Origin of the sequence: Oscillibacter sp. PC13 (genome assembly GCF_900115635.1) — a bacterium.
Classification (GTDB): Bacteria; Bacillota; Clostridia; order Oscillospirales; family Oscillospiraceae; genus Oscillibacter.
Genome location: NZ_FOXE01000014.1, coordinates 1 through 85,099 on the forward strand (window position 1 = coordinate 1; position 85,099 = coordinate 85,099).

General features: G+C 56.9%; 83 protein-coding genes, 2 pseudogenes and 1 other annotated feature. Of the genes and pseudogenes, 27 read left to right on the plus strand and 58 right to left on the minus strand.

From position 1 onward, the window contains the following. Positions 1–402, minus strand: a pseudogene (locus tag BMZ81_RS09305) (iron hydrogenase); the annotation flags it as partial. A gap of 473 nt (positions 403–875) precedes the next feature. Here BMZ81_RS09305 and BMZ81_RS09310 point away from each other — a divergent pair. The 8 genes from BMZ81_RS09310 to BMZ81_RS09345 all read left to right on the plus strand — a co-directional run bounded on the left by BMZ81_RS09310 (position 876) and on the right by BMZ81_RS09345 (position 10,504). Continuing rightward, positions 876–1,892: an ABC transporter ATP-binding protein gene (locus BMZ81_RS09310; RefSeq protein ID WP_091131279.1), complete on the plus strand. Its 1,017-nt coding sequence runs from the start codon at positions 876–878 to the stop codon at positions 1,890–1,892. After that, complete coding sequence (locus tag BMZ81_RS09315; protein WP_091131282.1) at positions 1,876–2,742, plus strand: ABC-2 transporter permease; 867 nt, start codon at positions 1,876–1,878, stop codon at positions 2,740–2,742. Before BMZ81_RS09310 ends, BMZ81_RS09315 begins: the two co-directional genes overlap by 17 nt. 16 nt (positions 2,743–2,758) lie before the next feature. Further along, positions 2,759–4,177, plus strand: coding sequence for a DUF7088 domain-containing protein (locus BMZ81_RS09320; protein ID WP_091131285.1), 1,419 nt, complete (start codon positions 2,759–2,761; stop codon positions 4,175–4,177). Between the two features lie 12 nt (positions 4,178–4,189). Beyond that, entirely contained in the window at positions 4,190–5,227 is a 1,038-nt protein-coding gene (locus BMZ81_RS09325; RefSeq protein WP_091131287.1) for a DUF4340 domain-containing protein, read from the plus strand. An 86-nt stretch (positions 5,228–5,313) separates the two neighbouring features. Then, positions 5,314–5,994 carry a response regulator transcription factor gene (locus tag BMZ81_RS09330; RefSeq protein ID WP_091131289.1) on the plus strand — a complete coding sequence of 227 codons (681 nt, stop codon included), beginning with the start codon at positions 5,314–5,316 and terminating at the stop codon, positions 5,992–5,994. 73 nt (positions 5,995–6,067) lie between these two features. After that, on the plus strand, positions 6,068–7,303 hold the full coding sequence (locus BMZ81_RS09335; protein WP_091131292.1) for a sensor histidine kinase: 1,236 nt from the start codon (positions 6,068–6,070) through the stop codon (positions 7,301–7,303). 116 nt (positions 7,304–7,419) lie between these two features. Next, complete coding sequence (locus BMZ81_RS09340; protein WP_091131295.1) at positions 7,420–8,121, plus strand: response regulator transcription factor; 702 nt, start codon at positions 7,420–7,422, stop codon at positions 8,119–8,121. Then, on the plus strand, positions 8,093–10,504 hold the full coding sequence (locus tag BMZ81_RS09345) for a sensor histidine kinase (protein ID WP_091131296.1): 2,412 nt from the start codon (positions 8,093–8,095) through the stop codon (positions 10,502–10,504). Before BMZ81_RS09340 ends, BMZ81_RS09345 begins: the two co-directional genes overlap by 29 nt. A 122-nt stretch (positions 10,505–10,626) precedes the next feature. Here the strand turns inward: BMZ81_RS09345 and BMZ81_RS09350 are convergent, their stop codons facing one another. Further along, on the minus strand, positions 10,627–11,055 hold the full coding sequence (locus tag BMZ81_RS09350; RefSeq protein WP_091131299.1) for a PaaI family thioesterase: 429 nt from the start codon (positions 11,053–11,055) through the stop codon (positions 10,627–10,629). A gap of 156 nt (positions 11,056–11,211) precedes the next feature. Between BMZ81_RS09350 and BMZ81_RS09355 the strand changes: the two genes are divergently transcribed. The 3 genes from BMZ81_RS09355 to BMZ81_RS09365 all read left to right on the plus strand — a co-directional run bounded on the left by BMZ81_RS09355 (position 11,212) and on the right by BMZ81_RS09365 (position 13,796). Then, a complete protein-coding gene (locus tag BMZ81_RS09355) occupies positions 11,212–11,574 on the plus strand; it encodes an ArsR/SmtB family transcription factor (RefSeq protein ID WP_091131301.1) in 363 nt (120 codons plus the stop codon). Between the two features lie 37 nt (positions 11,575–11,611). After that, positions 11,612–11,830, plus strand: a complete 219-nt coding sequence (locus tag BMZ81_RS09360; protein WP_091131303.1) for a cation transporter — start codon at positions 11,612–11,614, stop codon at positions 11,828–11,830. A gap of 61 nt (positions 11,831–11,891) precedes the next feature. Then, entirely contained in the window at positions 11,892–13,796 is a 1,905-nt protein-coding gene (locus BMZ81_RS09365; protein ID WP_091131306.1) for a heavy metal translocating P-type ATPase, read from the plus strand. A gap of 86 nt (positions 13,797–13,882) precedes the next feature. Here BMZ81_RS09365 and BMZ81_RS09370 read toward each other — a convergent pair whose 3' ends face one another. The 3 genes from BMZ81_RS09370 to BMZ81_RS09380 all read right to left on the minus strand — a co-directional run bounded on the left by BMZ81_RS09370 (position 13,883) and on the right by BMZ81_RS09380 (position 16,075). After that, positions 13,883–15,214, minus strand: coding sequence for an MATE family efflux transporter (locus BMZ81_RS09370; protein ID WP_091131308.1), 1,332 nt, complete (start codon positions 15,212–15,214; stop codon positions 13,883–13,885). Then, a complete protein-coding gene (locus tag BMZ81_RS09375; RefSeq protein ID WP_091131311.1) occupies positions 15,204–15,638 on the minus strand; it encodes a MarR family winged helix-turn-helix transcriptional regulator in 435 nt (144 codons plus the stop codon). Before BMZ81_RS09375 ends, BMZ81_RS09370 begins: the two co-directional genes overlap by 11 nt. Positions 15,639–15,832: 194 nt before the next feature. Beyond that, entirely contained in the window at positions 15,833–16,075 is a 243-nt protein-coding gene (locus BMZ81_RS09380; RefSeq protein WP_091131312.1) for a hypothetical protein, read from the minus strand. A gap of 182 nt (positions 16,076–16,257) precedes the next feature. On the opposite strand from BMZ81_RS09380, the gene BMZ81_RS09385 reads away from it, so the two are divergent. Then, positions 16,258–16,422 carry a helix-turn-helix domain-containing protein gene (locus tag BMZ81_RS09385; RefSeq protein WP_091131461.1) on the plus strand — a complete coding sequence of 55 codons (165 nt, stop codon included), beginning with the start codon at positions 16,258–16,260 and terminating at the stop codon, positions 16,420–16,422. A 154-nt stretch (positions 16,423–16,576) separates the two neighbouring features. Here the strand turns inward: BMZ81_RS09385 and BMZ81_RS09390 are convergent, their stop codons facing one another. The 17 genes from BMZ81_RS09390 to dnaA form a co-directional block, all read right to left on the minus strand. Continuing rightward, positions 16,577–18,496, minus strand: coding sequence for an NAD(+) synthase (locus BMZ81_RS09390; RefSeq protein ID WP_091131315.1), 1,920 nt, complete (start codon positions 18,494–18,496; stop codon positions 16,577–16,579). Between the two features lie 594 nt (positions 18,497–19,090). Continuing rightward, complete coding sequence (locus BMZ81_RS09395) at positions 19,091–19,606, minus strand: GNAT family N-acetyltransferase (RefSeq protein WP_091131318.1); 516 nt, start codon at positions 19,604–19,606, stop codon at positions 19,091–19,093. A 320-nt stretch (positions 19,607–19,926) separates the two neighbouring features. Further along, the gene (rnhA, locus tag BMZ81_RS09400; protein ID WP_091131321.1) at positions 19,927–20,364 is read right to left on the minus strand and encodes a ribonuclease HI; all 438 of its coding nucleotides are present in this window, start codon (positions 20,362–20,364) and stop codon (positions 19,927–19,929) included. A gap of 53 nt (positions 20,365–20,417) precedes the next feature. Then, on the minus strand, positions 20,418–20,771 hold the full coding sequence (locus BMZ81_RS09405) for an SHOCT domain-containing protein (RefSeq protein ID WP_091131323.1): 354 nt from the start codon (positions 20,769–20,771) through the stop codon (positions 20,418–20,420). Between the two features lie 9 nt (positions 20,772–20,780). Further along, a complete protein-coding gene (gene gyrA, locus BMZ81_RS09410; protein WP_091131325.1) occupies positions 20,781–23,285 on the minus strand; it encodes a DNA gyrase subunit A in 2,505 nt (834 codons plus the stop codon). A gap of 48 nt (positions 23,286–23,333) precedes the next feature. Continuing rightward, positions 23,334–24,170: a hypothetical protein gene (locus BMZ81_RS09415; protein WP_091131327.1), complete on the minus strand. Its 837-nt coding sequence runs from the start codon at positions 24,168–24,170 to the stop codon at positions 23,334–23,336. A 21-nt stretch (positions 24,171–24,191) separates the two neighbouring features. Next, a complete protein-coding gene (gene gyrB / locus BMZ81_RS09420) occupies positions 24,192–26,141 on the minus strand; it encodes a DNA topoisomerase (ATP-hydrolyzing) subunit B (RefSeq protein ID WP_091131330.1) in 1,950 nt (649 codons plus the stop codon). A gap of 95 nt (positions 26,142–26,236) precedes the next feature. Further along, positions 26,237–26,569: a hypothetical protein gene (locus BMZ81_RS09425; protein WP_091131331.1), complete on the minus strand. Its 333-nt coding sequence runs from the start codon at positions 26,567–26,569 to the stop codon at positions 26,237–26,239. A gap of 15 nt (positions 26,570–26,584) precedes the next feature. Then, positions 26,585–26,851 carry an extracellular matrix regulator RemB gene (locus BMZ81_RS09430; RefSeq protein WP_091131335.1) on the minus strand — a complete coding sequence of 89 codons (267 nt, stop codon included), beginning with the start codon at positions 26,849–26,851 and terminating at the stop codon, positions 26,585–26,587. 31 nt (positions 26,852–26,882) lie between these two features. After that, a complete protein-coding gene (locus BMZ81_RS09435; RefSeq protein WP_091131337.1) occupies positions 26,883–27,206 on the minus strand; it encodes a hypothetical protein in 324 nt (107 codons plus the stop codon). Between the two features lie 62 nt (positions 27,207–27,268). Then, on the minus strand, positions 27,269–27,496 hold the full coding sequence (locus BMZ81_RS09440) for a hypothetical protein (protein ID WP_143072762.1): 228 nt from the start codon (positions 27,494–27,496) through the stop codon (positions 27,269–27,271). A gap of 15 nt (positions 27,497–27,511) precedes the next feature. Next, complete coding sequence (locus tag BMZ81_RS14080; RefSeq protein WP_177187270.1) at positions 27,512–27,670, minus strand: hypothetical protein; 159 nt, start codon at positions 27,668–27,670, stop codon at positions 27,512–27,514. Between the two features lie 4 nt (positions 27,671–27,674). Beyond that, positions 27,675–27,833 carry a hypothetical protein gene (locus BMZ81_RS14085; RefSeq protein ID WP_177187271.1) on the minus strand — a complete coding sequence of 53 codons (159 nt, stop codon included), beginning with the start codon at positions 27,831–27,833 and terminating at the stop codon, positions 27,675–27,677. 4 nt (positions 27,834–27,837) lie between these two features. Then, a complete protein-coding gene (recF, locus tag BMZ81_RS09445; protein ID WP_091131342.1) occupies positions 27,838–28,941 on the minus strand; it encodes a DNA replication/repair protein RecF in 1,104 nt (367 codons plus the stop codon). Beyond that, positions 28,931–29,146, minus strand: coding sequence for an RNA-binding S4 domain-containing protein (locus tag BMZ81_RS09450; RefSeq protein WP_091131343.1), 216 nt, complete (start codon positions 29,144–29,146; stop codon positions 28,931–28,933). The genes recF and BMZ81_RS09450 overlap by 11 nt, the downstream gene beginning before the upstream one ends. 31 nt (positions 29,147–29,177) lie before the next feature. Next, a complete protein-coding gene (dnaN, locus tag BMZ81_RS09455; RefSeq protein WP_242942611.1) occupies positions 29,178–30,293 on the minus strand; it encodes a DNA polymerase III subunit beta in 1,116 nt (371 codons plus the stop codon). Positions 30,294–30,539: 246 nt separating this feature from the next. Continuing rightward, positions 30,540–31,856: a chromosomal replication initiator protein DnaA gene (gene dnaA, locus BMZ81_RS09460; protein ID WP_091131347.1), complete on the minus strand. Its 1,317-nt coding sequence runs from the start codon at positions 31,854–31,856 to the stop codon at positions 30,540–30,542. Between the two features lie 368 nt (positions 31,857–32,224). Here dnaA and rpmH point away from each other — a divergent pair, with 368 nt between their 5' ends. The 5 genes from rpmH (at position 32,225) to jag (ending at position 35,064) form a co-directional block, all read left to right on the plus strand. Then, entirely contained in the window at positions 32,225–32,365 is a 141-nt protein-coding gene (rpmH, locus tag BMZ81_RS09465) for a 50S ribosomal protein L34 (RefSeq protein WP_091131350.1), read from the plus strand. Positions 32,366–32,481: 116 nt separating this feature from the next. Continuing rightward, the gene (rnpA, locus tag BMZ81_RS09470) at positions 32,482–32,823 is read left to right on the plus strand and encodes a ribonuclease P protein component (RefSeq protein ID WP_091131352.1); all 342 of its coding nucleotides are present in this window, start codon (positions 32,482–32,484) and stop codon (positions 32,821–32,823) included. Continuing rightward, positions 32,820–33,029 carry a membrane protein insertion efficiency factor YidD gene (gene yidD / locus BMZ81_RS09475; RefSeq protein ID WP_091131354.1) on the plus strand — a complete coding sequence of 70 codons (210 nt, stop codon included), beginning with the start codon at positions 32,820–32,822 and terminating at the stop codon, positions 33,027–33,029. Before rnpA ends, yidD begins: the two co-directional genes overlap by 4 nt. A gap of 47 nt (positions 33,030–33,076) precedes the next feature. After that, the gene (locus BMZ81_RS09480) at positions 33,077–34,219 is read left to right on the plus strand and encodes a YidC/Oxa1 family membrane protein insertase (RefSeq protein WP_091131356.1); all 1,143 of its coding nucleotides are present in this window, start codon (positions 33,077–33,079) and stop codon (positions 34,217–34,219) included. A 14-nt stretch (positions 34,220–34,233) separates the two neighbouring features. Then, the gene (gene jag, locus BMZ81_RS09485; RefSeq protein WP_091131359.1) at positions 34,234–35,064 is read left to right on the plus strand and encodes an RNA-binding cell elongation regulator Jag/EloR; all 831 of its coding nucleotides are present in this window, start codon (positions 34,234–34,236) and stop codon (positions 35,062–35,064) included. 68 nt (positions 35,065–35,132) lie between these two features. On the opposite strand, the gene BMZ81_RS09490 is transcribed toward jag, so the two are convergent. After that, positions 35,133–36,071, minus strand: a complete 939-nt coding sequence (locus tag BMZ81_RS09490; protein ID WP_091131362.1) for a LysR family transcriptional regulator — start codon at positions 36,069–36,071, stop codon at positions 35,133–35,135. 372 nt (positions 36,072–36,443) lie between these two features. On the opposite strand from BMZ81_RS09490, the gene BMZ81_RS09495 reads away from it, so the two are divergent. From BMZ81_RS09495 to BMZ81_RS09510, 4 genes are all read left to right on the plus strand, one after another. Beyond that, the gene (locus BMZ81_RS09495) at positions 36,444–37,748 is read left to right on the plus strand and encodes a nickel pincer cofactor-dependent isomerase, group 22 (RefSeq protein ID WP_091131364.1); all 1,305 of its coding nucleotides are present in this window, start codon (positions 36,444–36,446) and stop codon (positions 37,746–37,748) included. Positions 37,749–37,861: 113 nt separating this feature from the next. Next, positions 37,862–38,935: a TRAP transporter substrate-binding protein gene (locus BMZ81_RS09500; protein WP_091131367.1), complete on the plus strand. Its 1,074-nt coding sequence runs from the start codon at positions 37,862–37,864 to the stop codon at positions 38,933–38,935. A 413-nt stretch (positions 38,936–39,348) separates the two neighbouring features. After that, positions 39,349–39,553: a binding site (T-box leader), on the plus strand. 64 nt (positions 39,554–39,617) lie between these two features. Continuing rightward, the gene (locus BMZ81_RS09505; protein ID WP_091131369.1) at positions 39,618–41,039 is read left to right on the plus strand and encodes a glycine--tRNA ligase; all 1,422 of its coding nucleotides are present in this window, start codon (positions 39,618–39,620) and stop codon (positions 41,037–41,039) included. Between the two features lie 300 nt (positions 41,040–41,339). Further along, on the plus strand, positions 41,340–42,743 hold the full coding sequence (locus BMZ81_RS09510; protein ID WP_091131371.1) for an NCS2 family permease: 1,404 nt from the start codon (positions 41,340–41,342) through the stop codon (positions 42,741–42,743). A gap of 110 nt (positions 42,744–42,853) precedes the next feature. Here BMZ81_RS09510 and msrA read toward each other — a convergent pair whose 3' ends face one another. The 5 genes from msrA to BMZ81_RS09535 form a co-directional block, all read right to left on the minus strand. Next, positions 42,854–43,423 carry a peptide-methionine (S)-S-oxide reductase MsrA gene (gene msrA, locus BMZ81_RS09515; RefSeq protein WP_091131374.1) on the minus strand — a complete coding sequence of 190 codons (570 nt, stop codon included), beginning with the start codon at positions 43,421–43,423 and terminating at the stop codon, positions 42,854–42,856. Between the two features lie 14 nt (positions 43,424–43,437). Further along, positions 43,438–43,743, minus strand: a complete 306-nt coding sequence (locus BMZ81_RS09520; RefSeq protein WP_091131375.1) for a DUF6881 domain-containing protein — start codon at positions 43,741–43,743, stop codon at positions 43,438–43,440. A 43-nt stretch (positions 43,744–43,786) separates the two neighbouring features. Then, complete coding sequence (locus BMZ81_RS09525; RefSeq protein WP_091131377.1) at positions 43,787–44,944, minus strand: alanyl-tRNA editing protein; 1,158 nt, start codon at positions 44,942–44,944, stop codon at positions 43,787–43,789. Between the two features lie 30 nt (positions 44,945–44,974). Then, positions 44,975–45,889 (minus strand): hypothetical protein, encoded by a 915-nt coding sequence (locus BMZ81_RS09530; RefSeq protein ID WP_091131380.1) that lies wholly within the window; start codon positions 45,887–45,889, stop codon positions 44,975–44,977. 88 nt (positions 45,890–45,977) lie between these two features. After that, positions 45,978–47,177: a glycoside hydrolase family 3 N-terminal domain-containing protein gene (locus tag BMZ81_RS09535; RefSeq protein ID WP_091131382.1), complete on the minus strand. Its 1,200-nt coding sequence runs from the start codon at positions 47,175–47,177 to the stop codon at positions 45,978–45,980. A gap of 463 nt (positions 47,178–47,640) precedes the next feature. Between BMZ81_RS09535 and BMZ81_RS09540 the strand changes: the two genes are divergently transcribed. Together BMZ81_RS09540 and BMZ81_RS09545 are read left to right on the plus strand one after the other, a co-directional pair. Further along, positions 47,641–47,871 (plus strand): helix-turn-helix domain-containing protein, encoded by a 231-nt coding sequence (locus BMZ81_RS09540; RefSeq protein ID WP_091131384.1) that lies wholly within the window; start codon positions 47,641–47,643, stop codon positions 47,869–47,871. A 136-nt stretch (positions 47,872–48,007) separates the two neighbouring features. Then, on the plus strand, positions 48,008–48,355 hold the full coding sequence (locus BMZ81_RS09545) for a helix-turn-helix domain-containing protein (RefSeq protein ID WP_091131386.1): 348 nt from the start codon (positions 48,008–48,010) through the stop codon (positions 48,353–48,355). Positions 48,356–48,634: 279 nt separating this feature from the next. On the opposite strand, the gene aspS is transcribed toward BMZ81_RS09545, so the two are convergent. The 22 genes from aspS to BMZ81_RS09655 all read right to left on the minus strand — a co-directional run bounded on the left by aspS (position 48,635) and on the right by BMZ81_RS09655 (position 72,765). Continuing rightward, complete coding sequence (aspS, locus tag BMZ81_RS09550; protein ID WP_091131389.1) at positions 48,635–50,410, minus strand: aspartate--tRNA ligase; 1,776 nt, start codon at positions 50,408–50,410, stop codon at positions 48,635–48,637. Positions 50,411–50,472: 62 nt separating this feature from the next. Beyond that, complete coding sequence (locus tag BMZ81_RS09555) at positions 50,473–52,182, minus strand: S-layer homology domain-containing protein (protein WP_091131392.1); 1,710 nt, start codon at positions 52,180–52,182, stop codon at positions 50,473–50,475. 35 nt (positions 52,183–52,217) lie between these two features. Next, positions 52,218–53,405: an S-layer homology domain-containing protein gene (locus BMZ81_RS09560; RefSeq protein ID WP_091131394.1), complete on the minus strand. Its 1,188-nt coding sequence runs from the start codon at positions 53,403–53,405 to the stop codon at positions 52,218–52,220. 46 nt (positions 53,406–53,451) lie between these two features. Then, positions 53,452–53,976 carry a hypothetical protein gene (locus tag BMZ81_RS09565; RefSeq protein ID WP_091131396.1) on the minus strand — a complete coding sequence of 175 codons (525 nt, stop codon included), beginning with the start codon at positions 53,974–53,976 and terminating at the stop codon, positions 53,452–53,454. 31 nt (positions 53,977–54,007) lie between these two features. Then, entirely contained in the window at positions 54,008–55,366 is a 1,359-nt protein-coding gene (gene hisS, locus BMZ81_RS09570) for a histidine--tRNA ligase (RefSeq protein WP_091131463.1), read from the minus strand. Between the two features lie 442 nt (positions 55,367–55,808). After that, entirely contained in the window at positions 55,809–56,222 is a 414-nt protein-coding gene (locus tag BMZ81_RS09575) for a methylglyoxal synthase (RefSeq protein WP_091131399.1), read from the minus strand. Positions 56,223–56,241: 19 nt separating this feature from the next. After that, positions 56,242–56,994, minus strand: coding sequence for a nucleotide-binding protein (locus BMZ81_RS09580; protein WP_091131402.1), 753 nt, complete (start codon positions 56,992–56,994; stop codon positions 56,242–56,244). Positions 56,995–57,054: 60 nt separating this feature from the next. Then, complete coding sequence (gene rsmG / locus BMZ81_RS09585) at positions 57,055–57,750, minus strand: 16S rRNA (guanine(527)-N(7))-methyltransferase RsmG (protein ID WP_091131403.1); 696 nt, start codon at positions 57,748–57,750, stop codon at positions 57,055–57,057. Further along, complete coding sequence (mscL, locus tag BMZ81_RS09590) at positions 57,750–58,193, minus strand: large-conductance mechanosensitive channel protein MscL (protein WP_091131406.1); 444 nt, start codon at positions 58,191–58,193, stop codon at positions 57,750–57,752. Before mscL ends, rsmG begins: the two co-directional genes overlap by 1 nt. Before the next feature lie 48 nt (positions 58,194–58,241). Beyond that, on the minus strand, positions 58,242–59,210 hold the full coding sequence (locus BMZ81_RS09595; RefSeq protein ID WP_091131407.1) for an S-layer homology domain-containing protein: 969 nt from the start codon (positions 59,208–59,210) through the stop codon (positions 58,242–58,244). Between the two features lie 316 nt (positions 59,211–59,526). Beyond that, on the minus strand, positions 59,527–60,831 hold the full coding sequence (serS, locus tag BMZ81_RS09600) for a serine--tRNA ligase (protein ID WP_091131410.1): 1,305 nt from the start codon (positions 60,829–60,831) through the stop codon (positions 59,527–59,529). Between the two features lie 291 nt (positions 60,832–61,122). Beyond that, positions 61,123–61,653: a hypothetical protein gene (locus BMZ81_RS09605; RefSeq protein WP_143072763.1), complete on the minus strand. Its 531-nt coding sequence runs from the start codon at positions 61,651–61,653 to the stop codon at positions 61,123–61,125. A 32-nt stretch (positions 61,654–61,685) separates the two neighbouring features. Further along, complete coding sequence (locus tag BMZ81_RS09610) at positions 61,686–62,552, minus strand: ParB/RepB/Spo0J family partition protein (protein WP_091131415.1); 867 nt, start codon at positions 62,550–62,552, stop codon at positions 61,686–61,688. Positions 62,553–62,566: 14 nt separating this feature from the next. Then, on the minus strand, positions 62,567–63,325 hold the full coding sequence (locus tag BMZ81_RS09615; protein ID WP_091131417.1) for a ParA family protein: 759 nt from the start codon (positions 63,323–63,325) through the stop codon (positions 62,567–62,569). A gap of 332 nt (positions 63,326–63,657) precedes the next feature. Then, entirely contained in the window at positions 63,658–65,532 is a 1,875-nt protein-coding gene (locus tag BMZ81_RS09620; RefSeq protein ID WP_091131419.1) for a glycoside hydrolase family 13 protein, read from the minus strand. A gap of 66 nt (positions 65,533–65,598) precedes the next feature. Further along, positions 65,599–67,686 carry a penicillin-binding transpeptidase domain-containing protein gene (locus BMZ81_RS09625; protein ID WP_091131420.1) on the minus strand — a complete coding sequence of 696 codons (2,088 nt, stop codon included), beginning with the start codon at positions 67,684–67,686 and terminating at the stop codon, positions 65,599–65,601. A 12-nt stretch (positions 67,687–67,698) separates the two neighbouring features. Then, entirely contained in the window at positions 67,699–68,211 is a 513-nt protein-coding gene (locus BMZ81_RS09630; RefSeq protein WP_091131422.1) for a hypothetical protein, read from the minus strand. A gap of 60 nt (positions 68,212–68,271) precedes the next feature. Next, positions 68,272–69,114: a rod shape-determining protein MreC gene (mreC, locus tag BMZ81_RS09635; RefSeq protein WP_091131423.1), complete on the minus strand. Its 843-nt coding sequence runs from the start codon at positions 69,112–69,114 to the stop codon at positions 68,272–68,274. 87 nt (positions 69,115–69,201) lie between these two features. After that, the gene (locus BMZ81_RS09640) at positions 69,202–69,777 is read right to left on the minus strand and encodes a Maf family protein (protein ID WP_091131426.1); all 576 of its coding nucleotides are present in this window, start codon (positions 69,775–69,777) and stop codon (positions 69,202–69,204) included. A 51-nt stretch (positions 69,778–69,828) separates the two neighbouring features. Then, a complete protein-coding gene (locus tag BMZ81_RS09645; RefSeq protein WP_091131429.1) occupies positions 69,829–70,260 on the minus strand; it encodes a dUTP diphosphatase in 432 nt (143 codons plus the stop codon). A 61-nt stretch (positions 70,261–70,321) separates the two neighbouring features. Then, a complete protein-coding gene (locus tag BMZ81_RS09650) occupies positions 70,322–72,436 on the minus strand; it encodes a U32 family peptidase (RefSeq protein ID WP_091131432.1) in 2,115 nt (704 codons plus the stop codon). Beyond that, positions 72,436–72,765 carry a cell division protein ZapA gene (locus tag BMZ81_RS09655; RefSeq protein ID WP_091131433.1) on the minus strand — a complete coding sequence of 110 codons (330 nt, stop codon included), beginning with the start codon at positions 72,763–72,765 and terminating at the stop codon, positions 72,436–72,438. Before BMZ81_RS09655 ends, BMZ81_RS09650 begins: the two co-directional genes overlap by 1 nt. A 429-nt stretch (positions 72,766–73,194) precedes the next feature. On the opposite strand from BMZ81_RS09655, the gene BMZ81_RS09660 reads away from it, so the two are divergent. The 3 genes and pseudogenes from BMZ81_RS09660 to BMZ81_RS09670 form a co-directional block, all read left to right on the plus strand. Further along, complete coding sequence (locus tag BMZ81_RS09660) at positions 73,195–74,127, plus strand: DnaD domain protein (RefSeq protein WP_091131436.1); 933 nt, start codon at positions 73,195–73,197, stop codon at positions 74,125–74,127. Between the two features lie 4 nt (positions 74,128–74,131). Beyond that, complete coding sequence (locus BMZ81_RS09665; RefSeq protein WP_091131437.1) at positions 74,132–75,133, plus strand: ATP-binding protein; 1,002 nt, start codon at positions 74,132–74,134, stop codon at positions 75,131–75,133. Between the two features lie 611 nt (positions 75,134–75,744). Beyond that, a pseudogene (locus tag BMZ81_RS09670) lies at positions 75,745–75,987 on the plus strand (DUF6514 family protein); the annotation flags it as partial. Between the two features lie 53 nt (positions 75,988–76,040). On the opposite strand, the gene BMZ81_RS09675 reads toward BMZ81_RS09670, so the two are convergent. The 8 genes from BMZ81_RS09675 to mnmE form a co-directional block, all read right to left on the minus strand. Further along, a complete protein-coding gene (locus tag BMZ81_RS09675; RefSeq protein ID WP_242942613.1) occupies positions 76,041–76,439 on the minus strand; it encodes a TRAP transporter large permease subunit in 399 nt (132 codons plus the stop codon). A gap of 246 nt (positions 76,440–76,685) precedes the next feature. Continuing rightward, a complete protein-coding gene (locus tag BMZ81_RS09680; RefSeq protein ID WP_091131445.1) occupies positions 76,686–78,458 on the minus strand; it encodes a VanW family protein in 1,773 nt (590 codons plus the stop codon). Between the two features lie 123 nt (positions 78,459–78,581). Next, positions 78,582–79,394, minus strand: coding sequence for a ParB/RepB/Spo0J family partition protein (locus BMZ81_RS09685; protein ID WP_091131447.1), 813 nt, complete (start codon positions 79,392–79,394; stop codon positions 78,582–78,584). A 127-nt stretch (positions 79,395–79,521) separates the two neighbouring features. Then, positions 79,522–80,520: a bile acid:sodium symporter family protein gene (locus BMZ81_RS09690; protein ID WP_143072764.1), complete on the minus strand. Its 999-nt coding sequence runs from the start codon at positions 80,518–80,520 to the stop codon at positions 79,522–79,524. Positions 80,521–80,563: 43 nt separating this feature from the next. Beyond that, positions 80,564–81,517 carry a 50S ribosomal protein L11 methyltransferase gene (prmA, locus tag BMZ81_RS09695; protein ID WP_091131452.1) on the minus strand — a complete coding sequence of 318 codons (954 nt, stop codon included), beginning with the start codon at positions 81,515–81,517 and terminating at the stop codon, positions 80,564–80,566. A gap of 87 nt (positions 81,518–81,604) precedes the next feature. Continuing rightward, a complete protein-coding gene (locus tag BMZ81_RS09700) occupies positions 81,605–82,477 on the minus strand; it encodes a DegV family protein (RefSeq protein WP_091131454.1) in 873 nt (290 codons plus the stop codon). A 3-nt stretch (positions 82,478–82,480) separates the two neighbouring features. Then, complete coding sequence (locus BMZ81_RS09705; RefSeq protein WP_091131458.1) at positions 82,481–83,059, minus strand: DUF1836 domain-containing protein; 579 nt, start codon at positions 83,057–83,059, stop codon at positions 82,481–82,483. Positions 83,060–83,164: 105 nt separating this feature from the next. Further along, positions 83,165–84,541 (minus strand): tRNA uridine-5-carboxymethylaminomethyl(34) synthesis GTPase MnmE, encoded by a 1,377-nt coding sequence (gene mnmE, locus BMZ81_RS09710; RefSeq protein ID WP_091131459.1) that lies wholly within the window; start codon positions 84,539–84,541, stop codon positions 83,165–83,167. A gap of 365 nt (positions 84,542–84,906) precedes the next feature. Here mnmE and BMZ81_RS09715 point away from each other — a divergent pair. Further along, positions 84,907–85,099 (plus strand): hypothetical protein (locus BMZ81_RS09715; protein ID WP_207645622.1); only part of this gene is annotated, 193 nt, incomplete at its 3' end.

Genomic DNA, 85,099 nt, shown 5'->3' on the forward strand with positions numbered 1-85,099 from the left:
CTTCGGGCACACATTCATGCAGGGGTGAGAGATGCAGCCCTGGCAGCTGTCCGTAATCCGGATCTGCTTCGGCGGGCAGGCATTGCACGCAAAGGAGATGATATTCACCAGCGGCTCTTCAAAAAATTTGTCATCCGCAGCCGCCACGGCCTGCATCTGCGCGCTGACGGGCGTCTGCATACCGGCGCTCTGCTGCGGCATGCCCAGCGCCAAACGGACGCGCTCCTGGACAATGGCCCGCTCCTGAAACACATTCTGCCGCACATGGGCAACCTCGCCGGGGGCAATCTTATAGGGGATCATATCCACACGGCTGTAGTCTCCACCCTCATACGCAAGACGAGCTACTTCTGTGAATACGTTGCGGCGGATATCATCCACCGCGCTATGGACTCCTCGCATCGTTTTTCCTCCATCTTTCGCCAGGCAGTCGCATTCCGACCGGGCGACTTTGTGATTTGCTTGACTATTATATAAGAGCCACTGTGCGTTTGCAAGTAAAAAAACCGGAAAAATTCCTAAAAAATCATATTTTCGCATTTTTCTGTCAAATTTTATTCATTTTGTCACCAAGAAGCCGCTGCCCGCTTTCCGGCTGGAGTGAAAAAACAACGGGGCGCATCCGTCCTGTCCGGATGTGCTCCGCTGTTTTGGGGAGAATTAAAAAAAGAAATGCTGGGAAAAAAGAGAGGAGTGTGGTATCCTCTTGTGAGGATGCGTTTAGTATACCCAAAAAATAAGAATTATTTTTGGAGAAGTTTTGAACTCTTTGTAAAGTCTGTCTTTTCAGTTAGGTTTCAGATTTGTTTCCTATAGTAAAAATGTATGCAGGGAGGGCCCTATGCCGCCTTCCTGAACTGAAGGAGGTTTTTTCCGTGATCGAGATCAAAAACCTGGTCAAGCGCTACGGGGATCACAACGCAGTGGATCACCTGAGCTTTACGGTGGAGGACGGGCAGGTCTTCGGCTTTTTGGGACCCAACGGCGCCGGCAAATCCACCACCATGAATATTATGACAGGATATCTCGCTGCTACCAGCGGGGAAGTTCTGATTGATGGCCATAACATTCTGGAGGAGCCCGAGGCCGCCAAGCAGTGCATTGGTTATTTGCCGGAGCTGCCGCCCCTGTATCCTGACATGACGGTGGGAGAGTATCTGCGGTTTGCGGCAGAGCTGAAGCGCATCCCAAAGGGGGATCAGGCAGAGCAGCTGCAGAAGGCCTTGTCTTTGACCCATCTGGAAGAGATGGAGCCCCGTTTGATCCGCAACCTCTCCAAGGGCTACCGCCAGCGGGTGGGTCTTGCCCAGGCCATTTTGGGCTTTCCGAAGATCATCATCCTGGACGAGCCCACCGTGGGCTTGGATCCCAAGCAGGTGGTGGAAATCCGGGAGCTGATCCGGCACCTGGCCAAGGATCACACGGTGATTCTCAGCAGCCACATCCTCTCCGAAATCCGGGCAGTGTGCGACCACGTGCTCATCATCCGCAAGGGGACGTTTGTGGTGTCCGACACGCCGGAGGCCCTGGAGGAAAAGCTCTCCGCCGCGGGAGAGCTGGAAATGGAGATCCGCGGGACCGCCCAACAGGCGGAAGCCCTTTTGGAAACCGTGGCCGGCATCACCGGCCACACGGTTTTGGAGGAGAGCAGCGGCCTCGCCCGGCTGTCCGTGAAAACGGACCGGGACATCCGGGAGACGCTGTTCTATGCCTTCGCCGACGCGAAATGTCCCATTTTGGAGCTGAAGCCCCGGATGGCAACGCTGGAGGAGGTCTTCCTGGACTTAACGGATGATGACGATTTGATCGCCGCCAAGGCGGCGGCGCTGCTCACCGGCAGGCAGGACGAAACACAGGAAGAGGAGGGCTCTTGTGATGAAAGCCATTTATAAGCGGGAGGTCAGCTCCTATTTCAACTCCATGACCGGCTGGATTTTTATTGCCGCCATGACAGCTTTTATCGGGATTTACTTTATGGTATACAACCTGTTTTCGGGGTATCCCTACTTTTCCAGCGCACTTGGCTCAACCCTGTATGTCCTGATGGTGCTGATTCCCATTTTGACCATGCGCTCTATGGCAGAAGACCGACGCAGCAAAACGGACCAGCTGCTTTTGACCGCTCCTGTCCCTGTGGCGGGCATCGTGCTTGGAAAATATTTTGCCATGCTGACGGTCTTTGCCGTCCCCATGGCCATCAGCGCGCTCTGTCCGCTGATTATCAAGATCAACGGCACAGCCTTTTTGAAAGCGGACTACGCCACGCTGCTGGCCTTTTTCCTGCTGGGCGCCGTGGAAATTGCCGTGGGCCTTTTCATTTCCTCCTTGACAGAGAGCCAGATCATCGCCTCTGTTGGAACCTTCGGCTTGCTGCTGGTGCTGTATCTCTGGGACGGGCTTTTGACCTACCTGCCCGCCTCGCCCTCCGGTTCCCTGATTGGGCTGATGGTCATTTTGCTGCTGGTGTGCTTCCTGATAAACGCCCTGTCGGACAACTGGAAAATCACGGGCGCCGTCCTGGTGATTGGCTCGGCCGTTCTCGCCGTAAGCTATCTGAAGGCCTCGGCAAAGTTTGTCAGCCTGCTGCCGAATGTCCTGGGAAAGTTTTCCCTCCTGGCGGCGTTCAACAGCTTTGCCCAGGACCATGTGTTTGATTTGTCCGGTACGCTGCTGTATTTATCTTTGATTGCGCTGCTGGTTTTCCTGACGGTTCAGGTTATCCAGAAGCGCCGCTGGAACTAAGGGGAGGTGCTCTGACATGGAAACAAAAAATTTGAAGGATTCCGTGCGGGACACCGCAGGACGCCATGCATCCCGCCACGGAGCCTTTTCCGCCGGAGCCACTGCCCTGGTGGTGGCGGCTGTGCTGGTGTTTAATCTCATTCTCGCCCAGGTTCCCCAGGATTATACCCAGTTCGATATGACGGAGACCGGCATTTATAACATCACCGACACCTCCCGGACATACATGGAGAACCTCCAGGAAGATGTGGAAATTCACGTGCTGGCTGACAAGGAGGCCATGGATTCCCGGATTGTCCGCTTTCTTTCCAAGTATGAGGAGCTGAGCGACCGTCTGTCTGTGGAATACGTCAATCCCACGGTCTATCCTTCCGTCCTCTCCCAGTACGGTGTGGACACGGACACCATTGTGGTGACCTGTGCCGCCACAGGACGGCAGGAAACGGTTTCCATTGACGATATCATTGGCTTTGACGTGATGCAGTATTATTACTACAACAACTACGTGGAGACGGATTTTGACGCTGAGGGTCTGCTGACCTCCGCCGTGGACGGCGTGCTGACAGACAACTCCTGGCTGGTCTATCAGACTTCCGGCCACAACGAAACCAGCCTTCCCTCCCGGATGGAAGAGCTGTTCAACAAGCTCCATATGTCTGTGGAGTCCGTGAACCTGCTGACAGACGGCGGAATTCCCGACGACTGCACCATGCTGATCATCAACGAACCGATACGGGATCTGGCCAATGATGAGCTGGATATGATCCTCACCTATCTCTCCCAAGGCGGGCGGGTCATCTTCAACCTGCCGGGCCAGCTGGACCCCATGCCGAATTTTGAGACGCTGCTCTCTACCTACGGCATGTCCCTGGCGGACGGCATGATTGCCGATACCAGCCGGTATTATCAAAACAACCCCTATCTGTTCTTCCCCATGGTGGACAACTCTGTGGACGCGGCCGCCGGCTTCTCGGAAGATGCGACGGTTTTGTTCTTCGCCTCCCGCGGGTTCACCCTGACGGATCCCGCCCGGGACAGCATTACCGTCAAGTCCTTCCTCACCACATCCACCGACGGGTATTCCATTGTGGATGACGCAAACAGCTCCCAGGGCACCTATGCAGTGGGCGCCGTTGCCACAGAGGAAATTGACGACAACATCACTGCCCGCCTGACGGTGTTCGGTGCGGATTCTCTCATTGACTCGGAGATCACCGGCAGCTTTGCCAACATTGATAACGTGAACCTCTTTATGTCTGCCGCCACAGCGGGGATGGAGGGACTGACCAACATCAATATCGAGGCTGTCAGCCTCACCACACCCACCAACACCATTTCCACCGGCGGCATCTGGGCGCTGCTGTTCATTTTCGCCATTCCGGGGGCCTTGCTGATCTTCGGCTTTGTCCGCTGGATGCGCCGCCGCAAGCTCTAAGAGGAGGTCGCTATGAACCGAAAACAAAAAAAACTGCTGTTGTACCTGGCGGGCGCAGTTGTGCTGCTGCTTGCTGTGCTGTTGCTTGTTGTGGGCATAAAAAGCAAAAAAGCCAAGCAGGAGGAAGCCGCAGAAGAAAGCACTTCCATCACGGAGGTGCGCCCATACTCCTCTCTGACTTACAACAACGGATCCGCAACCTTATCCTTTACCCTGGGCGAGGACGGAAACTGGATCTGGGCCGACGACCCGGACTTTCCGCTGGATGATATGAACGTCGGCGTGATTGTGGATCTCATCTCCAGTATCAAGCCCCAGCAGACCATCACAGACGGGGACACGCTGGAGGCCTACGGTCTGGATCAGCCCTCCATGACGCTCACGGCCACCTCCGCCGAGGACGGCAGCACCCTGCGCATCGCTCTGGGCAAAACCACCACCGACGGCAAGAGCTATTATATGATGATGAATGATGACGAGAGCACCGTCTATATCATTGCCGATGCGCTGTCCCAGCGCTTGATCGTTCCCATTTATGATATGATGAAGCTGCCGGAACTGCCGGTCCTGACTGCGGACAACCTGGTTTCCGTCACGGTGGAGGGCACGGCGTCCACGGTGCTGACCGCCCAGCGGCCGGAGTCACCGGACAAGGGGGCCTCCTCTGCTGATGGAACAGAGGAGGGCACGACAGACGAAAGCGCCGTCACCTGGCGCTCCGGCGGAGCCAATGTCACGGATGACCCCACGGTGACTGCTTTTCTGGACGAGCTGAGTCAGGTGGAACTTCTCGGCTGCGTGGACTTTAAGCCCACGGAGGAAGCGGTTTCCATCTGCGGCTTTGACGCCCCTACCGCCGTCCTGACTGCTAAATACCTGGGTGACGGCACTGCGGAACAGACCTTTACCCTCACCATCGGCGGGGCGCTGCCCGGCGACGATGCCGACGGGGATTATTACGCCCGGATTGACGGTGACACCACCATTTACCGGATTAACAACAACCGGATCGAAAAGCTCCTGGCCCTGGCGGAGTCGGGGCTGGAGTAAGCAGTTGCGCCGCTGGCGGAATCTGTGCTATGATCAGGGGGAGCCCTTTTGGCTCCCCCTGTATGTTACGAGGGAGGGAAACACATATGCGCGTATTGGTTGTAGAGGATGAGGTGCGTCTGGCCGCCACGCTGCAGGATCTTCTGGAGCTGAATGGCTATACTGCCGACGTTTGTCATGACGGCGAAGCGGGGCTGGACAATGCCCTTTCCGCCATCTATGATGTGATTCTCCTGGATGTGATGCTGCCCAAGCTGGACGGATTCACCGTGCTGCGGCGGCTGCGGGCAGTCGGCAACACCACGCCGGTTTTGATGCTGACCGCCCGATCCGAAGTGCGCGACAAAGTCCAGGGCCTGGACTCCGGCGCAGACTACTATCTTACAAAGCCCTTTGAACCAAAGGAGCTGCTGGCCTGCGTCCGGGCCCTGACCCGGCGGCAGCCGGAACTGCGGAATATGGACAATCTAGTCTGCGGCGATCTGACGTTGGAGAAAGCTACCTTTACCCTCTCCTGCGGGGAGCGGACCGTGCGCCTCAGCCGGAAGGAATACGACATGATGGAGCTTTTGATTTTGAATCAAAAGCAGGTGCTCACCAAAGAGAACCTGCTTTTGAAAATCTGGGGATATGAGTCCGATGCAGAGGACAATAATGTGGAAGTCTACATCTCCTTTCTCCGCAAAAAGCTGGAGCATCTCCACTCCCGGGTAAAAATCAAAACCATTCGGATGGTAGGATACTGCCTGGAACTTCCTGAAAATTGACAGGATGTCGGTTTTTCCACGTAATTTTCCACGTTTTCCACAAAGTTTTCGACAAAAAGGGGGCTCTTCTCCCATGATCCGCAAGCTGCGTCTAAAATTTGTCGTCGTTTGTATGGCTATGGTGACCTCCGTCCTGGCCGTCATCATTGTCTCCGCCTTTCTCTCTGCCAAGCAGAACATTGAGTTCATCAGCACGCAGGTTTTGCAGCGGGTCATTCGGGAAACCCCCTCCGCCGATGGTACTGGTCCCTCACCGCCCGCGTTTGGCCTGAATCCGGAGGAGGTCCTGCTGCCTTATTTCACGGTGGAGGTCTGGACGGGCAGGGGCGGCCATACCGCCTATGTCACCGGCGGTACCTATGCCAATCTGGAGGACACGGACATTTTAGCGGATATCATCTCCGACTGCCTCAGCGAAAAGACACCGGAGGGCACCATCAGCGATTATAACCTGCGGTATCTGCGCCAGGACGACGGCATTTACCAGAAGCTGGCCTTTGTGGACATGTCCATGGAGCAGGCCACCCTGCAGGAGATGGTGGGCTCCCACCTGCAGATTGCGGCGGCGGCTTTCTTCCTGCTGCTGGGGGTGTCCATCCTGCTCTCCCACTGGGCCACCGCCCCGGTAGAAAGGGCCTGGCAGCAGCAGCGCCAGTTTTTATCCGATGCCTCCCACGAGCTGAAGACTCCCCTGACCGTCATTCTCTCCAACGCGGAGCTGCTGGAGGCCGCGCCTCTGGAGGAGCGGCCCGCCCGCTGGGCGGATAACATCCGATCCGAGGCAGGGCAGATGAAAAACCTGGTGGAGGAAATGCTGACCCTGGCCCGGGCAGACAATGCCGTGCGTACCGCGGTCATGACGGAGGTCTCCCTCTCCGATGCGGCGGCGGACTGTGCCCTGGCCTTTGAGCCGGTGGCCTTTGAGGCAGGAAAAACCCTGGACTATCAGATTGCGGAGGAGGTCATGGTGCTGGGGGATCCGGACAAGCTGAAGCAGGTGATTTCCATTCTGCTGGACAACGCCATCAAATACGGCGCGGCAGGCGGCACCATTACGCTGATGCTTCAGAAGACGGATCGACAGGCGAAGCTGACCGTGGCCAATCCCGGGGATCCGATTCCGCCAGAACAGCTGAAGCACCTTTTTGAGCGGTTTTACCGGGCGGACGCCTCCCGGGGGGAGAAGAGCGGCTTTGGCCTTGGTCTCAGCATTGCCTCCGCCATCGCCGGGGAGCACAAGGGGTCTCTGCGGGCGGAGAGCGACGCCGCCTCCACCCGGTTTCTCTTTACCATGCCTTTGAAAAAATAGGGAAGGGCCGATGCTCCATCGGCCCTTTTCGCTTTTGTAAGAAATCCGTAAGAAATACCCCGGTGGATTTTTCAGAATTCTCCGGTACTCTGAACACAGCTCAAGGAGGGAATGAGATGAACGAATGCATTTTGGTGGTGGATGACGACCCGGAAATTGTGGGCGCCATCGCCATCACTTTGGAGCGGGAGGGCTACCGGTGCCTGCGGGCCTACAACGGTATGGAGGCGCTGGAGCATGCGCTGGATCCGGCGGTGCGCCTGATTCTCATCGACGTGATGATGCCGAAGCTGGATGGCCTGTCCGCCCTGATCCGCATCCGGGAAAAGCGGAATCTGCCCATCATTGTCCTGTCCGCCAAAAGCGAGGATACCGACAAGATCCTGGGCCTTTCCATGGGCGCTGACGACTATGTGACCAAGCCCTTCAATCCCCAGGAACTGGCCGCCCGGGTGCGGAGCCAGCTGCGGCGGTACACCCTGCTGGGGGATATTCACGCGGAGGGACGGGGGAATGTCATCGTCAACGGGCGTCTTGCCTATGACCCGGAGCGTTTGACGCTGACCGCCGATGGGGAGCCCGTTAAGCTGACAGCCACGGAGACCAAAATCGTGGATCTCTTTCTGCGCAATCCCGGCCGCATCTTTCCGGCGGAGGAGATCTATCGCCGGGTGTGGAATGAAGACGCCTATTCCTGCGAGAACACCGTGATGGTCCACATCCGCCGCATTCGGGAAAAAATTGAACTCAATCCCAAAGAGCCAGACTATATCAAGGTGGTGTGGGGCATTGGATACAAATTGGAACAGCACGGATAAGATCCCGGCAAAGGCCCTGAAGCAGGAAGCAGCCGGTCCGGAACTGCCGGAGGGCGCGCCCGGCTGGGAGCCGGAATACTACGTCAGTCCGGGAAAGACGCGGAGACGGGCTATCTTGTCCTTCCTGGCCTTTTTTCTGGGGATCAGCTTGACGGTGGGCAGCATCGGAAGCGCAGCGGGCCGATGGGTCTGGCAGGAGGACACGGCGGCCTGGCAAAACAGCGACTGGCAGGAGACCGCAGTCTTCCGGCGGCAAGTCAGCCAATATCTGGAGGCCTTTTTGACCCTGGGCGCCGGGCATTTGCTGAAGTGGTACGACGCGGAATACGGGGCGGCAGACGCATACGAACGGGGCGGTAGCTGGATTTTTTCCTCTGCGGACGCTCCCCTGTCGGCTGACACGGCCTCGGAAGCCCCCGCCTATCAGGACCCGGCGGTGGGAAATCCGGACTACTACTATGAAAGCGACAAAAATGTACTCTACTGCATTCACCGGCAGGGCCGGCCCGCATCCGATCTGGAAAACGGCTGGTACACCAATGCAGAGGACAGCCTTTTGCCCCTTGCCTGTAAAAAGCTGAAAACCAACCGGGATTATCAGTCTCTGCCGGACGGCTACAACTTTCTTCTGGTATTTCAGGACGGCAAGGCGCGCATCTGGAAGGACGGCGTGGAGCTGGACGTCTACGGCGACGGAATTTATGACGAGGCAAGCCTTTGGTATGTACCCGGGTACGAAAACTTTCCCGCGGGCGACGGTGTGAGCGGGGTGGAGGTCTATCTGGCGGTCCGGGAGATTCCCGTCCGGTACATGCAGGGGGACTACGCGGGCGGAGGCACCTCCGGAATCCCCATGTACTGGCTTTACCAGGATCTCCAGCAGAGCCGGGCGTTTTACCATACCGCCGCCGTCATCTTCTGTGCGGGGCTGTTTTTGCTGGGCGTGTGGATTGCCCTGCGGAAGGAGCGTGCTCCGGCGGACAAAGCAATTGCCGCCCTGACCGCTCACATCTGGACGGAAGTCCGCTTTCTGGCAGCGGCGGGACTGGTGCTCTATCTGCTGTTTGGAAACACCTCCCGATGGGTTTACATCAGCAATGTCACACAGCTGCTGAACACATCCTCCGCCTGGCCGGACGGGCTGGAGGCGGCGCTGGGCCTGCTGCTGGGGCTGCCGCTGTCCAATCTTCCCGCCCTGCTGGGACTCATTTGGCTTTTGTGGCTGCTCCGCAACGACCATAAACACCATCTCAAATCGGAGCGCCGGAGCCTGTGGCGGCGGTTTTCCGGCGGTCTCCGTGCCAGGGAGCTGAAGCTGCCGGTACAGAGGCGGCTCTATCGTTGGATCTGTATAGGACTCGTGTTGTCTGGGTTCCCGGCCCTCGTTTGGCTTCTGGTACTGACGCGATCCATGGGCGTGTCTGCCTATGATTCCCTGTTTTGGATCACTATGGTGCCGCTTTGTCTGTATACCGCCTTGCTGGTCATGATCCTGCGGAGAAACATCGCCCCGATCCGGGACATCGGCCTTCTGGCGGATCAGGTGGAGGCGATCCGGGATGGGGATCTGGAAACACCGCTGGAGCTGCCTCTCGACGCCGATCTGCGCCAAACGGCGGAGCACCTGAACGACATTCAGGCGGGAATGCACAAGGCCCTTTTGGAGCAGACCCGCAGCGAGCGGATGAAGGTGGAGCTGATCTCCAATGTATCCCACGATTTGAAAACGCCGCTGACATCCATCCTCTCCTATGCGGAGCTTCTGCGGCAGGAGCCGCTGGAGAGCGCGGCCGCGGATTACGCCCGCATCATCGACGAGAAGGCCCAGCGGCTCAAGTCCATGGTGCAGGATGTGTTTGAGGTCAGCAAGGCGGCCGCAGACCAGCTGCCGGTGCAGCTGGAGACGCTGGACTTTGCAAAGCTGCTGCGGCAGACCCTGGCGGACATGGACGAGCCGATTCAAAAAAGCCGCCTGACCTTGAAAGTGGACCTGCCGGAGTCCCCGGTTTTGATCACGGCGGATGGAAAGCGGCTGTACCGGGTGTTCCAGAATCTGATTCAAAACGCCCTGCAGTACGCCCTGGAGGGCAGCCGTGTCTATCTCACCCTGACGGTCTGCGGCGGAAGAGCCGAAGCGGCCCTGCGCAACACCTCACGCACGGAACTGCCAGACGGCGTGGACTTCACCGCCCGCTTTGTCCGGGGAGATGAGAGCCGCACCGACGGCGGCAGCGGCCTGGGCCTGTCCATTGCCAGCTCTTTCACAGAGGCCTGCGGCGGCGAGTTCCATGTGGAGACGGTGGCGGATCTCTTTACCGCCGTGGTGCGCTTTCCCATTACGCCGGGAGCGGAACCCTCTCCGGAGGCGGGCGGGCCGGCATAAGCGTTTATCAAAAGACGAGAAAAAGACGGAGGGGCTGCATATGCAGCCCCTCCGTCTTTTTGCGATGCAAACGCATGGCAAAATGGCCATGTGCCGTCTTCGACGGCACGGCGCATGAAGTTTTATGCCTTCGGCGCCTTTTGATCCATGATTGCCTTGTCCACACAGAAAAAGGTGAACTCCCCTGTGGCAATCAGCTTTCCACCCTCGCCGGTGATGTCCACCGCCACAAGGCTTGTGGATTTTCCACGGTGGCGGACATGGGCTTCCGCCCGGACAGCCCCCTCCGACTGGTTGCGGAGAAAATGCAGGGCGCTGGTCTGGGTCACATAGAACCGTCCGTCCGTGTGGACGGCCGATCCGGTGGCGTTGTCCGCCAGCGTATAAATGGCGCCGCCATGAACCAGGCCATAGGGATTTTTACTGTCCGGCTGAATGTTCAGCCGAAACGCCGCCCGATCCGGCTCCACGGATTCCAGCTCAATATGGTTGTGAATCATGAAGGCGTTGCGCTGCAGGCGTTCTTTTGTCTGCTCTTCCAGCTTGTCCATACCATGCTCCTTTGGTCGAATTGCAATCAGTGTATCACGGCAGCCTTCATTTTTCTACCTGTTTTTTCCGCAAAGTTTTGAAAAAGGGGTTGACAAATCTTGTTGATTGCATATACTGAACATATGAGCAATCATTCATATGAAGGAGGAAACACCTTGGAAGACCGTTACAATGTGGAGTGCTGTGACGCCAGCTGTATCCATGACGATATTATCCAAAAAGTCCAGCAGGATCTGCCGGACGAGGACACCCTGTACGATCTGACGGAGCTGTTCCGGATTTTCGGTGATTCCACCCGGATTCGGATTCTGTACGTCCTGTTTGAAGCGGAGGTGTGCGTGTGCGACATTGCGGAGCTTCTGGGCATGACCCAGTCCGCCATCTCCCACCAGCTGCGGGCGCTGAAAAACGCCAGGCTGGTCAAATCCCGCCGGGAGGGGAAGACCGTGTTTTATTCCCTTGCCGATGACCATGTGAAGACCATTATCGACCAGGGTCTGGAGCATGTGAGCGAGTAAAGTTTTTGATGCTTGAATTGATTAGGAGGAACTCACGATGAAAAAGCGTTATAACCTGACAGACCTGGACTGTGCCAACTGCGCTGCCAAAATGGAGACGGCCATCAAAAAGCTGGACGGCGTGAAGGACGCCACCGTCAGCTTTCTGACCCAGAAGCTGACCATCGATGCCGACGACGCCCGGTTTGACGACATTATGAAAGAGGTCGTGGCGGTGTGCCGCAAGGTGGAGCCGGACTGCATCATCCACCTGTGATTTCTGTGGGCGCGCCTTACCGGCGCGTTCCATCTATCCGCCCGAAAAAGGAGAGTCTTTTATGCGGAACCTTTCGAAAAAACAGAAAAAAATGCTTTGGCGCATTCTTCTGGCGGCTGCGCTGCTGATTGCCATAAAGCTGCTGCCCGCGGAGGGCTGGATGGCAGCGCTGTGCTATCTCGTGCCCTACGCCGTCATCGGCTGGGACGTTCTCTGGCGGGCCGTCCGCAACATCGTCCATGGCCAGGTCTTTGACGAAAACTTTTTGATGGCCCTGGCCACTGTAGGCGCCTTCGGCACCGGGGAATATGCCGAGGCCGTGTTTGTCATGCTCTTCTACCAGGTGGGAGAGCTGTTCCAGGACTACGCCGTCGGCAAGTCCCGGCAGTCCATCGCCGCACTGATGGACATCCGTCCGGACTATGCCAACATCGAGCAGGACGGTGAACTGGTACAGGTGGATCCGGAGGAGGTGGCCGTGGGCACGGTGATTGTGGTGAAGCCCGGCGAGCGCATCCCCCTGGACGGCCGGGTGGTTGCCGGCAGTTCCGCCCTGGATACCGCCGCCCTCACCGGTGAATCGGTTCCCCGGGACGTGCTGCCCGGAGACGCAGTCATCAGCGGCTGCGTCAACCAGACAGGGCTGCTCCGCATTCAGGTGACAAAGCCCTGCAGCGAATCCACCGTCTCCAAAATTTTGGATCTGGTGGAAAACGCCAGCGAGAAGAAGTCAGCCAGCGAGCACTTCATCACCCGCTTTGCCCGGTACTATACCCCCTGCGTAGTTCTGGCGGCAGCGCTGCTGTTTGCCGTTCCCTCCGTGCTGCTGGCCCTGCTGAATCCGGCGTCTTTGCCGAGCTTTCTGGCAGGGACGGTTTGGAGCAACTGGCTCCACCGGGCCCTCATCTTTCTGGTTATCTCCTGCCCCTGCGCCCTGGTCATCTCCGTGCCTTTGAGCTTCTTCGGCGGTATCGGCGGCGCCAGCAAGTGCGGAATCCTGGTCAAGGGCAGCAACTTCCTGGAGGCCCTGGCCCAGACGGAGACCGTTGTTTTTGACAAAACCGGCACGCTGACAAGGGGCACCTTTTCCGTCACTGCCGTTCATCCGGAGAGCGGGTACACGCAGGAGCAGCTGCTGGAGTATGCAGCGCTGGCGGAGCATTACTCCAACCACCCCATCTCCCTCTCCCTGAAGGCAGCCTGCAGGACGGATCCAGATGCGTCGCGGCTTTCCGATGTGGAGGAGATTGCAGGCCACGGTATACAGGCCAAGGTGGACGGCCATCCCGTGGCCGTGGGCAACAGCCGCCTGATGGAACGGCAGAAGGTCAGCTGGCTGCCCTGCGAGCTGCCGGGGACCATCGTCCATGTGACGATTGACGGATTTTACGCCGGGCATATCGTCATTTCGGACCTGCCCAAGGACGACGCCAAGGCTGCCATCGCCGATTTGAAGGCCAGCGGTGTGAAGAAAACCGTGATGCTCACCGGGGACGCGGAGGCCGTTGCAAAAACCGTTGCCGCAGAGCTGGGCGTTGATGAGTTTCACGCGGAACTTCTGCCCGCCGACAAGGTGGCGTGGACGGAAACCCTCCTGGCGGCGCGAAGCGCCAGGGGAAAGCTGGCCTTTGTGGGCGACGGCATCAACGACGCTCCGGTTCTCACCCGGGCAGACATCGGCATTGCCATGGGCGCCATGGGTTCCGATGCTGCCATCGAGGCGGCCGACATTGTGCTGATGGATGACAAGCCCTCTAAAATTGCCACCGCCATGCGCGTCTCCCGGAAGACGCTGCGGATTGTAAAGCAGAACATCTGGTTTGCCCTGGGGGTGAAGGCCGCTGTGCTGGTGCTGGGCGCCTTCGGCGCGGCCACCATGTGGGAGGCAGTGTTCGCCGACGTGGGTGTTGCCTTCCTGGCCATCTTAAACGCCACCCGGTGCCTGCATGTGGAGGAATTCCGGTAAACAGCGCTTTTTTTCCTGAAATTTGATAAAACGTCTCTTTGAAAGGAACGGACCGTGCGGAGTTTTCCACACGGTCCGTTTTTTTGTTAATACCGATATTTTTTCCGGCCCCACACCAGAAAGCCGACGGACACCGCCAGACCCAGCAGCTCTGCCGCCGGAACTGCCAGCCAGATGCCCGTCTCTCCCAGCAGGCCCGGCAGAAGCAGCAGCATTCCCACCAGGAACAGACAGGTCCGGGCAAAGGAAATGACAGCAGAGACAACGCCGTTGGACAAGGCCGTAAACAGGGAGGAGGCGAAAATGCTGACGCCCATCAGCAGGAAGGACACGGCGTAAATCGGGAAGCCCCTGACCGTGATGAGGTAGACGGAGCTGCCCACATCCGTAAACACCGACATGCAAAAGCCGATGGTCAGCCAGGACAGCAGCCACATCCCCGCGGAGCAGAGCATCACAAACCGCATGGACACCCGGAAGGTATGCCGCAGCTGCGGCAGATCCTGGGCGCCGTACTGGTAGCTGATGACCGGTGCCACGCCCATGGAAAATCCAAGATCCACAGCGCTGAACACAAATTGAAAATACATCGCAATGGTGATGGCAGCCACGCCGTCCTCTCCCCAGAAGCAGAGAAAGAGAATATTGAACAAAAAGGTGGTTGCCGCATTGGCAATGTTGCTGACCATCTCCGAGGAGCCGTTGCCGCAGGTCTGCAGCAGCATTCTCCCCCGGGGGCGGAACCGGGTAAAATACAGAGTTCCCTTCCGCACGGCCCCAAAATAGGCCGTTCCAATTACGGCAGGAATGCAGTACCCAATCCCCGTGGCAATGGCTGCACCGGAAACCCCCATGTCAAGCGGCCCCATCAGCAGCAGATCCAGCACCACATTGGAAAGCCCGCCCGCCACGGTAATCCCCAGCCCAAATCCCGGCTTTCCCGCCGTGACAAACAGCATCTGGTAAACCGTCTGTAAAAACATTGCCGGAGAAAAGTACAGCAGAATGCGGGTATAGTCCCGGCACAGACCGAACTGCGCCTCGCTGGTGCCCAGCAGGTTCAGAATCGGATCCAGAAACAGGTTTCCCACCGTCATAAACACCAGCCCTACTACGGCGGCCGCCGCCACCACGCAGGTAAAGTCCCGGCTGGCCAGCTCCGGCTTGCCCTCTCCCAATTCCCGGGCGATGATGGCGCTGCCGCCGGTGCCCAGCATGATGCCGGCCGCCAGTTCCAGGCAGTTCAGCGGATAGGACATGTTGATGGCGGACAGGGCCAGCGTTCCAACAAATCGGGAGATGCAGATGCCGTCCACAATTGTGTAGAGGGAAAGGAACACCATCATGGCAATGTTGGGCAGCGCAAAGCGCAGCAGGGAAGCGGCAGTGAACTGCCGCGCCAGGGGATTATGCTCCATGGGACACCTCGTCGGCCAGCGCCTGCGCAAAGGCTGCATTGCTGTCCACCAGCGCCTGGCAGAGGGCGGCGCCCATTCGCTCCATCACCCGGTCCTCCATCTGATACAGCTCCTCCAGCACTTCCGCTGCATAAAGCTTCCCCTGTGGGGTGAAGCAAACCAGCTTTTCCTTCTGGTCCCGGCCCGGCTCAAAGCAGAGATATCCCCGTCGTTCCAAATCCTTTACCACCGTGTTGACGGTCTGCTTGGGAATCAGCCACTCCTCCGCAATCTGCTTCTGCGTGCATTTCCGGTCCTGATTCAGGGCGTACAGCGTAATCATCGCGTGATAGCTCATGCCGTGCTGCTTGGCCCATTCACCATATAACTCCGTAATCCGGCAGTTGCAGGTATTTATAATCTCCATCTGTTGACGGATATGCATGGTCTTCCTCCTTGGTACGATTCCGGACTATTATTTTAGTACGATTTCATACCATTGTCAACCCTGTGCTGCGGCCTGTTTTGTTTCTCAGCCTGTCATCCTTTATTAAGATTTGCTTTCAGAGCAAAAGAGATGGAGCAATGCTCCATCTCTTTTCTTCATCATGCCTCTGTTGATAAATGCAGGGGTGCATTTTATGGGCTGCTATTCCGCAGAATACCCCAACGCTCCAATTCCTGCAGTTTTTCCAGAAGGGCGGTTCTCTCGGCTTCGGCTTTGTCCCGCTCCACCTTCAGCCTGACAATCCCCGCATCCCGGTATGCCATCATCTGCCTGTATACCTCGCAGGTAACCGTGTTTTGCCGGATTTGTCGATTCTCTTTCCTCAGTTTTTGCAGCTCCATTTCCAAACGCTGCTGACAATCATTCCGCTCCACAATTTCACGCCCCTCCCCAGGCGGTATCCCGCATTGCTGCCATTTTGCAATCTGCATGTGTTTGATATTATACTGTGATTATATCCACAATACTTATTTCTTTGAATTCTCCATATAATTGACCCATAAAGTGCAGGGAAATGGTGGTAGAGACGTATCGCTGCCATCCTTTGTTGGAAACCATGAAGAAACGGGAAATTTCACAATACCATTTACTGCAATCCGGTATTGATAATAAGACCTTGGATTCCCTGAAAAAGAACAGGAACATTACGATGCACACACTGGACAAACTGTGCCGCATCATCGGCTGCACGGCAAACGATGTGGTGGAGTTTACAGAGTGACTCAACCGGAAAATCCCCCAGGAACAAATTTGTCCTGGGGGATTTATGGTTTTCTGCGCCAGCGTGTCCATTCCGACTGCCACAGATTTATCTTCTCATCGCTGGTTTGCAGCGGGGACCCTGGCCCTGGCGGCTGGCGGGAAAACCGTGCCTGTTATTCCAGCGCGTCCAGTTCCGACTGCCACAGATTCATTTTCGCGTCGCTGGGCATCCGCCAGTCGCCCCGGGGGGAGAGAGCCACAGAGCCCACCTTGGGGCCGTCCGGCAGACAGCTGCGCTTAAACTGCTGGGAGAAGAAGCGGCGGTAAAATGTCTTCAGCCACTTCAATATCACTTCCCGGCTGTACTGCTTGCCCAGGGCATACTGGGCAAGGCGGTATACCTTCCTGGGGGAGAAGCCCCAGCGAAGGACATAGTACAAAAAGAAATCGTGCAGTTCATAGGGGCCTACCAGATCCTCTGTCCGCTGGCTGATCTCCCCCTTGACGGCAGGCAGCAGTTCCGGGGACACAGGCGTGTCCAAAATGTCCTCCAACACATCATGGAGCGCCTCGTCGCTCTCGGCGTTGTCCCGGGCAAGATACCCCACCAGGTGCCGTACCAGCGTCTTGGGAATGGAGGCGTTTACACCGTACATGCTCATGTGGTCGCCGTTGTAAGTGCACCAGCCCAGGGCCAGCTCACTGAGATCGCCGGTACCGATGACAATGCCGCCGCTCTGGTTGGCAATGTCCATGAGCACCTGGGTCCGCTCCCGGGCCTGGCCGTTTTCAAAGGTGACAGAGTGATCGGCCATATCGTGGCCGATGTCCTTAAAGTGGCTGCGGACGCTGGAGGAGATATCCACCGTTCTGAGGGTGGCACCCAGCTTTTCCGCCAGAATGACTGCATTGTTTCTTGTCCGGTCCGTGGTGCCGAAGCAGGGCATGGTGACAGCCACGATATCCGTCATGGGCCGATCCAGCATGTTCATGGCAAGGCCCGTAATCAGTACTGCGAGTGTGGAGTCCAGTCCGCCCGACAGGCCTATCACCGCAGTTTTCGCCCCGGTGTGCTCCAGCCGCTGCTTCAATCCCAAAGAGGCAATCAGCAAAATCTCCCGGCAGCGGGCATCCCGGTCCTCTTTTCCCTCCGGGACAAAGGGCATGGGCGCCACATAGCGGGTGATCTTGGTGGGGGAGACGGTCAGGGAAAACCCTATCCCGCCGGGGGCGGATGCAGGTTCCATCACCTGGGTCCGGCGGCGCTCATAACAGAGCTTCTGCACGTCGATTTCAGAGATCAAAAGACCATTTTCAAACCGCTTTTCGCCCAGCAGCGCCCCATTTTCCGCAATCAGCTGATGGGCGCCAAACACCATGTCGGAGGTGGACTCCCCCTCGCCGGCGCTGGAATAGACATAGCCGCACAGGAGCTTCGCGCTCTGCATGGTCACCAGCTGACGTCGGTAGGCGTCCTTGCCGATCAAATCGTTGCTGGCGGAGAGGTTTCCAATGATCGTGGCCCCTGCCTGGGCCATCTGTACAGAGGGGGAATCCGGTGTCCACAGATCCTCGCAGATCTCAAAGCCCAGCGTCAGCTCCGGAATGTTCTCGCAGCGGAAAATCTGCCCGGACTGAAACAAAACTTCGTCCTTCTGCCCGCAGAGGGAGAGATACCTGCCGCGTGCCTCCGGAGCCGGGGCAAACTGGCGTTTCTCGTAAAATTCACCGTAATTAGGCAAATGGGTCTTAGGGACTACTCCTAAAATGATTCCTTTTTGTATAATCGCAGCACAATTATACAATTTGCCATCGTACCGCACCGGCAGCCCCACGGCAGTGACCACCTCCAGGTTTCGTGTGGCCTCCAGCACGGTGGCAAGGGCCTGCTCCGCGCCCCGCAGCAGCGTGTCCTGATAAAACAAGTCGCCGCAGGTATAGCCTGTAAGACCCAGCTCCGGCAGCACCAGCACCTTCACGCCTGCCTTTTCCGCCTGGCGCATCATGGTAAAGGTCTGTTCCGCATTGTAGTCGCAGTCTGCCAGCCGCAGCTTTGGGCTCCCGCAGGCCACGGAAATAAAACCATCCTTCATATGACAAAACCTCCGTTGGAAATTTCGATACAAGTTTAATATACACCGGCTTGCCCTGTTTTACAAGAATCTGGCATCAAAACGCACAAGAAGGACCGCCAAATGGCGGTCCTTCTTGCTGTGTGTGTTTTTAGGAGGGAGAAAACGCATCGGGTTTGGGAGGACCCTTTGCTTGATTATTAAGATACCCAATAATTATGACGGAATGATGTTTTTCCCGTGAACAAATTGTAAATGATTTTTTTATTTTGGATCACAGCCTGAAAATAAAAAGGGTCTATGTGATTCGTTGTACGGATCACGGGTATCAAATTTCAGCGTGCTCTGTCGAAGCCGGCATATGTGTGTAAAAAACAGCATAAAATGCTGAGATGTAATATGTAAATGGTGGTTTTTGCTACCTAATACAGAAAGGCTGATAGCTCATTTTTGGTAAATGAAACCCAGCTTGCCGATGATGAGTAGCAGAGCGGGCAACGCTCGTCAAGACTGAAATGAACGGGCTTGTGCCCGACCTTGACCAACGCCGCCCGTTCTGCTGGCGGGTAATCAAGAGGTGCGACAGCTTAGAACCCTGCCGCACCTCTTATATTGTCAGTCCTTTTGTGCGTTCTTCAAGTTGAACAGATACATATTCCTATTGCAATGCCCAATTAAATCTCCCGTTTTCATCAATTTTGCACCTATTGCCATAATTGCAGAATTAGAGGGAATATTCTCTGAATGAGCACAAGCTACTATGTAGTCATAGCCGCGTTTTCTCGCTTCTTCAACCAATATTGACGAAAAGTGCTTCATAATACCCTTATTCCTACATTCCTTCAAAACCATGACACCGCCGAACTCTGCCGCCTTTACATTTTCTATTCCCAAAGCAACTTTTATCTCATCTACAAACTCGTCGCCGAGGTATAGTTGAGAAGTAGCAACCAATTTTCCATCGTTATAAGCACCATAGGTGACAGCATTGTTTTCATCAAACATTGCGTCAATTTCCTCTGCTGTAAAAGGCAGAAAAAAATCCTTATTCTCCAAACCGGCGATTATAATATTCATTAACTCCGTTAATTCTTGCTTTTCCCTTACATCAATTTTTCTATACTCAATCATTACTGTTATCCTCCCAACTGCCAGTTTGTTTATCCGCCTAAATTATACCTCTGGCATTCAAAAAAGCAATTCTGTGGTTTCCTGTTCCCTATGTACGAAGAGTGCACTTATTCACCACGGCCAAAGGGACGGCGGTGATACTGCCTAACGGCAGTTGTGCGCTCTCCGAGAGGCAAATACAATACACCAATCTGGGGACGGTGTGGTATCCCTTTTCGGCTCAGTTTTCCACTCTGAAAGCATGCCAAAACCGCCCGAACAAGAAAGTGTTGCGATTCGCAAAAAGACCCCTTGACAAATCTACTCCTACTTTTTACGCCTTATTTGTACTTCTGACTTTCCGCCACTGCCAACTCGTCACAGCGGTTGTTGAATTCATTCTCCGCGTGACCCTTGACCCAGTGGTAGCGGAGGGTATGGATCTCCGTCAGTGCCAGCAGCTGCTCCCAAAGATCCGGATTCAGGGCAGGTTTCCTGTCGCTTTTGATCCAGCCCCGCTTCTGCCAGCCTCTGGCCCAGCCCTTTTCCAGGCCGTCAATTACATACCTGGAGTCGGACCACAGATCCACGGTACAGGGTTCTTTCAAAAGGGACAGCGCGCGAATGACGGCGGTGAGCTCCATGCGGTTATTGGTGGTGGTGGCCTCGCCGCCGGAGAGCTCCTTTTTGTGGGCGCCGTATATCAAAATGGCTCCCCAGCCCCCGGGACCGGGATTGCCGCTGCAGGCGCCGTCGGTATAAATGGTCACAGTTTTCATACAGTTCCTCCACGGAAAGCAGGGGAGCGGCTTTGCGCCGCTCCCTTGTTTTTTTACAGCTCCTTCAAAATCTCCTGCCGCTTGGCCTCATATTCCTCCTGGGTAATCAGGCTGCGGTCATAGAGATTCCGCAGCTCCTGCAGGCGGGCCTCAGCGGAGGTCCCCTCCGGGAAAAGCGGCCCGCCGTCCTCCTCGATATGAATCTCCGGACCGGCATAGCCTTTTCCAAAGGCACAGTAGGCATTGTACCCCGTGATGCCAATGGCCATCAGCGTCCAGAGAATTCCAAAGGCGCCGAAGTTCGGAATGACCACAACCAGGCCGATGACCACAAAGATGCCGCCCCAGACAATGCCGAAGGCACCCTGGGTCTTACTGGGCCGGTAGGTTATTTTTTTTCTGGGCATAGTTCCTCCTTATGCCTCCGGTTCCACACTGGTTTCCGTCTCCTCTGCCTCGTCCCTGTCGGTGAGGGCCATTGAGATCACCTGATCGCCCTCCTCCTTGAAGCGCATGACAATGACACCCTGGGTGGAGCGGCCGGCAATCCGGATGTTTTCCACAGCCGTGCGGATCAAAATGCCTGCCTGGGTGACCAGCAGCAAATCCTCGCTGCCGTCCACTACCTTGATGCCGACCACCGGGCCGGTCTTCTCCGTGACCATGTAGTTCTTGATGCCCAAGCCGCCCCTGTTGGTAATACGGTACTCCTCCACGGGGGTACGTTTGCCGTAGCCCCGCTCTGTAATGGAAAGGACCGTCTTTCCCTCCTGGGCGCGGGCAGCGCCGACTACATAGTCGCCCTGGCGCAGGCGGATGCCCCGGACGCCCATGGCGTCCCGGCCCATGGGCCGGACATCGGTTTCCTCAAAGCACACTGCCATGCCGTCATGGGTGGCGATCAGAATCCTCTGGCAGCCATCCGTCTCCCGGACAGTCATCAGCTGGTCTCCTTCATCCATCCGCAGGGCCCGGATGCCGTTGTTCCGCAAATTCTTCAGTGTCCCCACCGGCAGCCGCTTCACCGTACCGTTCCGGGTGACCATGAACAAAAACCGGTTTTCTTCATCCTCAATATTCCGGGTGTGAATCATCGCCTGCACCCGTTCACCGGGCTCCACCTGCAGAATATTGATGATATTGGTGCCCTTGGCCGCCTTGCCGGACTCGGGAATCTGATAGCCCTTCTTCCGGTAGACCTTGCCCGTATCCGTGAAGAAGAGGATATAGTCATGGGTGGAGGCGGTGAACACGTCAGCCACCACATCCTCTTCCCGGGTGGTGATGCCCTTCTTTCCCATTCCGCCCTTGGACTGGGCCGAATACTCGCTGACCGGCGTCCGCTTGATGTAGCCGGCCTGGGTCAGGGTGAATACGCACTCCTCCTCTTCGATGAGGTCCTCGATGTCAATCTCGTCCTCCACATCCTGAATCTCTGTCACCCGGTCATCGCCGTACTTGTCGGCAATGGCCTGCAGCTCCTCCTTCAGTACCTGCCGGAGCAGCTGATCGTCCGCCAGCAGCTTGTCGAAGTAAGCGATTTTCTCCTCCAGCTCCTTGTACTCTGCCTCCAGCTTCTCCCGGTCCAGCCCCTGCAGCGCCTTCAATCGCATATCCAGAATGGCCTGGGCCTGAATGTCATCCAGCCCGAACCGCTCGCACAGGCGCTCCTTGGCGTTATCATAGCTGGAGCGAATAATTTTGATGACCTCGTCAATGTTGTCCTGGGCCACCAGCAGTCCCTCCAGCAGGTGGGCCCTCTCCATGGCCTTGCGGCGGTCGTACTTCGTCCGGCGGATGATGACCTCCTCCTGGAAGGCGAGGTATTCATCAATGATGTGCCGCAGGGAGAGGATCTTGGGCTGGGACTGGTTCTGCACCAGGGCCAGCATGTTGATGGCAAAGGTGGTCTGCAGCTGGGTCTGGGCAAACAGGCGGTTCAACACCACCTGGGGGTTTGCGTCCCGCTTCAGCTCGATGACAATGCGCATGCCGTTGCGGTCGGATTCGTCCCGGATGTCGGAGATCCCCTCCAGCCGCTTGTCCTCCACCTGTTCTGCCATATTCTTGATCAGCATCCGCTTATTCACCTGATAGGGGATTTCCGTGATAATGATGCGGATGCGGTCCTTGCCGAACTCCTCAAACTCGTGCCGGGCGCGGATCACCAGCCGGCCGCGGCCGGTGGCGTAGGCTGCCCGGATACCGCTGCGGCCCATGATGATGCCCTTTGTTGGGAAATCCGGCCCCTTCACGTACTGCATCAGGTCGGAGAGCTGGGCCTCCGGATTGTCCAGCACGCAGATGCACGCACCGATGACCTCCCGCAGGTTGTGGGGCGGGATGTTGGTGGCCATGCCCACGGCAATGCCGGAAGAGCCGTTTACCAGCAGGTTGGGGAATCGGGAAGGAAGCACCCGGGGCTCCTTCCGGGTCTCATCAAAGTTGGGGTCCCAGTCCACGGTATCCTTTTCAATCTCCCGCAGCATCTCATCGGACAGACGGGACATTCTTGCCTCCGTGTACCGGTAGGCAGCGGGGGGATCGCCATCCACGGATCCGAAGTTGCCGTGGCCGTCCACCAGAGGATAGCGCATGGAGAAGTCCTGGGCCAGACGGACCAGGGCATCGTACACCGATGCGTCGCCGTGTGGATGGTACCGGCCCAGCACGTCGCCCACGCAGGTAGCGGATTTTTTATAGGGCCGGTCAGCGGTCAGATTATCCTCGTACATGGCGTAGAGAATCCGGCGGTGTACCGGCTTCAATCCGTCCCGCACATCCGGCAGAGCCCGGCCCACGATGACGCTCATGGCGTATTCAATATAGGATTTCTCCATCTCGGGAACCAGAGGGGATACCTCGATTTTTTGATCGGGGTACCGGATCTCCTCCGGATCGTACTGTGGTTTTTTACTCATTCAAAAACAGCCTTTCTTTTTCAAAAGCATTTATATGGGCGTGGTTTATCAGCCCGGTGTCTGCATGGCATGGATATGTTCCGCTGTCAGATCCTCCCATGGAAGCGCCATTTCCGCGGCGTCCTGGAGATACGTGTCAAGCCATGCCAGATAGTCTGCCTCGTCCACCGGATCAAGCGTATCCCATTGGGAGGCCAGATCCTGATAGAGATAGTAGACGAATCCGCTGCCGCTGATATCAATCCAGCTTGGATAATCCTCCGGAACAAGCGCCTTATCCCAGGCGTCCACCGAGCCGACCTGCTGATAGCTGTCGGTATCCGCATCATAGGTGTAGAGGTTGTAAGGCCAGAAATCTCCGGCCTTGCCCTGGTTATGGGACCAGTCTGCCTTTACGGCGCCATTTTCATAAAATGTCAGGGCCGGAAATTCCGTCAGTTGGTTTCGTAAGGTTCCTGTCTCCGTGTCGCAGTCGTACACAAAGCCTGCCATTCCCGCCATGGAGGCCGTCGTATACAGCAGCACCAGTTCCTCACGGCCGTCCTTGTCCACATCGCAGACGGCAAATTGATTTTCCGCCATGCGTTTTCTATCCTCAACACTTCCGATATAGCCGCTGGAATCACTGGTCCCGTCCGGCAGAACATTGGTGTCCAGCAGCTTTTTCAGTGCGTCGGTATAAACTGCCCGGGCAGCGGCGTTTTCCTCCGTCAGCATGGACATCTGCGGAGACTTCGTATCAGGTGTATCAGAAGGGACCTGCGCAGGGGCCTCGGGGGCTGTGGAAGGGGGCTGCTCCGGACTCTCTTCGGCCGGCGCCCTTCCACAGGCGGCCAGCGTCAGGCAGAAAAGGACAGAAAGGACAACATATCCCATTTTTCTCATAGTATGACCGTTCCTTCTTCCTCAATAGTCCAGATTCACGGCGTATTTGGCGTTTCGTTCGATGAATTCCTTCCGGGGCTCCACCTTCTCGCCCATCAGGATGGTAAAGGTCTCATCTGCCTTTACCGCGTCATCCAGGGTGATGCGCCGCAGCGTCCGCTTTTCCGGGTCCATGGTGGTCTCCCACAGCTCATGGGGATTCATCTCGCCCAGGCCCTTAAACCGGCTGATGTCAATTTTTACGTTAGGGTTGCCGCCCCGCATCTCGGCGGAGATGGCATCCCGCTCTTCATCGGAGAAGGCCACCCGGGTGGTTTTGCCCCGGGACAGCTTGTACAGGGGCGGCACAGCGGAGTACACATACCCCTGCTCAATCAAAGGCCGCATAAACCGGAAGAAGAACGTCAAAAGAAGCGTGCGGATATGGGCGCCGTCCACATCGGCATCGGCCATGATGACCACCTTGTGGTAGCGCAGCTTGGCGGGGTCGAACTCCTCGCCAATCCCGGCGCCCAGGGCGGTGATAACCGGCTGGAGCTTATCGTTGCCGTAGACCTTGTCCGCCCGGGCCTTCTCCACGTTCAGCATCTTTCCCCACAGGGGCAGAATCGCCTGGAACCGGGAATCCCGGCCCTGGGTGGCGGATCCGCCTGCGGAGTCACCCTCGACGATGTAGATTTCAGTGAGCTCAGGGTTATTTTCATTGCAGTCCCGCAGTTTGTCGGGCATGGCCGCGCCGCCCAGGGCAGTCTTGCGGCGGATGGACTCCCTTGCCCGTTTGGCGGCCTCCCGGGCGCGATTGGCTGTCAGGGCCTTGTCCAGGATCATCCGTCCCACCTGGGGATTTTCCTCCAGGAAAATCTCCAGCTTATCGGAGACAATGGTATTCACCAGGGTCCGGATTTCGCTGTTGCCCAGTTTGGCCTTCGTCTGGCCCTCAAACTGGGCGTCTGTCAGCTTTACGGAGATGACGCAGGTGAGGCCCTCCCGGCAGTCCTCTCCGGAGACCTTCTCATCGTCCTTGAGCATCTTGACTTTTCTGCCGTAATTGTTCAGCACCGTAGTGAGGGCCCGCTTAAAGCCCTCCTCATGCATGCCGCCCTCCGGCGTGTGGACGTTGTTGGCAAAGGAGAGAATCGTCTCATTATAGCCGTCGTTGTACTGCAGAGCCACCTCCGCCATAGAGTCTCCCTTCATGCCGGACATGTAGATGACGTCCGAATGCAGGGCTTCTTTGTTCCGGTTCAGCCAGGCGACAAACTCCCGGATGCCGCCCTCGAAGCACATGTTGTCTTCCTGCTCCTGACCGGGACGGGTGTCTACAGTGCGGATACGGAGGCCCGCGTTCAAGAAGGCCTCCTCCCGCATCCGGGTGTGGAGGGTATCGTAGTTGTAAACCGTGTCCTCAAACATCTCAGGATCCGGTTTGAAGGTTACTGTGGTTCCGGTGTGGTCCGTAGTGCCGACGATGGTCATCTCCTGGGTGATATGACCCCTGGAAAATTTCATCTCATAGACTTTTCCATCCTTGTGGACCTGCACCACCAGCCACTCGCTCAGGGCGTTGACCACGGAAGCGCCAACGCCGTGGAGGCCGCCGGAGACCTTATAGCCTCCGCCGCCGAACTTTCCGCCGGCATGCAGAATTGTAAAAACAACCTCCAGTGCAGGCTTACCGGTCTGAGCCTGGATGTCCACGGGAATGCCGCGGCCGTTGTCCACTACGGTGATGGTGTTGTCCGGATTAATCTGCACCAGAATGTCCGTGCAGTAGCCCGCCAGGGCCTCGTCGATGGCGTTGTCCACAATCTCATACACCAGATGGTGCAGACCAGAGGTAGAGGTGGATCCGATATACATACCAGGCCTCTTCCGAACGGCCTCCAATCCCTCCAGCACCTGGATTTCCGAGGCGTCGTACTCATTTTCCGCGCCGACGGCGGTGGAATTCAGGATTTCATTTTCTGCCATGAAGGTACTCCTTTCCGATTGCAAGGCAAGAAGAGCCGGGCCGGAGCCATTTCCGGCCCGTTTCTCCTTGCCCTGAGATTTATTACATAAGGTGACTATTTTTCGCGGCCCTGAAAAAAACGGTGCAGCAGCCAACTGAGGGCTGCACCCAACAGCAGGGCCAGACAAAACCAATACAAAAACACTGGTGCCAACCGTTCAAAGCCGGTGATCATCTGCACGCCGATCTCCCCAGCCACCAGGCCGATCAGCAGCAGTGCCGCAAAAGAACACCGGACCCAGAGGCGCTTCGCCTTTTTCAGCAAAAGCCACTGAATCAAAACGCCAAGGGCAAACAAACACCAGAAAATAAAAAACAATGGACTTGATGGCCAATGTATCGCCTGGATCAGGCCAACTTCCCAAAGCTCCTGGATCGCAAACTGCATGAAGGACTCCTCCTTTTACAGCTCCAGCTTCCGGCTCTCCGCCCGTTTCTGCAGCGTGGTGGAATTCAGCTGGGAGAGATAGACAATCTGGGGGTGATAGGGGTGGTCACAGACCACAAAGGACTTTGGAATGTCACCGGAGATGTCCAGCACCACGCCTTCTTTTTCCGCGGCAGCCAGATAGTCCCGGGTGCGCTTGCCATAGCTGCATTTGTCCAGGTCGAAGATGCCGATGATACGGCGCTCCGACACAATTTCGTTCTGGCCTAAATGAAGGTACATGGAACCATCCTTTCCAAAGCCGTCTTTGGGATCAACCGCGGATCCAGAAGTAAATTTTCTTCAGCACCCAGGCTGCCAGCCATCCGCACAGCAGCATGAAGCCGAACAGGCCCCAGAACCCCAGAATGACCGCCAGGGTCAGTGGAAAGGCCCCGGCCGTCAGACAAAGCAGCAGACCCAAACTGCCAAAGAGCACCGGCAGCCACAGAAGCCAGCGGATCGTCCTGCAAAAGAGGCCCAGCAGCAGCTCCAAAAGGAAGGCTCCGCACAGCAGGGCAACCATAATCACCAGCACTGCGCCAGCCGCCGCGCCAAAAGCCGCCATCACCGGCAGCACCAACAGAACATGAAACATCCGCCCAGCCTCCTTTTCCGAATATGGCGCTCTGCCATAAAATCAAAGCGTTCCAGTATCTCCTACTGATCCCTGCACACCATAAAAATTACAGAAATACAAAATACCAGCCCTTTGATGGCCACGGCCAATCCACAGACCGGCTCTTCCGCTAAATAGGAAAGCGGGTTTGAGCACCATGCGCCCGATGCCATTTCGCCGGTCTGCACCAGCTTCAGCCCAAACAGCTCCAAAGACAGCACCAGTGCGCTGAGTATCGCACCGAGAGCACCCATTTGTCTACGCTTCATACCCTTCCTTTCCGCTCATGCCAGCTCTCCGCCATGTACATGCAGCACCCTACCACCCAGCATCTGGGGCAGCCAGTCATCCTCACAGCAGGTGATGCGCCGCGTTGCGGCGCGGCGATTAAAAACGCACTGTCGTGCGGCTCCCATCGCTCCGCTTGGTCGCGTGTTCATCACCTGCCTACATCAGCTCTCCGCCATGCACATGCAACACCCTGCCGCCCAGCATCTGGGGCAGCCGGTCATCCTCACAGCAGGTGATGCGCCGCGTTGCGGCGCGGCGATTAAAAACGCACTGTCGTGCGGCTCCCATCGCTCCGCTTGGTCGCGTGTTCATCACCTGCCTACATCAGCTCTCCGCCATGCACATGCAGCACTCTACCGCCCAGCATCTGGGGCAGCCGGTCATCCTCACAGCAGGTGATGAACACCTGCCCGCCTGCGATGCGGTTCAAAACGAATTCCTGACGGCGGGGATCCAGCTCGCTTAAAACATCGTCCAGCAGCAATATCGGATACTCTCCGGTGGCGTTTTTGTAGATCTCCCGTTCCGCCAGCTTCATGGACAGCGCTGCCGTTCGGGTCTGGCCCTGAGAGGCATACTGCCGGGCGTCCCGCCCGTCAATAGTCACCAGGAGGTCATCCTTATGGGGGCCGGAGAGGCACAGCCGGGAGGACCGTTCTGCCAGCTGGTGGGCTGCCATATGGGATCGCAGCTGCTCCAAAAGAACCGCTGGATCCGCCAGCGGATCCTCAATTGTCGAAACGGTTTGATATTGAATCTCCAGCCGCTCCTTTCCGCCGGAGCACTGACTGTGGTGCACAGCGGCGCATTCCGTGAGCCTGGCGGCAAATTGTGCCCGGTAATGAACCAGCACTGCGCCGAACCGGACCAGCCGCTCGTTGAAATCCGGCAGGGTGGCCAGAAGATCCGGCCGCTCTTCCGCATCCCGCAAAATGCGGACTTTGTGCTCATAGGTCCGGTTATACTCTGCCAGCGCCGCCGCATAGCGGGGACGAAGCTGACACAGGGCCGTATCCAAAAACCTCCGCCTGGCAGCTGCCCCATCCCGGATCAAATACAGGTCATCCGGACAGAAGAACACCGTGTGAGAAACCTCGCTGAGGGCAGCGCTGTTTTTGGCGGGAACCTGATTGACCGACAGCTTTCGCCGCCTGTCCCGGAACAGCTCTGCCCGTACCCGGAAGCTCCGGTCCCTGGAAAAAACGACGGCCTCCAGCAGGGCGGATCCCGCGTCAAAGCCAATCATCTCCTTATCCGATCTGGCCCGGGGGGATTTGCCGCAGGAGAGATAGACAATCGCCTCCAACAGATTGGTTTTCCCCTGTGCATTCTCTCCGAAGATCACATTGCACACCGGATCAAACACCGCCGTCTGCTCCCGGTAGTTCCGAAAAGACTGGAGTGCCAGGCTGTCAATCCGCATAGGACACGGTATAATGTTCGCCTTCGAAGCACACATCATCGCCGGGGCGGATTTTTTTGCCCCGCATGGTGCAGACCGCACCGCCCACCTGGACCTGTCCGTCCTGGATCAGCTCCTTGGCCTCGCCGCCGGACTCCACCAGATTGGCGAATTTCAAAAGATCCTGCAGCTTGATAAATTCAGTGGAAATTGTAATGGTTTTCATAAAACTCCTTATTCTTTCGACCGCCAGCCGCTTATTCCGCGCTCTTCAGCCGCACCGGCAGCACCATATAGAGGAAGTTCTCCTCTCCCTCAGTGGGAACGATGATGGCCGGAGAGACGCCGGTGTTCAGCTCAATCTTCACGGTGTCCGCAGGAGCGTACCGCAGTGCCTCCATCAAATAGCGGTTGTTGAAGCCAATCTCCAGACCGCCCCCGTCACCGGAGACCCGGCAGACATCTTTTGCCTCACCGTTTCCGGTCTTTGCGGACAATCGCACCCGGTCATGATCGAAAATGCAGCGTACCGGGCTTTTCAGCTTGTCAGAAATTACGACAGACACCCGGTCAATGCTCTCAATCAGGGCCTTGGTATCAGCAATCACCGTGGTGGGGTTCTTCCTGGGAATGGCATTTTTATAATCCAGGAACTCACCCTCCAGCCGGCGGCAGATCAGCTCGGTATCTCCCACTTCAAATAAGATGTGGCGCTTTCCCAGCGTCACAGCGGCCAGATCCTCCACGTCGCCGCAGATACCCTTCACCTCGTTCAGGGCAGATCCGGGCGTGACAAAGGAAAAGGCGCCGCCTTCAATCTTTTCCAGCGGCTCCCGCCGGACAGCCAGACGGAATCCGTCCACCGCTACCATGGCAAGCCCCTTTTCACTGATTTCAAACAGGGCGCCCGTATGGACCGGACGGCTCTCGTTGGTGGACACAGCAAAGGCTGTCTCCTCAATCATGGCCTTCAGAACTTTCTGTTGAATGGAGATGGCATACTCGTCCTCTACCTCGGGAAGGTCAGGGTAATCCGCGGCAGAAAGGCCCAGAATGTCAAAATCTGCGTCACCGCAGTGCAGATGGACCATCTGCTTTTCATCCGCAGTCAGAGTGACCACGTCATCCGGCATCCGGCGGATAATGTCGCCGAAGAGGCGTGCGTTCAGTACAATGTCTCCACCCTCTGTCACATCTGCGGAAACCCGGGTGCGGATACCGGTCTGCATGTTGTAGCCGGAAACCGTCAAAAGGGTATCTGCGTGAAGCAGCAGGCCCTCCAGTGCCGGAATCGAGCTTTTCTGGGCAACTGCACGGCTGGTAACGGCGATGGCGCTTTGCAGCAGCGCTTTTTCACAGGAAAATTTCATCATTGGAACTTCCTCTCTCAATTGGGATAGTTGGTCGATGTATTGTTATTAAAAGAAAAGAAATCATCTTTTTTAGAAAAAGCAGTCATAGAAGAAAAAGTTGTGGAAAAAGGAAGGAATGCCTTGGGCTGTCGGAATTTGACGCTCCACAGGGAATGTGGAGGAACCGTGCATCTTTTCCACAGAAGTTTTGAAAAGATCGTTTTCCACAGAAAAGTTTTTCTTTTCCACAATGATCGTGGAAAAAAATCAGCGCTTGGAGTTGATATTGGTTTTGATTTCCTTCACGGTTTCTGCAAAGGCCGGATCCTTTTTCATCTGCTTTTCTACCTGCTTGATGGAATAGAGCACAGTGGAATGATCCCGGTTGTCAAACTGCTTTCCGATGTCGTCCAGGGAGAGGTTCGTCATACTGCGGATCAGGTACATGGCAATTTGGCGGGCGGAAACGGCGTCCCGAATCCGCTGCTGGCCACGGATGACGGATTCCTCCAGGCTGTAATACTTGCTGATATATTCCAAAATGACCTCGGGAGTTGGGATGTATTCGTTGCTGCGCTTGAGGATATCCTGCATGGCCCGGGTGACGGTCTCCTCATCGGCATCGTTTCCAAGGAGATCTTTGTAAGCAAGAATTTTATTGATGGTGCCCTCCAGCTGCCGGACGTTGGCGGTGACGTTTTCCGCGATATAGGCGGAGATCTTGTCCGGCAGCTCCATGCCCAAAAGCGCCGCCTTGTTTTTGACAATCGCCAAGCGGGTCTCAAAATCCGGAGGGGCCACGTCTACCAAAAGGCCCCACTCAAACCGGGTACGGAGCCGATCCTCCAGCTGCGTCATCTCAGATGGGGGACGGTCGGAGGTCAGTACAATCTGACGGCCAGATTCATACAGGGTGTTGAAGGTATGGAAGAATTCCTCCTGGGTCTGTTTTTTGCCGGCGATGAACTGGACGTCATCCACCAGCAGCAGGTCTGCCTGGCGGTATTTCTCCCGCATCTCGGCTGTTTTACCCTCCCGGATGGCATCGACCAGCTCATTGGTCAGATCGTCGCCCTTTACATAGGCGATTTTCGCGTGGGGGTCGTTTTGCCGGATCACGTTGGCTATGGCATAGATCAAATGGGTTTTGCCGAGGCCGGAGTCCCCGTAGATTAAAAGGGGGTTGTAATTTTGTGCAGGATGCTCCGCCACGGAGACCGAAGCGGCATAGGCCAGCTTGTTGGAGGGGCCCACCACAAACGTTTCAAAGGTAAACTCCGCATAGGTAAACCGGTCGTTGTTTTTTTTCGCGCCGGTGCCGTTCAGCTCGGCATAGGCCAGGTCATCCAGAATCTGGACTTCAAAATCCGTAGAAAACAGATCCCGCAGGGAGGCCTTGATATTTTTCACAAAAAGGGACTCGATGTAGCCCTTCTTGAAGTCGTTGGAGCAGTGCAGAATGAAGGTATTGCCGCGGATATCCACAGCCTCCAGCTCGTCGAACCAGGTGGCGATAGTGGTTTCCGAGAGCTCCTTCTTCAGCTGTTGCAGGACATTGTCCCACACGTCAGCGACGGAATTCAAAAAGAAACACCTCTCTCTAGTTGAAAATGGACAAAATAATACAATGATATTATAGCAAAAAGACTATGAAAACACAATACATATTCTAATTATAAAGAACAAAAATTCAAAGGAGGCGTGAAACTAAATATGGGGCTATTTTATTTTAAATTCCACAAGATTTTGAAAACTGTCCGGAAATGGGAGCAAAATGCCCGCTTTTCTGGAAAATACAAGTTATTCTTGACACATTTTAAAAAAGTCTGTATACTATTCGGTGCGTCACAAGAACGCTGATATAAGGTTTACTGCGTCACACCCAATGGGTGCGGCGTCGAGTAAGTGCTGCCCGAAAGGGTAGCCGGAATACTGACAGGAGGTGTCTCAACATGGCAACGAAACGTACCTATCAGCCCAAGAAGCTGCATCGTTCCAAGGTCCACGGCTTCCGCAAGAGAATGGCTACTGCTGACGGCCGCAAGGTTCTGGCCCGTCGCCGCGCCAAGGGCCGCGCGCGTCTGACCCACTAATCGAAACGGAACGCGCGGGAGACACTTGAACAGACGTCTTCAGGGACGGCGGGAATTTTTGAGATTCCTCCGTCCCTCGTTGAGTTTCTGTTTGGACAAGCAAGGCGGGGTAGAGCATGAAGCGGGCAGATACACTGAAGGAAAATTATGAATTCCGGCGGCTTTATCAGAAAGGCGCCTCCGCAGTGGGAGGCGGCATGGTGATTTACTGCCGGAAAAACAGGCTTGGCCGGAACCGGCTGGGAATTACGGTGTCGGTGAAATTGGGCCACGCCGTGGTCCGCAACCGGGCCCGCCGCCGTCTGCGGGAGGTATATCGTCTGAACCGGGAGAAGCTGAAATGCGGCTATGACATCATTTTGGTGGCCCGTGGACGGACGCTGACCGCTTCCTGGACGGATTTGAATGATACCTTTCTGCGCCTTTGCAGAAAGCTGGATTTGGTGAAAGCGCTATGAAACATGTTTTCATTGCCATGGTAAAATTTTACCGGGCGGCAATCTCTCCCTATCGGCCACGCTGCTGCAACTATATCCCCACCTGCTCTCAGTACGCCCTGGAGGCCATCGAAAAATACGGCGCCCTCAAGGGCGGCTGGCTGTCTTTTAAGCGCATCCTGCGCTGCAATCCGTTTCACAAGGGCGGGTACGACCCGGTCCCTTGACGCAGATTCTGTGAACTCCCATTATAAATATCGGAGGAAACGCAATTATGTTTTCAACCATTGGATACTGGATTTGTATCCCCTTCGCAGCGATCCTGCGCCTGTTTTATAATCTGACAGGATCCTATGGCATGTCCCTGATTCTTTTTACCTTGGTGATTAAGCTGATTCTTCTGCCCTTCCAGATGAAATCCAAGAAGAGCATGATCCGCATGAGTCGGATGTCCGGCAAAATGCAGGAGATTCAGAAGAAATATGCCAACAACCAGTTGAAGATGCAAGAGGAGATGCAGCGGTTCTACCAGGAGGAAGGCATCAATCCCATGAGCGGCTGTCTGTGGAGCTTTTTGCCCATGCCCATCCTTCTGGCACTGTACTACATTATCCGGGAGCCCATCGTCTATTTCATGAACTTCGGCGGCCGGGAGGCTGGCCGGGAAGTGCTGGAGGCTGCCAGAACGCTGATTCAAAATGCAGGTATTACCCTCAGCTCCAACAGCGTTTATGAACAGATTGAAATTTCCAATATCATCAACAGCAAATTTCCGGAGTTTGCCGCGGAGCATGCCGGCTGGGTCAATGTGGATTATCACTTCCTGGGTATTGACTTGACTGCCATGCCCACCAGTGCCTTCAGTGCTTTGAAGGAAGGTTTTTCCCTGGTTTTGATTGGCCTGATTCTGATTCCCATTATCTCCGGCGCCCTGAGCCTTCTGCTCAGCAAAATTTCCATGAACCAGAGCGGCACCCAGAATACCGCCGGCGGCGCACAAATGAAAATGATGATGTGGATGATGCCGCTGATGTCTGTTTACATCGGCTTCATTCTGCCCGCCGCATTGGGTATTTACTGGATTGCCCAGAGCGCGTTTTCCATTATTCAGGAATTGATTTTGGGCAAGTTTTATAATGAGAAGCTGCAGGCTGAGGAAGACGCCCGTGAGCAGGCCAGGCAGGCGGACCGCCAAAAGCGGATGGAGGAAGCAAAAATCCTGCAGGAGCAGCAGCGCCAGCAGGCCTCCCAAAAGCAGAGCCTGCGGGACAAGCGGAAAGCCGCAGAGGCTGCTAAGGCCGCCAAGGCAAAAAAGGCGGCATTCAGTACCACGGAAGCGGGCCGCGTGGGAGACCGTCCCTATGCCAGGGGCCGTTCCTTCAAAGAGGACCGCTATGATGACAACGAGACGAAATAAGGAGCTTGTTACGCATGAGAGAGTATATTGATGTAACGGGCAAGAACGAGGATGAGGCCATTGCAAAGGCGCTGGATCAGCTGGGCCTCGAAAGAGACGACGTGTCCGTTGAAATTTTGGAACGCGCCAAGTCCGGTTTCCTGGGGCTTGGCAGCAGCCCTGCAAAGGTTCGCGTTTACCATGGTGAAGAAAAAGAGGAGAGCATTCCCAAACAGGATCCGGTTTTCAAGGCTGTGAAAAAGGAGACCCCCGCGCTGGAAAAAAAGCCGGAGCGGAAAGAAGAGCGGAAGCCGGAAAAAAAGTTGGAGCCCATGCCCCGGCAGGATTCGGTTTCACAGTCTGTGGAAAACCCTGCTCCTGTGGCCTGCGGAGAAGAAGTGGATGACGAAAAGGCACAGGCCATTAAGACCTTTCTCTCCGGTTTGCTGGAACAGATGGGAAATCCCGCTGAAATCCATGTGTATCTGCCGGAAAAAGGCCGGTATAAGGTGATTTTGGAGGGAAAGAACCTGGGTGCGCTGATTGGCCGCCGCGGGGAGACACTGGATGCCATCCAGCAGTTGACCAGCTATGCGGTAAACCGCAGCGGAAGCGGCCGCATCCGCGTGCAGTTGGATGCGGAGAACTATCGCGAAAAGCGGGAGCAGAGCCTTCAGCATTTGGCCAGAAAGGTTGCCAACAAGGTTGTAAAATATCATCGCAGCGTGACACTGGAGCCTATGAACGCCTATGAACGCCATGTGATTCACACGGCGCTGCAGGACGTTCCCAATGTCACCACCTATTCCACCGGCACGGATCCAAACCGGCGGGTGATCGTGTCTTACGATCGGGAAAAAAAGTAACAATTGCAGAAAAGCCGTCCAGGAACTTCCCGGACGGCTTTTTTACAGCTTTAAAAGGATCGTATGATTCAGGAAAATTCTTTTTGTACATTGGAAAATTTACAAATGGTCTGCTCCATTAAGTGGATATATTCTATCATTTCCTTCTGCAGCATCATGTTTTTTAGCTTTATCCAGCCAAACTGCATGCTTTCTGAAGTGGTTTTTAATGGAATGGTACAGATGTTGGATCCCACAATATTCGGCAGCAGGCATCCTGATCCAATATTATAAGCATTTGTATTGCGGATGATACTGAGAGACGTAGAGCGGTCGGTTACACAAATACATTTCATGTTGCTTCTATCTTCCAATATCACCGATTCCTCCGGTACATTCAGTGGGTTGTCCCCGTGCTCATAAACGATATAAGGATACGGCTTGAGAAGATCATATGTCAGGATCTGATGTGCGGTAAGCGGATGGCCGCACCGCAGATAAACATGCGGCGCGAATTTTCCAAATGAATGGAATACAAGGTCGTTGGTTTGAAAAAGGCGGTTCATCAGGTGACGGTTGAGATTTGAAATGCAGATAATGCCAATTTCACTGTAACCGGACACGACGTCATCAATAACCTGAGAAGCATTGCCATCGCGAATTTTTATGGAAAAGTCCGGCGTGCTTTCCAATTTGTGATTAATAAACTCAATAATAGCGTCAACTGCAACAATGTAATGCTGCACAGAGATGGAGAGCCGTAAAGGCTCTTTTTTATTTGCAAAACGGGCTTTCACATTTTCTGTTTGCCGGAGGATTACTTTTACGTAGTCCAAAAATTCAAGTCCGTCTGAAGTGAGGGCGGCTCCCCTGCGGCCACGATCAAAAATTGTAATATGAAGTTCATTCTCCAGCTCATGAATTGCCTTACTGAGGCTTGGCTGTGCAATATAGAGCTTTTGCGCAGCTGCAGAAATGGATCCGCATTTGCAAATTTCTTCAACGTATCGCAGTTGCTGCAACGTCATAACATCCCCTCCACACCATTTTTTACATAGTATAAAACTATAGATATAACTACGAAAAGTACTATTTTTCAAAAGGAGTTTCCTGTGCTACACTACAGTCAATACATGAAATTTAAATAAAATATATCGATGTACAGTTCTAAAAATAGGTTAATATGAACATTGCAATATAAAAAATTCGAGAGCAATTTACCAGATGCTTTGTATCTTTGGCAGAGAACTTTTTATATTAAAAAAGATAGCATTTAATTTTATGATATGCAATATTAATTTTTATTTCATTATCCATAGTTTTAAACTATGGATAATGAAAACAAGGCCCATTTGCAAGCGGGCTTTTGGAAATAGGCTGCAAAGAAAGGAGACGGTTCGGTGTTTGTTGAATTTCCTGAAAATCGAGTAGTTGTAAAGGGGATTGATGGAATTTCAATTCCAAAAATGGCGCATATGCAGCAAACGTATGAAAATGACAGCATTGCGGATATAAGGGAACATGTTATATCCCAGATGGAAACTGTCATTACAAATCCCGCTATATTTGCAGGAAAAAGAATCGCTATTACAGTCGGAAGTCGTGGCATTCCACATTTGCCGCTGATTGCGCGAACGATCTGTGACAAACTGAAAAACTGGCGTGCAAAGCCCTTTATTGTTCCTGCCATGGGAAGCCATTGCAACGGTTCTGCAGAAAGACAGGCCGCATTTCTGCGTGACATGGGTATTACCGAGGAGGAGATAGGCGTTCCGGTTTTATCTGGCATGGAAGTCGTACAGTACGGCACATTGGCGGATGGGACACGGTGCTATTGTGATAAGTACGCATTTGAGAGCGACGGGGTTGTTGTCCTTAATAAAATTAAACCCCACAGCGAGTTCCGGGCTCCCCATGAAAGCGGCTTAGTTAAAATGATTGCAATTGGTCTTGGAAACCACGTTGGCGCTTCGGAAGTCCATTTTTTGGGGTTTGATGGCTTTGGTGATCGAATTTTACAGATTGCCAAGATATTTCTAAAAGCTGGGAAATGTATGTTTGGCGTTGGAGTGGTTCAAAACGCTTATGATGAAATCAGCGAGCTGGAGGTGATTCTCCCGGAAAATATTTTAACAAGAGAAGCAGAGTTGCTGAAAATTGCAAAGCGGAGAATTGCGACCTTTAAGGGCCGGCAGATGGATGTACTGATCATTGATGAAATTGGAAAAAATATCAGCGGAGCCGGCCACGATCCAAATATAACCGGAAGGCATTGCAGCGGACTTCCGGGATTTGGAACCGAGGTTTTGGACGTGAAGAGAATTTTTATTCGGGGACTGAGTAAAGAGAGTCATCATAATGGGACTGGACTGGCGTTGGCGGACGTGACAACGCTTCGGTGTGTCCGTGATGTGGACTGGGATGCCACATGGACAAATATGATTAACGCAACCATGATTAAAGACGCCGGTATGCCGTTATACATGAACAACGACTATGACGCTTTGATGATTGCATTGAGAACGCTGAATCTTGCAGATATCAATCAAGCAAAAATTGTTCGTATCCGAAATACACAGCATATGACGGATATCCAAGTAAGCCGCAGCTACTGGGAAAGTGTATGCAATCGTCCGGATGTGAAATTATGCAGCGGATTTGAAACCATGCGCTTTGACTCTGCTGGAAACCTGCTGGATAGCTGATGAAGGAAGGTTCTTAAAAGTTCGAATGAAGCAACGTGTCATCTGCGTGCACACATGCTGGCGCATTTTACCATAGGAAGCAGATATTTTAACAAAAAGGAGAGGAATTTTGCATGAAAAGATGGAAAAACTTAGTTTGTGTACTGTTAGCGGGTTTATTGGTTTTGTCTATCACTGCCTGCGGCAGCAGCGATGCAGAGAAAACACCTGTGGACAATCCCTCAACCGAAGGCGCTGCGTCTAACAATGATGGCGTGGAAAAAATTTCCTGGAAACTCGCACATACTTGTACAGAGGATATTTCCTTACATGTAGCTGCCGTTAAAATGGCTGAGAATATTGCTGCTGCGACAGACGGGAACTTTGTAATTGAGGTTTTTCCAAACTCTCAGCTGGGCGGAAACCGTGAAACGCTGGAGGGAATGCAGTTTGGCACCATTGAAATGAACATTCCAAATTTTGCTTACCTGGGAGGGTATGCGCCCAGTGTTTCCGTAATGGAATTGCCCTACCTAATTGATGACGTCTCTTCACTGGATGGTGCAGATGCCGTGTATAACTCCGATGTGCTCAGCCAGATTTATGGAGAGTTGGAGGAGGCCGGTTTTAAGTGGCTGTCCGGCTGGTATATGGGAAACCGGAACCTGACCACCACCAATCGGCGTGTTACAACGCCTGCTGATATGAAGGGGCTGAAAATCAGAACCATGGAGAGTGAGTGGCATATGGCGCACTTTAACGCGCTGGGTGCCAACGCTGTTCCGATGGCGTTTTCTGAGGTATTCACTGCCCTGCAGCAGGGAGCCATCGATGGACAGGAAAATCCATACTGCAATATTTATACCATGGGATATCACGAGGTACAAAAGTACATCACAGAGACGGCACACGTATTTGATGTGGTTCCTCTGCTGGTGTCCAAACAGGCGTATGATTCCCTTCCGGAGGAATACCAACAAATTCTGGTTGACGAGGCCAAAAAAATCACGATGGATGAGTGGCAGTGGTCTTTGGAGCAAAACAATGCCTACAAGCAGAAGATTCTGGATATTGGCACAGTGGAGTGCATTGAATTGTCTGTTGAGGAGCGTTTGGCCTTTAAAGAGGCTGCTCAGAGCGTATATGACAAGTACGCTCAAGAGAACGGCGATGATTTGATTAACGCAATCGCCAATGCACAGAAATAAAGGCTAATAGCTAAAATGATGCATGTGTGTAGGATGCTTTTGACGTGTGTTCTCTGATAAGCGCTGTGCAATTTTTGGTTTTTGAAGGAGGAAGGTGCAGCATGGAAGACAATGCCGTCTTCTATGCTGTGCCCTCCGCAATAAACTGCTATCACCCATGTTAAGTTTCCTGTGCCATGACAAATAAAGCTGCTTGAAGTTCCGTTATTACCGCAGATAATCAATAATAATGCCTGAAAAACAGCGGACATAAGCCAAGCCGCAAAATGTTTTTAAAATGCAAGCCAGTATTTTCCATCTTTTCATTGATTATTGGTTGTCTGCGGTAATGATGGAAAAATCCGTTTTGAATGGTTTTCTCCACTGTGATCTTGACATCCTGTGGAAAACGTGATAAAGTTCACACGATATCCAAAAGTGCAATGACAGGGAGGAGTATCCTGTTTTTCCCGGACAAGAGAGGGGGCGGCCGGTGCGAGCCCTTACGGGAGAGTGGGAGAAGGCGCCTTGGAGCTGCAGCGCGGAAATGCGCTGCCGGAACCCGCCGTTACCGGGCAGAGTGTCCCCTACCGGGGAAATTCAGGTGGAACCACGGACTTTATCAAGTTCGCCCTGAGCCAGAAGGCTCGGGGCGTTTTTTATTTTGTTTTCACAGAATGAACGATAAAAAGGAGTCAACAACATGGATAACAAGCAGAAGACGATGGAAAAAGTCGTGGCGCTGTGCAAAAACCGCGGCTTTATCTTCGCGGGCAGCGAGATCTACGGCGGATTGGCCAACACCTGGGACTATGGCCCTCTGGGTGTGGAGCTGAAAAACAACGTGAAGAAGGCCTGGTGGAAAAAATTTGTCCAGGAGAACCCCTACAACGTGGGTCAGGACGCAGCAATTCTCATGAACCCACAAACCTGGGTGGCCTCCGGCCACCTGGGCGGCTTCTCCGATCCTCTGATGGACTGCAAGGAGTGCAAGGAGCGCTTCCGCGCCGACAAGGTCATCGAGGACTGGTGCGAGGCCAACAGCTTTACGCTGCCAAAGCCCATCGACGCCTTTTCCCAGCAGGAAATGGCCGGCTTTGTGGCGGAACATCAAATTCCCTGCCCCTCCTGCGGCAAGCACAACTGGACCGATATCCGGCAGTTCAACCTGATGTTCAAGACTTTTCAGGGCGTTACGGAGGATGCGAAAAATACCGTCTATCTGCGTCCTGAAACGGCCCAGGGCATTTTTGTCAACTTCAACAACGTCCAGCGTACCACCCGTCGGAAGCTGCCCTTCGGCGTCTGCCAAATCGGCAAGTCCTTCCGCAATGAGATCACGCCGGGCAACTTCACCTTCCGCACCCGTGAATTCGAGCAGATGGAGCTGGAGTTCTTCTGCAAGCCCGGCACCGATTTGGAGTGGTTTCAGTACTGGAGAAACTTCTGCCACCAGTGGCTGCTGGATCTGAACATGAAGGACGAGAACCTGCGTCTCCGGGACCATGATCCGGAAGAGCTGTGCTTCTACTCCAAGGCCACCACCGACTTTGAGTTCATGTTCCCCTTCGGCTGGGGCGAGCTTTGGGGTGTGGCGGACCGCACCGACTACGACCTGACCCAGCATCAGAAGACCTCCGGTGTGGATATGACCTACTTTGACCAGGAGACCAACGAGCACTATATCCCCTATGTAGTGGAGCCCTCCCTGGGTGCGGATCGTGTGGTTCTGGCCTTCCTGGTGGAGGCCTATGACGAGGAGGTTGTGGACGAGGCCAAAAATGACGTCCGTGTGGTGATGCACTTCCATCCCGCCCTGGCGCCTTTCAAGGTTGCCGTGCTGCCCCTTTCCAAAAAGCTCAGCGAGAAGGCACGGGAGATTCAGGCGGAGCTCAGCAAGGAGTGGATGGTGGACTTTGATGAAACCGGATCCATTGGCAAGCGCTACCGCCGGGAGGATGAGATCGGCACGCCATACTGCGTTACCGTGGACTTCGACACGGTGGGCGATACGGAAAAGGCCGGCGACAACTGTGTCACCGTCCGTGACCGTGACACCATGGAGCAGGTGCGGATGCCTATCAGCGAGCTGAAAAACTACCTGCGGGAGAAGCTGGCGTACTGAGAAAAGATTCGTTCTTGTTTTCTTTCACCGGAAAAAATGAGGAAGCCGCCTGCCCCATTGTGACAGGCGGCTTTTTACAGCTGGAGCTGTGTTTCAATTGCCTGTTTTGGGAATATTGATCAGAAAGCTTCATGCGCAATGATGTGCGCCACGATAACAGGCAAAGCCGATGACGCATGAAGTTTCGCGCATGTGGGCTGTCCCCGGTCCACGCACTGAAAGTTCGGGCCGTGCCGCCTTCGATGGCACATGGCCATGCTGCTATGCTTTTGCACAGTAAAAAAGAAAGGAAGAGGGAATATGATGGAACAATTTTTTCACCTGAAGGAGCACGGAACCACGGTCCGCACGGAGATCATGGCGGGCTTCACCACCTTTATGGCCATGGCCTATATTCTGATGGTCAACGCCGGAATGTTTGCCGAGCTGGAGGGTCAGGTCACCTACAACGCTGTTTATATTGCCACGGCAATTTCCGCCGTGATCGGTACGGTTCTGATTGGCCTGCTCAGCAATCTGCCGCTGGCGCAGGCCTCCGGCATGGGATTGAACGCCTATTTTGTGTACACCGTGTGTTTTGGCCTTGGCCTCAGCTATGCCAACGCTTTGGTGCTGGTTCTGACGGACGGACTGATTTTCATTGTCCTCACCGTCACCGGGCTGCGAAAAAAGATTTTTGACGCCATTCCCGGAGCCGTCCGGATGGCCATCCCTGCGGGCATCGGCCTGTTCATTGCGTTTCTGGGGCTGCAGAATGCGGGGCTGATTGTTGGGAACGCCTCTACAAAGGTGGCGCTGGCCTCCTTTAACGTCTACTCCGGCGGTGTTACCTGGGGAGAAATCATGCCCATGCTGGTGACGTTTTTTACTGTCCTGGCGATTGCAGCCATGAGTCAGCGCGGCGTCAGGGGGAGTGTGCTTTTCGGTATTCTGGGGGGCGCGGCGTCCTACTATCTCCTGGGCCTGACGGTGCCCGGATTCTATGACGGGTTTGCCCAGAGCCTGTCCTTCCATCCCCTTGCGGCCTTTGGCGAGTTTGCAGAGCTGTCCTTCGGCAAGGTGTTCACCGAGGGGTTTGACTTCAGCGCCTATCTTGCGGCCAACGGTGTGGGCGGCTTTGCCGTCATGTTCATCACAACGGCGCTGGCGTTCTGTATGGTGGATATGTTTGATACCTTGGGTACGCTGTACGGCGCCTGCGCCCGGGGCGGCTTGCTGACTCCGGAGGGAGAGGTGCCCCATATGGACAAGGCCATGCTGGCAGATGCCATTGCCACCACTGCCGGATCCGTCTGTGGTACTTCCACCGTCACGACCTTTGTGGAATCCTCCGCCGGCGTGGGGGAGGGCGGGCGGACGGGCCTTGCCTCCATGGCCACTGCCGTGTGCTTTTTCATCGCAATGTTTCTCTCTCCGGTGGCCCAGCTCATCCCAGGCTGCGCCACCGCAGCAGCCTTGATTTACGTGGGCGTGCTGATGATGAACTGCGTGCGGGATATTGAGTGGACCTCTGCTGAAATTGCGGTGCCCGCCTTTTTGACGGTGGCCATGATGCCCCTTACCTACAGTATTTCCTTCGGCATTGCCTTTGGCCTGATCTCTTACGCATTCATTGCCATTTTTACCGGAAGAGCCAGGGAGATCAAGCCCGCCACTTGGGTGATCTGCGTGCTGTTTACGCTGACCTTCTTCCTGACCCACTGAGAGATGGAGCGGCCGTGGAGGCCTCCGCCGGAGGAGATCACCCCGCACAAGGAGATCTGCTGAAAAAGGCCGCTGCCATCATCGGCAGCGGCCTTTTTATAAAGCGGACGCTAAATTTCATGTTCCTCCATCCAGCGTTGCAGCAGGGGTCTGGCGGGGCTGGTGTACTGCTCCTTGGAAAAGGGATAGCGGGACACGGCGGCAATTCGCCGGGTGCCGATGTGGCAGTATCCCCGGGGGTTCTTTTCCAGATACCGCTGGTGGTATTCCTCCGCAGGATAAAAGCTTTTCAGCGGCTCTGTCTCTACAGCGAAGTAAGAGAGCGGGGCGGCCTCCAAATCGGAGAGGCTGCGGATCACCGGCTCGTCAGCGGGATCTGTCCAGTAGATGCCGGTTTGATATTGACTGCCGATATCCGGGCCCTGCTGCTCCGGCGTCTCCGGATCAATGACTGCAAAAAAAGCAAACAGCAGATGTTCCAGAGAGATACGTGACGGGTCATAGTCCACCCGGATGGCCTCCCGGAAACCGGTGGTGCCGGTGCAGACCGCCGGATAGTTGGCGCGGGCGGAATCGCTGCCGTTGGCATAGCCGGCGGTCACCTCCGTTACGCCCGGCAAAGTCCGGTACAGCCGCTCCATCCCCCAGAAGCAGCCGCCGGCCAGATAGATGGTTTTCAAGGAATCCGCTCCTTTCACAGAAAAATACCCATGAAGCCGGAGGGGCTTTCCAGCGCCTGGTTCCAGACGTCCCAGAAGGTTCTGGCGGAAATGACCTGGGCCGCCATCTCTCCAGGGCGGTTCAGCGTGCCGGGATCCTCGGGAAAGGGCTCCTTTGCAAGGGCCTCGCAGTTTCCGTTTTCCTCGCCGTATTGAAAGTGAATCCCATTTTGATAAAATTCCAGCCGCCGGACTTCCATGCGGTTTTCATCCAGCTCGGAATAGACCTCGCTGGGATCATCCTCTTCGTGGATCAGGTGTGTCACCAATACGTATGTCATAAAAGGCGCTCCTTTGCTGTTTTGATGTGTGCAAAAAACGTGGTTATTTGCTTTGCCGCGTGCGGAAGAAGGACGCAATCTCCTCCCGCCGGGCCTGGACGCTGCCCTGGGCAAAGCCATTCCGTCCGCCGCCCCGGCCATGGAGCGCAGCGTTCAGGGACTTTACCAGGGGGGAGATGTCGGCGCCGCCCGACTGTACCAGGGCATAGGCATAGGCGGGTTCCTCCCCGGCGAACACCGCGGCCAGTCCGCCGCAGCGGCGGGCAACCGTATCCGCCAGCTTCCGAACACCGTCTGGCCGCATAGGGGACTGGAACAGCAGCACGTCACCTTTTTCCGCAGATTCCTCCGCAATGTGGAAAAACACCTGCTCCTCCAGCTGGGCTTCCCGCTGCTTGACGGCGGCCAGCTCCGCTGCCATCCGCTCCACTGCAAAAAGCGTATCCTGAGGCTTCACGCTGAGCTGCCGGCCGATGGCGCGGGCCTGGTCATAGGTCTGCCCCAGATACCGCAGGGCCCTGCCGCCGCAGAGAATTTCCATCCGGACGCCCTCCCGGAACTTCTGGACGGAGAGCACCTTGATCAATCCCACCTGCCCTGCCCGGCGGATGTGGGTGCCGCAGCAGGCGCAGCAGTCCGCCTCCGGGAAGGTGACAATGCGCACCTGCCCCGTCAGCTCCTTTTTGCTGCGGTAGGCAAGGGCGGCCAGTTCCTCCCGGGAGGGATAGGTGATTTCCACAGGCGCGTCCGTCCAGATGACGGCGTTGGCCTTCTGCTCCGCGGCCAGCGCCTGCTCCCAGGAGATGTCCGTATTGTAGTCGATGGTCACCGTGTCAGCTCCCAGGTGGAAGCCCACGTTGTCGCAGTGATGGTCCCGGCAGAGAATGCCGGAGAGAATGTGCTCGCCGGAGTGCTGCTGCATGTGGTCAAACCGGCGGGCCCAGTCAATGGCACCGGAAACCTCCCCAATTTCCACAGAGTTCTCACAAATGTGGAAAACCACGCCATCTTTTTCATGGACGTCCAGCACCGCGGCGCCACCCAGGGTGCCGTGGTCCGCAGGTTGGCCGCCGCCCTCTGGGTAGAAGGCGGTGCGGTCCAGGGTAACGGCGTATCCGGCCTTGACCGGTTCACAGGAGAGAACCCGGGCGGTGAATTCCTGGAGATAGGGGTCCTCGTAATAGAGCTTTTCCGTTTCCATGGGGAGATCTTCCTTTCGGTTCAAAATTGGTCAGGAGATGGAGACGACAAACCGCCACACGGGCTCCATCAGTAAAAGACCCAGCAGGGCGGAGGCGGTGTTGGCGGTGACGCCGTAGGCAAAGGCGCGAAGGCGGGAGCGCCCGGTGAGCAGCCGGGTGTACAGGCCGCCCTCTGCCAGGGCAATCAAAATCTCCGCGGGGAGAAGGAGAAAGAAGTACCAGAAGCTCACGCCGCCCTGTACGGCATGGATGCTGAAATACAGGGACAGTGCCCCCTGTGTCACAAGATTCACCAGCAAAAAGGGCTTCCAGTTCCGCTTCCAGGAAAAGCCGAACAGCGGCAGCAGCAGACATTCCACGGCCAGTGTGGGAAGCAGGGTGGAGAGAAATTGCAGGGCGTATCCCACCCAGGCGGGAGGAATGGTCACGGTTTTGGCGGCCCAGTCCACAGTGGCGGAGGACTGAAGGGCCAGACGGGTGCAGACATCGGAGCAAAAAACCTCCCCGGACTGGGTGACCATCAAAATGCGGTAGGTGTCCGGCACGCCCACATAGCCAAAGGTGTGGAGCGGGTTTCCGGCGGCGTCGGCGGATTCGGCGTAGAGCTGCCCCCACATGGGGGCGCCGTCCGTGCCCTCGGCGGTGCAGGCATGCCAGCCCTCCGGCACGGCGGTCCGGAGCGCGTCCAGCAGCGGCTGGTCCAGCGCGGCCAGCTCCTCTTCCGAGTAGCCCCAGTCCAGGCCGCTGTAAGCCGAAGCACCGATGCCGTAAGTGTAGCCCTTGTAAGCGCCCTCGGCCAAAAGATCCAGATAGTACGCCTCCTCCGGGGCGTTTTCCACCCGCACCACCAGCTGAGGCTTGGGACCCGAGTCAGCCAAGGCAGAGACGGTCAGGACCGCAATTGCGAGACAGACCAGAGACCATATGCGCAGCATGCGTTTCATGGGGAACCCCTCCTTTTCAGCTTCTGTGGAAAAAGACGGAAAAACTGTCCCGAGGTTTCGCGGATCCGGCAGAACGGGGCCTTCCCTATCATGATGCGTCCGATTCTGTGACCAGCAGGCCCAGGGCCGCCTTCCACTGCAGCACCCTTGCGCAGGCCCGGTCAATGGTCTCCTCCTCCAGCGTACCGCTCTCCACCGCGGCGATGACACCTGGAATCTGGGTGCGGTAGTCGGTGGTGACCACCATGTCGTTCCCGGCCTGCAGGGCCATCACCGCCACCGCGCCGTCTTTCGAATAGGCCGCCACAGCCTCCATGGCCAAATCGTCGGTCATCACCACGCCGTCAAAGCCCAGCTCCTGACGCAGAACGTCGTGGACGGCAGGAGATAGGGAGGCGGGCAGGTTCGCATCCATACACTGGACGATGTTGTGGGACACCAGCACGGCGGTCTTGCCACCTCCCGCTGCAAAGCTGTAAAAGGGAAGGAAATCCGAGGATTGAAAGGTCTCCAGGGGGCGGCTGTCCACGGCGATGCCGGTATGGGTGTCGGCGTTGTTTCCATAGCCAGGGAAGTGCTTTAAAACGCTGCCCATGTTGTCAGCGGACATTTGTGTGACCATTGCGGAGACATCTTCCGCTGTGGCGGCGGCATCCTGGCCGAAGGAGCGGGCATAAATGAAGTCTTCGGGATTGGTGGACACATCACACACTGGAGAAAAGTTCACATTGATGCCCAGCGCATCCAGCAGCCGGTCCTTTTCCCGGGTGTCCTGCCGGAGGGCGTCCAGGCCGCCCACCGCAAGGATTTTTTGGGGCGACTTGAATTTAGAGGAGCGGAGGTTCGGATTGGAACTGACCCGCACCACGGTACCGCCCTCCTCGTCCACGCCGATGAGCAGGGGGATGGCGGCGGCATTCTGATAGGCAGCCACAGTTTGAATGACGTCATTGGCGGTTTTGTCCTGAAAATCCCGGCCGAAGAGCAGGTAGCCGCCCAGATGATAGGTCTCCACATCCGAGACGGCGTTTTCCGCCGGACAGCGGACAAAGAACAGCTGGCCCGCCTTTTCCTCCAAAGTCATGACATCCAAAAATTTTTGAATGCCGGACGGAATCGCGTTTGGGTCCAGCGGTTCCGGATCGGCTTCTTCCGGAAGGGCGGAATCCGCCAGTGCCCCGTTTTCAGCAGAAGGAGATTCCGGTGGGGAGGACGGGCGCGTTCCGCTGCAGGCGGCCAGGGACAGCAGGAAGCAGAGAGAAAGCAGCGCAGTGAAGACGTGTTTCATAAGCACCTCATGAAAAAACGGACGGATGGATTGTCATCAGTCTATCATATCGAAGAGAAAAAGAAAAGAGAGCAGGGTGGTTTGGAAGGGGCCAACATATTTTTGTTACCGGTTTAGGTGGAAATGAATGAATCTATTTGGTATTCTGCATATCACAAATAGGATGGATTCCCGGGCTGGCAACCGCCTGCGGCATTCAGCCGTACGGGCAGCTCGCTGGTTTTGATGGGGATTCAGACATGTTGAAAAGAGGGCCACTGCTTTTGCAGCGGCTTTCTTTTTGGAAAGGAGCTGGCCTGAATGGATGCAGACAACGAAACCATGAGAGTGTATATTTGAAATAAAAACCAGCTGTAAAACAGAAAAAAAATATATGTTAAGCAACAAAATGATGAAAGAAGGAATCATCATTCCTGTACCAAAAGTGATAATTCCGGTAGGATAATTTCTATCGGAGGGAACAATGGTGCTGAGAGAAAGATTTGCCAGAAATATAAAGTATCAGCGGGAAAAGCGCAGATGGACACAGGAAACCGCCGCCGAGATCTGTGATTTGAGCCCCAGATATTGGGGAAAGCTTGAGCGTGGGGATGCCGCGGCATCCATTGATACGATGGAAAAAGTCTCAAAGGGTATGAAAATCAGCATTGAGGAATTGCTGAAAGAGGAATATTGCGACGAAGAAAACAGATAAGCTTGCCGGGAGATTTATTTCTTCTCAATAAACCAATAAAATTCCATTAAAAAACAATAAAAACCCCATAAACCGCCAATATATTGACTGGAGCGAGAGGTAAATTATCCCGTATAATTTTTAGGGAGGGATAGTCATGACCGAAAGCGAAAGAGTGGGGTTCCAGATCAAGGAGATGCGCAAGCAATGCGGCTATACGCAGGAAAAGGTAGCGAATGATCTGTTTATCAGTCAGTCCTATTTGCGTTTGATTGAGCATGGCAAGGCAAATCCGAGCATCAATATGGTTGGAAAAATCACCTCCTATCTAAAAGCTGCGCTCGATGGGGCAGAGCAGGGGGGGGGATTTAATGGATATTTTCTGGAACTATCAGGCCGTTCAGGAGGTTCAGTACAGGCCGGAGCTGGGTTGGTATGTTACATATGGAATTCGGGCCAGCAAAAAAACGGTTCAAGGCTGGGAATGGATAGAATGGGTTCATGATGTGACCACAGACCGAAGGCTTGCCGGACGGCTGGCCGAAACCTTTCGCCGCTACCAGCTGTCGCCGGTTCATCTTCGGGAAGCTATTCTGGATAAAATTCCTTAAGGGAATACGGAATCCCATTGGGGCTGCGGTGCTTTTTAAAAAGCACCGCAGCCCTTTTGCCCCATCTCGACGGATGCCGGTTCCGGGTTCCCTGATAAACTGCAAAATGCGCCGTGGGATTTCCCACGGCGCATTTTTTAAAAGAGGAGCGGCGCCCTTTTCGAAACAGACGGTTAAGCCTCCGGCTTGACCAGGGCGATGTGCAGCTCGTCCAACTGCTTTTGTGTGACTTCGCCGGGGGCGTCCATCATCACGTCCTGAGCGTTTTTATTCATGGGGAAGGGAATGATTTCCCGGATGGAATCCTCGCCCGCCAGCAGCATGACCATCCGGTCCACGCCGGGAGCGATGCCCGCATGGGGGGGCGCACCATAGCAGAACGCGTTGTACATGGCGGGGAATTTGGCCTTTACATCTTCCTCGCCGAGACGTACCAGTTCGAAGGCCTTGATCATAATCTCCGGGTCGTGGTTCCGGACCGCGCCGGAGGAGAGCTCCACGCCGTTGCACACCAGGTCGTACTGGTCTGCGGTGATGGAGAGTGGGTCCAGCTCACCCGCTTCTGCCTTCAGCAGCACCTCCAGGCCGCCGGAGGGCATGGAGAAGGGATTGTGGCAGAACTCCAGCTCACCGGACTCCTCGCCGATTTCGTACATGGGGAAATCCACAATCCAGCAGAAGCTGTACTGCTCCCGGTCCATGTGGCCGGGGACGGCGGCCCCCAGGGTCTTTACCAGCACGCCTGCGGTTTTCTGGGCCTGGCTCAGCTTGCCGGCGGACAGCGCCACAAAATCGCCCGGCTTCAGACCCAGGGCGGACACCACGGCGTCCTTGATGGGGCTGACAAACTTGGCAATGCCGCCCACGATCTCGCCGTTTTCATCCAGGCGGAACCAATAGGGCTTGCCGCCGGAGACCACCTCCACGTCGGCCAGAGTCTTGTCGATAAACTTGCGGGTCTCCTTGAAGTCAGAGACCACCACGGCCTTCACCACGTTCCCCTCGAAGGGGCCGAAGCCGCAGCCGCCCAGCGCCTTGGTGGCATCCTGCACGGTCAGATCAATCCGCAGGTCGGGCTTGTCGGAGCCGTATTTCTCCATGGCCTCCCGGTAGGGGATGCGGGTGAAGGGGGCGCCGGAGGCGCGATTGTAGGTGCCGTATTTCGCGAAGATGGGGGGCAGCACGTCCTCCAGCACGGCGAACACGTCCTCCTGGGAGGCAAAGGCCATCTCCATGTCCAGCTGGTAGAACTCGCCGGGGGAGCGGTCCGCCCGGGCATCCTCATCCCGGAAGCAGGGCGCGATCTGGAAATAGCGGTCAAAGCCGGAGGTCATTAGCAGCTGCTTGAACTGCTGGGGCGCCTGGGGCAGGGCGTAAAACTTGCCGGGATGGTTCCGGGCGGGTACCAGGTAATCCCGGGCGCCCTCGGGGGAGGAGGCGGTCAGAATGGGCGTGGTAATCTCCAGGAAGCCGTGCTCCGTCATGGACTGGCGCAGGGCGGCCACCACATTGCACCGCAGGACAATGTTCTTCTTGACCTCCGGATTCCGCAGATCCAGATAGCGGTACTTGAGCCTGGTCAGCTCGTCGGCCTCCCGGCTGCGGAGAATGGGGAAGGGCAGCTCATTATAGCGGCAGCGGCCCAGAATTTCCACCTTGGCGGGGACCACCTCAATCTCGCCGGTGGCCATTTTGCTGGTCTTGCTGGCCCGCTCCCGGACGGTGCCCTCCACAGAGATGGTGGATTCCTTGGTGATGGCATGGAGCTGCTTGACCATCTCCGGCGTCTCCGCCACCACCTGAGTGGTGCCGTAAAAGTCCCGGACAACGGCAAAGGCCAGCTCGCTGCCCACCTCCCGGACGTTTTCCAGCCAGCCGACGATTTTCACCTGCTTGCCGGCGTCGGCAAGGCGCAGCTCTCCGCAGGTATGGGTACGATTCTGCATCATGGTTGAAGGTTCCTTTCTGTATATGAAAATGAGAAATTGACAATAGGGTGTGCCGCCTGAACTCAGCCCATCAGGGCGTCATAGGCCGCGGCGGCGGAAGCCACATCCACCGCATCATAGGCTGCCGCAGTGGTCACCTTGCTGCTTTCCGCCCATTCCGTCAGCTGGGCCATGGCGGGAATGGAGGCCGCCAGTTCACTGACATAGGTGTTGTCCGAAGGGTCCAGCTTCAGCACCACCGCATAGCGGTCCTCCTCTGTCAGCACCTGGGAGACCTGACCCACCCGCAGATTTTTCAGAGCAGCTTGATTCGCCTCGGAAAAGCCCTCCAAGGGAATCAGATCCGGAGAGGAGCTGTAGTCCTCGCTGTATTTCCAAATGAGGTACTCGATATATTCCGTATCGTCCAGGTGGGCGGAAATCTGCTGGCGGGCCTTCTCCGCTGCCGCCTTGGCGGCAGCGTCGTCGCTGTATTCATAGGAGCGGTAGTCTCCCCGGTAGAGCACCACATACAGGCCGTACACATAGCCCTGCTCCGTCAGGTACCGGTTCAGATCCGAGGCGGACATGGTGTGCTTGGCGGTGAGGTTTTCCAGCAGATAGAGGGAGGTGAGCTCCTGCTCCGCCAGGGCGGCGGAATAGCCGTACTCCTGCCAATAGGGCAGCGACTCCTGGAGCTCCGCCCTCTGGGCGGCGGTGAGGGGATAGGCGGCCTGGTGGTTGAACAGCTCCGCAAACTGCTTGAGGGAGGCCAGCGTGTCCTCCCGGACCTTCTGGGCTGGGCTCATGCCGCCCTTGTCCGGGGTGTTCCAGTCAATGGAAGCCTCCACGTCAATGCCGTATTTTTCCAGAAGATACTCGGCAAACAAGCCCTCGAAGGCCTCATCCGCCAAATAGGCCTCAAAATAGTCGGGGTATTCGTCGTAGTAGGAGAAATAGTGATCCATTTCCATGTTGCCGATGCTGCTGGTAAGGGCGTAGGTGTACAGCTCCGCATTCACGGTAAAGTCCCCCACGGTCAGCATGGGCGTCTCCGGCGCCAGGCCCAGAACGGCCTGGGACATCACCAGCACCTCCGGCGTGAACTTCACCCGCTGGGCGGGATCCACAATCCGGGCCAGCATGGCGGCGGCCTGACCACGGTTCAGGAAATCAAAGCCGCTGAAGGTGCCGTACTGATCGCTGCCGGTGAGGATTCCGGCGTTATAAAACCGCAGAATGTCCGTATCTCCGGTGTCCGGTAGCTGGGTGATGGCGTTGATGGGGGTCAGGGCGCTCTCCGGCAGCACGGCCGCCAAACACCATACGAAGTCATACCGGTCGCAGGGCTCTGCAGCCATGAAGGCGAGATAGTCGCCGTCTTCCAGCATGGACTGCAGATAGTAGGCGGCCTCCGTGTCCTGGGTCACCTGAGCGGTGAGATAGTCCACGGCGGGCTGGTACCAGGCCTGACCCGCCGCAGCGGCGGGCAATACGCCGTCGCCGCCGTGGAGCAGCGCATGGAGCCGGGCGGTGATCACCAGAATCTGCGCATAGGTCAAAGAACCGCTTGGGTCAAAGGCAGAGGCGGACTTGCCGTCCATAAGGCCCGCCTCGTAGACGGTCTTTACCGCGGCCTCACACCAGGCACCCTTTGTATCTGCAAAGGCGGTGGAGTAGGTCTTCTTCTGGGGAACCAGGCAGCCGCTGTTGTAGGCAGCTGCGGGGGCGGTCAGAGACAGGGTAAGGATCAGCGTCAGCAGCAGGGTCAGAGGGCGTGTGTGTTTCATCATCAATCAAATCCTCTCTTCTGTTTTGCATCCATATTTTAAAAATGTCCGCCCCAGACGGGGATGTCATAGAGCCGCCAGGAAAAATCGGAGAAGGGCAGGGTGTCCCAAACAGCGGCATAGGTTACCGTGGGCAGCCGATCCATGGGAAAGGACTCTGCCCCCAGCTGGTTTACGACAGCGGCGCGCAGGCGGCTGTGGTGTGCCTGCCAGGCCTGCCCCTGCGCAGTGAGGCCCTGATAGCCTGCAAAATACAGCGTGTCGGAGGGCGGCACGTCCAGACCCAGCTCTTCCGCCAGCGTTTCGCATAAAACCAGCATTTGCAGCTCCTCCACCGCAGCGTCCACTGAGGTGCGGCCGCTTTGCTCCAGAATCATGGAGCCGAAATGTTCATGGTTGTATCCCGACACGGTGGACACCAGCGTGGGCATAAATTCCCCGGCAGTGACGTCCTGACCGTCCAGGGTCATCAGCACGGTGTCCGGATCGACCCCCAGCAGCTGCTGACAGAGCTCCAGCGGCTCCAGATCCAGCGTCAGCCGCTGAGTGGGGTCAATGAGTCGGGCCAGCATGGCGGCGGCCGCCCCTCGGGTCAGCCAGGCGCTGCCCTCCAGCGTGCCGTAGGCGTCCTTGCCCCCCAACACGCCCAAGCGGTAGAACTGCATCAGCGTCTGGTCGCAGCAATCCGGTACGGCGTCCACGTCGTTGATCTCCGGCAGAGTGGTGCCGGTATCGTCCAGCACGGCGGCCAGCAGCCGGAAGAAGATCTCCCGCGTGCAGCTGGCGGTGACAGTCTCCTTCATGGCGGGGTACCACTCCGTGTCCGCCAGGGCGGGAATCTGCTCTGTCAGATACCCATCGTAGGGCGTCCACCAGAGGGTGCCGGTGAGGGAGATGGGCTCAAAATAGGTGAGGCTGCCGCCGGAGAGCAGGCGGTGGAGCCGGGCGGAGACCACGATGATCTGGGCATGGGTCAGCCCCGCGGAGGGCAGAAAGTGTTTCCCGTCCACGCCGTCCATCAGCCCCGCCTGACAGCAGGTGGCGGCAGCCTGCTCTGCAATGGTGCCCGCCGTGTCGGTGAAAGCGGCGTAGTCCCGGACCTTGGGAATCAGCCATCGCTCTCCCACCGGAGCGGTCTGGCTGGTGGCAGCCGCTGCGGAGACCGGAAGGATGGATATGGCCAGCACCAGTGCGAAAAGCAGCGAAAGAACACCTTTTTTCTGCATGTCACACCTCCAAATTCAATACAAAGTGTATTATTCAGGCGACAATTTACGAATTGAATTCGCTTTCTGAGGCAATGTCCCACAAAAATTCATGGAAGTCCGTTCCCACCTCCCCGCCGCCGCATAAAAGGACTGCCTGGAAGCTGGGGCCGCTGTCCGGATAGGTGACCAGCTCCCACCAGCCCACGCGGCAGTTCAGACCCAGGCTGTCCGTTCCATCGCTGAGACCGATCCAGCTCTCGAAATCCCCTGGGTGGATGGTGCGGCTCTGCAGATCCCGGAGAAAGGAAAGCAGGGATCCCAGAGGCAGCCGGCGAAAGCGCAGGGATTCCAGTTGGGTGAGAACGGTGTCATACGCCGCGCCGTCCTCCGCGGTCAGATCCAGGTAACGGACGGGGAGATCGGCGGCGTCTCCTGTGTGGCGCATCAGCATCAGGTCAAGATATTGCGGTTCCAAATCCGGCGCTATGGTGTAGAGATCCACTGGGCGGGTATACCAAAGCATGCCGCCCAGCAGGACGGCCAGCGCCACCAGGGCCAGGATGCGCCGCAGCCTGCTTCCAAGATGCATGGTACTCCCTCCCGATGGCGGCAGGCGCCGCTTATTTTTCCAGAATGACGCTGCCCCGCTCCTTTTCCGCAAGGCCCGCCTTGATGCGGTAGACAGTGGCGGCGGGCTCCAGCTTGGTCTGCTCGCCGGTGGCCATATCCTTGCAGGCCACCACGCCGGCGTTGATTTCGTCCTCCCCCAGGAAGATGACATAGGGGATGGCCAGTTTATCCGCGTAGCTGATCTTCTGCTTGAACTTTTTCTCCTCCCCGTGGATTTGGGCGCGGATGCCGTTTTCCCGCAGCTGTGTGGCAAAGGCAATCGCGGCGGAGAGATCGTCGGTCATGGGCAGAATCAGGACGTCGGCGGGGGCGGTGGACAGGTCGGGATTCAGCATGCCCTGTTCTCCCAGGACATAAAACAGGCGGGTCAGGCCGATGGAAATACCCACGCCGGGGAGCTGGCGGTCGGTATAATACTCCGCCAGGTTGTCATACCGGCCGCCGGAGCAGACGGAGCCAATCTCCGGGTGGTCCAGCAGGGTGGTTTCGTACACGGTGCCGGTGTAATAGTCTAGGCCCCGGGCGATGGTGAGATCCACGGCAAAGTTTTCAGCGGGCACGCCGAAGGCAGAGAGGTATTTCACCACGGTCTTCAGCTCGTCCAGGCCCTGATCAAAGCGCTCGTTCCGGATCCGATAGCTCTCCAGTGCGGAGAGCACCGCATCGTTGCCGCCGGAGATGGCGATGAATTTCAGGATTTCGTCTGCCTTTTCCCCGGGGATGGCAAAGTCCTCCACCAAAATGGCCTTTACCTTTTCCGGGCCGATTTTGTCCAGCTTATCTACCGTGCGCATCACATCGCCGGACTGCTCGCTCAGTCCCAGCATTTCATAAAAGCCGTTGAGAATCTTCCGGTTATTTACCCGGATTTGGAACCGCCGGAGGCCCAGGGCGGAAAAGGTCTTGTAGATGATGGCGGGGATCTCCGCCTCGTTGGTAATGGACAGCTTGCCGTCTCCGATGATGTCGATGTCCGCCTGGTAGAATTCCCGGAAGCGGCCCCGCTGAGCCCGCTCTCCCCGGTAAACCTTACCGATTTGATAGCGGCGGAAGGGGAAGGTCAGGTCGTTATAGTGCAGGGCCACATACTTGGCCAGCGGCACGGTCAGATCAAACCGGAGGGAAAGATCCGCATCGCCCTTCTGGAAGCGGTAGATCTGCTTTTCCGTTTCACCACCGCCCTTGGCCAGCAGCACGTCGCTGGATTCAATGACCGGGGTGTCCAGGGGGGTGAAGCCATACAGGGCGTATGTCTTGCGCAGAATTTCCATCATGCGCTCCATCTGCTGCTGGGCAGGGGGCAGTAGCTCCATAAAACCGGAGAGGGTACGGGGTGTCATTTTAGCCATGGTGCAAAGCTCCTTTTTGAAATTTGGACTGCCGGCGTGCACCGCCGCAGGGAAGGCGCAGTGCCGGAAAGCGTGCTGAAAGGGACGTGCCTGCCCGGTTTGATTCAATCAAAGCGGGCTCCGGATAAACAGGGGGCTCCGGGAAAAAGCGCGGCGTCATCTGAAAAAGAATGCTCTCGTCCCAAGATTTTGGGACGAGAGCAAATCTGCTTCGTGGTGCCACCCAAATTCGGGACAGACTGCCCCCTTTGGCCTCCTGGTACGGGGAGGGAGCCGTGGGCGTTTCCGCCCCCGCTCCGCCGCTGTCCTTCTTCCATGCCTGCCGGAACGCTCTCAGCGGGTGCGCCCCTCTCTGTAAAGCCGGTTGACGGAATACTGCTGCGGCATCCGCGCGGTATGCGTGATTTCACGCAAAATCCGTATAAACTTTTTTTGAAGGACGTCAGGCGATGGGGCGGGTGGAGGGATTCACAATGCAGCGCCAGTCCAAATCGCCCCTGGCCAGACCCAGCACCAGCATTTCCGCCGTGGCGATGTTGCTGGCAAAGGGGATGTTGTTCTGGTCGCACAGACGGGAGATATAGGAGATGTCGCCGGCCATGTTTTCACTGCTGGGATCGTTGAAGAACAGAACCAGGTCGAATTCATTGTAGGCAATGCGGGCGCCGATCTGCTGGCTGCCTCCATGGGCATAGGACAAAAAGCAGTGGACCTTCAGACCCGTGGCATCTGCCACCATGTGTCCGGTGGTGTTGGTGGCATAGATATGGTGTTGGGAGAGGATCCCGGCATAGGCAGTACAAAACTGTACCATCAGATCCTTTTTATTGTCGTGAGACATGAGCGCAATGTTCAAGTAATACAGCTCCTTTCTTCTATTTGATCCGCAGCAGGGAGGCTTTGCCGCCCTGAATGCGTTTGGCAATATTTCGATAGGCTGCAGCGGCCATCTGTCCGTCCGCCAGCAGAAGCGGCACACCACGGTTCAGGCACAGGGGCAGGGCGTCATCCTCCGGAACCACGCCCAGCAGGGGCAGGCCTGCCTTGTCAATGGCGTCGTCAATGGTAGCGTGCATGTTGCGGAGCATCTTCTTCCGCACCCGGTTCACCACCAGGTGAAGCCTGCCGGCGGGAAAGCGGCTCAGCTCCATCACCGTGTGCTGGGCGTCCCGCAGGGAGGAGGCATCCGCCGTGGTGACCACCACGCAGCGATCTGCGCGGCAGGTGGCCAGCAGGAAGCCCGTACCCAGACCCGCCGGAGCATCCAGCAGGCAGTAGTCAAATCGCTTGCGGACCTCGCAGAGCAGATCCGCCATCTGGGTTTCGCTGACCGGGCGGCCCCGGATTCGGGCAGGGGCCGTCAACAAATACAGTCCTGGAATCTTGGCGTGTTCCACCACGGCGGAATCCAAATCACAGCGGCCCTGGGCCACATCTGAAAAGTCCATCAGGGCCCGATCGGAAAGGCCCAGCGCCAGATCCAGATTCCGCAGGCCGATATCACAGTCCAAACAAAGGACGCTCCGCCCGCTCAGGGCCAGAGCAGATCCAACGCCCGCCGTAAAGGAGGTCTTTCCGGTGCCGCCCTTTCCGGATACGACGGCAATGCATTGTCCCTGAGACGCCATGGGCGGACCTCCTGTTCCTCGTAAATTTGAAATGTGCGGGCGTGAAAATGGATGCATCTATTATAACGGATTCTTTTTGATTTTTGCAAATGCTCTGGGATATTTTTTGGGAGTTTCCTTTATTTTTTTCACAAAAACCAAGCGGTGGCGGACACTTGTCCCCGGTATGGCGTAATCCCGGGTTTCCTCCACGGCTCCGCCCAGAAGTTTCACCGCGTTTTTGGCGGCTGCAATCTCCTCATCGGAGTCCACGGACTTCATGGCCAGGAAGTATCCGCCAGGCTTTACCAGCGGCAGGCACAGCTCCGAGAGCATCTGCAGGTTTGCTACGGCCCGGGAGGTGACGATGTCAAAACTGCCCCGGTGTCCTGCGGCAAATTCTTCAGCCCGGCCATGCACACAGGTCACGTCACTGAGTTCCAAGTCGGCGCAGACCTCTTTGAGAAAGTCGATCCGCTTGTTGAGGGAGTCCAACAGTGTCAGGCGGATGGTGGGCTCTACAATCCGGAGGGGCAGGCCCGGAAAGCCAGCGCCGGTGCCTACATCTGCCACGGTTTTGTTCCGGAAATCCGCCGCTTTCAGCAGTGCGGCGCTGTCCAAAAAGTGGAGGGCAGCAATGTCCGCCGGATCCGTAATGGCGGTCAGGTTCATTACTTTGTTCTTCTCCACCAGCAGATCTGCATACCGGAGCAGGGCAGGAACACCGTCGGCAGGCAGGCCCAGGGTAGAAAGACCGCTGCGCAGGAGCTGTTCCATCAGTGCTGTTCCTTCAGCAGATCCCGGATCTCGGTCAGCAGGATCTCTTCCTTGGAGGGCTCAGGTGGTGCGGGAGGCGCCGCGGGGGCCTCTTCCTTTTTCCGATGCATCCGGTTGATGGTCTTGATCATGCAGAACACCGCAAAGGCAATGATAATAAAATCCAAAATGGTAGCCAGGAAGGTGCCGAAGTTCACGGACACAGCCGCGGTCTCCACCTCTCCGGCGGCATTAAGTACCGCTTCCTTCAAAACCCACTTCCACTGGCTGAAGTCCACGCCGCCTGTGAGCATGGAGACCAGGGGCATGATGATGTCGTTCACCAAAGAAGTGGAAATTTTACCGAAAGCGCCGCCGATAATCACGCCAACGGCCATGTCCATCACATTTCCGCGTGCGATAAACTGCTTAAACTCTGCAAAAAAGCCAGTATCTTTTGTCATACTTTGAATACCTCCTGTATTTTGTTGAGTGAAAAATACAAAATGCTATTAGTTTTCGGGAGAAATCCGGAGCTCCGGTTGGATCAGCCGGGCCAGCAGCACGGCAAACTGCGCACGGGTCAGGGGATTTTCGCCGTGAAAGGTGCCCGCTTCGTCGGTGCCGGTGATCACGCCCGCCTGATAGAGCCGCAGCACGTCGGAGCGGTCGGTGTCCGGTGGGGCGTCCTGGCGGAGGGCGGGGAGCATGTTTTCCGGGGCGATCAGGGACATGACCGCCGCCGCGTCATAACGGGTAGCTTTGTCCACCAGGCAGGTCGGCAGCGCTGAGTCCATGGCGCCCTCCAGGCTCCGGAGATACTGATCCGCACCCCAGTACCAAGCGTCCACACTGGCGCCGTCGCTCTGGGCGTAGGTGTTGATGCGGACCATGGGATCGTATTGCCCATACTCCGCCTCGCTGATGTGGTAGCGGAACATATAAAACAGGGGATCATAGCTGTTTCGTTTGTCTAAATCCGCCCGGAAACTTTTGACGTTGTCCACCTGAATGGTCATATAGGGATAGCCTTCGTCGGCATAGTTGCCGCCGATGGTGAGGATATAGTCGCCCTTGGGCAGCGTCTTGTCCTTCAGCCCGCTGTCATCTACGCGGGCAAAGCCCGCGGCGTCATAGGCGGTGCCATTGGATCGCGTGATGGTCACCTGGCCCGTACCCGCCGGAGCGGTGGGGGGATCCCCCTCGTTGCCCTGCAGCCTCCAGTGGAACCGGGCGGTCAGCACCTCCAGCTGGGCCACGGTCAGGGGCTCCTGGGGAGAAAAGGTGGTGTCCGTGGTGCCGTTCAGCACACCGGTTTCATAGCACAGCTTCAACGCTGACTCATACCAGGCACCCTTGGGCACATCGGAAAAGCCGGTATACGTCCGGACTGCGGGCAGATCCAGCTCCGCGGCTGCAGCGGGGAGGCAGAGGAGGAAGAGCAGCAGCACCGACAGGAACAGGGGAACCACTCGTTTCATAAACGATACCTCCGGTTCAGCAGGTACCCTTGCCGTAGGGCCTGCAAAATTTTTTCAGGACAACTTCCGTGCTTGAGAAAAGAAAAGCGTTTTTCGCCCAGATCTGCCGACGGGCCTGCCGCCGTTTTCAACGGCATGGCTGAATCCACTGCGCCCCAAGGTGTTCCAGAGGCAGACCGGAATGGAGACGATAAAAGCTGTCCAAATGAAGAAAGGGTGGGGTAAGGCAGCTTCTATCCGCCCCATTCGGTTCCAGTATTTGGAAAATATGCGGGATTTGGACAGTACGGCACCATCCAGACAAGATTCGGGGAATTTACTGCTTGGGTACCAGCTTGTCCTTTCCGCCCATGTAGGGGCGGAGCACCTCGGGAATCCGCACGGTGCCGTCGGCCTGGAGATTGTTCTCCAGGAAGGCAATGAGCATCCGGGGTGGCGCCACGCAGGTGTTGTTCAGTGTGTGGCACAGCTGCATCTTGCCGTTTTCGTCCTTGTAGCGGATGCGCAGGCGGCGGGCCTGGGCGTCGCCCAGGTTGGAGCAGGAGCAGACCTCAAAGAATTTCTGCTGGCGGGGAGACCAGGCCTCGATGTCGCAGGACTTGCACTTCAAATCGGCCAAATCACCGGAGCAGCACTCCAGCTGCCGGACGGGGATATCCATACTGCGGAACAGCTCTACAGACAGCCGCCACAGCCGCTCGTACCAGTCCTTGGATTCCTCAGGCTTGCAGACCACAATCATCTCCTGCTTTTCAAACTGGTGAATGCGGTAGATGCCGCGCTCCTCGATACCGTGGGCGCCCTTCTCCTTGCGGAAGCAGGGGGAGTAGGAGGTCAGGGTCTGGGGCAGGCTCTCCACCGGGAGAACCTGATCGATGAACCGGCCGATCATGGAGTGCTCGCTGGTGCCGATCAGATAGAGGTCCTCGCCCTCGATCTTGTACATCATGCCGTCCATATCCGTCTGGCTCATGACGCCCTCCACCACATTGCCGTGAATCATGAAGGGAGGAATGCAGTAGGTAAAGCCCTTGTCAATCATAAAGTCCCGGCCATAGGCCAGCACGGCCTCGTGGAGCCGGGCGATGTCGCCCAGCAGATAGTAAAAGCCGGATCCCGAAACCCGTCCGGCGGCGTCCAAATCGATGCCGTTGAAGGACTCCATAATTTCGGTGTGATAGGGAATTTCAAATTCCGCGGCTCTGGCCTCGCCAAAACGCTGGACCTCGACGTTGCAGGAGTCATCCGGGCCCAGAGGCACGGAATCGTCAATCATCTGGGGAATCACCAGCATCCGCTTGCGGAGCTCCTCCTCCAGCACGGTCTCCTGCTGCTCCAGCTCGGCCAGGCGATCCGCCTGTTTCTTGACCTGCTGCTTGACGGCTTCCGCTTCCGCCAGCTTGGAAGGATCCTTTTTTGCCTGTCCCATCAGCATGCCAATCTGTTTGGAAAGGCTGTTGCGGTTGGAGCGGAGCTGGTCGGCTTCGGCAATGGCAGCCCGGCGCTTGGTGTCCAGATCGATGACCTCGTCCACCAGAGGAAGTTTGAAATCCTGAAATTTTTTTTTAATGTTTTCTTTAACGGCCTCGGGATTTTCCCGGATAAACTTAATATCCAGCATGGTGTTTTAATCTCCTTATTTATATACTGGGGAGCTGCGCAGGCTGCACAGCAGAAGAGACTGCGTAATCGTAGGAAAAAGATGCGTGGGGGATGAGAAGGAACAGCAAGCAAGCGCGTTTTTGCCGCAGGCAGAAACAAGGGATGTGGAGCTTGCATTTATCAGGGGTCCCGAAAAATCCGAAGATTTTCGGGAAAGAGGAGCCGCAGCGGAACGAGCGCGTTTTTGCCGCAGGCGGAAACAAGGGATGTGGAGCTTGCGGCGACGATGTTTCACGTGAAACAGTTTCCCTTAGTCTGCGGGTTGGTTGAGAACCGCCTCCTTCAGCTGCTGGTACCGCAGAGAAGGTGCGGTGACGCCGGCATCTGCTGATGTAGGAAGCTGTCCTACCAAATTTTGATCCTCCATACTTTGGAGCGTAATGCGGCAGGCGTCGTAATCAGCAGCGGCATATTGCTGCTGCAGCGTGTACAGCGCCACCATGGCATCCGTTCCCTGTTGGGCGTCCAACGTATCATTTTGGGCTTGGGTCAGCTGCCCTTTCAATGCTTCCAGTTCGTCGTTGACCGCGGCAAGTTCCTCCTGAAGCTGAATGTTTTTATCCTGAGTGGCCTGAACTTCCTGCAGGGCGGAAACAGAATGCTGCAGCTCGCCAAGTGCTTGGGTATTGCTGCGCTGGTGCATGAAGAAGGACAGGGCCATCAACAAAAAGGCGGCGATGAAGAGAATCATAATATAGACAACGACGGGCTTTTTCCGGGAGGCAGGCTCCTGAACAGGCGCTTCCTCCGTCTCGCCGCTGCTGCGTTTTTCCAATTTCATAAGAAAACCCTTTCGGATCATGGCTTAAATTTTTATTTGCTCTGCAGAAGGGACAGGGCCTCCAACAGATCATTCAAGTCGTCGAGACCATAATACTCCAGTTCAATGCGGCCCTTTTTGCGGCCGGAAACAATTTTGACACCGCGGCCCAGCTTTGAGGACAACTCCTTTTGTGCCTCCGCGGCATAATCCACTCCTTTGGCCGCTGGCTTTTTGGGCTCTTTCTGATCAGCGGCCAGCTTCTTTGCCAGAGCCTCCGTTTGCCGGACTGAGAGACCGCCTGAGACAACGGCTCCAGCTGCGCTCTCCTGCAGATTGGGGGAGAGAGGAAGCAGGGCGCGGGCATGCCCGGCAGAGAGGGTTCCCGCCTCAACCAGCTTGCGGACAGCGGGCGTCAAACCCAGCAGCCGCAGCGCATTGGCCACGGCACTGCGGGACTTGCCCACCCGGGAGGCGGCTTCCTCCTGGGTCATATGGTAGTTGTCAATTAAGGATTGGTATCCGGCGGCTTCCTCCATGGGATTCAAATCCTCCCGCTGAAGGTTTTCAATCATGGCCAGCTCAGCCGCCTTGCGGTCATCCGCCTCCATTACAATGACGGGGACTTCCTGCAGCCCGGCAATCCGGGCCGCCCGCCAGCGGCGTTCGCCGGCAATAATCTGATAATAGCCGGAGGAGAGCTTTCGAACTGTCAAAGGCTGAATAATGCCGTGCTCCCGGATGGAGTCGGCCAGTTCGGCAAGGGATGCCTCGTCAAAGGATTTGCGGGGCTGGGAGGAGCAGCTCTCCACCTGGGAAATCGGCAGATACAGGCTGCCCGTGGTTTCTGTTTTCAATACATCGTCACCCAGCAGGGCTCCGAGACCCCGGCCCAAGCCGGAGGGTTTTTTGGACGCCATAGTAGAATCTCCTTTCAGGCGGATTGCTTTTTTAAAAACTCCGCGGCAAATGCGGTATACGCCTCCGCACCCCGGGAGGTACGGTCATAGGCAGTGATGGGCTTGCCGTGACTGGGGGCTTCGGACAAACGGACATTCCGCGGAATGACCGTTGCGTAGACCTTTCCGGGGAAGTAATGCTTTACTTCCTCGGCCACCTGAAGCGCCAGATTGGTGCGTCCGTCGAACATGGTCAGCAAAACACCCTCCAAAGCCAACTGTGGATTTAGGGAGCGGCGGACAATGCGCACGGTATTCATCAGGTCGGAGAGACCCTCCAGCGCGAAATACTCTCCCTGTACCGGCACCAGGATGGAGTCGGCGGCACACAGGGCGTTGAGCGTCAGCAGCTCCAGAGAGGGCGGGCAGTCAATCAAAATGAAGTCATACTGCGCCTCTACCTGCAGCAGCGCGTCTTTCAGGAGAAACTCCCGACGATCCATGCCAATCAGCTCAATACCGGCCCCTGCCAACGCCTTGTTGGAGGGAAGTACATCCCCGTATTTGGTATGTACCAGAGCGTCAGCCGTGGGCATCTCGCTAACGAGAACCTCATAGACCCCCTTGGAGACAGTTTTGTCTACACCCATACCAGAGGTAGAGTTGGCCTGGGGGTCAAAGTCACACAGGAGAATCCGGCAGCCAGCCTCTGTCAAGGCGGCGGCTAGGTTCACACAGGTGGTGGTCTTTCCGACACCGCCTTTCTGGTTGACAATTGCGATGGTTTTTGCCAAAAGGGCACCTACTTTCTACCAGGAAATATCCCAACACAGATATGCATTTTACATACGAATTCATTATAGCAAGGCGCCGGTGCAGTTGCAAGGAAAAAGAGAAAAAAACGAGAAGAAGCTGACCTGATTTTGATGAAGCATGGGGGAAGGGCAAAATTTCGGAAAAACAGAAGCTGAAAGGAGCCCTAAATAAAATATTCCGGAAAACCAAGGGGTTTTCCGGAATAAAAAATGCAGGGAACAGTGGAATTTGAAAGAAAAAGCCGCAGAGGCAGACGGCAAGAGGAGGGCATGACGCAGTATTGTTTCACGTGAAACAAGCAGGGCGGCCGTCAGGCCAGCAGATAGCCGAAGCAGGGCGGCAGGGGAAGGGAGAGGATACCGTTTACGACCGGGAAGACCTGCCCGGTCAAAAGATCCCTGGCGGCAGCTTCGGGCCAGGGCAGTTCCAGGGTCCGGGCCTCTGTTCCGGCGTTCACGGCGGTGACTGTGCGCTCTTCCTCCGTCTCCCGGGCAAAAATCAAAATAGGACCGGCTGTATTCAAATAGCGAATGCCGCCCCGCTGAAGAGAAGGGCGTTCCCGCCGCAAACAGCCCAGAGAGCGGAACCAAGGCAGCAGGTCATGAGATCCAGTACCCCAGGGATAGGTGCCCCGGTTCAGGGGATCCTCAAACCCCTCCATCCCCACCTCGTCACCGTAATAGACCGTGGGGGAGCCCGGGAAGGAAAAAAGCACAAGAGCCGCCAGCTTCAGCCGGGCAACACCTCGCTGCCGCTGATCAGGAGAGAGGCGGTAGGCGGCCCGGCCTTCCTTGGATTCCGGCACATGATCCGTGCCCAGCACCGTCAGGATACGGGGTGTATCATGAGTGCCCAGAAAATTCATGGCAGAGAAATAAGCGGCGGGGGGATAATTTTCCCGCAGTGTTTCCATGGCCTCCCGGAAGAGGTTTGCATCGCCGCCCTGGAGATAGGCCAGCAGGGCGGAGCGGAAGGGGTAGTTCATCACCCCGTGGAGTTCGCTGCCCAGGAGATACCGCCGCCGGAGGGAATAGGCAATTTTGCTGCTGGCATCTTCCCAGACCTCCCCGATGAGAAGGGATCCGGGCTTGGTCTCCTCCATGGCGGTGCGGATCTTCGCAATAAACCAGTCCGGCAGCTCATCCGCCACGTCCAGACGCCAGCCGTCAGCCCCGGCCCGAAGCCAATGGCGGATAACGGAATCCGGACCGTCCACCATATACGTCACATAGCCGGGGCAGTCCTCTCGGACGGCGGGAAGCGTGCGGATCCCCCACCAGGCGTCATAATCTTCCGGCCAGGGGTGAAAGCTGTACCAATCGTAATAAGGGGAATTTTGACTCTGGGCAGCGCCCACGGTGGGGTAAAACCCATCGGCATTAAAATAGAGGCTTTGAGATCCGGTATGATTAAACACACCGTCCAGAATGATCCGCATTCCAAGACAGTGGGCCTGTTCGCACAGGGCGCGGAAGTCCTCTTCAGTCCCCAGCATGGGGTCAATATGGCGGTAATCCGCGGTGTTGTACCGGTGGTTGGAGGCAGACTCAAAAATGGGGTTTAGATACAGTGTAGTGACACCCAGCTTCGCCAGATAAGGAAGCTTGGATGCAATCCCAGGCAGGGTTCCGCCAAAAAAGTCCCGGCTGCGGATCTCGCCGTCTTCGTCCGGGCGCCATTCCGGCAGATCAGACCAGCGGCTGTGCAGCCACCGGTTTCCGACCAATCCCCCCGGTTTTGCAGCGTCCGTAGCCAGACGACAAAAACGGTCTGGAAAAATTTGGTATGTCACGCCAGGACCGAACCAGTCTGGTACGGCGCTTTCCCGATAAACTGTCAGCTGCCAGTCCGCGGTCAAGCCGTCGCTGCGGTAACCGGTTTTGTCCAGATCGCAGCCGGTGCCGTCATCCCGCCAGAAGCGGAAGTGATACCACACCAGCTCAGGATCCGCAGGGGCCGTGAGGACAAGGGAAAAGCGCACCCGCTCTGCCTCCGGGCCATCACAGAAAAGCGCATGCTCCTCCCACCGGTCTGAAAATTCATGATGCAGCACCAGGGCGCAGTGGGAAAACCCCTCTGAGGACAGAGGGCGGCAGTGGAACACAATGGATTGCCCACAGGGGACAGCGCCGAAGGGGGACTTGCAGACGCTGCAGCGGGGGTCAAAAACAAAGGGCTCACTCATGAAAAGGCTCCTCAATCCGAGATAAGCGCAGGGGCCGGATGTGCTCCGGCCGCTGGGACGCCTGTGTTATCGCAGCAGCTGATTTTCACCGATGATGGAGGTTCCGATCTCGTCGGCGGTGAAATAGGCGTTCAGAATGCTCACTGCCGTGTTGGCCAGGGCAGCGCCGGAGCCGCCCTCCTCAATCAGGATAGAGATGGCGATTTCCGGATCCTCATACGGGGCGAAGCAGACAAAAACGCCGGTGTTCTTGGTTTTGGCGTTAATCTGGGCGGTACCGGTTTTGGCGCCGGCCTTCACTACGCAGTTTTTGAAATAGGAGGAGAGACTGCCGGTGGTTGTCAGGGCAAGCATGCCCTCCTTCACCGCCTCCAGATTTGCGTCGGAAATATCAAGGGTATTCAGGGGCTCCGTGTTTCCGACGGCCAAAACAGCGGTGTTGTCATAAGATTTCACCGCTTTGAGCAAATGGGCCTGGCAATGCTTGCCGCCGGAGACCAGGGTGGCAATGTAGTTGGACAGCTGCAGCGGTGTGAAAAGGTAGGAGGCCTGCCCGAAAGCGGCCCAGGGGGCCAGGTTCTCGCCTACCTTGTTTTCCACCAGGTTGCCGGCCCGGTCACCAATTTCAATCCCGGTGCTCTCACCCAGGCCGAACGCGCTTGCGTATTCGTTTAAAGTGTCCATTCCCAGCCGGTAGCCCATCTCGGCAAAGAAATAGTTGCAGGAGACGGTGATAGCCTGAGAGACGTTGATTTTTCCGTGATTGCCGTGGGTGGAGTTGTAAAGCCAGCAGTTGGCGTAACTGGAGGGCGCACCGGGGTAGGTCCAGTGGCCCTTGGTGGCAAGCTTCTGGTAGGGAGTGATGACGCTCTCCTGCAGGGCGGCAATGGCAGTCAGAGGCTTGAAGGTGGAGCCAGGGGCATAGGTGCCCTGTGTGGCCCGGTTCCACAAGGGGTTGCCGGGATTCAGCTCCAAATTGGACAGGCTGCTGTAGTCCTGCAGGTAGGTGGCCAGATGGAAGGTGGGGTAGGAGGCCAAGGCCAGTACCTCGCCGGTGCCAACCGCCGTCACCACGGCGCTGGCGCCCCGGGTGGTCTTGCCATCCTCCTTATTCATCCTGGAGACTGTTTCTGCCAAGGCGTCCTCCACCGCCGCCTGGAGGGACAGATCAATGGTCAGCTCCACGGTGCTGCCGGGCTTTGGAACCTCATAATAATACTCGCCGGTAATCTTGCCGTCACTGTTGGCAGAGACAATCCGGGTGCCGTTTGTTCCCTTCAGATACTCCTCGAAGGCCAGCTCCACGCCGCCCTTGCCAACCCAGTCGTCCAGGCTGTATTTGCCGGGCAGCTCCTCCACCTCGGACATATCGCTGATTTTCCCCATAGGGCCCAGAATATGCGCGGCATAGTCCGTCTTATACTCCCGGACAGAGGCGGTGGTGATTTTGGCCCCCGCATAACCACCGTCATTGAGAAGAGAGATCATCGTTGCGTCGATGTCCTCCGCCAGCACATAAGCGGTGGTGTGGATCAAGTTCCGAATAGCCAGCTCATACCGCACGCCCAGCACCAGGCGGGCTTGGCGGGGGGAAAAGTCGGCTGGAATTTCATAGGTTTCCCGCATGGTATCCAGAAGCGTGTCGGCATCCAGATCCAGATTGGACAGCAGCTCGGCGGTAACATTTTCCGCTTTGACGTTCGTAGACATCAACTTCATCTCCTTCTGAAGGAAGGTGGCAAAGCGGCTGCGCTGGGTAGAGTCCGTCGGGAGCTGATCCAATGTGTAGAAAAAGGGGGCCGTTGTAGAAATGGGGAGGTTGTCCGTCCAGGCGACGCCCTGGACTTCACACAGCTCCAGCAGGCGCAGAATGGCCTGGTTTTCATCGACCTCATCTCCCAGCAGGCTGGCGTCAAAGGTCAGATTATAGGAGGAGCGGCTGGACACCAGCGCCCGGCCGTTTCGATCCGTGATGCCCCCCCGGGAGGCCTCCACCTTCTCTTCCTGGGTAATCGTGCGGATGGACTTTTCCAGATAGTCCTGGTGCCGGTTCACCTGGGTGTCGAATAGGACGCCGATATAGACCGCCAGCACTGCCAGCAAAAAACCTGCCAGCACGTATAGGCGGAGATTGCTTTTTTCTCTGTGTTCCATGGGTTCTCCTTATCAGTCGTCCAGATGGGTCCGGCGAAACACCGCCTGGAACAGCAGGGTTACCGGGAGGACCAGCGGCGCGGTGACGCAAAACTCCCGTACCAGCACCCATCCGCCGGCCGCCCAGGCACCTTTGCCGGAGGCCCACAGCACCAGACAGTGGAACCCGTCTGTCAGCAAAAAGGCCAGGGCGGAGGAGGCCAGGGAGCAGACAAATCCCGCAGACAACAGACCCTGGGAAATCAGGGAGGCGCACAACCCCACCACCGGGAAGATCAGCGTATAGAAGCAGGGGAGGGGGCCGGGCAGCAGCAGATCGCAAAAGACGCCCAGGACCAGTGTGTAAATGGTGCCGGGGACTGGCCCCTCATAGGAGGCCACGACCGCTGCCACCACCGGATAGACAAACGGGATGACGCCCCAGAGGGACAAGCGCTGCAGCAAAAAGCTCTGAACAAACGAACACAGTGCCGTGGCAGCAAAATACAGGGTCCATTTAAAAATCGTTTCATTTCTGCTCCGCACCGGCGGGACCTCCTTTCCGGATGAGGAAAAGCGGCAAAGCCGCCAATTGAACAGGGCCCATCAGGACACCAGTTCAAAGGACTTGATGATAAAGACCTCCGTCAGCTGGTCAAAGTCCACCCGGGGCGCCAGAACCGCATAGGCCGCGGCGCCGGAGTCGTCCTTCTGCACCTCCTCGATGGTGCCGATGACAAGGCCGGAGGGGTAATAGCCGCCAAGCCCGGAGGTGACCACCAGATCTCCGCTCAGCAGCTGGCTGTCCGCGGGCAGATAGTCCAGGCGCAGGCGGTTCTCCCCCATCAGGGAGAAGTCACCGTTGGCAAGGCCCAGGTCCCGGGTGCGAAATACCTGGGCACCCAGAGAGGTGTCTGTGTCCACAATGGTCAGCACCGTACACCAGTTATAGCCCACCTCGCTGATTACGCCAACCAGAGCGCCGGTCTCATCGATGACGCAGTCCTGCACTTCAACTCCATGGGCGGTGCCGCGATCCAGAGTCAGGGAGGAGGTCCAGTTGGTCACGGTGTGCTCCGTGATGGTGGCGGCTTCAAAGTCGCTCAAATCCTGCCGTTCGTCCCGCAGATTCAAAAGCCCCTTGAGCCGGGAGTTCTCTTCGCTGTCCAGCCGGGCCTGGCGGATTTCCGCCTCCATCTCCGCAATCTGCTTGCGCAGGGCGGCATTCTCCTCCTTCAGGGAGAGGTTGTCCTGGTAATAGTTCTGCTTGTCGTTGAACCAGGTGGCAATGGAGGTATAGGCCGAACGAAACGGGGATGCAAGAATCCCCGTTAAATTGGCCAGGGGAGAGGAGGTGTTGCTGAAAACGGACATGACGGCCATCACCACGGCGATGACCGCCGCGGCAAACAGGACCCAAAGTCCGTGATGTTTCAGGAAATTCTTCAAAGAACCGACTCCTTTTGAACCGAAGCAGGAAAATCTGAATCATGGATGGGAAGAACACCGGCCGCCTTTGCGGCGGGGATAACGCATTTACAGCAAATGGACGCCGAACTGGGCCAGCATCCGGGACAGGCGCAGCACCGGCAGACCCATGACGTTGAAGAAGTCGCCGTCCAGCTTTTCCACCAGCAGCGCACCCTTTCCCTGAACGCCGTAAGCCCCGGCCTTATCCATGGGCTCCCCGGTGGCAATATAGCTGCGCAGCTCCGCCTCGGAGGCGGAGCGGAAGTAGACCTCGGTGGATTCGCTTTCTGTCAGCACGCGCAGCCCCTGCCGCACCGTCACGCCGGTGCAGACGGTATGATGCCGACCCTGAAGGGCCGTCAGCATCCGCAGAGCCTCTTCTTCATCCGCCGGCTTGCCCAGGCGCTGGTCATCCAGAAACACCATGGTGTCGGCGGTAATGACAATTTCAGCGGGCGTACAGAGCTTTGCGGCTGCATCCGCCTTTTCCCGGGAGATATATTCCACGATCTCCCGGGGAGAGAGACCGGCGGGATAGGATTCCTCCGTCTCCGGCACCCGGATGTCAAAGTCCGTAATGCCGATGCGGACAAGCAGCTCCTGCCTGCGGGGGGAGCCGGAGGCCAATACGATGTGTTCCATATGGGGAAGGCCCTTCTTTCATCTGATTCTGCCGCCTGCGGCGGAAAGCGTTTATTTCCCGGTGGAGCCGAAGCCGCCCCGGTCTGGGCTGTCCAGGTGCTCTACCCGGGTAAACGTCAGCTGGGGCTGGTTTCGTACAATACGGAACTGGCAGATGCGGGCGTTCTGCTCGATGGTCACGTCCCGGGTGGCGTAGACAGGCATATACCACTGGTCTCCATCCCCCCGGTAGGTGTAGTCCACCACGCCCATGGAGTTGGTCTGCAGAATACCGTAGTTTTTAAATGTGGAGCTGCGGGGCACGATGTGGGCCTCATAGCCCTCCGGCAGGGCAATGGCAACCCCAAGAGGGATCAGCCGAAATTCACCGGCCTTCAGCGTGACCGCTTCCGCCGCATGGAGATCAATCCAATCGGATTTGCCTGCCACATAGCACAGCTCATCCACTGCGTCTGTATAATATTTTACCTGAATTTCTTCCATATAAAACCTCTAAATAAATACCATTAGTATAAAAATGAACAAAAAATACAAAAGGGAATTGTTATTCCACGCCCCGATCATAAAGACCCCGGGTAAATTCTCCGGTTGCCGGCGCACCGGCGTGGTAAAGCGCCAGGACCTGCGCACACGTTTCCGGGGATTCCGTGGTAAACCGCAGGCGGGCGAAGGAGAGACCCAGCTGCCGGTAGTCCGGCCGGTCGGCCAGCCACAGCACCCGGCTGTTTTCCACTTCCGTCCGGTGTCCGAACAGGGGCAGCAGGGGGAAGGCGGCGTCGGTGCGGTCCCGCAGGACATGGGTCTGCTTTCCGCAGGGGCCGTTTTCAGGCACTGCCGGACCGGCCCGATCGCAGGAACAGCCGTCATGGTTCTGCACCAGGCAGTTCTCCGTGATCATCAGGGGCAGGCGCCCATAGATGATTGCCTCCGCGGGCAGGCACTTCTGCAAATCCCGGATTTGGGCAAAGCGCAGCTCAAAGGACACGCAGGCAGAGCTTAGCCCCTTTTCCCGCAGGTAGGCCAGGGAACGACTGTTGAATACATTCAGGCCGAAATCACCGTAGAGCTGGAGGCCGCTGTCCCGCGCCAGAGAGAAGTGGCCGATATTGCCCAGCAAAAGCCCCGTGACGCCCAGCTTCCGAACGTGCCGGATTTGCCGGATCAGATTCACCTCATCCCGGTCCCGCCAGACTCTGGGCAGTACGGCACACCATTCTGTATCCCCGGAGGGCAAAGTCGGACATCCGGAAAGCTGTTCCAGAGGGACATAGATCCGGGCGGGGCACTGGCGGAGGAGCGGGGGAGTAATCTGCTCAAGGGATGCCACGGAAACCGTAAACTGCGGCGCCGCGGCGGAGCAGTCCGCATCCGACAGGGGCGGCACCGGAAGCATGCGGCGGGGAGGAACGGCGGTACGGACGGCGGAGAGGGCGGCCAGCGCATCCCGCCGCAGGGCGTTGACGGCGCTGGCAGGCAGAGAGAGCCCGTCATCCAGCGTCACGGTGACGGCCTCACAGCGGTAAGCGGTTCCGCCGGTTTTCTGCAGGCGGAGCTCCAGCTCCGCCGCCGTTAGGGGACGGTTTCGGGCAGCCTCCGGAATGGGGCCGGAGACGGTGACGGAGCGGCCGAAGTCATCGGATGCCGTCAGCGTGCAGGGGAGCCCGCACCGAATGACACAGGAAAAGCGCACGGGAACCGTGCGTAAATTGCCGGCCTCATAGGCGCGGCGGGCCTTATCGAACAGGTCCTTCGGCTCCGGCGCGCTCTCCGGGCGGGTGCCGAACATGCCCGTACCGTGGGTCCCGCGCCAATACCAGTCCGTAAAGCCGTCCCGGGAAAAGGCCTGCTCCAGCTCGGCGGCCTCGCCGGCGGTGGGGCCGCGGTTTTCCGCCAGCAGCCGGGCGTAAATCCGGGTGACCACGGCCACATACTCCGGCCGCTTCATCCGTCCTTCCAGCTTCAGGCAGTCCACGCCCATGTCCGCCATTTCCTGCAGATTGCCTGCCAGGCAGCTGTCCTTTAAGCTCAGGGGAAAGCTGTTTTTGGCAGGCGCGTCAAAGCCGTAGGGCAGCCGGCAGGGCTGGGCGCACCGGCCGCGGTTGCCGGAGCGGCCGCCCACCATGGCGCTCATGGCACACTGGCCCGAGTAGCACATACAAAGGGCGCCGTGGGTAAAAATCTCCACCTCTGCGGGGCAGGCTCTGCAGATTTCCGCGGTGTCCTCTGCGGAGCACTCCCGGGCGATGACCACCCGCTCGCACCCGTCTGCGGCCAACTCCCGGGCGCCACCGGAGGTGAACACGCTCATCTGAGTGCTGGCGTGAAGCGGCTGATCCGGCAGGACCTTGCGCATCAGATCAAAAAGACCCCAGTCCTGCACCAAAATGGCGTCCACGCCCATTTCGCAGGCCGCGGCGGCGGTTTCCAGCGCCTTGGGCAGCTCCCGGTCCGTCACCAGGGTATTCAGGGTCAGAAAGACCCGCACGCCCCTCTCGTGGCAGTATGTCAGGGCAGCGGCAAAGTCCTCGTCCGAAAAGTTTTTGGCGCTGCGGCGGGCGTTGAACTCACCCCAGCCCAGATAGACCGCATCCGCCCCGTTCTGCACGGCGGCACGCAGCGCCTCCGGGGAGCCGGCGGGAGAGAGAAGCTCCGGCTTCATCACTTGCCCCGGCTGTCCAGCCGCTGCTGCAGGCGGAAGACCTCCCGCTTCAGCTCGCTGACTTCACTCTGGGCCTTACCCGCCTCGTCCAGATATCCCTTGATTTGGCTTCGCAGCTGCTCCGCCGCGGCCTGGGCCTTGAACAGCTCGTCGGTAATGTTGGCGGCGGTCAGGACAGCGGCGTCCGTACGGCCTACCTTGGTGCCGCCCAGTACCTCTTCCATCTTCTCGCTGACATAGGAGCCGACTTTCTGCATATAGGCTGCGGACTCCTCCGCCACAAAGGTATACTCCTCTCCGCAGATGCTCACGACCACACGGTTTGCCATAAAAAAGGCCTCCTCTTTGGTGATTTCCGGCGGCAGGGCAAATGCCGCCTATTATCATAGCGTACAGTATACCATACTGCGCAAACCAGTGCCAGAAGAAAACGGGAGGTTTTAAAAAAATTCACAAAATACAGCGGCGTTTTTTAAGAAACGTTCCTCTGCCTAATGCCATCCGGAGGAAAAGATGCCCGTGCCATTTTGCTATGCAAAAGCATAGCAAAATGGCCATGTGCCGTCTACGGCGGCGCGCCCGAAATTTCAGCGCGTGGGCCGTGGGACGGCCCACATGTGTGAAACTTCATGCGCCATGGCGTGCACCACGATAACAGGCAAAGCGGATGGCGCGTGAAGTTTTATGCCGGGTCTTGTTCTGCCGGGGAATTTCGTGTAGAATAATAGCGACCGTATACGAGAAAAGGAGGGTGTCCGATGGCAAGCGTACTGGTATACTCCGGGGACGAGAGCGTTACCGTCACCGCTCAGGCGGCAAAGCGGCTGCTGGAGCGGGGCGACGGGGACGCGGCGCTTTTGTATCTGGCACTTCTCCGGCACCACGGCACCGTACAGCCCCGGTCCCTGGCCGGGGAACTTCGGTGGGAGCGGCTGCGGATTGAGGAGGCGGAGAAAACCCTTCGGGAGCTGGGGCTTCTGGCCCCGGCGGCTGCGGAGGTGCCTCCGGCCCCGGCGGATGATCGGCCTGCCTATCAGCGCGCCGATGTAGCGGACCGGCTGGAGAAAAGCGCAGATTTCCGCAGCTTGACCGCCGAAGTGGAGCGGAAGCTGGGCAAGCGCCTCACCACGCCGGACATTGGGATTCTCTTGGGCCTGAACGACTATCTGGGCCTGCCCGCCGACGTGATCTATCTTCTGGTGTGCCATTGCGCGGAGCGGGTGCAGCGGCGGTACGGCGAGGGCCGCCGCCCCGGTATGAAGCAGATTGAGAAGGAGGGCTATGCTTGGGCCCGGATGGGGATCGACACCCAGGCGGAGGCCGCGGCGTACTTAAAGAGATATGCGGAGCGGCAGGGGATGCTGCCCCGGTACATGTATGCCCTGCAGCTGGGGGACCGGATGCCCGCCCCATCGGAGGAGAAGTATTTGGCCGCCTGGCAGGAGATGGGCTTTTCTCCGGAGGCGGTGGCCCTGGCCTATGACAAGACCGTGCTGAAGTGCCATGAGCTGAAGTGGGCCTATTGCAATGGAATTTTGAAGCGCTGGCACGAGGCGGGCCTTCACACGCCGGAGGAAATTCAGGCGGGGGACCGACCGGCCGGAAGCCGCCAGACAGCGCCGCCTGCCAAGGAGACCGAGGGTGTGGCCTGGATGAAGAAGTACATCGAACAGCGAAACAAGGGGGTGTGATCGGATGGCCTATGACGGGAAAATCCTGCGCCGGGCGCTGCAGAAATTTGAGGAGGACAAACGGGAGCGGGAGGCCGCCTTCCAGTCCCGGCAGGAAACAATCTATCGCCGCCAGCCCCGGCTGCGCCAGATCGACGCGGAGCTGACATCCACCGTCAGCCGCATCATTGCCTCCGCCCTGCGGCGGGGGACGGATCCATTGCCGGCGGTGGAGGTTTTGCGGGATGAAAACCTGAACCTGCAGGCGGAGAAAAAGGCCCTGCTGGAGAGAATGGGGCTGCAGGAGGACTGTTTGGAGGAAAGACCCGCCTGCCCTCTCTGCGGAGATACAGGATACCGCAACGGACAGGTGTGCCGGTGCCTGCGGCAGTATTACGCCCGGGAGCAGAAGAAGGAGCTCTCCCAAATGCTGGATTTGGGCGGCCAGAGCTTTGAAACGTTTTCCCTGAACTGGTATTCAGAGGAATACAATCCCACCCTTGGAATTTCCGCCAGGGAGAATATGGAATGGGTCTACCATCAGTGCCGCCGCTATGCGGACAATTTCACACCCGGCGGCGGGAATCTGCTGCTGACTGGGGAACCGGGTCTGGGCAAGACCTTTCTCTCTGCCGCGATTGCCCGGGAAGTCAGCGACCAGGGATTTTCTGTGGTGTACGACACAGCCACCCGCATCTTTCAGCGGTTTGAGGATCAAAAGTTTGGCAGGGAGGAGCGGGACGAGGCGGACATCAGCCGGATCCTCTCCTGTGATCTGCTGATTCTGGACGATTTGGGGACGGAGATGACCACCGCCTTTGTCCAGAGTGCCCTGTATCAGATTATCAGCACCCGCCTGATGGAACGGCGGGCCACGATTCTCAGCACGAACCTGAAAATCGATGAACGAAACAACGAAATTGCCCGGCGCTATACGCCGCAGATTGCCTCACGGATTGAAGGAGAGTATCAGATCCTTCCGTTTTTTGGGGAGGACATCCGTAAACTGAAAAAGGAACGGCAATGATAAAAGCCGGGCTGCAAAGACGCAGCCCGGCTTTCTTTCCCGCCGGTGCATGAATGCAAGGGAAACAAATTCTGCCGGCAAGGACGGCCATGTCCGCAGATATAAAAGGGAGTTTTCAAATTTTTATAAGGGGAAACAAAAAATTGTACAAATGTATAGTACATAAGTGAACTAAATGATATAATTATGATATAAAAACGGGTTGCTGGGTACTTGTTCAGAATTTGTGTCAGTTAAGAAAGGGAACCACGGAAAAAGGAGGAGAGATCGGGCCCCGTCTGTTTGCCGATGTGCCAACACATGCTGCCGAACACTGGGGCGCGGACTGATAAAAGCGATTGGTACCATAGGAAATACAGGTGTGTTGAAAAACAGCGGTATGTTACAAGATCTTTTTTTCAATATCCGCACGATGGTTCCGGGACACTGACTGCGTATCATTGTACCCTGTATTTAAGCGAAGGCAGAGCAAAAGAAGGTGTGCAGTCAAAAGCACAGAAGATATCCGGCTGTCCCGGAAAAACAGAAAACGCCGGTATAACAAAACACTGCGGACCGCCATCATCACAGCAAAATGGGTTTAGAGGAGAGGTTCTGAAAATAGCAGAAAAGAGGGCCAAATCATGATACGATATCGTTCCATTCAGAAACGGGTCCTGTTGGAAGAAACAGGTCCATATACCGCCTATGGCCTCCTTGCAGAAGAATACGCGGATGACAGTTGGAGGGCCATCGCCGTTGTCCCGGATATTTCGTGTGACAAGGCGTTTGTCGCTCAGCTTGCAGAAAAGTGTACGCGCGGACAGCTGAGCCCGATTCAGATGCTGGACGTGGTCACAGATGCCCTATCCTGACAGCTGAAGAAGCCGGCACCCTGCGGCGTCCGCTTTTTATCAGCTTGTTGTCTTCAACTGAAGACAGAGGGAAGCCATTCGGACATCCATGGGAAGATGCATACCAGCGTTAAAACAATCAGCAGGGCGATTAAAAAGGGACAGCAGACCTGGCGATCTTTCAACTGGGCGCTCACCAATGACACTTGCCGCGAACAAACAGCAGCCCACTGGCGGCGTAATTGCGCCGATGGTGAGGTTTGCCACCAGGATGACGCCGAACTGCAGGGCGGAAAAGCCGAAGCTGGCTGCCACGGGAAGCAGTAGGGGGAGAGAATCATAATGGCGGCAGAGGCCTCCATGACACAGCCGACAATTAACAAAAAGAGATTGATCAACAGCATAACGGTTATCTTGTTGGCACCGAGGCCGGTGATAAATTGCGTCAGCGTCTGCGCCGAATCCGCCCGCAAAAAAGCGCGGGGAAGCGCCTATCGATGCAGAAAAGAGGGCTGACTTTCTTGCCGCCGCACAGCACAAACCGGCGGCTCCGTGAGCCGCGGGACGTTTCCTGTGCAGGTTTCAAGCAAAAATCAGCCAATGAACATGGTTTCACCTCTTTGTTATTAAAAACTAAGACTGATGATAGCAGGGAATCCGGGAAAAGCAAGAGGACAAAAAGCGCAGCCGTATATACGGCTGCGCTTTTCTCCTACATTTCAAACAGAGCCTTCTGCAGACTCCCCCGGCAGGATAACAATCGGCGTTTCCGGTAAGGAATCCGGTACAGAGGGTGTGGTTTCCGGCGGTGCTTCCACCGGGGGCTCCGTGCCCGATTCCGCCGGAATTTCTGTGGTGCCGGAGGCCGGGGCATCCGGTACGGTCACCGCGGGCAGAGCGGGACCCTTCAGGATGACCTTGTCCCGGACCTTGTAGTCGCTGGTGGCCTCATAGGTGCTGGAGATCAGATTCCCGTCTCCATCATACAGATTGCGGTAGGTCTTGTACTTATAGCCGGTATAGGGCGTTACCTTGACCTCCTGCGTACCGGGAGCCAGTGTGGGATCCTCCTGCTCCACCACCTTGAAGGGTGTTGTAGAGAGCTTTTCGTTGGTCATTTTCACGGTGGTGTCATCCACTTTGGTGCCCAGGAGCTTCATGGTGAGATAGCCCTTGGAGTAGGTGGCCACGATTTTGATGGGATAGTCCGTGTCGTTTGTGAACTTATAGTCCGGCCCGCCCCAGGAGACGGTGGCGTCCATGCCGGGGGTGATGTAGGAGGGGACATAGCGGTGGGCGTACCGCTCCGTGATCTCCAGGTTGGCCCGCAGACAGGCCAGATACAGCGTGGAAGAGGGCTGGCAGACGCCGCCGCCAATCTCGTCCACAGTCTCCCCCTGGACATAGGCAGGGGCTGCCTGATATCCCTTGGCGGCGGTGCGCTGGCCGGTAGTGCCGTTGTAGGAAAAGACGTCTCCGCTGTTCAGCACGGTGCCGTTGACTGCGGAGGAGGCCAGCTTTACATTGGAGATGCGGGCGGCGGTGCCGCCCACCTTGGTGGTGCATTCACCCAGCACGTCCCGGAAGAGAACGCCCTTCAGCTTTTCCGCCGTGACAGTGGGGTACTCTATGGTGGCGTCAAGCCTGATGGTCTCTCCCGGCGCCGCGGCGTCCAGCAGCTGCTGGGCGGCATCCACGTCAAACTCCGCGCCCATCTGCTCCGGGATGATGGTGCCGGTGGCGGCATCGTAGCCGGCATTCTTCATCTCGCCGGACACCTCGTCGTAAATCTCCTGGGCGGTGAGCGGCTTGGCAGGAACATCGGTGGTGGGGCAGTCCATGTGGAAGGGATAGCCACCCTCTGCCAGCCGCGCCTGGATGGAATCCGCCAGAACGCCGGGGTCAATGAGATAGCCGTCCTGGGCGACTGTCACAGAAATGCCGTCCTCCGTCAGTGCATAGGAGGTATCAATAGCGGCCCGGGAATATTTTTCTGCCAGTTCCGGCGCCAAGGCGGAGAGCTGGGGGGCGGTATTCACTGTCCAGACGCCGCCCTTGCCCAAAAGACACTCCAGATACCGCCAGCCAGTCTGGAAAAAGTTTTTCTCGTGGCAGTAATCATAGGCCCGCTGGGCGGTGCGGGCCGCGTCAACCGTCACGCCGCCGAGATCCGCATAGGACAACTCAAACGGATCGCACACCAGCATCTGGGTGTCTTCCGTTTCAGTCAGATACAGAGTGAAGGTCTGGTCAAGGTCGGTGGAATCCCTTCCGGTGAACAGCGCCTCAATTTCCTCCACGGTCATCCCGCCCACCGGTGTCATCTCCACCCGCATCCCGGGGAAGGTGGTATGTAGATCGGCAGCATAGGCACAAAGAGCAAGGTATGCCGCCAACACCACGATTACAATTCCTGCAATGATCACAAGCGGCTTTTTACCGCCTGCTTTCAGCCTCTTCGGCGCCATGGTTTCATTCGCTGTCTGTTCCATGAAGCCCTCCTGTTGTTACGAAATCTATGGGGACAAGCCGTGTATACACAGCTTATGCTACTAAGTACACATTTTAGCACAACATTCCCAAAAAAGAGATTACAATCCCGTAACAACAAAGCATCAGGCCTCTTTGGCAGGGGGTGCCCGCCGCTGCTTTGGAATGCGGATAGTCAAAAGAATGGCGTCCTCCGTCTCCTCCCGACCGCTGACTGCATCCACGCCCGCATCCCGAATCAGCCGCAGGCCCCGGTCCACACTGTTCAAAAACAGCCGCACGTCTTTGATGATGTAGGTCCGCCTTCCGGCGGGAAGTGTGGATTGAAGGGCGGCCAGCCGCCGCTCCACGTATGCCTCCGCCTGGGCAACGCTGAGATGGGCCGCGGCAATATGCCGGGCGGCGGAAAGCCGCTCGCTCTCCTCTTCCAAACGGAGCAGGCAACGGGCGTGGCGCTCGGAAAGCCCTTCCTGCGTCAGCAGCGCCCGGCAGGCCGGGGAGAGGCGCAGCAGCCGCAATTTGTTCGCTACCGCAGAGGGGGACTTTCCAAGCTGCGCTGCTGTCTCCTCCTGTGTCTGGCCGGTTTCCCGGAGAAAAGCGGCAATGGCCGTGGCCTCCTCAAAATAGTGCAGATCCCGGCGCTGCAGGTTTTCCACCAGTGCCAGCAATGCCGCATCCCGGTCATCGGCCGCAGACTCCAGGCAGGGAACGGTCTCCAGTCCTGCCAGCCTTGCAGCCCGCAGCCGCCGCTCTCCGGCCACCAGCTCCCAGCCTGTCCCGGTCTGCCGGACGGTGAGCGGCTGCAGGATTCCGTGACGCAGGATAGAATCGGACAATTCCTGCAGCCCGGCCTTGTCAAAGACTTGCCGAGGCTGCCGGGGGTTTGGGCGGATTTCCTCCGTCCGCAGCTGCAGCACCCGCTGTTCCTTTGGTTCCATGGAACCACCTCCCATGATTTCCCTTCATTGTACAGAATACAGCGGAAAAAGAACCGGGAATTTGGTCGAATACCAAGGATCCGATCAAAAAATGCGCGGGCTTCCCGCGCATTTTGAAAAGCTGTATTCAAGGGGAAAGGGGCGTTTCCTCCAAATGCCGCTCGTAAGCGGCCTGATCCGCCCGGCCAAGCGCCGTACGGCGCATCGTCTGCACCACAAGGGATACCACCAGATGGAGGAACATCGGTGTAAAGGCCACTGGAAAAAGACTTTCGCTTGGAAAGTACTGCATGGCCAGCACCGAGCCCGCGCTGATATTGCGCATGCCTCCGGCCAGGGTCATTGTCTGGATAGAGGGAAAATCCAGCTTCAGGAACCGGGCGGCGCAAAAGCTGATGAAAAAGCTCAAAACGCAAAGGCCAAAGACGGAGAAAATCAACAGAATCAGTGATCGGTCAATCTCATAAAGGAACTTGGAACAATCCGCCGCATTGCACACAAAAATAATCAGCATGCAGATCTTGGAAAATGGAGACAGGCGCGGCTTCAGCGTTTTGGAAATCTTCCCGCCCGTCGCCTGATAGAGCGCCATGCCGATCAGCGCGGGAATGGCAATCATGTACAGAAGATCCCGGATCATGCCGGCAGCGTCGATTTCCACCACAGAGCCGAGAAGAAGCCGCAGTGTTGTGGGAATTACCAGGGGCGCCAGAAGGGTGTCCAGCAGGATGATGGAAAGGGCCATGGGCGTGTTGCCCCGGCAGAGCCCAATCCAGACCAGAGCCAGCACGCCGGTGGGCACTGCGAATTCCAGGACCAGTCCGGTGATAAAATACGGCTCGTCGGGAAACAGCAGGCTGCCGGTTCCAAAGGCCAGCACCGGCATCAGCACGTGCAGGATGAAAAAGACCACCAGCACCGGCAGGGGATGCAGGATCACCTGGCCCATTTCCCGAAAGCCGGCGCTGAGGCTGTTGGAAAAGGTCACGAGAAAGAAGAGGGCGGGGACCAGTGCGCCTAAGGGGCTGAATACCCGGGGGAGAGCGATACCAACCGCAGCACAGAGGAGGATGGTGGCGGGCATATGCCGGGAGGTAAGCTGATCCATCCGATATAAGTACTTCAAAGAAAACGCTCCATTTCCTGAAAATTTGTGTCCGGCGGGAAAATCAGCAGCAGGTGTAGGCGAACCAGCCCTCGGATTCACGGCTTTCCAGGAGTTTCAGGCCGGCGGCGCGCAGCTTGCCCGCCACCTCCTCCGCCCGGTCGTCGATGATGCCGGAGCAGAGGAAGACGCCGCCGGGTGCCAGCAGGCCCCGCACCGCCGGGGCCAGGGCAATGATGACGTCCGCCACAATGTTCGCCAGTACGACGTCATAGCCGCCGTCGATTTCCGCCTGAAGGGCGCGGTTTGTCAGAATGTCCCCCACGCGGACTGTATAGGTGTCCGGCCCGATGCCGTTGAGGGCGGCGTTTTCATAGGCCACATCCAGGCACTTGTCATCAATGTCGCAGGCAAAGGCATGGGCTGCCCCCAGCCGCAGCGCCGCAATGGAGAGAATCCCGCTGCCGCAGCCAAGGTCCAGCACCCGTTCGCCGCCGTGAATCCGCTGCTCCAGCGCGGTCAGACACAGCCGGGTGGTGGCGTGGCTGCCGGTGCCGAAGGTCAGGCCCGGATCCAGAATCAGCGGAATGCGGCCCTTTGGATCTGCGGTCTCCCACTGAGGCACCACCAGAAGCCGCTCCCCGATCTCCATGGGACGGTAGTACTGCTTCCAGTTATTCTCCCAGTCGGCGTCCTCCAGGTTTTCCAGCGTCATCAGCAGCGTGCCGCAGTCCGTGCGGCTGTGTTTGAGCTGGGCTAGGGCGATGCGGACCTCGCCCAGCTTGGCAAAGCCCGCCTCGTCCGCCTCCAGATAAAAGGTGACGCGGGATTTGCCCTCCATGCGTTTTTCCAACTCTTCGTCCACATAGTCCCAGTACTGATGGTTGTTTTCCAAAAATTCCTGAAATTCTGTTTCATCGTCAATCACCACGCCGTCGATTCCAAGAGAGGAGAGCATGGTTTCCACGGCCTCGAGTCCGGCGTGGGTGGTGTCAATATGCAGTTCCAGCCACTTCATTAAGAGATAGCCATCCTTTCCTTATGAGATCAGAGCCAGGGAAGACGTACCGCGTGCGTCCGCAGCCAAACGTACCCTGGGATCGGATTACCGCTTGCTGCCCAGAAAGAACAGCGCCACCGTGCCGGGGCCGGAATGGTTGCCAATGACGGGCCCCACGAAATTCAAATGAATGTCCTGGTTGCCGAAACGGCGGGTAATCTCGTCCGCAACAAGAAGAGCGTCCCCCTCACAGTCACCATGGCTGATAAACACCGGGGTATTTGCCGGATCCAGGGCAGTTTCCGCCATGTGGTCCACCAGTGCCAAAAGGGAGGCTTTCCGGCCACGCGCCTTGCTGACAGGCGTCAGATGACCGCCGTCGTCCACATGCATGACGGGCTTGATGGCCAGCATCGTGCCGAACAGGGCTGTGGCGGCGCTGATGCGGCCGCCGCGCTTCAGGTGGTTCAAATCATCCACAGTGAACCAGTGGCAGATATCACCCTTGGTTGCCTCTGCAAAGGCCCGGACCTCTCCGATGGAGTGGCCCTTTGCCCGCTCCTGGGCGCACAGGTACAGCAGCAGACCCTGGCCCAGAGAGGCACACAGAGAATCCACCACAAAAATTTTGGCCTCCGGAAATTCACTTCTCAAATCACTTGCCGCAATGGCGGCGGACTGATAGGTGGTGGAGAGGGCGGAGGAGAAGTTGATACAGAGAATGTCCTTCTCCTGCATCAGAAATTCCCGCATTTTTCCGGAAAAGTCCCCCACGCTGACAGCGGAGGTGGTGGCGGTGTCCCCTGTCCGAATCCGGGAATAAAACTCCTCAAAACCGATTTCCCGCCCATCCAGCCAGTTGCGGTAGACGTCGTCTCCCATCTGCAGGCTCAGGGGCAGGACCACCAGTCCCAGATCGTCGGCCATCTGAGCCGTCATATCGCAGCAGCTGTCAGTCATCAAAACAAAATCACGCATGGTTTACCGATCCCCCTTATCCTTTCCGGACTTCTCTTTCGCCCGCGGCTTTGCAGCCGCCTCTTTGGCGGCTTCCTCCCGCTGGGCCCGCAGCAGTGACACATACCGGCTGCTGGCAACGCCAGCAGCATAGCTCAGTAAAGCAAAGTGAATGGCGGCATCCGCCAAGTCGTCCTCTCCGGTCCGGTCTTCCATCTCCCGGGCGGTGAGGTCCAGGGCCTTGTCCAGGCTGGAACAGAAGGCGGCGTAGCCGTCGGCGATGGGCCGGTCTCCGTGAAGCTCCTCTTTAATTAAAAGGTCCATGTCCCGGGTGGACATGACGTGCTTCAATATACAGATGGCAGTCAGATATGCCAGGTGCTCCCGGCTGTACTTCTTGCCTTCCGCCCTGGGAACCAGTCCGCTTTTTGTGTAGTTGTTCACCATGGCGGCGGTCAGGCCGTCATCCTCGTCAAACCGGATGACCTGGCGATCCATGTAGCTGAGCACCTGGTCCATATACAGGGCAAAATCCGGCAGTTGATCCCAGGCGACCGGCCGCTGGGTTTGCAGCCGCTCCCGGAAAACAGACAGGTTATACATCGCTGAAGACTCCTTTACCTTGAGATAAAAACTTGCATACAGCCAGTCTATCACGGCAAAACGGTTTTGTAAATGATGTTTTATAAGGATGCAAACCAGCTTTCTCTACTTTCCGACACAAAACCGCTCAAAAATCCGGGAGACAATCTCCTCCCGGGCAGATTTTCCCGTCAGCTCCCCCAAGGCTCCCAGCGCTTCCTCCACATCTGTGAGGACGGCATCCGGCGTCAGGCCGCCCTCCAGCGCCGAAAGGCCCCGGCGAATGGCATTCTGCGCCCGGCGGGCGGCGTCCTGCTGGCGCTCAGAGGTCAAAACGGCCCCATCGGGAATTGCGCCGTCGGGAAACAGAGCTGCCACGGCGTGCTCCAGGTCATCCAGCCCCTCCCCGGTGACGGAGGAGACGGAGAGCACAGCGGCCGGGGGATGCTGATCCGGCTGCCAGGAGATAAAAGGAACCGGAGCAGAGGGCAAATCGGCCTTGCTCCCGATGAGAATCCACCGCTCCTGCTGGGCGGCCAGGGCCAAAATGGCCTCATCCTCAGCGGTAAAGGGGCGGCTTGTGTCCACCACGGCCAGCACCAGATCGGCGGATTCCACAGCCTGCCTGGAACGGGCAACGCCCAGGCGCTCCACGGTGTCGTTTGTCTCCCGGATACCGGCGGTGTCGATCAGCCGCAGCAGTACCCCGCCGCAGAGAACCGCCTCCTCCACCGTATCCCGGGTGGTGCCGGGAATTTCGGTGACAATCGCCCGGTCATAGCCCGCAAGGGCGTTCAGCAGGGAGGATTTCCCGGCATTGGGACGGCCCACAATGGCGGTGCGGACGCCGTGCTTCAGCACCCGTCCGCGGCCGCAGGTGGCCAGCAGCCGGTCCAGCGTCCGACAGGAGGCCCGGAGGGCGCCGGCAATGTCCGTGGGCCGGATGTCCTCAATATCCTCATCCGGATAGTCCACCACGGCATAAAACTGGCTGGAGATATTCAGCAAAGTGTCATAAATGGCCTCAAAATCCCGGCGGAGGGATCCGTCCAGCTGGGCGGCGGCGTTCCGGGCGGCGGCGGCGGTTTCCGCGTCAATCAAATCCACCACGGCTTCCGCCTGAGTCAGATCCAGGCGGCCGTTCAAAAAGGCCCGGCGGGTAAATTCCCCGGCCCTTGCCTGCCGGGCGCCTGCGGCAAAGAGAGCCGAGAGCAGCTCCCGCAGCACCACGGGGGAACCGTGACAGTGAAATTCGGCGGAGTCCTCGCCGGTATAGCTGTGGGGGCCGGGAAACCGCACAGCCAGACCCCGGTCAATCACACGTCCCTGAGCGTCCAGCATTTCACCAAACGCCATCTTCCGGGACTCCAACTGAGCGAAGGGCCTGCCGGCGGAGGCCCGGAACACCTGATCGCACAGGGTAAAGCACCCCGGCCCGGACACCCGGACAATCCCGATAGCCGTGGCGGCGCTGCCGGTGGCAATGGCGGCGATGACATCCATAGTGTTTCCTCCCTGATAGTTGTCGGATAGAGAAAGGCCGCCTTCCGGTTCTCATCAGATTGAGCAAACGCAAAATAGCGCCAACAGCCGGACGGTCAGGCATGAGGGTTTCTACAATTAAATTCGTACAGGATCCATTATAGTGCCGGAGCAAGAGAGTTGCAAGTCCTTGGCTTGATGAGCAGAGGGCAGTTCTACCCACGGGTTTTTGGGCAGGAAGTAGAAATGTGTCAAATTATCCAAGAAATAGAAAGGGAAATTATAAAAAGCAACAATTAAAAATTGCAAAAAAATCATAAAAATGCATCTAGTTTTGTAACTCGTGCGTGCTATGATGTATGCATCAAAAGCAAGGAGAGAGAAACATGAAAAAAGGAAGACGGCTCAAAACCCGCTTAATCGCGATAATGATGGCTCTGACCATGATGGTAAGCATCGGCGTAACCTCTGCCAGTGCGCACGGCAACGGAAAGGGAAGCGAAAATGGTGTGGGTCATCAGAAATATGACGACCCGACAAACATTACCGGTAATGGAAAAGGCAAGGGGCACTCCAGAC

What these genes read in the sequence shown, in the direction of transcription:
- BMZ81_RS09315 (WP_091131282.1), top strand. Translation starts at nt 1,876, where the DNA reads ATGAAAGCCATTTATAAGCGGGAGGTCAGCTCCTATTTCAACTCCATG.
- BMZ81_RS09320 (WP_091131285.1), top strand. Translation starts at nt 2,759, where the DNA reads ATGGAAACAAAAAATTTGAAGGATTCCGTGCGGGACACCGCAGGACGC.
- BMZ81_RS09325 (WP_091131287.1), top strand. Translation starts at nt 4,190, where the DNA reads ATGAACCGAAAACAAAAAAAACTGCTGTTGTACCTGGCGGGCGCAGTT.
- BMZ81_RS09330 (WP_091131289.1), top strand. Translation starts at nt 5,314, where the DNA reads ATGCGCGTATTGGTTGTAGAGGATGAGGTGCGTCTGGCCGCCACGCTG.
- BMZ81_RS09335 (WP_091131292.1), top strand. Translation starts at nt 6,068, where the DNA reads ATGATCCGCAAGCTGCGTCTAAAATTTGTCGTCGTTTGTATGGCTATG.
- BMZ81_RS09340 (WP_091131295.1), top strand. Translation starts at nt 7,420, where the DNA reads ATGAACGAATGCATTTTGGTGGTGGATGACGACCCGGAAATTGTGGGC.
- BMZ81_RS09350 (WP_091131299.1), bottom strand. Translation starts at nt 11,055, where the DNA reads ATGGACAAGCTGGAAGAGCAGACAAAAGAACGCCTGCAGCGCAACGCC.
- BMZ81_RS09360 (WP_091131303.1), top strand. Translation starts at nt 11,612, where the DNA reads ATGAAAAAGCGTTATAACCTGACAGACCTGGACTGTGCCAACTGCGCT.
- BMZ81_RS09365 (WP_091131306.1), top strand. Translation starts at nt 11,892, where the DNA reads ATGCGGAACCTTTCGAAAAAACAGAAAAAAATGCTTTGGCGCATTCTT.
- BMZ81_RS09370 (WP_091131308.1), bottom strand. Translation starts at nt 15,214, where the DNA reads ATGGAGCATAATCCCCTGGCGCGGCAGTTCACTGCCGCTTCCCTGCTG.
- BMZ81_RS09375 (WP_091131311.1), bottom strand. Translation starts at nt 15,638, where the DNA reads ATGCATATCCGTCAACAGATGGAGATTATAAATACCTGCAACTGCCGG.
- BMZ81_RS09385 (WP_091131461.1), top strand. Translation starts at nt 16,258, where the DNA reads ATGAAGAAACGGGAAATTTCACAATACCATTTACTGCAATCCGGTATT.
- BMZ81_RS09390 (WP_091131315.1), bottom strand. Translation starts at nt 18,496, where the DNA reads ATGAAGGATGGTTTTATTTCCGTGGCCTGCGGGAGCCCAAAGCTGCGG.
- BMZ81_RS09395 (WP_091131318.1), bottom strand. Translation starts at nt 19,606, where the DNA reads ATGATTGAGTATAGAAAAATTGATGTAAGGGAAAAGCAAGAATTAACG.
- rnhA (WP_091131321.1), bottom strand. Translation starts at nt 20,364, where the DNA reads ATGAAAACTGTGACCATTTATACCGACGGCGCCTGCAGCGGCAATCCC.
- BMZ81_RS09405 (WP_091131323.1), bottom strand. Translation starts at nt 20,771, where the DNA reads ATGCCCAGAAAAAAAATAACCTACCGGCCCAGTAAGACCCAGGGTGCC.
- gyrA (WP_091131325.1), bottom strand. Translation starts at nt 23,285, where the DNA reads ATGAGTAAAAAACCACAGTACGATCCGGAGGAGATCCGGTACCCCGAT.
- BMZ81_RS09415 (WP_091131327.1), bottom strand. Translation starts at nt 24,170, where the DNA reads ATGAGAAAAATGGGATATGTTGTCCTTTCTGTCCTTTTCTGCCTGACG.
- gyrB (WP_091131330.1), bottom strand. Translation starts at nt 26,141, where the DNA reads ATGGCAGAAAATGAAATCCTGAATTCCACCGCCGTCGGCGCGGAAAAT.
- BMZ81_RS09425 (WP_091131331.1), bottom strand. Translation starts at nt 26,569, where the DNA reads ATGCAGTTTGCGATCCAGGAGCTTTGGGAAGTTGGCCTGATCCAGGCG.
- BMZ81_RS09430 (WP_091131335.1), bottom strand. Translation starts at nt 26,851, where the DNA reads ATGTACCTTCATTTAGGCCAGAACGAAATTGTGTCGGAGCGCCGTATC.
- BMZ81_RS09435 (WP_091131337.1), bottom strand. Translation starts at nt 27,206, where the DNA reads ATGTTTCATGTTCTGTTGGTGCTGCCGGTGATGGCGGCTTTTGGCGCG.
- BMZ81_RS09440 (WP_143072762.1), bottom strand. Translation starts at nt 27,496, where the DNA reads ATGAAGCGTAGACAAATGGGTGCTCTCGGTGCGATACTCAGCGCACTG.
- recF (WP_091131342.1), bottom strand. Translation starts at nt 28,941, where the DNA reads ATGCGGATTGACAGCCTGGCACTCCAGTCTTTTCGGAACTACCGGGAG.
- BMZ81_RS09450 (WP_091131343.1), bottom strand. Translation starts at nt 29,146, where the DNA reads ATGAAAACCATTACAATTTCCACTGAATTTATCAAGCTGCAGGATCTT.
- dnaN (WP_242942611.1), bottom strand. Translation starts at nt 30,293, where the DNA reads ATGATGAAATTTTCCTGTGAAAAAGCGCTGCTGCAAAGCGCCATCGCC.
- rpmH (WP_091131350.1), top strand. Translation starts at nt 32,225, where the DNA reads ATGGCAACGAAACGTACCTATCAGCCCAAGAAGCTGCATCGTTCCAAG.
- rnpA (WP_091131352.1), top strand. Translation starts at nt 32,482, where the DNA reads ATGAAGCGGGCAGATACACTGAAGGAAAATTATGAATTCCGGCGGCTT.
- yidD (WP_091131354.1), top strand. Translation starts at nt 32,820, where the DNA reads ATGAAACATGTTTTCATTGCCATGGTAAAATTTTACCGGGCGGCAATC.
- BMZ81_RS09480 (WP_091131356.1), top strand. Translation starts at nt 33,077, where the DNA reads ATGTTTTCAACCATTGGATACTGGATTTGTATCCCCTTCGCAGCGATC.
- jag (WP_091131359.1), top strand. Translation starts at nt 34,234, where the DNA reads ATGAGAGAGTATATTGATGTAACGGGCAAGAACGAGGATGAGGCCATT.
- BMZ81_RS09490 (WP_091131362.1), bottom strand. Translation starts at nt 36,071, where the DNA reads ATGACGTTGCAGCAACTGCGATACGTTGAAGAAATTTGCAAATGCGGA.
- BMZ81_RS09500 (WP_091131367.1), top strand. Translation starts at nt 37,862, where the DNA reads ATGAAAAGATGGAAAAACTTAGTTTGTGTACTGTTAGCGGGTTTATTG.
- BMZ81_RS09505 (WP_091131369.1), top strand. Translation starts at nt 39,618, where the DNA reads ATGGATAACAAGCAGAAGACGATGGAAAAAGTCGTGGCGCTGTGCAAA.
- BMZ81_RS09510 (WP_091131371.1), top strand. Translation starts at nt 41,340, where the DNA reads ATGATGGAACAATTTTTTCACCTGAAGGAGCACGGAACCACGGTCCGC.
- BMZ81_RS09520 (WP_091131375.1), bottom strand. Translation starts at nt 43,743, where the DNA reads ATGACATACGTATTGGTGACACACCTGATCCACGAAGAGGATGATCCC.
- BMZ81_RS09525 (WP_091131377.1), bottom strand. Translation starts at nt 44,944, where the DNA reads ATGGAAACGGAAAAGCTCTATTACGAGGACCCCTATCTCCAGGAATTC.
- BMZ81_RS09530 (WP_091131380.1), bottom strand. Translation starts at nt 45,889, where the DNA reads ATGAAACGCATGCTGCGCATATGGTCTCTGGTCTGTCTCGCAATTGCG.
- BMZ81_RS09535 (WP_091131382.1), bottom strand. Translation starts at nt 47,177, where the DNA reads ATGAAACACGTCTTCACTGCGCTGCTTTCTCTCTGCTTCCTGCTGTCC.
- BMZ81_RS09540 (WP_091131384.1), top strand. Translation starts at nt 47,641, where the DNA reads ATGGTGCTGAGAGAAAGATTTGCCAGAAATATAAAGTATCAGCGGGAA.
- BMZ81_RS09545 (WP_091131386.1), top strand. Translation starts at nt 48,008, where the DNA reads ATGACCGAAAGCGAAAGAGTGGGGTTCCAGATCAAGGAGATGCGCAAG.
- aspS (WP_091131389.1), bottom strand. Translation starts at nt 50,410, where the DNA reads ATGATGCAGAATCGTACCCATACCTGCGGAGAGCTGCGCCTTGCCGAC.
- BMZ81_RS09555 (WP_091131392.1), bottom strand. Translation starts at nt 52,182, where the DNA reads ATGATGAAACACACACGCCCTCTGACCCTGCTGCTGACGCTGATCCTT.
- BMZ81_RS09560 (WP_091131394.1), bottom strand. Translation starts at nt 53,405, where the DNA reads ATGCAGAAAAAAGGTGTTCTTTCGCTGCTTTTCGCACTGGTGCTGGCC.
- BMZ81_RS09565 (WP_091131396.1), bottom strand. Translation starts at nt 53,976, where the DNA reads ATGCATCTTGGAAGCAGGCTGCGGCGCATCCTGGCCCTGGTGGCGCTG.
- hisS (WP_091131463.1), bottom strand. Translation starts at nt 55,366, where the DNA reads ATGGCTAAAATGACACCCCGTACCCTCTCCGGTTTTATGGAGCTACTG.
- BMZ81_RS09580 (WP_091131402.1), bottom strand. Translation starts at nt 56,994, where the DNA reads ATGGCGTCTCAGGGACAATGCATTGCCGTCGTATCCGGAAAGGGCGGC.
- rsmG (WP_091131403.1), bottom strand. Translation starts at nt 57,750, where the DNA reads ATGGAACAGCTCCTGCGCAGCGGTCTTTCTACCCTGGGCCTGCCTGCC.
- mscL (WP_091131406.1), bottom strand. Translation starts at nt 58,193, where the DNA reads ATGACAAAAGATACTGGCTTTTTTGCAGAGTTTAAGCAGTTTATCGCA.
- BMZ81_RS09595 (WP_091131407.1), bottom strand. Translation starts at nt 59,210, where the DNA reads ATGAAACGAGTGGTTCCCCTGTTCCTGTCGGTGCTGCTGCTCTTCCTC.
- serS (WP_091131410.1), bottom strand. Translation starts at nt 60,831, where the DNA reads ATGCTGGATATTAAGTTTATCCGGGAAAATCCCGAGGCCGTTAAAGAA.
- BMZ81_RS09605 (WP_143072763.1), bottom strand. Translation starts at nt 61,653, where the DNA reads ATGAAATTGGAAAAACGCAGCAGCGGCGAGACGGAGGAAGCGCCTGTT.
- BMZ81_RS09610 (WP_091131415.1), bottom strand. Translation starts at nt 62,552, where the DNA reads ATGGCGTCCAAAAAACCCTCCGGCTTGGGCCGGGGTCTCGGAGCCCTG.
- BMZ81_RS09620 (WP_091131419.1), bottom strand. Translation starts at nt 65,532, where the DNA reads ATGAGTGAGCCCTTTGTTTTTGACCCCCGCTGCAGCGTCTGCAAGTCC.
- BMZ81_RS09625 (WP_091131420.1), bottom strand. Translation starts at nt 67,686, where the DNA reads ATGGAACACAGAGAAAAAAGCAATCTCCGCCTATACGTGCTGGCAGGT.
- BMZ81_RS09640 (WP_091131426.1), bottom strand. Translation starts at nt 69,777, where the DNA reads ATGGAACACATCGTATTGGCCTCCGGCTCCCCCCGCAGGCAGGAGCTG.
- BMZ81_RS09645 (WP_091131429.1), bottom strand. Translation starts at nt 70,260, where the DNA reads ATGGAAGAAATTCAGGTAAAATATTATACAGACGCAGTGGATGAGCTG.
- BMZ81_RS09650 (WP_091131432.1), bottom strand. Translation starts at nt 72,436, where the DNA reads ATGAAGCCGGAGCTTCTCTCTCCCGCCGGCTCCCCGGAGGCGCTGCGT.
- BMZ81_RS09655 (WP_091131433.1), bottom strand. Translation starts at nt 72,765, where the DNA reads ATGGCAAACCGTGTGGTCGTGAGCATCTGCGGAGAGGAGTATACCTTT.
- BMZ81_RS09660 (WP_091131436.1), top strand. Translation starts at nt 73,195, where the DNA reads ATGGCAAGCGTACTGGTATACTCCGGGGACGAGAGCGTTACCGTCACC.
- BMZ81_RS09665 (WP_091131437.1), top strand. Translation starts at nt 74,132, where the DNA reads ATGGCCTATGACGGGAAAATCCTGCGCCGGGCGCTGCAGAAATTTGAG.
- BMZ81_RS09680 (WP_091131445.1), bottom strand. Translation starts at nt 78,458, where the DNA reads ATGGAACAGACAGCGAATGAAACCATGGCGCCGAAGAGGCTGAAAGCA.
- BMZ81_RS09685 (WP_091131447.1), bottom strand. Translation starts at nt 79,394, where the DNA reads ATGGAACCAAAGGAACAGCGGGTGCTGCAGCTGCGGACGGAGGAAATC.
- prmA (WP_091131452.1), bottom strand. Translation starts at nt 81,517, where the DNA reads ATGAAGTGGCTGGAACTGCATATTGACACCACCCACGCCGGACTCGAG.
- BMZ81_RS09700 (WP_091131454.1), bottom strand. Translation starts at nt 82,477, where the DNA reads ATGCGTGATTTTGTTTTGATGACTGACAGCTGCTGCGATATGACGGCT.
- BMZ81_RS09705 (WP_091131458.1), bottom strand. Translation starts at nt 83,059, where the DNA reads ATGTATAACCTGTCTGTTTTCCGGGAGCGGCTGCAAACCCAGCGGCCG.
- mnmE (WP_091131459.1), bottom strand. Translation starts at nt 84,541, where the DNA reads ATGGATGTCATCGCCGCCATTGCCACCGGCAGCGCCGCCACGGCTATC.